This window comes from Dongshaea marina (assembly GCF_003072645.1).
GTDB classification, from domain to species: domain Bacteria; phylum Pseudomonadota; class Gammaproteobacteria; order Enterobacterales; family Aeromonadaceae; genus Dongshaea; species Dongshaea marina.
Window position 1 is genome coordinate 4,662,910 of sequence record NZ_CP028897.1, and the last position, 115,343, is coordinate 4,778,252.

Below are 115,343 nucleotides of genomic sequence, written 5' to 3' on the forward strand. Positions count from 1 at the left end.
CCAGAATCATAAAAGGGATACCCGCGGTGAGCATAGCTATCAGGTAGGGAACAAGAAAGGCCCCACCACCATTTTCATATGCCTGATAAGGAAAGCGCCAGATATTTCCCAATCCGATCGCCGATCCGATTGCTGCCAGAACAAATCCGGTCCGGGAGCCCCACTGCTCTCGACTCATAGTGAACCTCATTAACTTCGCTAAACTCGAATTTTGTTCAGACTAATGAATTTACTAACGAGATCAATGGGGGTTAATTTCAAATTAAACATGACACATAGAATATAATTCCACCACAGTCAGTCAACTGCCGCAGAGAAGGCCCCTTACTCAGCCCTATGAGAATTAAAGCTCCTCTCGGATCAAGCTATCAGAAATTAAATTTTTTTTCATTTTTGATGTTTTTTTAAGGAAGTTACTCATCAGAAACCCAAAAATCATACACTGAATCAAGCAAATCGTGATTGCACAGAGAGCTGATCACGACAAAAATGGCTCAAATATGCGATCAACCAGCCGCCTGCTTTCTTCCTCGATGCGCTCTTCTACTTCCTCAATCAGGAAAGAAGCATCGAGCTCTGTTCCAGATGCAGCCATAGATATAAATAGTAGTAATCCTGTGATCCCCATTATCTGTTTCATCTCTGCCACCAAGTAATGTTAATCAATTGTTGCACCTCGATTATCCATTAACTTTGGCTATTATTCATACAGATAATTCTCAATTTCTCATCCCCCACCAGATAACTTGAATGAAACAAAGAGCTTTTAGTTGAGCCGACATACTATGGCATGTCTAAAAGACTAGATATTTCACTCAACTATGCCCCGTAACCATGTATCTATTTCGTCTCTATCTCACTCTCCCGGCTTGCCCGGATCACCTTGCCCTGGCGCAGAATCACACTGCGTAGACGTATCGGCGCTTTTTCATTTTCAACCCCTGCAGGAGGATAATCTATCCAACCTTTCCCTGCATCATATTGGATGGCAAGGCCGGGATAAGGGCTGTTGGCGAAGAGCTTGCCACGCGTCAATTTGCCCCCCGGCGGGGGTAGTCGGAACATCACATCGGCCGCCGCCATTCTGGGCATCCAATTCAGGGCGACGCTATTGGCAAACGCTTGCCAATCCTTAAGACGCTGCGCGGGATTTGGCCAGGAGCTCTCCCAGGAAGGGCGATGCCAGGCGCGCTCGGCCAGGGCTATGGCCCTTGGGAACAACATATAATCAAGCTGGGCCGGGGTGCGAATGGTTTCACTCCAGGCTCCGGCCAACACTCCCAGCAGATATTGCGGGGAGGCACTCAGGTTATTCCACTTTGAGACCCGACCTTCACCATTAATCCCGACTCGCCCCAACTCACCGTTTGGCATACTCTCCCTGACCCCTTTGAGCTGACTGGGAGTGAAGGCAAAGACTTCCCGGCTGTCTGTATATCGGCTCGCCCAGTAAAAGCCTCGCTCCCGGGGATCGGGGGCATAGGGATGATCAAAATAGAGCTGGCTCGGCAATGACAGAACCACTTTATAACCAGCATCGGAGAGCTTCCTGGGTGAAGTGACCGGAGGCCAGGCCGTTGCATCCCAGGCATTGACATATACCTTAGACTTAAGCTTATCGCGCGGTATATAGTGACTCTCATCCTGCTTCATTCCATCGTTCCAACTCCCCATCACGACTCCATACTCAGCAAGGCTACGACTGATAAAGGCAACAAAATTCTCCGTCAACAGCTCCCGGTATCGCTCTGGATTCTCAGGACTCAAGTCAGGATATAGATTGTGACAGGCGGGGGAGCCTGTCCAGGCCCCATCGGCCACCTCATCATTGCCCATATGCCAATAGTGCAATGGTACTCCCGCCTTGCGGTAGGTCGCCTGAACACTGTTGATCAGGGTCTTGATAAAGCTGCGGGTCGATGCCAGGCACACATTGAGGGCATTATCATCATAGCCCTGAACCGAGAGATAGCGGGAGCTGTCCCCGGGATCGGACAGCAGGAACTCCCTGGCTTTTTGCGGCTGCTTGAGCGCCATATAGTGCTGATAGCGCGCCTTCATCGCAATGATCGCCGCTCTGGCATGGCCCGGCATATCAAACTCAGGGATCACCTGAATATGGCGCGCCCAGGCATAATGCAGCAGTTCAATAAATTGAGCCTGGGTATAAAAGCCGGTGCCACTATCCTTTGAGTCGAAAGCGGGATCTGAGCCAAGCTGCGGTAACAGGCAACGCTGCTCTGCCAGGTCATGGCAACGGCGCCCCCCGACCTGAGTCAATTCAGGGAGCTCAGGGATTGCCAGGCGCCATCCCTCGTCATCGGACAGATGAAGATGCAAACGGTTAAGCTTGAGAGCCGCCATCATATCTATCACTTTCTTTACTTCCACCGGCGGCTGAAAGTTACGTGCAACATCCAGCAATAGCCCGCGAAATGCCATTCTCGGGGCATCCCGGACCTTGAGCTGAGGGAGAGACACCTCCCCTTTCGGACTGAGATAACTGGTACCTGGCACCAGCGCCATCAAAGATTCGATCCCATTAAACACCCCGTGAGATGATGCTCCGCTGATCGCCACCTGATAGAGGCTGGTACGCAGGGTATAGGCCTCATGTTGCACCAATGAACCCTCCTTCGGGCTTAACCTGACAGGGCCAACCATGAGATCAATGGAGCGCGGAACATTGCGCCGATAATATCCGGGTACTCTCCTAAGCTTTACTCCCAGCAAGGGTTCAAGTTGCTCAGCAAGGTAGTTAGCCTCATTCTCGAGCCCTTTCTGGTAACGGATCACCCAGCTCTTATCCAGAGTGACGGGCTGAGCCAGGTTGGTTAGTTTTACCGAGAGAGGAGTTGGTATGATGTGACTGGAAACCTCGGCAGAGGGTAGTTGATGCAGACTATCGTTTTGTTGATACAACTCCAAAGCCGTGAAGGGGTGATACCTGTCCTGTGGGGTACGCTTATACTGCTGGGGCTCAGTGATAGGGTCGACATAGCGCAGGGGATCATCCTCTAAACCGCTCAGGGGGACCTGGGTATTCGCGATAACCCGAGGTTGCATTTGAGGCGCCGATACATAGGCTCTTGGCATGAAGTCGCTATAGGAGATCTGCCAAAAGCTGCTGGTCAGAGGCAGTTTGACCGTCTCCCCTGGTTTCAACTCAAACCCGGAGGATGGGGTCAACCGATTGAGTGTTCCCTTCAGGTGTTTAACCCTGAATAGGGAACTGTCAACGGAGAGAATCGGCTGAACACTTTGCAGATACAGCCGCCAGTCTCCTTCCCGGATCACCTGATTCCCTCGATTCTCTAGCCACAGATCCAGTCTGTGGCTCTTTCCCGGGTCTGAGAAGTTATTCACCAGCTCATAGTGCAGCTTAAGATGCTCTCCTATGTAATCAAGCTGCTGCTGAGTGGTAAGCTGTGAGGGCTGTGATAAAGATGAAGAGGGGGGTCGGCAAGCCGTTAGTAACAAAGTCCCTGCTATCACGAATATGACGAGCCACGTCCTTGCGTTCATCATCAAGCTCCCTCTCAATATTCACCGATGAAACATTAACTTACCTCAAATAGCCCAGACAAATACACCCTACCCCTTAGTTATGCCTGTGAGATCACACCGAGCACCCATTGAGAGGGCGGTTAAATCTTGGAACGCGCCCCCAGTTTCACAGGTTTCACAGGTTTCACAGGTTTCACAGGTTTCACAGGTTTCACAGGTTTCACAGGTAAATATCTCTAATACCTCCTGCTCGGATTCAAAAACTGTTCTAACTAGTTTTCACACGAGGGATATCAGCCAAAATCCCCTCTCGCTAAGGGTAATGTTCTGGATCTTGTATGCAACAAGCAATATTGAGCTTACAGGATATTCTCGATGATCAAATTTGACTTGATTTCAAATCAGAACATGAGTTGATTAAATAGACGAGATCATACGCCGCTTTGGAAAGAGAATAACTCATTCCATCACTTACGGATAAAAATGAAAGTCTCACATCATGTCCTAAAAAACAATTAGGGAATTATCCCATATCCATATCACCTTAAATATATATCATTTCATAAACTATGATTTCATTTTTATGGGGGGCACTTATAATAAATAAAGCAACCAAAATATTTAGCATGATGATCGATACATTAATAGATGGTGAAATTGGCCATATAGAAACTGATAGCACAGATGGCAGCCAAATCAACTTAACAAGCCCTGAAAAACTTCTTTCTGTGATATTTCAATACTAATTACTGACTCGTAACTCATTACTAGGAACAGTATTTTATCTTTAAGAGGTAAAAATGAAAAATCTTTTATTTTTAATCTGCTTAGCCCCGTTAATTGCCAATGCGAAATTGACATGGAATGTTAATCAACACAATAGAGCATTGACAAATTATGAGGTTAAAGGTGAGTTGATAAATGACGGATTTGAGCATAATCCGATTAGTCAATTTAACGTGGATGGCTTTGATGTCCCTTCTGGTAGTTCATTAAGTTTTTGGTTTGAACTTCCAGAAATGGAAGCAAATAGGTTTATGTATAGCATTAATAAAGTAAGTGGCCCATATGAGTGGATAGTCAATTTAGATAAACTGGGTAAAACTTGTGGAGTTAGTATTAGTAATGGTGGAGCTATAATAGCGCAATCAAGAATAGAGTGTGGCGGAGCTACCTTTCTAAGCAATGATATAGTTTTTAACGAAAACGGAGTTGTAGAGATACTCTGGACACATGGAGAAAAACATTGATACGACTCAACGCGAGCGAGGGGTAACTTTTGAATGACCGAGGACCCGTTCAAGATCCTAAACTCTCCTCGCCTTTGCCAGTAAAAGGTAGGATTACTAACCTTTTACTGGCAACCTCAACAGTCATAACATCCTTCTACGTTTTATCTGGATTAACCCTCAGCTAGATAGCCTCTCAACCGACCTCTCAGAAAGGCTCGCCTCTTTGCGCGCTATTACCAGGCACTTGGCAATAATCTTGCGTTCCGCCGAGACCAAAGGACTAATCTACTTCCCTACCCTTGCTGTGGAGCCGGCAGTGCTTCAAAGCCCTCTGTCCAGTTTTCTGTAAAAAGCGGATGAACCACAGAGAAACTTTGTCTGGATCGACAAATTGTTGCCTAAATACAGGGCAACTCCTTCTTTGCTGGGGGTTCTGAACAAATATCACCCATATGGGCTATTTAGAAAACACGGCATCAACTTATTGCTTGAGAGGCTAGCTCCTTTCATTCCCGAACGCTGCTGAGTAAATTATTGGCAAGGGTTTTGAGATCCCTATGCGTGAACTCGCTGCAAGTTGCTAGTACATCTCCACAGATGTAGCAGTATTAGAATCAGCTATTAGCAGCACAGATAAACCTTCGGATAGCCTCTTTCAGGTGATACAACTTGCGACAGAAGATTTCCCCGAGTTGTGGCAACTGAGCAAGCTCCGAAGTCTTTTCACCAGTTCGGGAGCAGAGATCTCACCATTGATGGCGGAGTGAGGGTACTCCTGACCATCTGGCGTCAGAAAAATAAACGCAGGGGGACCAAACAGACGATATTTCTGCATCAGGGCTTTTTGCTCCGGGCTATTTTGGGTCACATCGGCCCTTAGCAGGGTAAAGTGCTTCAGAAGCTCGCTGACCTGTGGATCCGGAAGGACATGGCGATCGATCTCAACACAACTGGTGCACCAGCTGGCATAGAAATCGACCAGTACAGGCTTCCCTGAGTCTTTCGCAAGCTCCACCTGCTGCTCAAGGTCTTTCTGAGAGTAGATATTGGTAAAAGATGGGGTTGATTTGAATCCCTCATCACGGATTGAACTATTCTGCATCTGCAGCAGGCCCTTGAGGGGGGAGAGCAGATCATGACTACCCATCGCAGCTCCGATCAATAATAGGATCCCGGCGCACAGGCCGACGATACACACCCCTTTTTGTAAGCGCTGAACCAGGGTCTTTGCCCGCTCCAATGCTCCGCCACACACAGCCAGCACAATCAGAAATATGGCCCACAGCCACAGAGAGTTATTTAAAAGACGCGATAGCAGTGCCACGGCGATCGCCAACAGCAAGACCGCAAATAGGTTTTTTATCTGCTCCATCCAGGGGCCGGATTTTGGCAGCAGCTTAGGGCCGAAAGAGCCCACCAGCAGCAGGGGGATCCCCATGCCGATCCCAAGAGATAGTAGCGCAATAAAGCCCGTCAGCATCTTTCCCGTTGAAGAGATATACAACAGGGCCGCAGCCAGAGGCGCCGAGATACAGGGGGAAACAACAAGTGTCGATAGTACTCCCATCAGGGCTGCAGTGCCGTAACGTCCTCCCTTGAGGCGGTGGCTGGTACGCTGAATCCGATTTTCCAACACATGAGGAAGCGTCATCCGAAACACCCCGAACATCGCCAGCGACAGCAGCACAAACAAAATGGCACTCCCCAGCAAAACCGCGGGACTCTGCATCAGAGCCGGGAGGTTAAAACTGGCCCCGAAGCGCGCCATCAGCATTCCGGCTATCGCATAGGTCATGGCCATTCCGGTGACGTAGCACAGGGAGAGGAAGAAGCCTCTCAGGTGATGGTGACCATAGCGGCTATCCCCCAGCACTATGGCTGATACAATGGGGATCATCGGCAGCACACAGGGGGTAAAGGTGAGTAATAACCCGGCCCCGACAAACACCAGCACCATCAGCCATAAGTTGTTACCACTGAGGGTCTTTTGCAGGGCTTTGCCAGCTGAATCAAAAAAAGAGTCACTGCGGGGGGAACAGTGTTGTCAGAGAGCTTTTTTGAGGTATTGGAAGGTTGAGTCGCAGCAATCAGCGGATGAGCACTGTGGGTGGGCTTCCCGCTAAACTCGGGAACCTTTAACTGGACTTGTTGCGGAGGGTAGCATAACCCCTGATCTGAACAGCCGCGATAATGGATCCGGATCGGCTGGCCGCTGGCCCCATCCGCCAGTCGGTAGGTGACGCCGTGGGGATAGATGAGTACAGAACCAAAGTTGGGATCCTGTTTTAACTCAGGGTCCGGTGAGCCGCCTCCGCTGAGAACCGATTGCCCATCTTGGGTGAATGCGCTGATATCCTGCTGGTAGAGGTAGTAGCTCGGCGCCGCCCGAAAGCTTAACCCATAGCCCTCCCCCTGCTTAATCAGCTGGACTCCAAAGGCCTGCTCCGGGGACAGAAAGCTACGGGGCTGCAGTGAGCTAAGTAGTGAGTCCGCCGCGGATGGTGCGGCACCCCAGCTGCTCAAGGGAGCGAGCAGGGCGCTCAGGCTTATGATCAAATAAATCAGAAACTTCATCGCATACAAGCCATAGTGAGGGGGACCTGCCGTTGGAAAAAACGCAATGTAACACTTATCTCTTGTGCTGAGTATAGCGTTTTAGTCCATATTCTCCCTCTCAGCTATGCCACTCTTTCCAAAGGACACTCCCCCTGAGCCTATCGTCTCTATGGGAGCTGGTATCAGGACTCTATTGACTAAGCCAAATTCTGTCACGGCTCGCCGCAGGAGCCATTCCGTTTCTGCTGAGCAGATAACCCGCCGTGAATAATTTATTTTATGAAGAAATTCACGTAGCATCCCTCCCGATAATTGAATTGTTACTATTTCGGAGTGATGTCGGATGACACGCAAGAAAAAAGGCCGCAAACCAGGCTCAGCACCCGCTCGTCGCGATTCGGGCAACAAAGCGATGGATCTGCGTGACAGCAAACGCAAGAAGGCTCCAAAAGGACTTGCTCCAGGCTCCCGGGCTAACCCGGAGAAAAATACCGAAAAACCGCTGAAAAAGGGCCCCAAGGACACCCGGTTAGGGTCTAAGAAGCCAATCCAGCTTAAGGTGGAGTCGAAAAAATCCCCGGCCAAACCTCAAGCCAAAGAAAAACCTGCAAAGGTGACCACGGCCGTAGAGATGACAGAGCAGGATCTTGAAAAACAGCTGCTGGCACTGGAAAACGATGAGCGCCTGAGTGAGCTCCTAGACAAGTTGGATCGGGAAGAAGTCATCAGCGCAGAGGATCAGCAATGGCTCGAGACCCAGTTGGAGAAACATCAGAAGCTCCTCAAGCAGCTTGGGATGGATGATGAGCTCGAGCTTGATGATAGCAGCGATGATGCGCTGTGGGAGCGTTTTAACCAGGACGATAAATAAATCAGGATAATGAAGGGGCGAGGTATGGCATATCAGACAATCGAATGGGACCAGGAGCTCATCGAAAAGTACAACTATAGTGGTCCACGCTATACCTCCTATCCAACCGCACTGGAGTTCAGTGAGCAATACAGCCGTGACGAATTCCTAACGGCCAGTCGCCGCTATCCCGAGCGCCCGCTCTCCTTGTATGTGCATATCCCGTTCTGCCATACCCTGTGTTACTACTGCGGCTGCAATAAGCTCATCACCCGCCACCAGGACAAGGCCGATCAGTACCTGGATATGCTGGAAGTCGAAATCCGCAACCGAGCCCCATTGTTTGAGAATCGCAACGTGACTCAACTGCACTGGGGAGGCGGCACGCCAACCTTTCTGACCCCTGCCCAGATCATCCGCCTGATGGAGCTGCTACGCAGTCACTTTAATTTTGCTGAGGATGGAGAGTTCTCCATAGAGATCGATCCCCGCAAAATAGAACTGTCGCTTCTTGATACCCTCAGGGATGTTGGATTTAACCGGATCAGCATCGGGGTTCAGGATTTCAACAAAGAGGTACAGCGCGCCGTTAACCGGGAGCAGGACAACAGCTTCATCGAAGCCCTTCAGCGCAGGGCCCGTGAACTTGGATTTCGCTCCACCAACCTGGATCTCATCTACGGCCTGCCCCATCAAACCCCGCAAAGCTTCCTTGAAACCCTGCAGCAGGTGATCAGGAGTCAGCCGGGAAGGCTCTCAGTCTTTAACTATGCGCATCTTCCCGAGCGCTTCGCGGCTCAGCGTAAAATCGATGAGCAAGCGATGCCAACGGCGCCACAAAAACTGAAGATGCTTGAGCAGAGCATCGGGTTTCTGACCGAGAGCGGCTACCAGTTTATCGGTATGGATCATTTCTCCCTCCCCGATGATGAATTGGCTCAGGCTCAGCGAGCAGGAGTTCTGCACCGCAACTTCCAGGGCTACACCACCCATGGGGATTGCGATCTGCTGGGGCTTGGGGTGTCCTCCATCAGCATGATCGGCGATAGTTACGCCCAGAACCAAAAAGAGCTGAAGCAGTATTACAGCCAGCTCAACTCCGCGGGTGATGCTCTGCATAAGGGGTATAGCCTGGATGAGGATGACTGCATCCGCCGGGATCTGATCAAGGCGTTGATCTGTACTTTTGAGCTGGACTGCCAAGCGCTGGAGCAGAGCTACCGGATCGAGTTTGCACGGTATTTCTCGGATGATCTTAAGCTGCTACAACCCTTTATCGACGATGGACTGGTCCGGTTTGACCATTGCTTTCTCAGGGTCAGCCCCAAGGGCCGATTACTGATCCGCAACATCTGTATGTGTTTTGATACCCACCTGAGACGTAAAGCACGTTTTCAGCAATTTTCACGAGTGATCTGAAGTTCACTCGGCATTAGTGATCCGTTTCACAGATACGCCAACGTATCCGTGGTTTATTATCGGATTTCAGGACATTGCAGTACGATATTCTGTCCACAACGCTTTATACCATCTATTTTGGAGGCAATTGTGTCTGAGTTTTATCAACATCTGGCCCGGCAACTGCAACAGGTTAAAGAGGAAGGACTCTTCAAAAGCGAACGAGTGATCACCTCACCTCAACAGTCATCCATTGAGGTTAACTCTGAACAGCAGGTACTGAATTTTTGTGCCAACAACTATCTGGGTCTGGCAAACCACCCGGAGCTGATTAAGGCGGCCAAAGAGGGGCTGGATACCCATGGCTTCGGAATGGCTTCGGTCCGCTTTATCTGTGGCACTCAGGATAACCATAAGCTGCTGGAACAAAAGCTCAGCAGCTTTTTGGGCACTGAAGACACAATTCTCTATACCTCCTGCTTCGATGCCAACGGCGGCCTCTTTGAAACCCTGCTCGACCCGGAAGATGCGGTGATCTCTGATGCACTGAACCACGCTTCGATCATCGACGGAGTTCGTCTGTGTAAGGCCAAGCGCTACCGTTATGCCAACAATGACCTGGCCGATCTTGAAACTCAACTCAAACAAGCCGATGCCGATGGTTCACGCTTTAAACTGATCGCCACCGATGGCGTCTTCTCCATGGATGGGGTCATTGCCAACCTCAAGGGGATCTGTGACCTCGCAGACAAGTACGATGCCATGGTGATGGTCGATGACTCCCATGCCGTTGGCTTCGTCGGAGATAATGGTCGTGGTACCCATGAGTATTGCGACGTCATTAACCGTGTCGACATCATCACCGGTACCCTGGGCAAGGCGATGGGTGGAGCCTCCGGTGGCTACACCTCCGGTCGTAAAGAGGTGATCGACTGGCTGCGTCAGCGCTCTCGTCCCTACCTTTTCTCCAACTCTGTGGCTCCTGCGATCGTTAGTGCCTCGATTCGCGTCATCGAGATGCTCGAAGAAGGAGCCGAACTGCGTGAAACCGTCAAGCAGAATAGTCAGTACTTCCGTGAGAAGATGTTGGCGGCAGGCTTCACCCTGGCAGGTGCCGACCATGCGATCATTCCTGTGATGCTGGGGGATGCCAAGCTGGCATCCGAGATGGCGGATCGCCTGTTGGCCGAAGGCATCTATGTCATCGGCTTCTCCTTCCCCGTCGTACCTAAGGGACAGGCTAGGATCCGGACCCAGATGTCAGCGGCCCATACCCGCGAGCAACTGGACAAGGCAATTGACGCCTTCACCCGCATCGGCAAAGAGCTGGGTGTTATCTAACTCACAAGGCGCCTTCGGGCGCCTTTTTTGTCAGGAAGATAGAAGATGAAAGCATTATCAAAACTCGAGTCCGCTAAAGGGATCTGGATGACAGATGTCCCCGAACCAGAGTTGGGCCACAACGATCTACTGATTAAAATAAACAAGACCGCCATCTGTGGTACCGATGTTCATATCTACAACTGGGATGAGTGGTCTCAACGCACCATTCCGGTTCCCATGGTGGTTGGCCATGAGTACGCCGGGGAAGTCGTCGCCATCGGCCAGGAAGTCAGGGGCTTCAAAATTGGAGACAGAGTCTCGGGAGAAGGCCATATAACCTGTGGCCACTGCCGTAACTGTCGCGCTGGCCGAACCCACCTGTGTCGCAATACCATAGGCGTCGGGGTTAATCGCCCCGGCTGTTTCGCTGAATACCTGGTGATCCCCGCCTTCAACGCCTTCAAGCTGCCCGATGAGATCTCAGATGATCTGGCCGCTATTTTTGATCCCTTCGGCAATGCCGTGCACACCGCGCTCTCTTTTGATCTGGTCGGAGAAGATGTGCTGATCACGGGTGCCGGTCCCATAGGTATCATGGCCGCAGCCGTTGCCAAGCATGTCGGGGCTCGCCATGTGGTGATCACCGACATGAATGAGTATCGGCTGGATCTGGCGCGCAAGATGGGAGTCACCCGGGCGGTCAACGTCACCAAGGAAGATCTCAAGGGTGTGATGAAAGAGCTCGGGATGACAGAAGGCTTTGATGTGGGCCTGGAGATGTCCGGCGCCCCGGCTGCATTTCGCAGCATGCTCGATACCATGACCCATGGCGGCAAGATAGCCATGCTGGGTATCCCTCCCTCGGATATGCATATCGACTGGGACAAGGTGATCTTCAAGGGCCTGTTCATCAAGGGAATCTATGGCCGTGAGATGTTCGAAACCTGGTATAAGATGGCAGCCCTGATCCAGTCAGGACTGGATATCTCCCCCATCATCACCCACCACTATGATATAGACGACTTCCAGAAGGGCTTTGATGCTATGTGCTCGGGCCAGTCCGGAAAAGTGGTTCTCGACTGGACGAAATAATGAGCTACTCTCCCCCGGTCAATCCAGGGGAGTTTCTCTGATAAGCCTTCAAGCGGCTTTTGGTATATCCTACCGGATGGCTGATTTGCAGCTACGCTGCATGATTGCCGGGGTGCCGGCAGCACATCACTTTTGTGCCGCCAAAAGTAATCAAAAGCTCCCTTCGCGTGATGAGTCCCTCCATCAAGCTACGGTGCTCGACATCCCTGTCTCGAAAACAAAAACTGCAAGTTACTTGCCCGCATCAGTGCTCACTCATGAGGGTTCAACTCCCCCCTTTGATTCGCACCGATAAATAGACTAAGTATTTGGGGTCGAACGACAGGATGTCGTGAGATGGCAGCCGGGATAGGGGTGAAAGTAACAAAACGAGAGGCAGGATGCCGAACTGGGAAGGCATATTATGGATGGTATGCATCCCGTTTGTCTGATACCCCAAATAAGAAGCTATTTTGAGGGTAAACGCGAATCGAGGGGCACCCCCGGGGTTGTTAGGGGGACTGGTGAACATCCCCACCATACAGGGATGTATCAATGCCGTGGAAGGCAGGATGCCTGAAAACGGCCTGACCCGAAGTCCGCGGCCGGACGATTGTGCCGATGGTACAAAACAACCGCATGCAGGGCGAAAAAACTAAGTATTCGCCCCTCATTTTCTCCTTTCGGGACAACCCCATGAAAAAATTTCAGATTAATAGTTGACAGCTCAGTCGATTTTACATACAAATACTAATACTGAATTTATGAATAATTAGTTACTTAGCTTCTGGCTAGCTTTATAAGGATATCGCTCCAGTGATCCAGAAAAACCAACATAAACATATCCTCTTCCGACGACGCTTCCACTGATCCTCTCAGGAGCAGCGCTTGCTCCGCCCCATTAACACTAGTTCCACAATCGATACGAGACAGATTTTTGAGAAGGGCTTTATTGCCCCGGGCCGCAAGAGTATGCCTCCGGCAGCCAGACAAGGCCTCACAAAGATACTGTCCTCCATCGATACAACTGAATACATATTCAAATTAACTTGTCTTGTATCCATGATACCCGACACTTACTGCTCCAGGGAGAGATGGAATGAAAAAGGTCAATAAGGTTGTGCTCGCTTACTCAGGTGGATTAGATACCTCAGCAGTTGTCCCCTGGCTCAAGGAGAGCTATCAGTGCGAGGTCATCGCTTTTGTCGCCGACATCGGCCAGGGAGCCGATGAGCTTGAGGGTATCGAGGAAAAAGCTTACGCTTCCGGGGCCGCGGCCTGCTACGTTGTCGACCTCAAAGATGAGCTTATCAGCGATTATATCTACCCGACCCTGAAAACCGGCGCCATCTATGAGGGCAAATACCTGCTCGGAACCGCCATGGCCCGTCCGATCATCGCCAAGGCCCAGGTCGAGTTAGCAAAGCAGCTGGGAGCCGATGCCCTGTGCCACGGCTGCACCGGCAAGGGCAACGATCAGGTGCGCTTTGAAAGCTGTTATGCAGCCCTTGCCCCCGAGCTCACCGTCATCGCCCCCTGGCGTGAGTGGGAGCTCAAGAGCCGTGAAGATCTACTCTCTTATCTTGCCAAGCGTAATATTCCAACTTCGGCTTCGGTCACCAAGATCTACTCCCGGGATGCCAACGCCTGGCACATCTCAACCGAAGGCGGTGTTTTAGAAGATCCCTGGAACGCCCCCACCCCCGAGTGCTGGGTCTGGACCAATTCGCCTGAGCAGGCACCGGAAAAACCCGAGCAGCTGAGTCTCACCATAGAATCCGGAGAGATAGTTGCCGTCAATGATATTGAGATGACGCCGGCCCAGGCCCTTGGTTATCTCAATATCAAGGGCAGCGAGCATGGCATAGGACGTGTCGATATCGTGGAAAACCGCATCGTTGGGATCAAGTCCCGCGGCTGCTACGAGACCCCGGGGGAACCATAATGATGGAGTCTCTAAGGGCCATTGAGCAGCTGGTTCTGGATAAAGACTCCTACGACTTTCGTCAGCAGCTTGGGCAAAAGTTCGCCAACCTTCTGTACGAGGGACGCTGGTTTACCCCCCTGTGCCAGTCGGTGCTGGTCGCCGCCGAAAGCCTCGCTGATCTGCTTTCGGGCAAGGTGATCGTCAGCCTATACAAGGGCAATGTCAGTGTCTTGCAAAAGCAGTCGCAGAACTCTCTTTACAGTGAGGAGTTTGCCACCTTTGGTGAAGATGGTGTCTATGACCAGAGCCATGCCGAGGGCTTTATCCGCCTCTATTCCCTGAGTGAGCGGATCCGCAGTCTCAATAGCCAGCAGCAATCCAATGTAGAGAATATCAGTGAGTTAAAGCCTAACAACAAACCACCCTTGATGAAGGAGGTCGTATGAGCCTTTGGGGCGGACGCTTTGCCGGGGGACAACACGATGCATTTAAGGCATTTAACGACTCCCTGAATATCGATTTTCAACTCGCCGAACAGGATATCCTGGGATCCATCGCCTGGGCCGGGGCCTTGCAGCAGGCCGGGGTATTGAGCCAGGAGGAGACCCAGATGCTGCAGCAGGCACTCAGGGATCTGCTGCAACTCGTGATGGCTGAGCCTGAGCTCATCCTGCAATCGGATGCCGAAGATATCCATGGCTGGGTTGAGCAGCAGTTGATTGCCAGACTCGGTCACCTGGGGAAGAAACTTCACACCGGACGCTCGCGTAACGATCAGGTGGCAACCGATCTGAGATTGTGGTGCCGCCAGCAAGGCGAGGCACTCCAACAGTCCCTGCTTGAGTGCCGTCAGCAGCTCCTGCAGCTGGCGAAGGAGCACCAGCAAACGGTGTTCCCCGGCTATACCCATTTGCAGCTTGCCCAGCCCATCACCTTTGGTCACTGGTGCCTGGCTTACCAGGAGATGTTGGAGCGTGATCAACAGCGCCTGGCTGATGCCTGCGAGCGCCTCAACTACTCCCCTCTGGGAAGTGGCGCCCTTGCGGGGACCGGCTACCCCATCGATAGGGAACAGCTGGCACAAAACCTCGGGTTTCACGGGGCGATGCGCAACAGCCTGGATGGAGTAGCCTCCCGGGATCACCTGCTGGAGCTGCTGTCTGATGCCAGCATTTCAATGCTGCACCTGTCACGCCTCGCCGAAGATCTGATCTTCTTCAACTCTGCCGAGGCAGGATTCATCGCGCTCAGTGATGCCGTGACCACAGGCTCCTCCCTGATGCCACAAAAGAAAAATCCGGATCTGCTGGAGCTTGTCCGTGGCAAGTGTGGCCGGGTCTATGGCTCAATGAGCTCTTTGATGATGACCATCAAGGCGCAACCTCTGGCCTATAACAAGGATCTTCAGGAGGATAAAGAGGGACTGTTTGACGCCCTACACACCTGGCAAAGCTGCCTGAAGATGACCAGTCTTTGCCTCAGGGAGCTTAAGGTCAACGGGGATAAGGCCTATGCCGCCGCCTTAAGTGGCTATGCGAATGCCACCGAGATGGCTGATTACTTGGTCGACAAGGGAGTTACATTTCGTGAAGCCCACCACCTGACGGGAGTGATCGTCCAAAGTGCACTGGAGCAACAAATTCCTCTGGAGCAGCTCTCACTCGATGTGCTTCAGGCATACTCATCCCTGTTTGAAGAGGATATATACCAGGCTTTAACACCCGAGGCAGCCCTGGCAAAACGCTGTGCGTTGGGCGGTGTTGCACCACAGCAGGTGGCCCATGCCATTGAGCAGGTCGAGTTGCGGCTCGCAAACGCTCTCTCCTGAGGAGCTTTCGAGCTCTCTCCACCCATAGGGGCAGCCGCAGTTAAAACTCGCCTCTGGAGCCCCTGGGGCAAGCCCCAATAAAAAAAACAGCCACCTCATGAGAGGTGGCTGTTTTTGTCTTTCAGGCCAGCTTAGGGTAAATCAGCGAAGCTGCTTACCGGTTCTGGCATCAAAGATCCGGGATGAGCCAACACTGGAGAGGATCTTTCCAGGCAGAATATAGCCCAGCATCTCGCTGAGCTCCTGCTCCACCTCTTCAGTGGTTCTGGCAGACGGATGTCCGGAGAGGTTTGCACTGGTTGAAACAAGGGGCTTACCAAAGGCCTGACACAGAGCTTGCACCTGTGAGTGAGCCGTCACCCGAACGGCAATCGAGTCAAACTGCCCGGTGAGCCAGTCGGGGGTCGAAGGCTGCGCCGGGATCACCCAGGTCACGTGACCGGGCCAGCTTTGCTCAATGCGCTTGAGCATTTCGGGGGTAAGCTTAGAGAAATCTGCGTAGGGTTTGAGCTGCTCCAGGCTCGAGGCGATCAGGATCAGCCCCTTACTCTGGGGACGTTGCTTGATCTCCAGCACTCGCTGCACCGCAGCCTGGTTATCGGGATCACAGCCCAGTCCAAACACTCCCTCGGTGGCATAGGCAATCACACCACCTTCGCAAAGAACCTCTGTCGCTTTTTCAATCAGTGCTGTACTCATTACGCCTCTGCTAATTTTTCCTGAAGCGCCACATCCTTGGCCATCACCAACTCAGCACTCTGACGACGCTCCTCAGCGACCCGGGCACGAAGCTCAGGATCAGCGATCGACAGCATCTGTGCTGCTAAATAACCTGCATTCTTAGCACCCGCGCTACCGATGGCAACGGTTGCTACCGGAACGCCACCAGGCATCTGTACGGTAGACAAGAGTGCATCCATTCCCTTGAGTGGGCCACCATCGATCGGCACGCCGATCACCGGACGAGTGGTGATCCCAGCAACAGCACCCGCTAGGTGTGCGGCCAGACCCGCGGCACAGATAAACAGCTGGCAGCCACGCTCTTCGGCGGTGCGCACATATTCGTGAGTCGCTGCCGGGGTACGGTGTGCAGAAGTTACCTTAACCTCATAGGAGATGGAGAAATTCTTGAGAATTTCGACCGTTGACTGCATGACGGGGAAATCAGAGTCAGAGCCCATTAAAATTGCAACAAAAGGAGTATTCATATTGGGGGGTATCCTTGTCAATCAACATGGAGCGCCGATTATACAAAGAGTCGCCGATGAAATGTAGTCGTTAATTGTAGGGTTTTTTAAAACCGCAGCCTTTTTGTGGGCAGATCAGGCGGATACCGTCCGCATATTTTTTTTCAACCAGGATAGACCAGCCGCATTTGGGACAGTTCTCGGCGACCGGGGATTGGCAACGGAATACTTACAGGCGGGATATCGGCTACAGGCATAAAACAGCTTGCCATGACGACTATGGCGCTTTAACAGGTGCCCTTCGCCACAAACAGGGCAATCGACCTCTGAGTCATCGAGCTCCTCGTGGGGCTCTGTATGGTGACATTGGGGATAGTTGCTACAACCAATGAATATTCCATAGCGCCCCTTCTTGAGGGCCAGGGCGTGACCACACTCCGGGCATTGGGTCCCTTCGAGGACACGCTCTATTGAATCATTGGAGCCCGCCACCGGTCTTGAATAATCACACTCAGGGTAAGCGCTACAGCCAAGAAACAGGCCTTTTTGCCCCTGGCGCAGCTTGAGAGGTGCGCCACAGTCGGGACAGTGCTCTGCATCATCCAGAGCATGCTGGCTGGCTGAAAATAGTTTGTCATCGATCTTGGCCATTCCCTCATCCCGAAACTCTAACTCATAGGGTTAGTGTATCTGGATCTGTGCCGGATCAAAAATGATCTGCTCCATCTGCTGATAGGCGGACTCGCTTCCTGGCACATTGAACAAGACCATAAGTATGACCCATTTGAGATCTTCCAGATCGATCGCTGCTGAGTCGAGCTCCATCACCCGCTCAATGACAATTTCGCGAGTCTGTGCTGTCAGGATCTGGATCTGCTCCAGGAACAGGATAAACCCACGGCACTCCTCGTTGAGCTTTTGCTGCTCACTGCGTAGATAGATGCGAAATGAACCGGGAGTCGAGCTTGCAAGATAAGGGTGGTTCTTCTCATCCTGCAGTACCGACAAGCGCTCAATCCAGTTCAGGGCCTTTTGGATCGCATCACGCTGGAACCCTGCCCGGGATAGCTCCTCGGTGAGTTCTTTCTGGTCCACCATGGTTTCTACATCATTGTGGACATATGTCTCAAACAGATACATTAAAATATCAAACACGGTCAGCGTCTCCTGATCCTAACGTAGCCACCAGCCACAGCTTCTACCCATCCCTCCAGTTCCAACTCTGTCAGCCGGGCGATAATCTCACCCACTGATTGCAGGCTTCGTTCTGCAATCTCATCAAGACTGGTGACTTCATAATCGACCAGCTCAAGGAGAGAGTCAGTTGGCAGCGAGTCCTGTTTGCCACTGCTCGTCTGCTCAAAGGAGCGGTAATGTAACACAGCAAAGGCTTCTAATGCTCCGATTTCTTCCACAATATCGGCCACATTGCGAACTAACTTAGCGTTATTTTGGATCAGTTGATTACTACCGTCTGCCTGAGGGTTGAGCAGGGAGCCGGGAATCGCGAACAGTTCACGCCCCTGCTCCAGGGTATAACGGGCCGTGATGAGGGATCCACTTTTCAAAGACGCCTCCACTACCAGGGTCCCCAGGCTCAGTCCGCTGATGATGCGGTTGCGCCTCGGAAAATGCTCCGGTCGAACCCCAACCGAGGGCCAGTGCTCACTCACCAGTGCGCCTCCCCGTTCACCTATTTCCCGGGCCAGCATCCGGTTGCGCTTAGGGTAGAGCTGATTCAGTCCACTCCCTAACACCGCGATACCAGGATATCCAGCCCCCACCACAGCCCGATGGGCGCAGCTATCGATTCCCAGAGCCAGACCACTGGTCACCAGGTAACCCAGCTCGCTGAGCCCCAGGGCAAAATGCCCGGCCATTTTTTCCCCATAGGGGGTAGGCCGGCGGGTGCCGACGATAGCCAGCTGTGGCTGCTGAAGAATTTTGGGGTCTCCTCTGACAAACAGCACAGGTGGTGCGCCGTGGGACTCTCTGAGTAGCTCGGGGTAACCTGGAGTGTCCGGTGTCAATATACTGTGTGCATCGCTTGCATCTAACCAGCGCCTGGCCTCATCGAGCATGCCTTGCATCCCGGGGGATTGCATCCAGCGCCGCTGCTCCGAATTCAGACCCAGCTTATCCCAAAGATGGGAGTCAAGAGAGGTTATCTCTGATGAGTTAAGACTGTTCCTCAGGGCACAAGCCCGAACAGGACCAACCCCGGGTGCAGTGGCCAGCATCAGCCAGAACTGCACCCGGGGCTCGAATAGCGCAGGTTTCATTGCACCTCAATCGAGTGGACCAGGTACTCCTTGCGGATAGGATCAATACTATCGAGAACCAGAGCAATACTCATCTTGTCGTAGACGCGAAACACCATCACCCGTCCAACCTGCTCCGAGGGAAGGGTTTCGGTATCGGTCGCAAACAGGTTACTAAAGCTTCCGGCCAGCGAGCTGTAATTGGCTTCAGGCTTACTTCTTCCGGTGACCGCGACCTCGATTCCGGGGCGCTCAATCATATACACATCGCCGGGCTTGAGCTTGTCTCTCATCCCCTTGTTGAGCACCAGCACTCCAAGCTTACCAACCTGGGTTTGCTGGTTGGCAATGTCCACCACATAGGCCCCCTTGACAGGATCTCCGGCCATCGGGGTAAAGTAAGCGCTCTGAGAATCCTGCTCCGGAAGCAACATCAACTTATCACCCTGCATCACAGCCCTGTGCTGCTTACGGATGATCCCTGAGGTCAGCTGATTATCATGGACCTTACCAGCCTGATAAATACCGACAAATATCGCCTGCTGCCCCAGAGACTCTCCGGTCTCGACATCCTCGTAGACCTTACCTGGCCGATAGATACCATACAGAGCGTCTTCCTGGAGGACACCTCGAACAAACACCTCCTCACCGGTCTGCATCCCCAGGTGGGTTTCATTGTTGCCCAGAACAAAAGGCAAGCTGTTGATATCATCACCATTAAAGATATGATCCAACCGCAGGAAGGGACCTATCTCCGACAGAGGCAGGGTTGGAATCGGCTGCACCTTCTCCTCTACCCGGACCTTTGGAGAGAGTCGAACCACCCGCTTTTTGACCAGCCGAGGTTCACCATTAATCCAGATGAGACTCAAAACATCCCCTGGATAGATCAAATGAGGATTACTCACCTGACGGTTAACCTGCCATAGCCTGGGCCATAGCCAGGGTGTTTTGAGAAACTTTTTAGAGATATCCCACAGGGTATCACCCTTCTTTACTGTATAGGTTTTCGGGTGATCCTGCTTGAGCTGCATCGCCTCTTTGGCGAACACCCCACCACAGGCCAGGGCAAGAGCCAAAGTTAACACTATCCAGAGTCGTCCCACCATAACCATCCCTGTCCTGAGAGCATCTGCTCTCTGTTGCTGTTTTTTAGCGTCACAAATGTCTAGAATACTGCCAGACTAATAACCAACTTTGTGCCAATCTGAGGGTTTTCGTATGGCCAAACTAGACGTACTTCGATTTCCGGATGAGCGACTAAGACTCATCCCTAAACCAGTCGAGGACTTTTCTCCCCAACTACAAAAAATTGTAGATGATATGTTCGAAACTATGTATGCCGAGGAGGGAATCGGTCTGGCGTCTACTCAGGTCAACATCGACCAGCGCATCGTCGTCATCGATCTTTCCGGCGATCACAGTGAGCCTCTGGTCCTTATCAACCCTGAGATCACGGTCAGCTCCGGCAGTACCGGAATTGAGGAGGGCTGCCTTTCTGTACCCTCAATTCAGGCACTGGTACCCCGTGCAGAAAAAATCACGGTCAAGGCCTTTGATACCAAGGGCGAGGCGTTTGAACTGGAAGCGGATGAGCTGCTGGCGATCTGTATTCAGCATGAGCTGGATCATCTGAACGGTAAACTATTTATCGATTACCTGTCGCCTCTCAAGCGCCAGCGAATTCGTAAGAAGCTTGAGAAACTCCAGAAGCAAGACCAGTAATTACCACCCAGAGGTTGTTTTGAGTCAGTCATTAAAAATTATTTTTGCCGGAACGCCGGATTTTGCAGCGCGCCATCTTGAGAAGCTGCTGGACAGTGAACATCAGGTTATCGCCGTCTACACCCAACCGGATCGCCCTGCGGGGCGGGGTAAAAAATTGCAAGCTAGCCCGGTCAAGCAGCTTGCCGAGCAGCATCAGCTGCCGGTCTACCAGCCCAGAACCCTTCGCGATAGCGAGGCGCAGCAGGAGTTGGCCGCTCTGGATGCCGATCTCATGGTGGTGGTCGCCTATGGCCTGATCTTGCCGCAACTGGTGCTGGATACCCCACGCCTGGGCTGCATCAATGTGCATGGCTCTTTGCTTCCTAAGTGGCGGGGGGCTGCGCCGATTCAGCGCTCGGTGTGGGCCGGCGATAAGGAGACCGGCGTAACCATAATGCAGATGGATGCCGGCCTGGATACCGGGGCCATGCTGCTGAAAAAGAGCTGCCCGATTGACTCTGATGAAACCTCCGAGTCCCTCTATCTTAAGCTAATGGACATTGGTCCGGATGCCCTGCTGGAATCCCTTGAGGGGATCGCGGCCGGCACCCTCGCAGCCGAGGCTCAAGATGACTCCCTTGCAACCTACGCAGAAAAACTAACCAAGGCCGAGGCACAGCTCGACTGGACCCAGGGTGCAGCAGCCCTGGAGCGCCAGGTGCGCGCCTTTAACCCCTGGCCGGTCAGTTATTTTACGATCCAGGATAAAAACATCCGGGTCTGGGAGAGTGAGGTGATCGGTGATCCCAACACCCTTGAGCCGGGAGTAGTGCTGAGTGCGAGCGCCGAGGGTATTGATATCGCCACCTCCGAGGGAGCAATTCGACTCCTCAAGCTACAGATCCCCGGAAAAAAAGCGATGTCCGCCCGGGATATTCTAAACTCGCGGCGCGACTGGTTTACCCCGGGCAAGCCTGTCGGCGTTGCCGATGAGGAGCAAGCATGAAAACCCGCGCCGAAGCTGCCCGAGTGATCCATAGCGTGATCCATCAGGGCCAGTCCCTGTCAAACGCGCTTCCCAGGGCTCAGGCCAAGGTCGGTGCCCGCAATCGCGCCCTGCTGCAGGAGCTGTGCTTCGGCACCCTGCGCTGGTATGGCCGTCTGGATGCGATCGCTGCACAACTTCTGAAAAAGCCTCTTAAGGGCAAGCAGCGGATCCTGCATTCGCTGATCTTGGTGGGACTCTACCAGCTCCTCTATACCCGGGTACCGGATCATGCAGCGGTTACAGAGACAGTCAATGCCAGTAAGCTGGTTAACTTCGCAACCTTGCGTGGGCTGGTCAACGGAGTACTGCGTAACTTTATGCGCAACCGGGATGAGCTGTGCGAAAGCACCGATCAAAACCCGAACGCGCGCTTGAGCCACCCCCAGTGGTTGAGTAACAGGATCAGGCAAGCCTATCCGGAGCAGTGGCAAGACATACTCGAGGCCAACAACCAGAAACCACCGATGTGGATTCGGGTCAATACCGCCAAAGTCAGTCGCAGCGACTGGCTGGAGCAGCTCACGGAGCAACAGCTTGAGGGTGAATCCTCTGAACTTGCCAGCAGTGCGGTTCAGCTTGCCCAGGCCACCGATGTAGAAAAGTTGCCGGGATTCAGCGAGGGTCGCTGCTCGGTACAGGATGCAGCGGCGCAGATGGCGGCCCTATTGCTTGAAGCGGCACCCGGTGAGCTGATTCTTGATGCCTGTGCAGCCCCCGGCGGCAAAACCATCCATATCCTGGAGTCGCAACCACAACTCAAGCAGATGGTAGCCGTGGATAGTGAGGCGGACCGCCTGGAACGGCTCCAGGAAAACCTCGGGCGCAGTTGCTACCAGGCCAAGGTACTGCAAGGGGATGCTTCCAAACCACAACAGTGGTGGCAGGGCGAGGCTTTTGACCGCATCCTGCTGGATGCGCCCTGCTCGGCAACCGGGGTGATCCGTCGTCATCCGGATATTCGCTGGTTGCGTCGTGATACGGATATTGATGAGCTGGTGAAACTCCAAGCCTCGATTCTGGATGCGATGTGGCAGCAACTCAAGCCAGGCGGCACCCTGCTGTATGCGACCTGCTCCATCCTGCCCCAGGAAAACAGCCTGCAGATCGAACTGTTCCTGGAGCGCACCGATGATGCCAGACTCTGCCCGCTGCCCCAACAGTCTGACCCTAAGGCGATCGGCTGGCAAATCCTGCCAGGAGAGCAGGGAATGGATGGATTTTATTACGCAAAACTGCAAAAGATGGAAGCCTAGACCATGAAGATCACCATTCTCGGAGCCGGACAGGTCGGGGGCACCCTCGCAGAACACCTGGTGAACGCCAACAACGATATCACCCTGGTGGATACAGATATGGATCGCCTGCGGGAGCTTCTTAACCGTTATGATCTGAGAGTGGTGTGTGGCCATGCGGCAAACCCGGAAGTCCTGAGGGATGCAGGGGCCCGGGATGCGGATATGCTGGTTGCGGTCACCAATAGTGACGATACCAACATGGTGGCCTGCCAGATTGCCCAGACCCTGTTCCACACCCCGAAGAAGATCTCACGCATTCGCTCCGAGTCTATTCTCAAGGAGCAGGAGCAGCTGTTTCGCTCCGATGCGATTCCCATCGATCATGTCATAGCTCCTGAGCAGCTGGTGACGGACCATATCCGGCGCCTGATTGAATACCCGGGCGCCCTGCAGATCGCTCATTTTGCCGAAGGAAAAGCCAGCCTGGTGGCGGTTCGGGCTTACTACGGGGGGAGTCTTATTGGCCGACCGATTGCCGCCCTGCGCGAACACCTGCCGAACATAGATACCCGGATCGTCGCCCTGTTCCGCCAGGGGCGTCCCATCTCGCCCCGGGGCACCACGGTGGTTGAGGCGGACGATGAGATCTACTTTGTCTGCTCCACCAGCCATATCCGTGCCGTGATCTCCGAGTTTCAACGGCTGGAGCGGGGCTACCGGCAGATCATGATCGTCGGGGGCGGCCATATAGGGGCCAACCTGGCCCATCTGCTGGAATCGCGCTACACGGTCAAGCTGATAGAGCAGGATCCCGACCGTAGCGAACTGCTCTCGGAGCAGCTGCAGAGCAGCACCATACTGTGTGGCGACGCGGCCGATCAGAGCCTGCTATCGGAGGAGCATATCGAGCAGGTGGATATGTTTATTGCGGTCACCAATCAGGATGAAGCCAACATCATGTCCTCGATGCTGGCGAAGAAAAACGGGGTACGCCGGGCGATCGCACTGATTCAGAACCAGGCCTACCTGCAGCTGGTCCAGGATGATGTCATCGATATCACCATCTCTCCACAGCAGGCAACCATCTCTGAGCTGCTCTCCCACGTGCGCCGGGCAGATATCGACGCTGTGTTTTCACTGCGAAACGGCACCGCCGAAGCCTTCGAGGCCGTTGCCCACGGTGATAGCAACACCTCCAAGGTGGTAGGCAGGGCGATCGGTAAAATCAAGCTTCCCCATGGGGCAACCATAGGTGCGGTGATCCGCCACAAGAAGGTGCTGATCGCCCATGATGACATCATCATTGAGCCGGAAGACAGACTATTGCTGTTTCTAATAGACTCAGGCTGCATCGCTGAGGTTGAGCAGCTGTTCCAGCCCAGTGCCCTGTATATCTAACCCCTTACTCAAGAGCATGCCGGAAGAAAGTGTGCTCTAACGCCCACAAAATAGCGGCTATCGTGCACAAAACCGCCAGACACTCCGTTTAATTTGGCAGCTCAGGCTGCATGCTGGTAGAATTTTGCCTCTTGGCAACAGGCTTTGTCGAACGGCTGATGAGGACGCCAACATCAATTCTAAGATTACTAAACGGACAAGACTATGAATCTATCTGGACATTCTCGCAGGCTGCTCAACAGCTATCCGCAACTGGCAGTTGACGCACAGAGCTACCAGGTTCTCTACTCGACCAAGGCATTCAAAGAGCGCATCCTGGAGCTGATTGCAGCAGCGACCCAGCGGATCTATATCGTCGCCCTTTATCTGGAAGATGATGATGCCGGACGCGAGATTCTGCGCGCCCTGTTTGAAGCGAAACAGCAGCGCCCCAACCTGGATGTTCGGGTCTTTGTCGATTTTCACCGGGCCCAGCGCGGCCTGATCGGCCAAAAAGAGTGTGCCGGTAATCGCCAGATGTACCAGCAGATGGCCGCCGAGTATCAGCACCCTATCGATATCTGTGGGGTACCGGTTAAGAGTCGTGAGCTATTTGGCGTTCTGCATCTCAAGGGGTTTGTGTTTGATAATACGGTGCTTTACTCGGGTGCCAGCCTCAACGATGTTTACCTGCATCAGAGCAGCAAATACCGCTTCGATCGCTATCACCAGATAGGAAGCCAGCCACTGGCCGACTGTATGGCCAATTTTGTGCTGCGCCACTTTTCTGAAAACCCGGCGGTGCGCTCGCTGAACGATACCCAGATCCCAACCGCCAAGCAGCTCAAAAAAGAGATCAAAGAGTTTCGCCAGCAGATGCGTCGGGCCCACTACCAGTTCCAGGCCGAAGCAGTCACCCAGGGCGAATTCGGCATCACCCCGCTGGCGGGGATGGGTAAACGAGGCAATCACCTCAACAAGCTGATCCGTCACCTGATTCGCTCTGCGCGCCAGGAGATCTTCATCTGCACCCCTTACTTCAACCTGCCCCGCCCGCTGGCAAAAGAGATCTGTAAGAAGATGCGCCAGGGGATCAAGGTCACCCTGGTGGTCGGTGATAAGACGGCGAATGATTTCTATATTCAGCCGGGTGAGAAGTTCACCACCATAGGCGGTCTGCCCTACTTCTATGAAACCTATCTGCGGCGCTTTGCCCAGGCCAATGAGCACTTCATCCAGCAGGGGCTGCTCAACATCATGCTTTGGAAGCATGACGAAAACAGCTATCACCTCAAGGGGATGTTTGTCGATCAGGATCTGGCCCTCATCACCGGGAATAACCTCAATCCCCGTGCCTGGGGCATGGATCTGGAGAACGGCATCCTGATCCAGGACCCTCAGAAGCTACTGGCCGATGAATTTGCCAAAGAGAAAGAGGCCATCTTGCAACACTGCAGCCGCATTGACAGCTTCGATCAGCTGGAGCAGATCAGTGATTATCCGGATGAGGTCCAGCGTCTTTTGAAAAAGATCATCAAGATGCAGGCACACCATATCATCAAGCGGATCGTCTGAACCTCCCTGTGCCAAGGCACTTCCCGGGAGCCATGCTTGGGCTCCCGGTGACTCTTTGATAGGATGGGTGGCAATTGATGCTACCTGTCACAACTATGCGCCTAGATCAGCTCCCGGTACAGCACCTCAAGGGTGTCGGAGAAAAGATGGCAGCCCGCCTGCAAAAGCTTGGGCTGTTCACGGTACAGGATCTCCTGTTCCACCTGCCCCTTCGCTATGAAGACCGCACCCGCCAGTGTCCTATTAGCCAGTTACAACCCGGGATGCATATAGGTACCACGGGGACCATAGTGCGCACCGAGCTGATCCCGGCCCGTAAGCGAATGCTGCTCACCACCATCACAGATGACAGCGGTCAGCGGCTTGGACTGCGCTTTTTCAATTTTTCGGCAGCCCAAAAAAATACTCTGCAACCGGGTGAGCGGATCCACTGCTACGGAGAAGTGAAACCCGGCCGCCACCAGCTGGAGATGATCCACCCCGAGTACCGCTTACTCAAAGAGGAGCAGCAGGCTCAACTTGAACAGGCACTCACCCCCGTTTATCCAACCACAGAGGGGATCCGCCAGCTCACCCTGCGCAACCTGTGTCGCTCGGCGCTTGAGCTATTATCCCGTCACCCACTCACCGAGTTCCTGCCGGATAACCTGCGCCCCCACAACCTGCCGCTGACCCAGGCGCTGCAGCTGCTGCATCACCCACCGGCAGACACCTCCCTGGAGCAGCTCGAAAGCGGGCATCATCCGGCCCAGCAGCGACTGGTAAGTGAAGAGCTGCTGGCTCACCACCTCTCTTTGCTACAGATGCGTGCCAAACAGCATCGCCATCAGGCCCCAGTGCTGAGTGAGCAGAACGGCCTGACGAAGAAGCTTCTCAACAACCTGCCGTTCTCACCCACCGCCGCCCAGCAGCGGGTGGTCCGGGAGGTGATTACCGATATTTCCAAGCCCCACCCCATGATGCGCCTGGTTCAGGGAGATGTCGGCTCGGGGAAGACCCTGGTTGCCGCCCTGAGTGCATTGCAGGCTCTTGAGCACCAGTACCAGGTGGCACTGATGGCCCCCACCGAGATCCTTGCTGAGCAACATGCCCACACCTTCAGCCAGTGGCTGGAGCCTCTGGGGATCCGGGTCGGCTGGCTGGGGGGTAAGCTCAAAGGCAAGGCCCGGCAAACCCTGCTCGATGAACTGGCGGCCGGTGAGATCCGGATGCTGGTCGGAACCCACGCCATCTTTCAGGAACAGGTGCAGTTCCATAAACTGGCCCTGGTGATCATCGATGAACAACATCGTTTCGGGGTTCATCAAAGGCTGGCCCTTCGCGAAAAAGGCGCTCACTCGGGACTGTGGCCCCATCAGCTGATCATGACCGCAACCCCAATTCCCCGCACCCTGGCGATGACCGCCTATGCGGATCTCGACTGCTCTGTCATCGATGAGTTGCCCCCAGGCAGGACCCCGGTCACCACTGTGGCGATCCCAGATACCCGTCGCCAGCAGGTCATTGAGCGGGTCCGAAATGTCTGCCTTGAGGAGAAGCGCCAGGCCTATTGGGTCTGCACCCTGATTGATGAGTCGGAGGTTCTGGAGTGCCAGGCTGCCGAAAACACCGCAGCAGAACTCAGTGCCCAGCTTAGTGAACTGAAGGTTGGCCTGGTGCATGGCCGGATGAGTGGCCAGGAAAAGCAGGCGGTCATGGCTCAGTTCAAGGATGGGGAACTGGATCTGTTGGTCGCCACCACAGTGATCGAAGTAGGAGTGGATGTACCTAACTCCAGCTTGATGATCATCGAAAATCCGGAACGGCTGGGACTGGCTCAGCTTCACCAGCTTAGGGGCCGGGTCGGCCGAGGCGCCGTCGCCAGCCACTGTGTGCTTCTCTACCACACACCACTCTCGGCCACGGCCAAGCGTCGCCTGGGAGTGCTGCGCGACAGCAATGATGGCTTCTATATTGCCCAACAGGATCTGGAGATCCGCGGGCCAGGTGAGCTGCTGGGAAGCCGGCAAACCGGGGTGGTAGATTTCAAGATTGCCGATCTGGTTCGTGATCAGGGGCTGATCCCAGAGGTGCAGCGACTCGCCCACCACCTGATGCAGTCCGCTCCCCAGAGTGCCTCCGGCCTCATCAGCCGCTGGCTACCGATCGAGAGTCAGCAGTTTTCTCAGGCCTGATCCTGAATCACAGAGGAACTGGAGCAGATGCCCACAGTTCTGACACAATGTAATAAGAAACAGATGCAAGGCAGTGGATCTATGGAGTTACCAAGCGCAAGTAAGCTCACCCGTTACCAGCAGCAGCTACGCCAACACACGTTGCCGTATCTTCACTTCTTCTGGCAGCGGCTCAAAGAGGACCGGATCACCCTGACCGCCGGGCACCTTGCCTATGTCACGGTGCTGTCCCTGGTCCCTATGTTTATGGTGCTGTTTTCGGTGATGTCCGCCTTCCCGGTGTTTCGCCGGCTCACCTCGAATATCGAATCCTTTATCTTTAGTAACTTTGTCCCCACCGCAGGAGACCTGCTGCAAAAGTATCTGCATCAATTTGCCACCAACGCCTCGCAGATGACCGCCATCGGTATCGCGGTTCTGATTGCGGTGGCCCTGCTGCTGATTGGGACCATAGATAAATCACTCAACACCATCTGGCGGAGTAATAAGGGGCGCTCACTGCCAATCGCCTTCTCGGTCTACTGGATGATCCTGACTCTGGGGCCGATTCTGCTGGGTGCCAGCATAGCCGCCAGCTCTTACGTGATCTCGATGAAGATCTTCCAGGATGACCGCCTGGTAGGCTTGGGTAGCATCTTTTTGAGCTGCCTGCCCTTTATCCTGTCGGTGCTGGTTTTTTTACTGATGTTCACCATCATTCCTCACTGCCGGGTCCGGTTGAGCCATGCCCTGTGTGGTGCCGCCTTTTCGGCCGCTCTTTTTGAGCTCGCCAAGCGCGCCTTTGCCCTGTATGTGACCCACTTCCCGACTTATCAGCTGATCTACGGAGCTCTGGCAACCATTCCGATTCTGTTACTATGGATCTACTGGAGCTGGTTTGTCGTTCTTCTGGGAGCGGAAGTAACCGCCTCCCTTGGTGCTTATCAGAAAAAGCTTGCGACCAACTCTCACCAGAAGGAATCAACATGAGAGGATTGTTTCCCGCACTGCATACGGATCACCAGTGGCAACTCGAGGTGAACCACAAGCACACCCTGTATATCGAGCAAAGTGGCAACCCGGAGGGGATCCCGGTGCTGATTTTGCACAATGGTCCGGGAGAGTCCAGCAACCCGGACCATCGCCGTTTCTTTGACCCCGAAAGATACCGGATCATTCAGTTTGATCAGCGGGGCTGTGGACGAAGCCAACCTCATGCCAGCCTGAGTGATAACAACACCCAGGCGTTGATTGCGGATATCGAGCAGATCCGCCAGCAACTTGGAATCGACCGCTGGCTGGTGTTTGGTAGTGGCTGGGGCTCCTTGCTCGCTCTGTGTTACAGCTCCAATCACCATGAGCAGGTGTTGGGGCTGCTGCTGCACAGTGTGCAGCTGGGACGCCAGCAGGATATCGACTGGCAGTTCTCCCCCGATGGTGGAGCGGCTCAGCTATTCCCGGAGCATTTTACCGAGCTTCTCGCTCCCCTGGAGCGCCCTAGCTCCACTCAGAGCATACTGGAGCAGTACCAACAGCTGCTCACCAGCCCCAATGAGCTGAGCCGGTTGCATGCCGCCCGCTGCTGGAGCCAGTGGAAGGCTCGCACCGCCAGCCTGCTCCCCTCCCAGAGCCTGCTGCAGCGATTTGAAGACCCGCATATAGCCCTGGCGCTGGCGCGGATAGAGAACCATTACCTGTGTAACCATTTCTTTATTCCGGAGCGCTACCTCCAGGATTCTTTAGAACCGCTGCGTAGCCTGCCCGGGGTGATGATTCATGGGCGCTACGATATGCAGTGCAAACTGGAAAACTCTCTAACCCTGGCCAGGCAGTGGCCCGAGTCTCAGCTGCAGATTATTCCCGCGGCCGGTCACAGCTGCTTCGAACCTGCTATCATAGACGCCCTGGTTAAAGCCAGTGATGTACTGGCTCAGCGATTGGAGCGAAACAGATAGTGATAGCATTAATTCAACGAGTATCCGAAGCCAGTGTCACTGTAGATGGCGAAGCCACAGGCACCATAGGCAAGGGTCTGCTGGTGCTACTTGGAGTGGAGAGAGAGGATACCCAGGCTCATGTCGATAAGCTGCTGCACAAGGTTGCCGGCTATCGCATCTTCCCCGACGATGAGGGCAAGATGAACCTCAATGTGCAGCAGGCCGGAGGCTCTTTGCTGGTGGTCTCCCAGTTCACCCTGGCTGCGGACACCAAGAAAGGGATGCGTCCCGGATTTTCCGGTGGCGGCAGCCCACAGCTTGCCGAAGAGCTCTATCACCACTTCGTTAAACAATCCAAGGCGAAAGAGATCCCGACCGAAACCGGGCGCTTTGGCGCCGACATGAAGGTACAGCTGGTCAATGACGGGCCCGTGACCTTCTGGCTACAGGTGTAGGTTGTGTTTGACCCTGCGGGTTAGGGTTTCTGACCTGCGGTCTGCTGGTTGCCACTGCGTGGCATTTTGTCGGGACCGCCCGACAGAGGAAAAAGGGATCTTTTCTGATGACCTGCGGTCAGCTTTTTTTATGCCTTCGGCACAGGGTCGGTCTCGCCCGACTGGCGAGTTACTTTTCTGCCGAGAAAAGTAACCAAAAGCTCTCTACGCGTGATGAGTCCCTCCATCAAGCTCCGATGCTCGGCATCCTGCCTCGAAAAAACAAGCACCCAGGCGATCTCACAAGTAAATATAATATCTGCATTCATAGCGTATCAATATCTAATGGATCTATAGGTAATCATATGTCAGGCATTATGAGTTTTTTATTACCCTTTATCGGGGGTGCTGCGGCGGCAACCACTGGCCCTTTTTTCAAGCAGACTGCCATAAATTTTGCAAACCGGAGATCTAAAGTTGTAGAAAGAAGTGAATCAATAAAGGCTGCGCACCAGTTGAGATTCGCCTCTCTTGATCGAAGGCTTGAGGCTCACCAGAAGGCCTTTTCCCTATGCCGCCACTTTGCCGCGCTTCTTAAAGAAGATGAGGCACGAAAGGAGATGATAGGCATCTGTGATAAATGGTGGGGAGAGAACTCACTGTACCTTGAGCCAGATGCCAGAGAAGCATTCCTTCGTGCAGTCATAGCACTTAGAGATTATCCGTTGTGTGGGGATAATGATGTCAGAATAGAGCACAATCGGAACATTAATGATGCCCCAGAGATTATTCAAAAAGCTGTTTCGCTCCCTCCTATTAAAAAAGATATTTCAGCTCGTTGATCCAACGAGCTGAAATATCAGGTTCCAGAGGCCCGAAAAAAATTATCTGGATGATAATCCCGGCTAAAGGAACACGGACACAGGGAAGATATACTCAGTTAGTTAATCCGGTTTGGTACTTGAATTTTGTACTCGAGGCATGGATGCCGATGTGCGTAGCTCTGCGGAGGGACTCGCAGTGCGAAGCGAGATTTTGCCTACTTTTAACGATACAAAAGTAGGGCGCAGTCGGCGCCCCGACATCTGTGCCGAAGGCACAAAGCAACAGCCCGCAGGGCTAACACCCCCCTTAACCCGCAGTCCGCGACTGGACAATTGTGCCTCTGGCACAAATCAGCAGACCGTAGGTCAAACAACTCCTGTTCTTATCCTACGGATTGGCTGATTGCCACGCTGAGGCAATTGTCTCGAAGAGACAAAGCCATCCCATGAGGGATATTCAGCTATTGAATATCCCTCCCCTCTCATCCATAGTTCTGATTTATAAGATATTTTTAAAAGGAGTTTAGGATGCGTTATCTGATAGTGATCGCTCTGTCGGTGATGGCGTTGACGGGCTGCCAATCCGCCTATTATTCAGCGATGGAGAAGGTTGGCTACCACAAACGGGACATCATGGTGGATCGGGTTGAAGATGCCAAGCAGTCCCAGCAGGAGGCTCAGCAAGAGTTTACCAGTGCGCTGGATGCACTCTCGGCACTGACCAACTTTAAGGGCGGGGATCTGGAGGATATCTACAACCGGGTCAACGACAAATATCAGGATAGCGAGAAGGCTGCGGCCGATGTTCATCAGCGGATCGCCGATATTGAAGATGTTTCACAGGCCCTGTTTGAGGAGTGGAACTCGGAGCTTGATCTCTATACCAGCAGTAAACTGCGCCGGGCCAGCGCCCAAAAGCTCAAAGAAACCAAGGCCTCATACAATAAGATGCTCAGCGCGATGAAGCGCTCAGAACAGAAGATGACCCCGGTTCTCAATACTCTCAGGGATAACACCCTCTACCTCAAGCACAATCTGAATGCCGCAGCTGTGGGTTCACTGCAGGGTGAATTTGCCAGCCTGGAGAAAGAGATCCAGAGCGCCATCAAGCAGATGAATGCTGCGATTAATGAGTCCAACCAGTTCCTGGAAAAACTCAAAACCAAGTAACCTCTCCCTCTCAGACGGGGATACCTCAGGGTATCCCCTTCATTCCTAGTCGCCCCTGATGAAGGCACGCAGCTCTGGTTGCTGATGAGCGAATACGCTAACATAGCTCACATTCGAAAAAATAGCCGTGGAGAAGCATGTGAAACAGAGTCAGCGCCACCAACAGATCCTGCAACTTCTTCAGGATCAGGGCTTTATTTCTACCGATGGTCTGGTGGCCCGCTTCGAGGTGAGTCCACAAACCATCCGCCGCGATCTTAACGAGCTTGCAGAGCAGGGCCTGATTCAGCGCCATCATGGTGGCGCCTCCATAGAATCAAGCACCATGAATACCGCCTACTCCACCCGCAAGATCCAGGCCCGGGAGGAGAAAGACAGGATCGGTGAGGCGATCGCCAGTCATATCCCGGATCATGCTTCTTTGTTCATCGATATAGGTACCAGCACCGAGGCCGTTGCCAAGGCCCTGCTCGGGCATAAGGGGCTCAATATTGTCACCAATAACCTGAATGTAGCGAGCATACTTACCAGTAAGGATGACTTCACCGTGATCATCGCCGGTGGCGAAATCCGCAACCGGGACGGTGGCATTATCGGTGAGGCGACCCGGGATTTTATCAGTCAGTTCCGCATGGACTTTGCGATTATCGCCATCTCGGGAATCGACAGTGACGGTTCACTGCTCGATTTTGACTATCACGAGGTTAAGATCGCCCAGGCGATGATCGCCAATGCTCGTAGCACCTATCTGACCGCGGATCACTCTAAGTTTGGGCGCAACGCCATGGTCAACATGGGAAAAATCAGCGATGTGGATGCCCTGTTTACCGATCAGGAGCCACCGGAAGAGCTGATGGCCCTGATGCAGCAACACCAGGTTAACTGCTATATCTGCTAACTGATTCACGATCCTGAGTGTTCGGGATCGTCCCCTTCCCACCCTACCCCGGCATCTCCCACTTCCATTTGTTGATTTTTTGTTTCGAAATGCTCGAAAAATGATTTCCTCTACCCTATAATGTTCGAAATCGAACATATGAGCGTTTACCGAGCGTAGGGGGAGCTATCCATGAGCGAACAAGTTTATGATCTGGTTATTGTTGGCGGAGGGGTCAACGGAACAGGTATCGCAGCCGATGCTGCAGGCCGTGGACTCACCGTTGCTCTTTTTGAAGCCGATGATCTGGCGAGTGCCACCTCTTCTGCGTCCAGCAAACTGATCCATGGTGGATTGCGCTACCTGGAGCACTATGAGTTCCGCCTGGTCAAAGAGGCCCTCGCCGAGCGGGAAACCATACTTAAAATGGCCCCGCATATCGTTTCGCCCATGCGCTTTCGCCTGCCCCACCGCCCTCACCTCAGACCCGCCTGGATGATTCGAGCCGGCCTGTTCCTCTACGATAACCTGGCTAAGCGAGTCACCCTGCCCGGCAGTTGTACCCTGAAGTTTGGGCCGGACAGCGCCCTCAAGCCGGAGATCCGCAGGGGATTTGAGTACTCTGATGGTTGGGTCGACGATGCCCGTCTGGTGACTCTCAACGCGATGCAGGCCCGGGAAAAAGGGGGGGAGATCTATACCCGCACCAAGGTTACCCGAGCCACTCGCCACAAGGGGCTCTGGCAAATAGAGGTCACAGATTCACTCACCGGGGAATCCAGAGAGGTTTTGAGTCGTGGTCTGGTGAATGCCGCTGGCCCCTGGGTCAAGTCCTTCTTTGATGAATCACTCACGGAGAACTCTCCGCGCAACATCCGCCTGGTCAAGGGAAGTCATATCATAGTTCCAAGGATCCACGATGAACCTCAGGCCTATATATTACAAAATGATGATCAGCGAATCGTGTTTGTGATCCCTTATTTACAGCAGTTCTCACTGATCGGTACCACGGATGTTGAGTACCAGGGTGATCCGCGCAAGGTCGCTATCGATGAGGATGAGACCCAATACCTGATTCGAGTGGTCAACGACCACTTTAAGCAGCAGATCAGTACGGATGATGTGATTGCCAGCTACTCGGGGGTTCGTCCTCTGTGTGATGATGAGTCCAGCTCGGCCCAGGCCGTCACCCGAGATTACACCATGGAGCTATCGGATGCCTGTGGCAAGGCTCCGCTACTGTCGGTCTTTGGCGGCAAGCTAACGACTTATCGAAAACTGGGCCAGGCTGCCCTGAATAAACTCAAGCCCTATTACCCCCATGCCGGTGGCGACTGGACCGCCAACTGTGCCCTGCCGGGCGGAGATATTGAAAGCGCCGCATCTCTGGAGCAGGGGCTCAAACAAGAGTATCCCTGGTTAGAGGCGGATCTGCGTCGCCGGCTGGCCCATAGCTATGGCAGCCTGAGCCGCCAAATGCTGGGCCAGGCGAGAAGCTTCAAGGAGCTTGGAGAACATTATGGTTGCGGCCTGACCGAGCGTGAGCTGGAGTATCTTATCAAGCATGAGTGGGTAGTGAGCGCCGATGATGTTCTAAGGCGCCGCAGCAAGCTTTATCTGTTTATGACCGGGCAGCAAAGGCAGCATCTGGCAAAAGTTATGGAGCAGAAGTTACCGGAGATCCTTAGCGAACGATTTCAAAGCGCCTCGTCAGCTACAAAAGAGTTAACCATCCCTGAGGTCGTCAACGGGTAAGCGATAAGCTCTGCCCGAACTGGCGGCTCACAGGGAGTGTGAGCCGCCATCCTCTTTTTATCTTGCTCATTCGCGGCCTGTTCTACTCTTTTCGCCGCAAAACAGCCACAAAACTACCCCTTGAATCACCTCAGATGCTACAATCGCGGCGTTCAAAGAAATCTAGCTGCTTGTGGAGAATTATTGTGGAGCAGAAAACCCGACTACCCTTCAATCAAACGCACTTTGTGATGAGTGCACCGGATCTGTCAAAGCTCCCCAAAGATGACTCCATCGAAGTGGCTTTTGCCGGACGTTCCAACGCGGGTAAATCCAGTGCACTCAATGCCCTGACCCAGCAGAAAAACCTGGCCCGAACCAGTAAGACCCCGGGGCGGACCCAGTTGATCAACCTGTTTGAGATGGAGCCGGGCAAGATGCTGGTGGATCTTCCGGGTTATGGTTATGCCAAGGTTCCCCTTGAGGTGAAAAAACACTGGCAGAAAGCCCTGTCAGAGTACCTGCAGCACCGTGAGCAGCTCAAAGGGATCGTGGTTCTGATGGATATTCGCCACCCGCTCAAGGAGCAGGATCAGCAGATGCTGCAGTGGGCCAGTGAGTCCGAAATCCCGGTACTGGCCCTGCTGACCAAGGCCGATAAGCTCAAGCCTGGCCCACGTAAGAGTCAGGTACTCAAGGTCCGCGAAGAGCTAGCAGATCTCGGCGGAGAGATTCAGGTCGAATCCTTCTCTTCCACCAAGGGGATCGGTTTGGATAAGCTCAAGGCTGTACTCACAACCTGGTACACATCATCCTCAGTGGATGATGAAGAGACGGAGCAGGAGTAACTCTCCCAAGGCTGCCCCCAGGCAGCCTTTGTTTTTAGCTCGTGTTTCACATCTGATGTTGCTCTGTGGTTTCACGACTCACCAACACTGTGTGTATCCAAATCTCTTGCATAAGACTCCTACCCAGCTCAGCTGCCGCATCCCTGTGACACAAGGCCGGTGGCCTTGAATCAATACAGCTTTATATAAGCAACAGATCCGAGACACACCCTTTTTTATAGCTCACCACTTAATTTGAAAACTCGCTGATTAATTAGTGATAGAAATTTGCTACAGGTTATTTACTCCGAAATTGAATAAACAGCATGCCAATACATCTAGGGTAAATTTTATTTTTTAATTCCTGATAATCACCTGTTTATTAACTTAATCCGGGTGAGCACTAAGACGGGGCATACTCAAAAAACCTTTCTTTTTCAAATAAATCCATGCTAGCTTGAATGAGGTGATTATGTTTTATCACTTTATTCAAATCTGTAACCTGAAAAATATAGCCCATTCCCAACCGGGAGATAACGGGGCAGTCGCACTCTTATATGTTTGCATTTTTAAATGGATTTATAATTAAAAAGGATATTTAATGAAAATAGTTCTGTCTTTTCTACTCTGTGGCCTGCTTATCAGCTTATCGGCCCAGGCTCATTCCGTATTTACGCTTCACAATGAAACAGGGAGAGCACTCACCTACACCGATGGAATGAGTGCGTTTCAGCACAAAGCCAAAGCTGGAGAGAATATTGTATTCAGCTTTCAAAAAGAGATCCCTGAAAACAATGGGATTAGCTTTAAAAACAGAGTTAACTCTTCCATATTGCTGATGATTGATTTTTATTGTACGCCCGAACAGAAAAGTGTGGTGGGTTGTCAGCATGACTTCAGCAGCTGGTTGATCGGATCAGATACCGCCTTTAACTGGAGATATCCTGATCATCACAAGAGCATTGAGATGTGGGTCTGCACCAGCCGACAATACTCGAAACTTGGTCACTGTCCAAATGTTCCATGGACAGCTGGCGACTCGGGGCAGCTGCACGGCATCAAAGGTCCTGTCGGTCTCCCAAGCTGATCTACAGGCATAAAAGAGCCCCGGCATGCCGGGGCTTAAACTCTGTAGCTATGGCCTGATTAGTTAATCAGAACTCCGGCGATGACCGCAGAGAGCAGGCTCACCAGGGTCGCACCATACACCAGCTTGAAACCAAAGCGGGCAACCATGTCTCCCTTCTCTGCATTCAGGCCCTTTACGGCACCGGCCAGTACCCCGATGGAGCCAAAATTTGCAAAAGAGACCAGGAAGATAGAGATAACTCCGGTGGTGTGGTGACTCAGGCCCGTTTGCTTAGAAAGGCTAATCATGGCCACAAACTCATTGGTCGCCAGCTTGGTCGCCATGATGCCCCCGGCCTTCACCGCCTCTGCCCACGGAATATTCAGCATATAGGCGATGGGTGAGAACAGGTACCCGAGAAGCTCCTGGAAGCTTATCCCTATGATGGCATCAAACACACTATTCAGAGCCGAGATAAGCGCCATGAAACCGATCAGCATCGCCGAGACGATGACGGCGACCTTAAAGCCATCGAGAATATATTCTCCAAGCATCTCAAAGAAGGATTGCTTCTTTTCATCATCAACCACAATCAGATCTTCTCCCTCGGCCAGGGTGTAGGGGTTAATGATGGAAACAATGATGAAGGTGCTGAACATATTCAGCAGCAGAGCGGCCACGACATATTTAGGATCCAGCAGCTGCATATAGGCACCGACCACAGAGAGGGATACGGTGGAAAGAGCGGTTGCCGACAGGGTATACATCCGCTTCTCATCAATCTTTGGAAGCAACTGTTTAATGGTGATAAAGACTTCGGACTGGCCAATGGTCAATGAGCTAATGGCATGAAAGGATTCGAGCTTACCAAGACCATTTATTTTACTGAGGACAATACCGATGCATTTAATAACGAGGGGAAGAATTTTGAAGTGACGCAGAATGCCGATGAGAACTGAGATGAATATTATTGGCATCAATACGTTGAAGTAGAAAACAAAATGCCCTTTAGCTGCCAAATCTCCGAAAACAAAAGCGACTCCATCGTGGGCATAACTCAATAATTTTTCGAAGAAACCACTGACTGAACCAACAACGACTTGACCACTCCCGGTTCGCATTAAGAGATAACCAAGCACTATCTCTATCACCAGCAACTGTAAGATCGGCCTCTTACGTATATTTTTTCGATCATTGCTCGACAGGTAGGCCAACAACAGAACCAACACTAAACCGGCAAAAAAAAACAGATACTTCTTAGCTTCAAACAACATCATCCCACCTAAGCCAACTTCAGCATGAGTGCTGAAAAAATTGATTTACATTTATCTATGATGCCATTTATGTCCCTATCGAATGGTCGAGGGCCCCCAAGGACTGTCCATATTGCGCCCATAGCAAGGAGGACTGACCCAATGGGGAGTCCTGTGATTGCAAAAGCACACTCGAAAGCGGCTGCATTTTACACAAGCTGGCGCCAGAGTCCAGAATATTTTTGAGATTGATCACCCATGTCACCCTCACTCCGGGAAGCAAATGAGTCGGCCTCAAGGTTAAAGGAAGGTTAATTGCTCCATGATCCCAGGGACAGGAACAGTATGTATGAAAGTTACAAATCGCCAGATATCTGTAAACCAGCAACAGAATTTGAAAGAAAAGTCCGCCATCGCCAGGAAGCGCCGGAATTTTGAAGGGATGATAGGAAGCGTATCGATTTTTATCCAGCCGAGCCGGCTGGAACCAAACATTCCCTGGCCCCAAAAAAAACGCCCCAGCACCTTACGATGCTGGGGCGGCTAAAAAAGCCATACTCAATCACGTGAAACAAAAGGTCTGAAAGATAGAACATCTTACCTCTGTACCCTACGCCGCTAAATGTACTCGATCCCGGAACAAAAGAAAACCCTTTTCCGTAATAAAGTTTCAGTTTTGAATTAAAGTAACAGCATGTAACTTCGGGTATTCAAGTCTGTATCCCTCACAACTGGTTAACATTGTTTAATCCAGGCCTGCCGCCCACTGAAATTGAAACCAAAAAGCCCACTGCATCAGGATGACGCAGTGGGCCAACATGGCTCATCATCGAATGCTCATTAGGCAGAGCCCCGATGAATAAGGTTTATAGAGGCGCCTACAGCGCCGGATGTGATTGGTTAGTGAGCCTGATCCCAGTTATCCCCTTCGCCAGCCTCTACCAGCAGGGGCACCGCCAGATCTGCGGCCTGCTGCATCAGTTCAACCACCTTGCTCTGCACCTCAGCCAGCTTGTCATGACGCACCTCGAGGACCAGTTCATCGTGGACCTGCATCAGGAGGCGTGCATCACCCTCGGCCTGCTCAGCTATCCAGCGATCCACCTCAAGCATCGCCCGCTTGATGATATCTGCCGCCGTCCCCTGCATCGGGGCATTGATGGCAGCACGCTCGGCTGCCTTGCGCCTTGCTCCATTTCGGGCGTTGATTTCGGGAAGGTAGAGCCTGCGCCCGAACAGGGTTTCAACATAGCCCTGCAGCTTTGCCTGCTCACGGATCTTCTCCATGTAGCTTTCAACTCCGGGATAACGTTCAAAGTACTTATCCATGTAACTCTGAGCTTCTACCCGCGAGATCCCGAGCTGACGGGACAGACCAAAGGCACTCATGCCGTAGATAAGGCCAAAGTTAATCGCCTTGGCACTGCGCCTCTGATCAGAACTCACCTGCTCCGGGGAGACACCAAACACCTCGGCAGCGGTTGCCCGGTGAATATCCAGCCCCTGGGAAAAGGCCTCCAGCAATCCCTTATCTCCCGACAGGTGTGCCATGATTCGAAGCTCGATTTGCGAATAGTCCGCAGCCAGGATCCGGTAGCCCTCGGGAGCCACAAAGGCGCGACGGATCAAGCGTCCCTCCTCGTTGCGTACCGGAATATTCTGCAGGTTAGGATCCGATGATGAGAGGCGCCCAGTGGCCGTGACCGCCTGGTGATAGGAGGTGTGCACCCGACTTGTATCGGGATCAACCATTTTGGGCAACTTATCGGTATAGGTTGACTTGAGCTTGGTCAGGGAGCGGTACTCCAGGATCACCTTGGGCAGAGGGTAGTCCAGCGCCAGCTCCTGAAGCACCTCTTCCGCCGTTGAGGGGGCGCCCTTGGGGGTCTTCTTCAACACCGGAAGCTTAAGCTTGTCAAACAAGAGCTCCTGAAGCTGCTTAGTTGAGCCAAGCTTGAACTCATAGCCGGCCAGCTCATAGGCCTTTTGCTCCAGGGCATCGATCCGCAGCTGAAGTGTTTTGCTCTGCTCGGCCAGCAGCTCACAATCGATCATCACCCCGGTTCGCTCCATGCGGGAGAGCACAGGGATCAGCGGCGCCTCCAGCTCTTGATAAAGCGCTTGCAGAGAGGGCTGCTGTTCTAGCTCCGGCCAGATTTTATGGTGTAGCTGCAAGGTGACATCCGCATCTTCCGCCGCATAGGGCGCCGCCTGCTCCAGTGGCACCTCGTCAAAGGTCAGCTGCTTCGCTCCCTTACCTGCGACCTCCTCATAACTGATCGGCTTGTGACCGAGCCAGGTTAGCGAGAGAGTATCCATATCATGGCGGCTACCTATGCTCTTGAGCACATAAGACTCGAGCATGGTATCGTACACCACTCCCCTTAAGTTGATCCCGTAGCGGGCCAGCACACTCATATCATATTTGATATTTTGTCCCACCTTGAGCCGGGTTTCATCCTCCAGCAGAGGCTTTAGCTTTGCCAACACCCACTCGAGGGGTAACTGCTCAATTTCACCCGATTCCTTATGGGCCAGTGGCAGGTAAGCCGCCTCTCCGGGCGCCGTCGCAAAGGAGATCCCAACCAACTCGGCCTGCATGTAGTTAAGGCTGGTGGTTTCGGTGTCCAGGGCAAAGAGCTCGGCTCCTTCAAGTTTGTTCAGCCAATCGGAAAATTGAGATTCGCTTGATATCACCTGATATCGGCTTCGATCGATCCCCTGATCGGCCGGATCCTGTTGCGGCACATTTTGCGAAGGATCATCCTCAGGCGCAGCAGCTGAGGATCCCGGGTCCTGATCTTTTTTCAGGAGCTCTCCAAGCCAGCGGCGAAACTCGAGTTCAGCGTAAAGATCTTTGAGAGCATCCTCATTTGCATCCGAGATCTTAAGCTCACCAGGACGCAGCTCCAACGCCACATCCGTCTTGATCGTTGCCAGTTGATAGGAGAGCTCAGCCTGCTGGCGATTCTCCTCCAAACGTGCCCCCATGGTCTTAGATCCTCTGAATCCAAGCTCGGGGATCTTATCCAGAGACTGATAGATCGCCTGGATCCCCCCAGACCATTGAGTAGCGACAGAGCGGTCTTTTCCCCAACCTTAGGCACACCGGGAATGTTATCGGACTTATCTCCCATCAGGGCCAGGTAATCAATGATCAGCTCAGGAGGAATGCCAAACTTCTCCCGCACCCCGGCTGGATCAAGAATGGTATTGGTCATGGTATTGATCAGGGTGATCTTATCATTGACCAGCTGCGCCATATCCTTATCCCCGGTGCTGATGAGAGTACTCAGCCCCTCATCGGCCGCCTGCAGCGCCAGGGTGCCGATCACATCATCGGCCTCAACCCCTGGAATTGAGATGAGTGGCAGACCCATGGCACGGATCACCTTGTGCAGAGGCTCGATTTGCTGACGCAGATCGTCAGGCATGGGTGGCCGATTCGCCTTATATTCGGTATAAAGCTCGCTGCGGAATGTTTTTCCACTGGCATCAAAGATCACCGCCATGTGGCTGGGTTTGTATTGTGAAAGCAGGCTGCGTAGCATATTGACCACACCATAGACCGCCCCCGTAGGCTCTCCCCTGGAGTTGGTGAGATGGGGTGGCGCATAATAGGCGCGGTAGAGGTAGGAGGAACCATCAACAAGGATAAAGGGATTTTCTGCTATCTGAGTCATCGCGGGCTGAACATGGTAAAAAATTGTTGCTAGAATGCCATAACCCCCTCTCAGACACCATGCCCCAGACTCATCTTGACACCATGTGGATAACTCTGTGACAAAAAATAGATCCCGAGACTCTCGAGTGAAGATCTTAAGGATCTGAAAATATATCTACATATATTTCATGCAGTTATATTCACACCTAAGGATCTTACCGCTGAATATCAAAATCCTTAAATTGTGGAAAACTTCAAATGGATCTTTTGGATCTTTGATAAATATTTGTTATTTAACTCTTTTCTGAATAACCACCTCGAAGCACTGCTGGCAAAAGGGTACCATTACAGCTCCAGCTATCCACTCCAAACGGTTAAAGGATGATCTGTATGAAAAAAATTGCTGTTATTCTCAGCGGCTGCGGTGTCTTTGATGGCAGTGAGATCCATGAGTCGGTCATCAGCTTACTGGCGATCCGCAGACAGGGAGCCAGCTACCAGTGCTTTGCCCCCAACGTGCCTCAGTACCATGTTATCGACCACCTGACAGGGGATGAGCAGTCTGAGCGTAGAAATGTCCTCAAAGAAGCGGCCCGGATCGCCCGGGGAGAGATCCAGGATCTCAAGCAACTGGATCCATCTGAATTTGACGCCCTATTGATCCCGGGAGGATTCGGCGCAGCCAAGAACCTGTGTGATTTTGCGATCCAAGGGCCGGAGTTTCAGCTCAACCCCCAACTGCAACGGGTTGCCAGCGCCTTTGCCAAAGCCAAAAAGCCCGCCGGTTATCTGTGTATCGCCCCGGTAATGATCCCGCACTTCTATGGCCCTGGAGTTGAACTCACCATAGGTAAGGATCCACAAACCGCAGCGGCGATCACCGCCCTGGGCGGCAAACATATCGAGTGCGCCGTCGATGACTATGTCTATGATGAGCAGCACCGGGTCCTGAGCACCCCAGCCTATATGCTGGCAGGCTCTATTGAAGAGGCCGCCGACGGTATCGAAAAGCTGGTCGCCAAGCTTGTTGAGATCGCCTGATTTACTCACCTGCTCCATGCTCTCCCTCTATTTCCCTGTGGGATAGGGGGAGTTCAAATGTGCGAGATAAGAAATGCCAGATAAACAGCCTACTCTATACGTCTTCTCCGGCCTGCCCGGCAGCGGCAAGACCACCCTCTCTACCCTGCTGGCACAACATATTAAAGCGGCTTACCTGAGAATAGATACCATAGAGCAAGGCCTGAAGGATCTTTGCCGGTTCAACGCAGTTGGGGAGGGGTATCAGCTGAGCTATCGCCTGGCGACCGATAACCTTAAGCTGGGAGTGAGTGTGATCGCCGATAGCTGCAACCCCATCGAGCTGACCCGCCAAAGCTGGCAAGGGATCGCGGCCCAAGCCGGGGCACTATGTCACAATATCGAAGTGATCTGCTCAGATAAAGCAGAGCATCGCCGGCGGGTTGAACAGAGGACCTGCTCGATTGCCGGGTTAAAGCTTCCGAGCTGGCAACAAGTACAGGCCCGGGATTACCACCCATGGGAGCGTCCCCGCCTGTTGATTGATACCGCGGGGCAAACACCCCGCCAAAGCCTGGAAACCCTACTGGCAGTTATTTCTCAAACAAGTGGCATAAGCTGAAAAAACCGGGATTATCGAGTCTGCCGGCAGGCTCAATCCAGCAGCTATCCGTGTAACACTGATAATGAAACAGCAGGGTCTGCCCCTCAAAATCAAGCATCCAGCAGTAACGATCGGCGGCCCACTCCCTGTCCAGGACAGTGAAATTATATTGGGAGCACAGCTTACGAGCTTTACCCTCGAAACTTTGCTCCGACAGGCCTTCACAATCGAGTAATACTACCTGACGCTGCTCATCCCACCCTTTTAGTCGCCAAACCAACTTGAGATCCCCTATTCCACCGTCTGTTCGATAATCAGATCCAGGAAAGCTTCACCAAAGCGCTCCAGTTTACGCTGACCAACACCGCTGATCTGCAGCAACTCGGCCTCATTCATCGGCCGCTGCTTGGACATCTCGGCCAGGGTGGCATCGTTAAACACCACATAGGGAGGAACATCCTCTTCCTCGGCAATCTCACGACGTAACTTACGCAGCTGAACAAACAGCCGACGATCGCCCTCCTCCAACACATTCAAAGAGGAGCGGCCGCCACTCTTGCTGCGCACCATGCTACTCACCCTGGGCACCGCCAACTGCAGGCTCTTCTCACCACGCAACACAGGGCGTGCCTCCTGGGTCAGCTGTAACACCATGTGACGGGTGATGTTCTGCACTAAAAAGCCCTGATGGATCAACTGGCGAATGATGCTCACCCAGTATTCGTAGCTATGCTCGCGGCCAATACCAAAAGTACTGAGCTTATCATGGCCATGATCGCGTAATCGCTGGCTGAGAGAGCCCCGTAGCACCTCCACCACATACCCAGTCCCAAAGTTCTGGCCGACCCGGTAGACACAGGAGAGGGCTTTTTGGGCATCTGTGGTTCCGTCATAGCGCTTAGGTGGATCCAGGCAGATATCGCAATTGCCACAAGGCTGTTCGCGAAACTCACCAAAATAGTTGAGCAGAACCTGGCGCCGACAGGTTTGAGACTCGGCAAAAGCCACCATCGCATTGAGCTTGTGCTGCTCTATCTGCATCTGTTCGGGATTCCCCCCCTGCTCCAGCAGCAGGCGCACCCGATGCACATCAGCCGGGTCATAAAACAGCACCGCCTCGGCCGGCAAGCCATCCCGGCCACCCCGGCCCGTTTCCTGATAGTAAGATTCGATATTCTTCGGCAGATCAAAGTGCACCACAAACCGCACATTGGGCTTGTCGATCCCCATCCCAAAGGCCACGGTCGCTACCACGATCTCCAACTCATCACGCAAAAAACGCTCCTGAACCCGTTGGCGAATTTCGATCGGCAGCCCGGCATGGTAGGCATCCGCCTTGAATCCGGTTCGCTTGAGGCGCTCCGTCACCTCCTCGACCCGGCGCCGGCTGGTACAGTAGATGATGCCGCACTCATCTTTATGCTGATCCAGATAACTGAGTAGCTGGGCCGATGCCTTGATCTTCTCGATCAGGTTGTAACGGATGTTGGCGCGATCAAAGCTGGAGATTGAAACAAAGGGCTGCTCAAGATGCAGGTGGGTCAGGATCTCCTGACGGGTGGTAGCATCCGCGGTTGCTGTAAGAGCCACCACAGGCGCTGCCGGGAACCACTGCTTGAGAACCCCGAGCGCCCGGTACTCGGGGCGAAAGTCATGCCCCCACTGAGAGATACAGTGCGCCTCGTCCACAGCGATCAGGGCGATCGGCAGCTCCGACAGGCGACACAGGAAGTCATACTGGGTAAGCCGTTCCGGTGCAACATAGAGGAGCTTTAGCTCTCCACGCGCCATCTTAGAGAAGATGGCACCGATCTCCTCTCCGGTCAGGGATGAGTTTATATAGTCCGCCGAAACACCATTGGCCTTGAGAGAGTCAACCTGATCCTTCATCAAAGAGATCAGTGGAGAGACCACAATCCCCAGGCCATCGCGCATCATTGCCGGGATCTGGTAGCAGATCGATTTGCCCCCGCCGGTGGGCTTGATCACCAGGCCATCGCGTCCGCGGATCAGATCCTCAATGATCGCCTGCTGTCCTTCACGAAACGAGTGGTAGCCGAATACATCCTGCAATATCTGTTGCATCTGCTCGCCGGGGGGTGCAGGAGTGGATGAATCACTACAGGTTAATGCATTTAACATGATGGTTCCGTTGAAGGTAAAAAGAGGTCGCAGTTGCCAGTCCCATGATCAGGGGCAATATTTTGACAAAAAACAGGGGATGTTGGCCATCGGAACAGGTGTTTTTTGTTTAATTGAGCAATAATTATACAGGGATGGTGGATTTTAACTTTCCAGGGAGCTCCGGAGGATTCACTCATGGCTGTCGTTGCTATCAAGCCCCCCAAGGATTAGCGGAACAACTGCACGAACTATTTCGCTGCCCCTTCAGCGCCGAGATGCGTCACTGGCTTGAAAAAGAACTCTATGGATACCAAAAAGGGGAGCACCTTCCCTGGTACCGGGTGATCCCCTGCCGTCAGCGCGGCTTGTTTCTACACCCGGCAACCAATCGCCAGCAAACCCGTCCGATTCGTGACTCAGCCCTCAACCAGCGAACCCTGGCAGAGATCAAATATCTGTACGCACACCAAGCTCTGGATCAATACCTGAGCCACCACTTCCCTCATGTGGAGCCCTGGCCCGAGGAGATCCGCTTAGAGTATCAGGAGGAGCTGATCCCGGGCTATATCTGCCTCAATGCATGGAAAGAGCCGATTGGTTCAATTGAATCAACCCTTCAGGAGGGGATCGAGCGAATGCTCAAAGAGTACCTTCCCTCAATGTCACGAGAGATGGATGACTGCGGTCAGTCTCTCAAGGTGATCCATCACAGGCACTGGCAGATCTGAAGGACAACTCAAAGATTTTACCAACTTCAGGCTGATGAACTCGAAGGGAGATGAGCTTACTTCAGCGCGGCAACCCTGCCCATCAAATGTAACAAAATGTTACATCTCGTATCCTACCTAAGGTAGTTGTCAGTCTTTATAACACTATGAAACCTAAAGTTCGGCAGACTTGGACTAGAATGAATAAAGCTGTGACAAATGCGCACGCAATGCATTGATTATCAATGAATTTTGTTTTGTGATCCACTCCTATATTTCAGGCTAAACCTACCGGTAATACTACGCATTTTTCCTTCAAGTGAACTATATTCCAGTCGCTGACTAATTTTTAGCAATACTGAACTTAATCTGAACAAACTCCCATTTTGCCCAGTGGCTGGAGTTGAAGCTGTTTGGAATTTAACCCCAAGAAGGAAACTGAAGTTATGATGAAAAAAGCTTTCTCATCATTACAGAAAGTAGGTAAATCCTTGATGTTACCTGTTTCTGTCTTGCCGGTAGCAGGTATCCTGCTCGGTGTGGGGGCTGCCAAGCTTAGCTGGCTGCCAGCATTTGTCTCGGAGATCATGCAAAATGCCGGAGGCGCCGTCTTTGAGAACATGGCCCTCATCTTTGCGATCGGTGTGGCTCTGGGCTTTACCAATAACGACGGGGTCGCGGGCCTTGCCGCGAGTGTAAGCTATGTGATCATGACCAAGACCATGGCGGTTGTCGCCCCGCGATTGTGCCTCTGGTCACCAGCATTGATCCGAATGCACCCCACTATATGGATATAGTAAAGCAGATCTCCGATACCGGGGTACTGGGGGGGATAATCTCCGGTGGCCTCGCCGCCTACATGTTTAACCGCTTCTACCGCATTCAGCTGCCAGATTACCTGGGCTTTTTTGCGGGCAAGCGTTTTGTCCCGATCATCACCGGCCTGTGTGCGATTATCGTAGCTATCATTCTGACCTTCATCTGGCCTCCTATCGGTGCCGGGATTAAGGAGTTTTCTAACTGGGCGGCGGTTCAGAATCCGGTTCTGGCCTTTGGTATCTATGGCTTTGTAGAGCGCCTGTTGATCCCCTTTGGTCTGCACCATATCTGGAACGTTCCCTTCTTCTTCCAGGCGGGAACCTGTACCAATGCTGCCAGCGAAGTACAGCACGGTATTCTGACCTGTTACCTGGTCGCCGATGATGCCTCACGCACCGCAGCCAACAGCTATTTCGGCCAGCTGGCGGGTGGTTATATGTTCAAGATGTTCGGTCTGCCGGCGGCAGCCATCGCGATCTGGCACTCGGCTAAACCGGAGAATAAAGCCAAGGTTGCAGGTATCATGCTGTCCGCGGCCCTGACCTCCTTCCTGACCGGGATCACCGAACCAATTGAATTCTCATTCATGTTCGTAGCACCCGTGCTCTACTTTATCCATGCATTGCTGGCAGGTTCAGCCTATATGGTCACCAACATGCTGGGCATGGTGCACGGTACCTCCTTCTCTCACGGTCTGATCGACTTTATCGTACTGTCGGCACACTCGCACAAACTGCTCTTGTTCCCAATCGTGGGGCTCTGCTATGCGGCTGCTTACTACATCATCTTCCGCGTGGCTATCCGGGTCATGGATCTCAAGACCCCGGGTCGTGAAGATGAAGATGAGGTTGCTGAGGCTCTTGAAGAGATCGACGATATGGCGAAAGAGCTGGTCACGGCGTTTGGTGGTAAAGATAACATCGACAGCCTCGACGCCTGTATCACCCGTCTGCGGGTTGGGGTGAAAAACCCGGAAGCTGTGGATAAAGATCGCCTCAAGGAGCTCGGAGCTGCCGGTGTGGTAACCGCAGGTAACGGGATCCAGGCTATCTTTGGTACCAAGTCTGATAATCTCAAGACAGATATGGATGCCTACATGCGTAACAACTAATCCCTGGGATTAGACCCATCGACAAGCCGCCCTGTGGGGCGGCTTTTTTGTACCGCTACAAGCCGTTTTAATGAAACCTTATCGGCAAAGGACGGGTCTACTGTTAGATGAGATACATAAAGCAGCGCGTAAAGGGAGAAGCCGTATGACAGATCAGTGGGTGGTGGTTGGCCGTTTTTCATTTCCTTTGGATGCCCAGATCGCCAAAGGAGCTCTGGAGGCCGAGGGGATCGATGCCTTTATCGCTGATGAGCATACCATCAATATGCAGTGGCTCTACTCGGATGCCATGGGGGGGGTTCGCCTGATGACACATCCAGACCAGGCCGAGCAGGCGAGGAATCTTCTACGCGAAGACCACAGCGAAGCCGTCGAGGAACTGGCCGGCCCCGGAGACTACCTGCGCTGCCCCTATTGTGACAGCTCAGATATAGAGCCCTATACCCTGGGCAAGAAACCCGCTTTCCTAGTCTTTATCCTACTTGGTTTCCCGCTGTTCTTTTACCAACCGGGGATCCGCTGTCGCCAGTGCCACAGGATTACCAGCCTCAAGGAGTATAAAGCGCTCCAGGGCAAGGACTAGTTTCTCTGCTCGGCCCGCTCCCTGATCCGCTCTAAGACCCGGGAGACAGCCACAAATGCAAAACTTGCCGTCACCACGGTGGCAGAGCCAAAGCCGGAGGCACAATCCATCTTCATGGTGCCATCACTCATCGACTTTTGAAGACAGACCCCGCCACTGCCATCCGGGTAGGTAAGCTGCTCGGTGGAAAAAACACAGTCGATGGAAAATTTCCGCTTTGGATTCTTGGTAAAATTGTAGTGGCGTCGCAGGTCCGAACGCACCTTGGCCAGCAGGGGATCCTGATAGCTTCGGGCCAGGTCGCCACGCTGGATCTGAGTCGGATCCATCTGCCCCCCAGCCCCACCAATGGTGATTGCCCTGATCTTGTTTCGCTTACAGTAGGCGAGCAGAGCCGCCTTAACCTGTACCGAGTCGATAGCATCGATCACGTAATCAAAACCGGTCACTATGTACTGTGCAAGGTTTTCCTTACTGAGAAAGTCATCGATTACTTCAACCTTGCAAGCCGGATTGATCTGCCGGATCCGCTCAGCCATCACCTCACACTTGGGCTTTCCTATACTGGGCTGGAGCGCATGGATTTGCCGGTTAATATTGGTGGTACAGATATCATCCATATCGATGAGGGTAATTGCACCAATCCCGGAGCGTGCCAGCGCCTCAGCCGCCCAGGATCCAACCCCGCCAATCCCGATCACACAAACGTGGGAATTTGCAAAGGCCTCAACGGCCCGGGTGCCATAGAGCCGGGCAATTCCACCGAATCGATGCTGATAATCTGTATCCATTTTTGACCTCATATAAAAATGAGCGGGAATTATAGCAGCCTGCTCCCCATTAAAAAGACGCAGGTCAAAAAAACATCAGAGCGATTTCGATATCCACCACCAGGACTGGTAAATATCCCTACTTTGAATTAGATTTCGAGTAGATGCCTTTTGAACCAAATGGGCTCAAATGATGCCAGGAGTGTGAATGAAGAGCTTGCCTCCCATACTCAATCGCGAGCAGATCTACTTTGTCGCCTCACCCATAGAGACGATCGAAGGAGTTGTGTTTGCCCATGAGATTTTACTTCGCTACAAGCACTTTTCCGGGGCAGAAGCCCTGCTACGGGTAGTCCGTCACCTGGAACTACAGGCCGAGCTGGATCTGGATGTACTCGCTCTTCTGGAAGAAACACTGCGCGGTGAAGAGTTACACGGCTCCTGGAACCTCAACCTGTTCAGCCACTCCCTGTATAATTCACACCTAATTGCTACACTTGAGCAATTCCCTACCCGTCTTGGCATCTCTCTTGACGAGCTCATCTTAGATCTCATCGATCTGGAGAAACAGCGAGAGGTGAATCAATTCGGGGATGTGATGACTGCACTCAAAGAGCGGGGGATCCGCTTTGCCCTCCCGGCTGATGATGAGTACCGCTTCCTTCTGAGTAAACTGCCGGTGGATATCCTGAAACTCGATATAAACAAGACCCCGGATCCTGAAGAGTGGCGTCGCTGGAAGGGGTTTGCTTTTCGCAATGATCTTAAGATCATCGCGCAGCGAGTTGAGACCGAAGAGCAGTTTAAAGAGCTACAGAAGCTGCAGGTCGACTATGTTCAGGGCTACTACATCGGCAAGCCCAAAAAACTCTCTCTGTTTGAAGTCCAATCTTATTAGCGTCTGTTCCCCTTAGATCTGTTATCAGACAAACGTTAAAGGGTGTCGCCTCAGCTCTGTGATGTTCAGTTTTGATTCATCAAGCAGGTGTTAATTGTATGGCCATTGATGAACAGAGCTTTGATGCAGGAGCATGTCTGGAGCCGATCTCACAAGTTTTGCAATCGTTTTCAAAAAATGAACTTTAATTGATCACGATCACGACTTTATCTGACAGATCTGACGGATAATCACCGAACGGGATATCCCCAGTGAACAGGAGGTTCAATTGCCAGACACACATCTATTGCATTCAGCCAAATTATTCAACTGAACAGTCGATTCTGTTCGCTTTTGTTCACACTTTTTATCTATACTGGACGAGCTGTGGGTGCATCAATAATAGACATCACGGCTTACGACACTAGAGACCACGAGGGATGACAGCATATGGAGGGCCAATCGTGAGCAAGCAACTATACCTAACCGAGATCAACAGCTCGCAACTTTTTGATGAATATCTGCACAAGCTAGGAGCTCAAATGCCCCATGTCGCTAAAAGAGGGCAGTCCTGGGAACACAGAAGTGGAGATCGTGTACTGGCACAGGTTCGCTGTGAAGAAGAGGGTAACCCTCGCTACTTCATCCGCGCCTCCAGTATCTGCTCCAACCACTAATATCCACAGAAATTCTTGTAACCTAAAAAGGCTCCCATGCGATATTGGAGCCTTTTTTGTAAACGGTTTCAGGACTTGACTATAAAAAACCTCCTTGTCTGGCAATTCCCGGTATAAAATCATCAGCGTCTGCTACTACAGGGAAAGCTCATGGATATAGGTTACAAATTAAAGCACCTGAGACAAAAGGCACAACTGTCCCAGCGTGAACTGGCAAAGCGGGCCGGGGTCACTAATGGCTTCATCTCCCAGCTTGAGAATAACCAACTGAGTCCCTCTATCGCCTCCCTGAAAAAAGTACTGGATGGATTTCCGATCTCCCTGGCTGACTTTTTCACAGAAAATGATGAGACATCCGCCAATGTGGTGTTCCGGGCCAGTGAGATGCCGGATCTCGGATCCGGAGATATTCAGTACCTGCTGGTTGGACATGGCAAGACGCCACGAGCTATCGGCATGCTCAAGGAGGTGATGCAACCCGGTGCAGATACCGGCCCCGAGATGCTGACCCATGGGGGTGAGGAGTGTGGAATTGTGATTGAGGGGTGTCTCGAACTAAGTGTGGATCAGGAGAGTTACCGATTAGATCCGGGAGATGGCTACTACTTTGACAGCCGACGTCCCCACAGATTCCGTAATATCGGCTCAGATGTTTGTGTGTTGATCAGCGCCAACACACCACCAAGCTTCTGATTCAGCCAAGCGCTATTATGATTTGCAGCTCCGCTGCGATTAGCAATCCACAGGATAACAATAGAAACTGATTGGACCTGCGGTCAGCCGATTTGTGCCGATGGCACAACTGTCCGGCCGCGGACTACGGGTCAGGGGACTGCTCACCCAGTCCCCCTAACAACCCCGAGGGTGCCCCCTGATTCGCGTCTCTCCTCAAAATAGCTTGTTAACCTCAGATCTGCATAAGCGCTTCCTTTTCAAGCCGAGACATTCGGATGCTCGGCTTCTTTTCCTGGAAGGTATATGCAATGAGGCCAGCAAGGAGATTCACCATAAAGCTGACGCAGCTACGATGCCGTGAGTGTTCTATCTGAGAGATGTTCTTCAGCTGATCAAAGACGGTTTCAATGATGAAGCGTTTGCGAAGCATCAGCTTATCCCATAGCCGCATCAACTTTGGTTTCATATTCTTCCTGATGCTGGTAATTAATGTGACCCCTTGGTCTGCCAGCTCTTCTGCAAGTGGTCCTGAAATATAGCCTTTATCTCCATAGAGTGAACCCCAGAGCTGCTCGCACATTTCAGGAAGAGGAGTTCTGTCATCAACATTGGCTGGGGTTAATTTGACCGAGATAACACCACCTTGATCATTGATAATAAGGTGCAATTTAAATCCATAAAACCACCCCATGGTTCCTTTGCCACGCTTGGCTGCACCTTCAAATACTTGATGCCGAGGGATGCGAAGGTTATGGCAAACCTGAAGTTTTGTTGAGTCGACGAATGCAATCCCAGTAGGTTTTGCTTGTCTGTGGGTGAGATAGGAGCACAAAGGGATCAGGGTCGCTTGCATCAATTTCAACATCCGACTGTAACTCACCAGGCCGGGGAACTCACTTTTCCAGTACTTACAGACAAACTGAAGATAATAGGATTTAAAGTCTCGGAAGCCCAAGCGATGAAATGCGATGACGATGGTCATCACTTCACTGACAGCCAGGCGAGAAGGTCTGTTCCGCTGCTTCACACCTAAGGAGATCTGCTGTTTTTGCCAAGCGGGTAGAAAGACCTGACAGAAATCATCGACATCAACGAAAATAGCTTCTAAATTGATCATGCCCAAGCTCCTTGGCGATTGATGGTTCTGGACAAACGATCAGATCGCAGCTTGGGCTTTTAGTTCCCCTCTTATGCGCAGCTCAGGTTTGTTATTCGGGGTGTCAGGCAAACGGGATATCCCTATCCCGGCAGCCTTCTCACGACATCCTGTCGTTCGACCCCAAATACTTGCACTATTTATCGGTGCGAGTCAAAGGGGGGATACTTCCCCGTAAGCAAGCGCCGAGGCGAATGCAGAGGATAGTAGTTTTCTTTTCGAGCCAGGGATGGCGAGCTGCGTAGCTCGATTTAGGGAAAATCGCGCGGAGCGAGCCTTTGGTTACTTTGAGCGATACCAAAGTAACTCGACCGCCGGGCGAATACGGCAGTATAGCGAAGCCATAAACATCTGTCCGAAGGATGATAAACATCCCCGCTATCCGCGACCGGACACCTATACCGCTGGCACAAAAAACTCAGGATAGCTTAGGTAATATATTCCCGGGGAAGAATGCCCGGAATTTCCTGGTGAACCTCCGCGGCTCCGGCTACGGGCTCATCACTGATCCCGGTAATGATAATGCTCACCTGAATACGATCTCCCATCTCGGGATCAAGACTCAAACCAGAGACCAGCATAGCTTCCTCTCCAACCATCTCCTGAAGCATATCCCCGGCCATCTGATACTCGAGCAGCCCAATATCCTCTCCGCCGACAATATTAAGCAGGATCCCCTGGGCACGGCTAAGATCAAGGCGTTCAAGCAGAGGGTTTGCCAGTGCCTGCTCCATCGCCTCGCGGGTGCGATCCTTTCCCGATGCCATCCCCACCCCGATCGCCGCCTTACCGCGCTGGCGCAGGATGGTATTCACATCTGCAAAATCGATATTGATGAAACCACTTTGGGAGATGATAGCAGCCAAACCGGAGACCGCATTCTGGATCACCATGCTACTGGCGGAAAAGGCTTCAATCAGAGGTGTTTTGCCTCCCAATACTTTGAGCAGATAATCGTTGGGAAGTATCAGAAGAGCATCTACCTCCTGCTCAAGCAGTTCGATTCCGGCCTGGGCCGAAGCTTCACGCTTCTTCCCCTCGAAGGCGAACGGACGGGTTACCAGTGCGACTGTCAGAACACCCCTGGCCCGGGCTTCACGGGCGATAATGGGCGCGGCACCAGTACCTGTTCCTCCCCCCATACCCGCGGCAAGAAAACAGAGATCTGCACCATCAAGCATCTGCTCAATTTCAGCGAGACTCTCTTCGGCCGCCTCGGCACCAATCTCAGGAATCGCTCCGGCGCCCAGACCCCGGGTTAAAGATTTACCCAGCTGAATCGAGGTGACCGAGCTTTGCTGCAGCGCTTTAAGATCCGTGTTCAGGGCGTAAACCTGGATCCCCGACTTTGACTCTGCACTGCGGTTGAAGTGATTGACTATGTTTCCGCCACAACCGCCGACACCGATAACCCGGATATCGATGCCATGAGACGGCAGCTCCTGCTCAGCCAGGGTAAAGAGAAAGGGCTCCTGAGTCGAGGTCATTACAGCTCCTGCCCAATGGGCTTATCCAATAATAATTAAGGCTCTGCTGAGGCTTCAAATTTGGAAACCTCAGCAGAACCTAGCCCAAATGGGGCAATTTAAGCGATATTAACCTCTTTTACCAAAGAGTGTGAGTCATCCTGATGAGTTTTTCTCAATGCTGCGGGTGAAACCACTTCAACCCACTTTGACATCTCCCCCAGCCAGCGACGAAACTCAGGGCTATCCTGAACATCGGTTTCAATCAGCATACTTTGGCGATCACACAGGCTTAGTCGCTGATTACGACCCGGGATCTTCATGGCATCCACATGCTGGCGGTTACTGGTTTGCAGGCGTCCCACAAAGCGGAAGGTATCATCCCCCTCCAGATAGGCACGCTCTTTGAGCAGCTTCTGCATATTAAAGCGTGGTGGAATCGAGATAGAGCGAGTCAGGATCTCGATATTTCGCAGATTATTGAACGGGATCCCGTACACCTTGGGATCCAGCTCAGAAACAGTACACAGCAGGACAGGTCCTTCCGGCTGGTAGATCACACCGAGAGGATTGAGCTGGTCATAGCGAAGCCACATTACCTGCTCCTTGATGACGCGTTTAACCTCAGCACGGAAACGTCGGCCACGCCACAGAGAATCAAGGATAGTTGAACAGTGACGGGTATTGGATGAACCGGCCTGATCGACGGTACAAGCCACATGCTCGACCCAACGCTGCGCCGATTCACTCTGGGAGTCGCTGATGACCTGGTTGGCCTTATCCAGCACAGGAGTGATCTCAGTCATGATACTTGATGGGATCAGGTGAGGCGCCTGCTCACTCCAGCTACGCAGGGCAACGGCCAGCGACAATGGCATAAAGTTGGCGAAATCATTGAGTCCATTTCGCTCAAAGCACCAACCATGAGGCTTGCTGCGCTCATCAGAGGTCAGATCAAACAGCCCCATACCCGACATCTCCTCGAGATCCCGCTGTATGGTTCTCAAACTAACTCGGATCCCCTCCTCCTCCATCTTCTCTTTCAGCTGACGAGCTGTGACTTTATATGGACGGTAAGGGATACAACGCGCAAGTGTTAACTGTCTTACCAACTTCTTACTCATGACAAAGCCCTTAGGTTTGGATCGCTAGAGATTATATCCTAACCACAGGTTACGACAACTTTTGTCGCAACTTTTCTCGCAAGCAGTGTCGCAAAAAGCAGACATTTCAAGTTTTTTACATATAACTCAATCACTTAAAATTCTGTGCTTATTATGATAAATCACAGTTATTTTTCGATATGCCGGGTTTTCAGCTGATTAAAGCCAAGAATGCGACAAATTTGAATGTCGCATCGTCGATGCGCTCCGCAAGCAGATAATCCACCCGCACACCCGCTCGTTTAGGGCGAGACAAAAGATAGCGTTGTATAGTTAAACTACAAAACTATTTGTGAAGAGCAGTCTCCATGAGCGGCCTTTTACCTGATCCAGATCCGACACGCATCACCGAAGAGGCCCGTCAGGCTGAGCAGAAGATCTGTCAGCGCTTTCGCCATTATCTGATCGGACAAAAGCATCAGCTTGCTGCAGATGAACTTGATGACGGCCTGGCCCTGAACGAGATAGAAGATCAGGAGCAGGTTGAGCAGGAGCAGCAGGAGAGCGAGGAGCGGATCCTGCTTGATGTAGAAAAAGCGAGAGTCGCCAGAGAGGAGGCACAGAAACAGCAGCGCGAGAAGGAGGTGAAAGCCGCCAGCAACCTGATTCATCACAAGCTTAATGAATTGATCATCCACTCCTTCCACGACCATCACAGGCTGCTACGCAGCACCCTGCGTCTGGATACATCGGCTCTGGACCTGCTTGCTCTGATTGCCGAACCCTTCCCCCGACTGTCGGTACTCGCCTCCGTCGTCGAGGTGAACCAGGAGATCCGTCGGCGGATCCTCTACCTGGTGGCAAACCAAAGGTTCATGAAGCAGCTGGGACACTCCCCCAGGCAAAGTAACAGCCTGCAAACGGCGATGGGCCTCATCGGCATCGAGGTACTCAAGCTAATCATCCCGGCGATGCTGTTTAAATACAGGATCCGCATGTACAGCTCCAACACGCCACAGATGGGCCCCAAGCTATGGCGCTACCTGCTCACCACGGGTCAAAGTGTCAGCTTCCTGCTAAAAGAGGGGGTTACCGACGTCCCAGTGAAGGATTCCTGCTGGGCGCCATGTCGCTGATGGGGATCCTGTGCTGCCACCACAAGTTTGTGTTCGGCTTTGACGAAACCAAGCAGAACTGCCTGATCGATGCCCGGGAGCAGGGTAAAAAGAAGCTTCATGATGCACTCTATGAGGTCAAGCCGAATCCAGCGCTCATGATCTCCCTGATGGATAAACATGAGCTATCCCTGAGTGCCAGGCTTGCACAAAGTGGCTTCGATAAAAAATTTCCTCATCTGGTCAACGCCCTGGAGGAGGAGAGCAATCAAACACCATTTGCTGAGCGTCACTTGCTGGGACAGTCCCTGTATCAGGCCCTGCGCTTTTCACGCTTTGAGCAGCTGCGTAGCGCCAAACTTTTTGCCAAGCCTGAGCTGGAGCTCTATCTCAAGGCTTCCTGCCTTCCTATTCCACTATTCCACAAACTATTTAATGCTCACCTGTTCCGAATTGATTACCAACAGTTTAAGCAATAAAAAAGCGCCCTCGGCAAAGGGCGCTATGAGAAACATCATGACTGCAATATTAAAAGAAGAGTCGACTTCTACCACTTACAGCTAGTGGTCACTGGATAGAGATAGAAAGAGTTATCCGTGCTGAGCATTCTCCCGCGCGTAAGCCATCGCATTTTCGATCACCCACTCAGTTTCAGCCACAGCAACTTCCTGAGGGCTCATCTGCCACTCTGCAGGAACAGAAAGCTTATGAGCACGGCAAGCACGGTAGATCTGTTTTTTGATTGCCACGATCAGCCAATTGCTCTCAGACATCATTAAAGCTCCTCGCCGATTAAAAAACGAGCACATCATAGATCGAATGACTCCCTTGGTCAATTATTGTTCGGCAAGAACTTGATGCAACACCGGATGTAATACTTTTAGACACAGCTCAAAAATAAAATTGAAAAAACCTCTGGATTTTCCTCTTAAATCACGTATGATCCGGCCTCTTTCAGTTGTGAACAAAAAACATCCACTCCTGATTCTTAGCACATCCTATTCACTATCTATCCTCGGGTATCTTAAATATGTCAGATGATTTTGCTGGTACGACTGATTTTCAGCAACTCGGTTTACCGGATTTCCTGCTGCAGTCTCTACAACAGCTTGGTTACCATACCCCATCGCCGATTCAGGCAAAAAGTATTCCTCACCTGCTTGAAGGAAGGGATATCCTGGGTCAGGCTCAGACTGGTACCGGCAAAACAGCAGCATTCTCTCTGCCGATGCTGGCTCGACTGGAGATGGATAGTGGAAGCCGCTTGCCCCAGGCATTGATCCTGGCCCCAACCCGCGAGCTGGCTATTCAGGTTGCAGAATCGATCAAGACCTATGCCCGCAACATGCCTGGTGTTGAGGTCGCTGCCATCTATGGTGGCCAGGACTATCGCACCCAGCTTCGGGCGCTACGCCAGGGTGTTCAGATCGTGGTCGGTACCCCGGGACGGATCATGGATCACCTGCGCCGTAACACCCTGGATCTCAGCGAGCTCAAGCTATTGGTTCTGGATGAAGCGGATGAGATGCTGCGGATGGGCTTCATCGAAGATGTAGAGTGGATCCTGCAGCATGTTCCCGAGGAGCGTCAGACCGCTCTGTTCTCTGCGACCATGCCTCCGGTGATTCGCCGCATCACTAATAACTACCTGCGCAATCCGCAGGAGGTCACGGTCAAGATGAAGACCGGTGTGGCTGATACCATCAAGCAGAGCTACTGGCTGGTACGTCAATCTCAGAAGAAAGAGGCGCTGCTGCGGATCATTGAGCTTGAGCCTATCGATGCGGCAATCATCTTTGTTCGTACCCGTAGTGGGACCACAGAGATCGCCGAGGCCCTTGAAGCGCAAGGCTACAATGCTGCCGCCCTTAATGGTGACATGCAACAGCAACAGCGTGAGCAGACAATCGATCGTCTCAAGCGAGGCAAGCTGGATATAGTCGTGGCAACCGATGTTGCAGCTCGCGGCCTGGATGTTGAGCGTATCACTCACGTATTTAACTATGATATTCCTTACGATACAGAGGCTTACGTTCATCGTATCGGCCGTACCGGTCGTGCCGGCCGTGAAGGTAAGGCACTGCTGCTGGTCACTCCGGGCGAGAAGCGGATGCTGCGTAATATCGAGCGCGCGACCCGTCAGAGTCTTAACCAGGAAGAGCTGCCGACTGTCTCTGCGATCAACGAGCACCGCGTTGAGCGCCTCAAGAGCCGCCTGTCTGCGGTGATTGAGGAGCAGGATCTGCACTTCTTCCATGACCTGCTGAGCCAATATCAGAAAGACAACAATCTGGACCCGATCCAGGTCGCCGCAGCGATGGCGGTTCTGCACTTTGGTAAGAAGCCGCTGCTACTGGATCCAAACCGTGACAAGCTGGCTCCTGTCCACGAGCGTCGTGGTGAGCGCGAGCGCGGTGATCGTCGTGACCGCCGCGAGCGTGGCGAGCGTGGCGAGCGTGGAGGTGAGCGTCGTCCACGTCGTGAGATGGGCGCCGTTGAGTCAGGCATGAAGCGCTATCGTGTTGATGTCGGACGCGATCACGGGGTGAAGCCCTCGAACCTGGTGGGTGCGATCGCTAATGAAGGGGGCATCGACAGCAGCTTCATCGGTCGGATCAACATCTTCAATGACTTCAGTGTCATCGATCTGCCCGAGGGGATGCCAAGTGAAGTGGAGTCTACCCTGCGTAAGACCCGGGTCTCCGGCCAGCCGCTGAACCTGGCTCAGTTCCATGGTGAGATGCCTGAGCAGAAGCAGCATGCCCGCCGCCGTCCAAACCATCGTGGAAACGATCGTCGCAACACAGGTGGTGGCCACAGGGACCGCAGCTCCGGGAACCGTCGCCCGAATCGTGGTGAGCGCTCAGAGAACCGTAGCCGGGACTAGTTGTCGCGACGCCTCTTAAAAGCGTCTTCGAACCACATGAAAACCCATCTTCCCTGAAGATGGGTTTTTTGTTGCGCCTGTCACCAGGGCTCAAGCTCTCTGTGAGTCATATCTCGCCGATTTATCACCTCAGCTGGCATTTCAGGTTGGCTTCAAAATAGGAAACATCAACAGAGCCTAGTATCATTAGATCATTTAGATCAGGGAGATCCAGCTTCATGAGGCGGCTGTTCGTCTATCTACTCTATACCCTCGCGGCACTGATCCTACTGCTCATCGCAGGCAGTCACCTGTTTCACGGCGCCCTGCTCAAGAAACCCCTCGAGTCTTTGCTGAGCCAGCGTAGTGGCTATCAGGTAACGATTCAAAACATGGATTACCGCCTGATGCATCCCTATACCCTGCTATTGCAGGGAGTTTCGGTGAAATCCGGGGATAAGGCTCTCTTTTCAAGCCAGAGTCTCTACCTGAGCGTCGCATCCCTTGATCCATGGCATAGACAGTACCAGATCGCCCAGCTCAGCATGCAGCACCCCAGGTTCAATAGCGAGCTGCTGCCCGGTCTACAAAAAGCCCTGCACAACAGCCGGATAAGTTTTGATGAGATCTCTATCGAGCAGGGAGTGCTGCAGACCCGGAACTGGCTGGTCAACGGTCTTTCACTGGAGCTGAATCAGCTTCAATTGACTGATAAACCTTCCCAAATCCAATATCGCGGACAGCTAAGCGCAAGCTCGGTGACCACCCGGGGCGCGGTGTTCACCAACCTTTTTGCTGAGCTGAGTCAGCAGCAGGGAAAGCTCACATTGGAGCCCTTTGAGCTCAACTACCGCCAGGGCAGTATCTCTGGTGAACTCAACTATGATTTAGCCAGCCAAGACGCCAGAATTCAGGGCCTCAGCATAGATGGAGCTCGCCTGGAGATATCCAGCCAGCAATCCCTGACCTTGCCAAAGATCCCACGGCTTCACTCTTTGAGCTGTGATGGCCTGCGGATCAAAGATTTAAGCCTCAGCTCTTACAAACGCGCCCTGCCCCTGACCATCAATCAGCTCTCCATGGCCACTGGTCCCCTGACTTTGATTGAACAGGGGCAATGGCTGGACTGGCAGCAACAAAAGCTGACCTTTGATGCTTCGGCCAGCGAACTCCACTGGGGCTTACTGGATACAGACAAACCTAAGCTAAAGGGTGAGTACGACCGGGATAAGCTTTCAATTTCGGCCTCGGGTGAGGCATTCAAGGGAAACTATCAACTCGAGTTCAATACCACCCCGGCCACAGCGATGGCCCCCGGGAAGATCCGGATCCGTAACCTGCGGCTGGATAACATGGAGCTCCCCCTGAGCCGCAGCTGGTTCGACAGCGGGCAGGCCTGGCTCAAGCAGGCTGATGATTACTCGGTCGAGCTCAATAAAATCAACTTTAATCAGCTTCGCCTGCTCTCCTACGACAGCCGCTACCCGCTGTCTGTCAAAGGACTGAACCTGCACCTCAATGATTTCGCTTTAGATCCTTCCAGCACACTGATGTTTAAACCCCTGGCCAGCAGCTCGTACCTGCATACAGACTGGCTGGAGTTGGTTTACGGCGGGATCTGGACCCGACAGGGGCAGCTGGATATGCGCCTGAGCCAGCAACAACTACAGCTGCTTAAGCTCAATTCGACACTGCCAAACGGCTCATTCACGGCCGAGGCCTCCATCAATCTTGACAGCCCCACCCTCGAGGGACAGCTGGCACTTCAGGGGAAGCAGGTTGATCTTGGCCAACTCAGTGGATTTGGCCGCAACTTCTCTCCGTTGGAGGGGAAGGTGGATCTCAAGGCCGATCTTAGTGGCAGTTTTGCCAATCAAAAGCAGCTACTCGATACGCTCTCCGGCACCCTGACCCTCCATGGCTCCCCACTGTTTCTGCAGCGCCTGAAACTTTCACCCTGGCTTGATGGCATGCGCTCGAAGCATCCGGTAAAACCCGCGCAGCTCTACCGGCAGCTGCTGGAAGGGGCGCCTCCCACGGGTAATAGCCTGTTCGCCACTGCCCTGCCAAGATTCAACCTTTACCTGATAGCCAAGCAGGGCGATCTGACCATCAATTCCAGTTTTGCCACCCTTGAGCAGCAGCTGAGGCTAACGGGTCACTATCTGCTGCCGTCCCAGAGCTATCAAAACCTTAAGCTGCAACTGGTCAACGAGCAGGGCTGCCTCGCAGCAGGACAGCTGCTTAATGGACCGGTGAGCGCCCCTCACTACGATATGCTGAGCAATCAACAGAGTTACTGTCACCCACAATCGACGAGCCAACACAATGAAAAACAGAAGAAAAGCCCCTGATCTTGGTGAAGGATCGCTCATTTATCTCAATGAAGCATCCCAGTTTGGGCGGCTTGAGGTATGGGAGAGCCCAAAACATCGCTGGCTACAACTCGATGGTGTCACTCAGACCATTCAGGACAGGCAGCAACCCTGGAAGCTGCCCTTTCCACATCAGAAGCTGATTGCCAGGCAGCTCGATGGATTAAAAATCAACAGGATATTGGAGTTTGGACTGGGCGGTGGGAGCTTTGCTCACTATTTCAGGCATTACTGGCCCGGGGTTGAGCATTTGTGCATTGAGCAGGACCCACGGATTATCCAGTGCTTCGGTGAGTTCTTTGATCAAGGAACGAAGCTGTCTATCCAGCAGGAGGAGGCCGCTCAATTTGTGGAGCACTATCAGGGAGAGCCCTTTGATCTGATCTTGCTGGATATCTATGACCCTCATGACCAGGGACAACTTCAGTGGCCGGAGCGGTTGCTCGATAAACTCAGCGCCATGAGTCACTCCAAGCTCTTTATCAACTGCCCGGATCCATCAGCGATTAAGATGGGTAAACTCACACGAATTCTCAAACAGCAGTGGTCCCAGGTGAAGACGGAGCGGGTTCAGGGATTTTGTAATAAGCTAATTTTCGCCAGCAGATAATTTCGATTTATCACCCTGGCTATCAGATAAAATCTTCTTATTAACTTATGCTGACTGTTTCCCCAGGTATGAGTCGGGGTATATAAGGACAGTAGTCAGGTGAGCAGAATCTTCAGGCCTTAAAAAAGCGAGGGTCTCACCTCGCTTTTTTAACTGAGCCCGATGGAGTTACTGAGGTCAAATCAGGCGTGGGTTTGCCTGGCTGATATTGTAGCCACTGAAGCGCAATGCCATGGAGCGCTTCACTTTAAACTGGTTACCCTTGCTCTGCTCGGTATGCTTATGCAGGTTTACGACGCGCTTTGCTTTGTTGCTATCGATCTTTGTTGCGATGTAAGTAGTGATTTCCATGAGTTATTCCCCCCTCGTTCTCGATAGCTCAAAATATACGCGCAAGGGTCAGCTGACACAATGGAGAATTTTTTCAATTTCGGATTAGTTAATCTAATCAAACTTCGAGTGCAATGATAAACCGCCAGGAGAGCATTTCCCGGGGAGGGAGCCGGGGCTGCTACACTTGAAAAATAATCTCTCCGCAGAGAGTTTTCTATGCTTCGCACTCTGTTTTCTGCCAGGCTCGCAATCCGGCTATTGTGTTGGCGTCATCTCACCCTACTGGCTACCTCAGGTATCTGTTTGCTCTATAGCTGTATCGGCCAGGCTAAATCCCTGACACTGGCAACCAGTTTCTCTATTCCCCCTTATATCCTGCGCCAGAGTGACTCAGGGGTGCAGCTGGAGATCGTCCGGGAGGCCCTTGCCCAGCATGGCCATGAAATAGAAAATATCATTTATGCTTCCAACAAACGGGTACAGCGGCTGTTGTCCCTCAAGCTGGTCGATATGATCATCAACGCGCCCCCCGGCATTGAAAAGGCTTTTTACAGTGACAACATCATCGATTATCAAAACGTTGCCATCACCCTCAAATCGGCCGGGATAAAGCTCGAACATATAGATGACCTGGCCCGGTTCCGGGTGGTCGCCTTTCAGAACGCCAGGCAATTTTTTGGGAAAAAATTTGCCAAAATGGCAGAAGAGAATAAAAAATACTCGGAGGTGATCAACCAGGTCGTCCAGGTTGACCAGCTATACCGGGGAGTTGCCGATGTGGCGATCAGTGATAAGTGGATCTTCCTTTACTACCGCAAGCAGCTCAGCCACAAAATGGCTCTGCAACAACCCCTCACTTTTCATCCGATCTTTCCCGATTCAGCGCGTCCGGCGGCATTTTATCAGGAAGCACTGAGGAACGACTTTAATCTGGGCTTAGAAAAGCTAAGAAGCTCCGGGCGCTACCAGGAGCTTCTTGAGAGCTACAGCCGCCGCTATGGGTTGGACTTTAAGTAATAACCACTCAAAAAATCAGCCGGGCCGAGCTAACTTAATCCAAGCTGGTCGATCATGTCAGAGGATTTGGCCCCTATGGCCTTGCTCATCCAAAAAGTGGCCTGGGATATCCATCACATCTACTAGCTCATGAGTGAACAGGAAGGCCCAATCATAGCGGGATCCGGACCTCTCCAATCAGTCCCTGCTCAGGATGATTCTTCAGGATAAGCTCTCCCCCCTGCTGGTGCACCAGGGTCTTGGCAATCGACAGTCCCAGGCCGACATGGCCATCCTCTATGTTGCGTGCCGCATCGAGCCGGACAAAAGGCTTAAACACCTCCTGGAGCTGTGACTCAGGGATCCCGGGGCCAAAGTCGCGCACCTGGATCACCAGGGAGCCGGCTTCGGTCTGTAATCCCACCTCGACCCGCTCACCATATTTGATGCCGTTGCTGATGAGATTTTGCAAGATCCGCCGCAGTGCCATGGGACGACACTGGATCACCGGTCTCTCATCGAGCCGATAGCTGACATCACTTCCGGTTTCCGAGTAATCGTCACACAGGCTCTCTATCAGGGAGGTGACATCCACCCCGCGCAGCGGCTCCTTCTCATTCTCCTCCCGGGCAAAGCTCAGGGAGGCATTGAGCATCCTCTCCATCATCGCCAGGGTCTGCAAAGATTTCTCTTTGTCATCCCCGTCGGGCATAAACTCCATCCGCAACCTCAGGCTGGTCAGGGGGGTACGCAAGTCATGGGAAATGGCAGCCAGCATCCGGGTTCGATCATTGACGAAGCGCTCCAGCCGGTCCTGCATCCGGTTAAAAGCCGAGATCATATCCCGCACCTCTCTGGGCCCCTGTGCCTCCAGGGGCTTACCGGACTCTCCCCGGCCAAACTGATCGGCCTGTAGTGCCAGCCGTTTCATCGGTGAGATGGTGCGCCTGAGCAACACAATAACCAGCAGGGTCACCAGCAACATCACCAGCAGCAGGCCAAAGGTTGCTTTAATTGACCAGGGTGGAGGAACCGGATCATCCATGGAGCGGAACAGCAGCCAGTTACCGGTCGGCAGCTCAATGCCTCCTCTGAAGCGAACCTTGAGACGCGGTGGTGGCGGCGGATATTGGCCTGATTTACGTTTGCCCCACATCATCTGCTGATGATGCCAGGGACCGGGGCCATCATCGGCCCGGTCCGGATCATCACCGGGACCCACCCGGGTAACCTCACCCCATACCCGGATCTGTAGCCCCTCGTCATAACCCAGGCTCTTGCGAAGTCGCCGCTCGATTCCCCTGTTTTGCTCACCCAGAAACTCGGGAGCCTTATTGCCAAACCCCAGCTGCAGGGTCTCACTGCGACTGGCCTTTAGGATCTCCCCATACAGGGTGACCGGTGAGTACTGCAGCAAACGAACTACGGAGGCTACCCGTCCAACCGCATTGCGACTGTTGATGTAGCCAACGGCCTCCTGGCGATCCCAGTGGTAGATCACCAGATTAACCAGCTGCATCAACAACAGCCCCGCCAGGGCCGCGATGATAATCTGCCCGGTCAGGCTCTGAGGCAGGACCCGCTTAATCATGAATCACCTCAGCGGCAAACAGGTAGCCTCCCCCCCAGATTGTTTTAATGATCTGCGGGTTCTTGGCATCCAACTCCAGTTTACGACGCAGCCGGCTCACCAGGGTATCAATTGAGCGATCAAAGACCTGGGCCTCGCGGCCCCTGGCCATATCCAGCAGTTGATCGCGACTGAGCACCCGCTGAGGGCGTTCGATAAACACTTTGAGCAGATCAAACTCTGCGGTACTCAGACTCAGTACCACTCCGGTTTCATCCAGTAGCTCACGACGGCTCAGATCCAGGGTCCAGCGTTCAAACTTACAGGTTGCCGCTTCGATCTCAACAGCCTCCTGGCGCGTCGAGGTCCGCCGCAAGACCGCCTTCATTCGAGCGAGCAACTCCCTGGGATTAAAAGGCTTGGGCAGGTAGTCGTCGGCTCCCATCTCCAGACCAATGATCCGATCGGTCTCCTCTCCCATGGCGGTCAACATGATGATGGGTGTCTCAGAGCTTGCCCTGAGCTCACGACACAGGGTCAGGCCATCATCACCAGGCAACATCAGATCAAGGACGATCAACTCAAATTCATGTCCGGCAACCAGTTTACGCATCTCACGTCCGTCCCGGGCACAGCTGACCCGGTAACCATGTTGCTCCAAAAAACGCTTGAGTAGTTCACGGATCTCCAGATGGTCATCAACCACCAGCACATGGGGTAAAGTTGTCATGTTGGTCCTTAATCTTGCTTTGTTATCACCAGTATATCGTCAGCCATCAGCCAAGTTGTGACAAATTATGCCAGATCTCACCCTTGACAAGAGTTGTCACAATAAATCCTCCATTTGGCACAAAAATGTCACATTTGCCTGCTGTAATTCAATCATCGACAGGGCGCAACATGATTTCAACCATCGACAGCATCGCCTGGTCTGATAGCAGATTCAAATTAGATAACCGGCTCAATGGAGGCTGATATGAAGAAGATGACTAAAACCCTGGTAGCAACCGCCTTTGTGATTGGACTGCCTCTGTCTGTCTATGCAGCCACCAATCAGAGCGATGACCCGACTCCACCTCCACCTGCGGTTCAGCAGCTGGATAATGCCTGCCCCGGCTCTATGATGGGTCAGCGAGGGCCGATGATGCACCATGGTAAATGGAAAAAGGGTGAGCAGGGTCCACGTCAGGGCATGAAGCGCATGGATCCAGTGGCTTACCAGAAGCATCTGGAGCGTAAACTGAGTCAGATCAAAGACCCGCAGCTCAAGCAGGCCTACCTGAAGATCGAGAAGCAGAAACTCACTCAGGCAGAGCAGCAGCTCAAGGCTCGCGAGCAGATCCAGCTGCAAAAAATCGAATTGATGAAGCAGATCCTCGCCAAGCAAGCTTAATCCCCCCAAGCCCACCTTAACGGTGGGCTTTTTTATCCCTATACTGAACATCATCGACTCTTTATCGGGTCATCTAGGTAATCTGATCTTCGGGCCCTCAAACAGGGAGCTATGAATGGATTCGATCACTCAGGCCGCCTTGGGTGCAAGTGTCGGCGGACTGGTACTGGGAAAAAGATACGGCTGCAGGGCCTTGCTCTGGGGCGCGGTGCTGGGGACCCTGCCGGATCTGGATGTGCTGATCCGTTACGCCAATGCGGTCGCCAACTACACCAATCACCGCGGGTTCAGTCACTCACTTTTCATTTTAAGCCTGTTGTCGCTGCTGCTTGCTCCCCTGATCGATCGCTGGAAAAAACCTGAGTGTGGAGCCCTGAGACTGTGGCTGTTTATCTGGCTCTGTCTCATCACCCACCCCTTGCTGGATCTCTTTACCGCCTACGGCACCCAGATCTTTTGGCCACTGCCTGTGGGCCCACTATCGCTCTCCGCCATCTCAATTATCGACCCCCTGTTTACCCTGCCGCTACTATTGGCTGTAGGCTGTTTTGTGGTGATAAAAAAATCCAGGCCCCGGGCTCTGCCTATCGGTCTTGGGATCGCCTGCTGCTACCTGGCGGCCACAGTGATCTTTAAGCAGATCGTGGAGCACAAAGCGCGAACCGCATTTGCCAATAAGGCCCCTATCGAATCACTCTTCTCGACCCCGACCCTGTTCAACTCACTGCTGTGGCACCTGGTGATCAGGACACCGGACTCTATCTGTGTCGCGGACAGCTCCTGGCTAAATCGGATCCCGCTGCGCCACCTTAAATGCTGGCCTACCCTGGACCAGACCGGCCTCCCTGTACTGCCACAGCTGGAGCGGTTGCGTTGGTTTAGCCATGATCTGTTGCGCCTGGAGATCACTGATAACAAACTCATTGCTACAGATCTCAGGCTCGGCGGGCTGGGTTTCTATCCATTTCGCTTTGTACTCGCCCAAGAGGATTCACAGGGGCAGTGGCATGGGATCACCAGCATTCGCCATCCCCTGGCTCCGGACACCAGACCGGCTCTGGTTGGCCTGGTCATGAAACAGCTCTCGGCACTGAGGCAGCCCTACCTGATTGCACCGGCCAAGGCAGAGACTTCAGACACCCCAGGCCAATAATCCCGCTCGCTTATGGTATGCTCAGCGGTTCTTCGTGAGCCCTGCACAAAGCGAGATATGAAAATTATGGATAACAATTCAAATACTCAGCAACGCCTGGATGGTGTACGCAACGCCATGGCAAAGCTTAAGCTGGATGCCCTAATCATCCCCCATGACGATGAAAACCTCGGGGAGTACACCCCGCTCCATTGTGAACGCCTTGCCTGGGTCACAGGTTTTACCGGCTCGGCCGGTGCTGCCATCATTATGCCGGAGCGTGCAACCCTGTTTGTCGATGGTCGCTATACCATACAAGCTAGGGAGCAATCTCCTGAACCACTGTTTGAGCATGAAGATCTGGTCGAGACCCCTTATGCAAAATGGCTCACCTCCCAGCTGAAACCGGGTGCCAGGGTGGGTTTTGATCCGAAACTGCATAATTTCTCCTGGTACAAGAAAACCAAAACCCTGTTAGAGCAGTACTCCATGACCCTGGTCCCTCTGGAGAATAACCTGATCGATCCCCTGTGGAGTGACCGGCCAGCCCCTTCAACTGCACCAGCCCGGGAGCTGCCACTAACAATTACCGGAGTCAGCAGTCAGCAAAAACGCGACAACATAGCCAAATCCCTCACCGAGCAACAGCTTGATGCGGCGCTGATCACTCAGTCCGAGTCTATTAACTGGCTGCTGAATATCCGTGGACGAGATATCGAGTGCCTCCCGGTGGTGATGGGATTTGCTATCGTCTATCAGGATAGTCGCTGTGAGTTTTATACCGACCCGGCGAAGTTCAGCGATCCCCTGCAGCAACATATGGGTGTGGGCGTCACCATTCATCCACAAGCAGAATTTTCCGGAGCTCTTAAGCAGCTGGGACAACAGAAAGCCAGGGTGCAGGTCGACCCGGATACCGCCAATGCCTGGTGTCAGCTCCTTCTGGAAAGTTCAGGGGCGAGCCTCAATCCACAAGCCGACCCCTGCATGCAGCCCAAGGCGGCCAAGAACACCGCCGAAGTGGATGGGATGAAAAGGGCCCACTTGCGGGATGCCGCTGCCGTTTGCCGCTTTCTCTCCTGGCTGGATAAGCTGGTTGAGCAGGGAGGGGATGCCGATGAGGCAAGCCTGGCAGCTAAGATCGATGGCTACCGTAAAGAGCTTGCCGAATATGTTGAGCCCAGTTTCAGCACGATTTCGGCACTGGGTCCCAATGCAGCTATGTGCCACTACAACTTCCGTAATGGTACGCCTCGTAAACTGGAATGTGATGGCCTCTATCTGGTGGACTCCGGTGGCCAGTACCTTGATGGCACCACAGATATCACCCGGACCGTTAAGGTCGGCCAAGTTAGCCGGGAGATGTGCCGCCTGTTTACCCTGGTTCTCAAGGGAAATATCGCCCTGGACAGCGCGCGCTTCCCGGTTGGCACCTCGGGAATCCAGCTTGATGTACTGGCCCGATCGGCTTTGTGGCAGCAGGGCTACAACTACGCCCACGGAACCGGTCATGGCGTCGGACACTTCCTCAATGTTCATGAGGGCCCTCAGCGGATCTCCCCCAAGGGAAGCGATACTCCGCTGCAACCTGGGATGGTTGTATCAAACGAGCCCGGCTATTACCGGGAGGGAGGCTTTGGGATCCGCAGTGAAAACCTGTTGGTGGTTCAAAGCTGTGACCAGCCCAGCGAGCTCCCCATGTTGTGCTTTGAGAAACTGACCTATGTTCCCTTTGATCTGCGGCTCATCGAGCGCTCCCTGTTAACTGAGCAGGAGATCGATTGGATCAACAGCTACCACGCAGAGGTCTATCGGAAGATATCTCCCGCCCTGGCCGGTGATGATCTGCTGTGGCTGGAGCAGGCAACCCGGGCGCTATAAGCTCCCCAATAATCCCCAGCCACAAAAGGAGGCGAAAGAGCAAACTCTCTCGCCTCCTTTCGTTTATCCCGCTAGCTGGGCTATCGGCAGCTTCCAACTCAGCGCCATAGGATCGAATAAAGGACTATCATTACTACAAAGAGACTCACCCAGTGGAGATGAGCGACCCATGCCTCAACACCCACAGCATCGAAGATCCAAGGCTGATTCACTGCCACCCGGGACTCTCGTGCAATGAAAGCCTTGCTTTTTAATCCTCTACAGCAAATTATCAGCGGGCTACTGCTGTATCTGTTTAGCTTTGGGAGCTGGGCCGAGCATAAGGTTATCCCGGTTGAGGTATTAGCGGATGCTAACTACCCCCCTTACAGCTACCTCAACTCCAGAGGTAAGCCCGCCGGGGTCTATTACGAGGTGATCAAGCGGATTTTTGCCCGGATGCCCGATTACAGCATCCATATTCGTCCGGTCAGCTGGGACGGGGGGCTGACCAGCCTCAAGGAGGGGAAAGCCTTCGCCCTGTACGCCCCCTACTACCGTCCCAAGGCCCGCCCCTATATTCTGGTCTCAGAGCCTATCCTGGAAGAAAAAGTGATCGCTCTGTGTCACAGCAGCCAACACAAGCGCAAGCTCTGGCCCAAGGACTTTATCGGAACCCGGGTTGGGATCAATCAGGGATTCTCGGTCGGTGGCGAGCGATTCTGGGAGCTGGTCAACAGCAGGCAGATCCTGCTCTATACCTCCAAGGATAATGCCCATAATCTGCTCAAACTGGCACGCAAACGGATCGACTGTTATATCAACGACAAGATTGCGATCTACCACAGCCTGAGGCAACTGCTCGAGGAGGAGTTGATCACCCCACAACAGGCGGAGCAGCTGAAGGTGGAAGTAATCGTCTCAAGTGAATATGGTTATCTGGGCTACGCCCGGGATGATCAGAGATTTCCATTTCGTGAGAAATTCTCTAAAAAGTTTAACCTTGAGCTGAAGAAGATGAAGGACTCCGGTGAACTGGAGTGGTTGGTGAAGCGGTTTATCCATCATTAAGCTTTATCGTTTTACAGCTTGAGCCTCTCTTACCCCTGTAAGCTCCCCGAATCGTTTCTAAGAAGGTAAACACCTCAGGCAGAGGCGTTTACCCTGGAAAGAGCTGAAGGCTCAGCTTATCGCATGGTCACCAGCTCTTCGGCCGCGGTCGGATGGATCGCGATAGTGTTATCGAAGTCCTGCTTGGTGGCCCCCATCTGCAGCGCTACCGCAAATCCCTGCAGCATCTCGTCTGAACCATGGCCTATGGTGTGCAGCCCGACTATCTTCTGCTCTTCGCCCACACAGATGAGCTTCATCCGGCAAGGCTGGCGCGCAGAGGTGAGTGCACTATACATAGAAGTGAACTGACTGGTATAGATGGTCAGCGCCTCTTTACCATAACGCTCCTCGGCCTCCGGCTCGGTGAGCCCGACTGTGCCTATGGTGGGGTGACTAAACACCACGGTTGGGATCAGCGAGTAATCCAGATGCTCATTGGGCTTGTTGTTAAACAGCCGCTCAGACAAGCGCCGCCCCGCAGCGACAGCCACCGGGGTCAGCTGAGCACGCCCCGTGTTATCTCCCACCGCATAGACTCCGGGAATGTTGGTATTCTGATAAGCATCGGTCGGTATGTAATCCTGCTGATCCAGTTTGACGCCTGCATGCTCCAGACCCAGATTATCGGTTGCCGGCTCGCGGCCGATCGCCCAGATCACACAATCGACGGTCAGCTGCTGGCCGTTTTCAAGATACAGGGTCAAAGAGCCATCGCCATGCTTTTCAAGTAACTTGGGAATCGAACCCGTATGCAGGGTTGGGCCATGTTCGGCCATCACCTCAACCAGAGTGTCAGAGAGCATGGGGTCAAAACTGCGCAGGGGCTTGTGCTTGCGCACCAGCAGATGAGTCTCGGATCCCAGCTCGTGCAGCACCCCGGCCAGCTCAACGGCGATATAACCGGCGCCAACCACGGCGACCCGCTTGGGCTGCTCGCTCAGCTCAAAGAAGCCATCGGAGTCGATTCCGTGCTCTGCGCCCGGGATCTGCGGGATGGTGGGGCGCCCACCGGTTGCGATCAAGATATGATCTGCCGTGTAATGCTCTCCATTCACCTCTATGGTTTTACTGTCGACAAAGCGGGCAAAGCCCTCCAGTACAGTGATCTGATTGTTTCCTAAAACCCGCTCATAGGATTGGTGAATTCGCCCAATATAAGCCTGACGAGACTCCACCAGTTTAGCCCAGCTAAAGTGATTCAATGTCAGGTCGAAACCGTAATCCGCCCCCTTATGGACGGCATCGGCAACCTGGGCCGCATACCACATCGCTTTTTTGGGAACACAACCCACATTGACACAGGTTCCCCGAGGGATTTAGCCTCAACCAAAGCGACTTTTTTACCATACATGGCAGCCCGGTTTGCCGAAGCGATTCCACCACTTCCTCCCCCGATTGCGATGTAGTCAAAATGCTGAGCCATCAATATCTCCTTAATACCTCACCACCTCACTAGGGGCGGTGACAGATAAAATGCACCTTGGCGGCGCCCGCTATAATTGAGCACCGTATTACCAAAGATATAACAATGATTGCAAGCAGTTTTAACAAGCAAAGAAAGGGAAGCTGGTGTGTAAAGGGGGTGGCCTTTAGCTAGCCGGAGTCACTTTAGGGATACAGATGTGGAATTGAACGCCCTCACCCACTGTGCTTTCACAGGTGATACGTCCCTTGAGGAGCTGGGCGACCAGGTTATAGATGATATGGGTACCCAGTCCGCTACCGCCCTGGCCACGCTTGGAGGTCACGAAGGGGTCAAAAATCTTCGGCAGCACCTCGGGATCGATTCCCTGACCATTGTCCCGGTAGTCGATCAGGACATCATCACCCTGCTCGGTCACATCTATGGTGACTTGACGCGGCTTATCAAAGTCCTCACCAAATCCGTGGTTGATCGAGTTGAGGATAAGATTCGAATAGATCTGGGTCAGGCTTCCCGGATAACTGGTCAGTTCAATCATAGGATCGCAGTTGATCTCAACCTCACAGTGCGCCTTCTTGAGCTTGTGACCCAGGGAGACCACCACTTGGTGCAGGTGATCCGCCACCTTGAAGGTGTAGTGTGCTTCAGAGGTCTGATCAACCGCCACCTGCTTGAAGCTTGAGATCAGATCCGAGGCTCGCCTGAGGTTGCTCTGCATCAGGCTGGTCGACTCATCCAGATTGCCGAGAAACTCGTTGAGGTAGGTCATGGAGATCTTCTTCGCTTCAACATGGGTGCGGAACTCGTCGGCCTGCTCCTGCAGATAAGAGGAGGCGGTCACACTGATGCCGATCGGCGTATTGATCTCGTGAGCAACCCCCGCCACCAGCGAACCGAGAGATGCCATCTTCTCGGCCTCGACCAGGGTCTGCTGGGCCTGTTTGAGATCCTGATATGCCTTGGCCAGCTGGTCATTACTCTCCTGGAGATCCTTGGTCCTGACCTTAACCTTCTCTTCCAGCTCTTCGTTGAGTTGCTTGATTTCACGCTCAACCCGCTTGAGAGGCGTGATGTCATAACCAAATCCGATCAGATACTTCAGCTCGTTATTCTCGTGGAAGGGCACAAAGGTCCACTCCAGAATCAGCTCGGCGCCCTGCTGATCCAACATCACAATTTCTCGATCCTCGATCACGCTCATATTTTCCAGCTCTACGGCGAGCTCATCGCGCATCTCCTTAGTGACAAACAGATCGAGCCAGTTCTTAGAGAGCATCTCCTCTTTCAGGTAACCCGTCAGCAGCACCGCCGCCGGGTTGATACTGGCGATCGACAGATCCGGCTCAAGGCAGCTGATCACCAGGTTGGATGAGTTGATAATGGTTGCAGAGAAATCCCGCTCCTGCTGCAACTGTTCGACCGCCTTCTGGCGTGCCTCCAGCTCGACCTGTATGGTCGTTCGCATCTGGTTGAGGGTACTGGCCAGCATATCCAGCTCATCATATTTGTGAGGAAGTTTCTTGGATCGACCATCCAGCAGTAACTCCTGATCCAGATGATCCAGATTAAAATTACTGGTGAAGTTCGCCATCTTGTTGAGATGGCGCACGATCAACGAATAGATGATCAATATGATACAGATAGACACAACCAGGGTCTTGATGGTCTGCGACACCAGGATCAGCACAGATTTTTCAAGCAATCGCTGGTAGATCTCTTCCAGAGATGCGGCAACAAACAGCTTACCGACCATCTCACCCTGATAGATGAGATCAAACTCGTGGGATATATCGTACTTTTTCTTCTCAACCCCCTGAGAAATAAGGGGCACTTCGGTATTACCCAGGATCTCCTTAACCATTACATACTGCATATTGGGCAGATTCATGATCCCTTCGATCTGCATCTGAACCTGCTCCTCATCCAGGTTCCACAGACTCGCGGCTATCGGTTGTAAAAAGGATGCCTCAATCTGTGCTATCCCATCCTCAATAACCTCAACATCCTTCCGGTAATCCCAGAAGAGCTGGATGATGGTGATAAGCAAGGCTAAGAAAGTACTACAGATCAGGATGTAACCCAGCATTCGAATCGAGATGCTGTTTCGTCCCGCTGTCTGCACTATCTTAGAAAATGATGTTGGCATCTGACCTCTTCGATCTCACGTCCAATGCTGGTTATTTTTTATATCCCTCTCGGATCTTTATCGTCTGAGTCTGCAGATACGTCAAGGAAGTCATCGCAATAAATTTGCCAATCCAGGATGAACAAGGTAAATCTGTGCTCGGATGCACTAAAAACAAAACAACAACAGCGACTGGCCTGAGCCGGCCGTGACGAGGAACTACTTATGAGCAACCCTTTGCTGAGCATGGACGGACTTCCTCCTTTCAGCCAGATCCAGGCGGAGCATGTAAAGCCTGCCGTTGAGCAGGCGATCGCCGATTGTAAGAAGCGGGTCAGCGATGTCCTGGCGACTTCAGAAAACCTGACCTGGGATAACCTGGTATCCCCTCTGGAGGAGGTCGATGACCACCTGAGCCGGATCTGGTCACCGGTGAGCCACATGAATTCCGTGGTCAACAGTGATGCCCTGCGTGAGGCACACGACGCCTGCTTGCCACTACTATCTGAGTACTCCACCTTTATAGGCCAACACCAGGGACTCTTTGAGGCCCACCATGCCCTGCGGGAGAGTGACAGCTTCAGCGCCCTGAGTCAGGCTCAACAAAAAGAGATCGAAAATATCCTGCGCGACTTCCGGCTGTCGGGGATTGCCCTTCCTGAAGAGCAGCAACAGCGCTATGCCGAGATCCAGACCCGCCTCTCCGAGCTCTCCTCTGGATTCAGCAATAACCTGCTGGATGCAACGGCAGGCTGGACCCGCCTGGTAGCAGACATTGATGAGCTCAAGGGGCTCCCCCAATCGGTACTCGATGCCGCCCAGCAGGCAGCACAATCTAAGGAGCTTGATGGCTGGCTGTTTACCCTGGATTTTCCCTCCTACCTGCCAGTGATGATGTACGCTGATAACCCTGAGCTGCGCCGCGAAATGTATACGGCGTTCTGCACCCGGGCCTCCGATCAGGGACCCAATGCCGGCAAATGGGATAACAGTGCGCTGATGGATGAGCTGCTCGGTCTGCGTCATGAGAGGGCTCAGCTGCTGGAGTTTGCCAACTATGGCCAGCTCTCTCTTGCCACCAAGATGGCCGAAAACACGGAGCAGGTTTACCAGTTCCTGCAGGAGCTGGCTGAAAAATCCAAGCCACAGGCCGAGCAGGAAAAACAGCAACTTCTTGAGTTTGCCCGGGAGCACTATCAGATTGATGAGCTTCAGGCCTGGGATTACGCCTACTATGGTGAAAAACTCAAGCAGCACCTCTATACCATCTCAGATGAGGACCTACGCCCCTACTTCCCGGAGCAAAAGGTACTCTCCGGCCTGTTTGAAACGGTCCACCGTCTGTTTGGCATCCAGGTGAAAGAGCGCTATGGCATCGAAACCTGGCATGATGATGTTCGTTTCTTCGATATCTTTGATGAAAACAACCAGCTCAGGGGTAGCTTCTACCTGGATCTCTATGCCCGTCAGAACAAGCGTGGCGGTGCCTGGATGGATGAGTGTGAGGTTCGCCGTTATCGCCAGGATGGCACCCTGCAACATCCGGTGGCCTACCTGACCTGTAATTTCAACGCACCGGTCGGCGATAAACCTGCACTGTTTACCCATCAGGAGGTAACCACCCTGTTCCACGAGTTTGGGCATGGCATCCATCACATGCTGACCCAGATCGATATAGGTGGAGTCTCGGGGATCAACGGGGTGCCCTGGGATGCCGTAGAGCTCCCCAGTCAGTTCCTGGAAAACTGGTGCTGGCAGCCCGAGGCGCTGGCCTTTATCTCCGGGCACTATGAGACGGGCGAGCCCCTTCCCCAGGAGATGCTGGATAAGATGCTTGCCGCCAGAAACTTCCAGTCTGCCATGACCATGGTTCGTCAACTGGAGTTTGCGCTGTTTGACTTCAGGCTGCACTGTGAGTTTGATCTGGCCCAGGGGGCCAAAATCCAGCAGAAGCTCGATGAGGTTCGCCGACAGGTCGCGGTGATCACTCCGCCTGAGTTTAACCGCTTCCAGCACAGCTTCTCTCATATCTTTGGTGGTGGTTATGCCGCTGGTTACTACAGCTATAAGTGGGCCGAGGTTCTCTCCGCGGATGCCTTCGGTCGTTTTGAAGAAGAGGGGATCTTTAACCCCAGGTGGGCCAGAGCTTCCTGAAAAATATCCTGGAGAAGGGAGGCTCACAGGAACCGATGGAACTGTTCCGGGCGTTCCGAGGCCGGGCTCCGCAAATTGATGCCCTGCTGCGTCATAGCGGGATTGAAACTCAGGAAACGCCATCCTGATAATGCCAGGCCGGGCCTCGCAGGGGCCCGGTTGCTGTAACCTCAGGCAGGCGTTATCATCGACGCCGCAACCCGCGACAGTCTTATATCCACCTCACTCCTGAAGCTTAACAACAGAGGATCCAGTGACCAAGCTCTACTACCTGAACTATCTGTATCTGGTGATCGCCATCATTGCGGAGGTGAGTGCTACCGCCGCAATCAAGGCCTCTGCCGGATTTACCCGACTCGTTCCCTCAGCCATCGTTATCATAGGCTACGGGATCTCATTTTATCTGCTGAGCAAAATTGTCGAGCAGATGTCCCTTGGGATCGTCTATGCGATCTGGTGTGGTGTCGGTATCGTTCTGGTCGCCCTTATTTCTCATCAGTTCTATCATCAGGCCCTGGACCTTCCGGCACTGATAGGTATTTTGCTAATCATCGCCGGGGTGATTATCATCAATCTTTTTTCTCAATCGATCAGACTGCACTAAACCTCATGACAGATATCGCTCTCATCGCAAGCTCAGCCGAACATCAGCAGCAGGCCGACATACTGGCCAGTCGCTGGGGATTTCTTGGCCAACATCCCCACTTTCAACTCGAGTGGGATGGCAATGTGCTGGCCCTTAAGCGTATCGACCAGCCAAAGGTGGGAGCCGTGCTGGTGGATCTCGCCGGGGGTAGCAGCAGCTATCGCCGACAAAAGGGTGGAGGAAAGAAAGAGGCGATCGCCCGCGCCGTAGGAATAAAGTCGGGGGAGCGCCCCACTGTTGTGGACGCAACCGCAGGATTAGCTCGCGATGCCTTCGTATTGGCCTCTCAGGGCTGCCAGGTTACCCTTATTGAACGAAGTGATGTCGTAGCCGCCCTTTTAGAAGACGGCCTTAGAAGAGCCTCCCAGGCCCCTGAAATTGGAGAGTGGATTGAGACGCGGATGCAGCTCAGGTTTGGCTCATCCCTTGAGATCATCGAAGCCCTGGAGCACAGGCCGGATGTGATCTATCTGGATCCCATGTTCCCCCATAAGAAAAAGTCGGCCCAGGTTAAAAAAGAGATGCTGTTTTTCCAGGAGCTGGTGGGAGACGATCCGGATGCAGACCGGCTACTACCGCTGGCACGCCAAAAGGCAAGGCAGCGGGTGGTGGTCAAGCGCCCCGGTTATGCCGAGCCGCTAAACGGCGAAAAGCCCGATGCGGTGATTGAAAGCAAGAAGCACCGCTTTGATATCTACTTCTGCCACAATCAGGGTTAATTGCTACGCCAATTCAGGACTGAGCCGGGTCGTACGTCTCATACCACAGGGTGATGAGCCCCTGCTCATTGAACTTGAACCATTTCATCGCCTCCACACTCTGGCGACTGCCATCAAGCCGGTGAATGGTGACCGTCATGGGGAGAGCGATGGATGCCTCCCTTCGATATACTCATGAACCTTATGCTCTATCGTCTGAATATCGGTTCGAAACCGATTTAAAAACTCCAGATAGCTCTGATGGGTTGCCTGGTACACCCGGCCATTGACCCGGACTTCAAACTCATCGGCAAAACAGGCCGCGATATCCCGGATAGAGAGCTGTGCATCATGGGTTAAATGCTGCTTTTTCCAAGCGAGCAGCCTCTTTGCAAGCTCTGTCAATGTCTTGTTCGTCATCATCCACCTTCTGGTTGTATCGAGGCTAAGGCCTGCTAGCCCTTTGGTGCCGCGCGCTGATCACTCCCCGCCGGCTTTGCCCCGGGACGGCGCCGGCTACTTGGCTTTCCCTGGTTACGACCTTGGCTCTGTCCCTGTCCTGCCTGATGGCGACGGTTTTTACCGGTTGGCTTATGGCCGCGAGCATTATCACCGGAACGCTGCCCATCCTTGTGCTCAACCTTAGGCTGCTTGGGCTTTTTTGGTTTCTTGGGCTTTTTAACCCGCAGATCCAGCCTGGACTCAGGCAGCAGGTTAACCGGCTCAAAACCTGGCATCGGCTGACGGGGCAGTAGCTGCTTGATCAAGCGCTCAACGTCGCTGAGCTGTTTAAATTCATCGGCACACACCAAAGAGATCGCCTTCCCGGTTGCGCCGGCCCGCCCGGTCCGTCCGATCCTGTGTACATAATCCTCAGCCACATTGGGCAGATCAAAGTTCACTACTTGTGGGAGCTGATCGATATCCAGCCCCCGGGCTGCGATATCTGTCGCCACCAGGATTCGCACCTCTCCCTGCTTAAAATCCGCTAGTGCCTTGGTTCTGGCGCCCTGGCTCTTGTTGCCGTGAATCGCTGCCGCTGTGATCCCCTTGTCATCCAGGTATCGGGTCAGACGATTGGCTCCATGCTTGGTCTTGGTGAATACCAGGGCCTGCTGCCACTGATTGTCCCGAATCAGTTGGGTCAGCAGCGCAGATTTCTGCTTCTTATCCACCGGGTGGATCCACTGCTCCACCGTGGTCGCGGCGGCATTGCGAGGAGTAACCGAGATCTCGATGGGATCATTGACCAGCCCCTTGGCCAGGGCGCGGATCTCATCGGAGAAGGTTGCCGAAAACATCAGGTTCTGCCGCTTCTTGGGCAAAAGAGAAAGTATTTTACGAATGTCATGGATAAATCCCATATCCAGCATTCGGTCGGCCTCATCGAGGATCAGCACCTCCAGCTGCTTGAATCTAACCGCGTTCTGATTAAACAGATCCAGCAAACGGCCGGGAGTTGCGACCAGCACATCGACGCCGCGGCGCAGGGTCATCATCTGTGGGTTGATCTTCACCCCACCAAAGACCACAGCTGAGCGCAGCGGCAGATTCTTCCCATAGGTTGCCACGCTCTCCCCAACCTGAGCGGCTAGCTCCCGGGTCGGAGTCAACACCAGGGCCCGGACCTGGTTCCCCTGGACCTTAGGTCCCTCAGACAAGCGCTGTAGCAGCGGCAGGGTAAAACCTGCGGTTTTCCCGGTTCCGGTTTGTGCCGCAGCCATAACATCCCGTCCCTCCAGTACCGCCGGAATTGCCTCGGCCTGAATAGGTGAAGGTGTTTCATAGCCCTGCTGGGCTACCGCTTCAAGAATCGGGGCTGAAAGGCCCAGGGTGGAAAAGCTCATTGAGTCATCTCTTGTCATGTTATGGTCCGGACCGCCCTCGCGGCGGCGCTGTAGCTTACAGGATCTCGTCTGGGAGCGCTATCAATGTTACCCGGCCTCATGCCAGGTACTTTCATCCGGAGACTTTTGCCGCCCTGCTCAACCAACGATCCAGCTGATTGGCAAAGGACTGGCGATCGCTCTGGCTCAGAGCCTGAGGCCCACCGGTCTCCACTCCACTTGCCCTGAGGGTATCCATAAAATCTCTCATATTGAGGCGCTGGCGGATATTCTCCGGGGTATAGAGCTCCCCCGGGGATTGAGTGCCTGGGCCCCTTTCTCTATCACTTCGGCGGCCAGGGGAATATCAGCGGTTATCACCAGGTCCCCGCTTCGGAACGCTTCACGATCTCGTTATCCGCCACATCAAACCCTTTCATAACCTGCAGCATCCGGATATTGGGGGCCTGAGGCAGGCGGATAGACTGATTGGCGACAAAGGTGATATCCACCCCGGTACGCTGCCCAGCTCGAAACAGGATCTCTTTTATCACCACGGGACAGGCATCCGCATCAACCCAAATCTTCATCAATAAAACTCCCTTACAAACAGAAACAGGGCCAGCAACTCAAATAAAGCCGGGACACCCCAGGGTGTCCCGCTGTGAATGGGCCTGCACCCTAACAATCAGCGATAGTGACTCAGAATCTTGTCATATTCACCGGATGCCTTGACGGCATCAATCGCCTGTTGCAACGCAGCAACATCTGAATCGGCCACATCATTACTGAAGGCGTAATAAACGGCTGACTCTTTGAAGGTATAAACCGCTTCAAACTTAGCTGGATTGTAGCCCAGGCTTTTCAGCATCCACAATGCCGAGTTCTCTTCAAAGGCCCACAGATCCACCCGGCCCGTGGCAAGCTTCTTGGCAACCTGCTCCGGCTTGCCCGAGATCTTCATATTCTTCACCCCGGCCCTGGCTGCCAGCTGCTGCCCGACATCCTCGGGAATCGCGCCGACTTTATATCTGTTGATCTCGGCAACCGAAGCAATCTTGATCCCTTTCGATTTTTTCGCAAGAAGCACCACCTTGGTGGCGATAATCGGGCCCGCCCACTTGAACAATGACTCCCGCTGCTCGGTGCGGGTGGTGGCAAACAGCATCACACCCGGCCCCTTGAGACCCATATCATAGGCCCGGGCCCAGGGAAGCACCTTGAATTGTGATTTAGAGATCGGCGTTCCGGCCTGTTTGCTGGCTGCGAGTAGTAACTCGATCGAGATCCCGCTCAGCTTTCCGTCCTGCCTGAAGTTATAAGGGGGAAAACCGGACTCTGTCACCAGGTTAAGTCTGGAAAAGTCTGCGGCAACCACGGGGAAACTCACAATAATTGCAACCACAAGGGCTGCCATCTTCCTGATATGACGTATCATCAACTTCTCTCTCCCTGTTGGCAAAGGCCGGGGGATCTGGCTCTGTTACAAGAATAGAAGAAAGCCGGTTAACTACACACAAATCGCACAGTGTCCATAATTGTTATTAAATGGCGGCTGATATATCTCCAACCACAGGACCCATACTCAGATGCGTTATCGCATACTCTTGCTCGTCACTTTACTGCTTTGTAGCGGCTACCAGCCTCTGAGCCAGGCCTCAGAGGTCTCACCGCTTCCTGCGTTGCGTAGCCTGTATCAGGGGGATCTCGACAACCTGCTCAAGCGAAGGGTCATTCGGGTTCTGGTGGTCTATCAAAAGGGGTTTTACTATCTGCACAACGGGGCTCAGAAGGGGATCACCACACTGCAGATCCGCGAATTCGAAAAATGGCTGAACCATAAATATTTTCGCCATCAGAAACTCAAGCTAAGAATTGAGATCATCCCGGTCAGGCGCGATCAGCTCTTCAAAAAACTAATCACGGGTGCAGGTGACATCGCCATTGCCAATCTCACCATCACTCCCGGCCGCCAGGCCCTGGTCTCCTTCTCCCGCCCTGTCTATCAGGGGTCAAGGAGTTGATTATCACCCATAATGGGGCCTCGGACCTCAAGAGCCTGGACTCGCTCTCCGCCAAACGGATCTGGGTGCAAAAAAGCTCGAGTTACTATGAGTCATTGCAACATCTTAACCATGAGCTGGAGAAAAAAGAGCTCCCCCCCATCTATATTGAGCTGCTGCCCAACTACCTGCAATCGGGCGATATTCTGGATATGGTCAATGAGGGGATCATACCGATGACGGTTGCCGACAGTCACCTGGCCGAGCTTTGGAGAAAGGTGCTACCAGACATCAAGGTTCATCCACATCTGGCTATCGCGACCAACCGCAATATCGGCTGGGCCTTTCGCAAGGGAAGTCCCGAGCTTGCCAACGCGATCAACCACTTTTTAAAGAGTCACCGCAAGGGCACCCGCTTTGGCAATATCGTCTATGGACGGTACCTCAAGCATTCCGGCTGGCTGCGGCGCTTGCAAAAAGCTGATCAACAGCACCTGTTTCGCAGCTTTGGACCCATCTTCCAAAAATATGCCGACACCTACGAGATGGATTGGTTGCTATTGACCGCTCAGGCCTTTCAGGAATCCGGCCTTAACCAGAACAAGCGAAGCAACCGAGGCGCCATCGGGATCATGCAGGTACTTCCCAGCACCGCCCGTGAGCCCTATGTCAATATCCCACATATTGAACAGTTGGAAAATAATGTCCATGCCGGAACCAAGTACCTGAGATTTATGATAGATAACTTCTTTAACCAGGAGCAGATGACGCCGAGAAACCGCTATCTATTTGCCCTGGCGGCCTACAACGCTGGCCCTAACCGGATCAGTCGGGTCCGCGCCCTGGCGACCAAGCATGGCTTTGATGAAAATATCTGGTTCAACAATGTTGAGGTTGTCGCCGCTCGCTACATCAGTGATGAGACCATCCGCTATGTCAGCAACATCAGCAAATACTACCTGGCCTACCGCTACATCTGGAATGTTGAGACCAGTCGCAAGAAGATGAAAGAGCAGCTGGATCGCCACCATCAGAAGCGCCCGCCTCTCAAATAGCAGACATCTTCCTGTGGATTGGTAATTTGCAGCCAGGCTGCAAATGCCGATGCTGACCAGAAGCAGGTCAGAAGTATTCCCCGCGGGGTTATGTGTTAGGTCCGTTGCTCATACAAAGGTGTATTGATATCAAGGTCACCAACCTTCTGTCGCGAGGATGCGGCAGCAGAGGTTCCATGGACGGATACACAGTGTTGGTGAGACGTGAAACCGGATATCAACAACAGATGTGAAACACGCCCCCCCGCGGGCTATCACTCAGTCACTTGATGCAGCTCCCGGAGCTTTTTCAGCAGAAAATCGATCACCACCCGAACCTTGTACAGCTGACCCCGCTCCCGGGTATAGAGAATATAGAAGCAGCTCCCCTCCTGGTGGGGAACCATCTGGTACTCAGGCAGCACCCGCACCATCTCCTGGGACTTCACTTCCTGGCGCCCCACCACGGAGCCGATCATGCTGATCCCCTCACCCAAGCGAACCATAGATAGCATCAGCCTGGCGTCATTGGTTTTAAAGGCGCTGTCACCAATAGGGATCGCCTCTCTCTTCCCCTCTTGATCAAAATACCACTGTTGATGATAGGAGCTCACCTTAAAGGCCAACAAGTTATGCTTGAGCAGATCCTTCGGTGAGGTGATCGCCGGATGTCTGGCAAGATATTCCCTGGAGGCGAGTAACCAGTAGTCCACATCACAGATCTTCTGGGCTATCAGGCTGCTATTACTTGGCACCCCCATCCGAATGCTAAAATCAGCCTCTCCGGAGACCAGATCCACCAGCTTTTCATCCGTCATCACCTCCAGCTTTAGCTCGGGCCAGCGGGCTCTTAACTCGGCAAGCAGAGGTGGCAAAAACCACTCGGCATAAATACTCGGACAGGCGATCCGCACCTTGCCCCTTGGGTACTCTCCGAGCTCCCGAACCCGCTCAAACATACCATCAAATGTTTCCAGGGTGGACTTGGCCTCCTCCTGCAACAAAGAGCCGGCATCGGTCAGGGTGACCGAGCGGGTACTACGGGTAAACAAAGAGACCCCAAGCTCCTGCTCAAGCTGTGAGATCTTGCGTGATATCGAGGAGTGGGCATACCCCAGCTCCTGTGCAGCCTTGGCAAAGCTCAGGTGACGGGCAACACACAAAAAGCAGTGTAAAGTCTCGAGGGATGGCATTTATTATTCCAAAAAATGCAATTATGCATTTAATTTTTGGTTATTTTTTTAGAACAATCAAGTTGCTATACTCTGCTTTTCGAAAGCTTCTGTGAATTTTTAAACACCAATACGCATGATCCGATCGGCCTCATCGGGTCGTCTTGCGCCCGTTCATCCCGGCTTCAGTAACAGATTAACCCTTAATAAGTTGATGGTTTTTATTTTAAAAGTTTAAGGTTGTCCCATGTTTGACAAAAAATATCTTTTTACATTTGTCTGCTTTTTTATAACCCCTATATCCGGACTCTGTGTGGATCTTTTTATTCCATCATTACCGGATATTCAGCACTATTTCACAACAACTCCGGGCCTGACCAAGAGCCTAATTTCGGTTTATCTTCTCAGCTTTGGACTATTTCAGCTTATCTCAGGACCGCTGACCGACAGCTTTGGCCGTAAGAAACTGATGCTGTTTGGCATGCTCTCTTTTGCCATCTCAACCTATGGCATCACTATGATCAACAGTATTGAATCCTTCATGATTCTCCGCGCCCTCCAGGGGATCAGTATCTCTATCTGTGGCGTGGCCTCTCGAGCAATTATTCCGGATATTTTCAGTGGTCATCAATATAAAAAAATGATGAACTACATGACGATCACCTGGTCGATCGGCCCGGTCATCGCCCCCTATCTGGGAGGATATCTGCAACACTACTTTGGCTGGAAATCAGCTTTTTATTTCCTGTCGGCCTATGCCTCAGTGGCATTCTTATTAATACTATTTGTGTACCGGGAGACCCTGGCACATAAGCACGAATTTTCAATTAAAAATGTGGTTGGTAATTATTTTCTAATTATTCAGTCGTCCAGCTTTACCCTCAGAGCCGTAAGTATGGCCCTGCTTTATTCAGTAATGCTCTCCTTTAGCATCATCGGGGTCTTTATTGTCGAATCCAGCTGGGGATATAGCCCGGTTACTTTTGGTAAACTCGCGCTACTGATGGGAGTCGCTTGGATGCTGGGTAACATGACTAATCGCTTTACCCTGCATCTGGGGCGCACCCAGCATAACCTCAAACTGGGTGGTGCGATGGTTATCTCGGCTGCCAGCGCCCTGCTGTTGGCAACCACAATGGATCTCGCCTCTGATAAACTGTTTTGGCTGGGGCTATTCATGTTTATTCCCATCTACTTTTCCGGCATGGTATTCCCCAACTTTTTTGGTGAAAGCGTCGCCCCATTTAAGAAGGTTGCTGGCAGTGCCGGGGCGTTGGTTGGTGCATCCATCATGATTGGCACCAGTATTGTCTCTTTCATGCTGGGCTTCTTTAAGCTCACCACTCCCTTTGAGCTTGCAATGAGTGTTCTGGCCTTTGCCGCCATCACCCTGCTGCTGATGCTGGCCATTTTTAAAATCGAAAAGCCACTGAGCAGCTCTCAAACCGACGATGCCACCGCATCTGCCTGCCTGAACACTCAATAAGAACTTGTGGCTTCGTCGGGATCGCCGATGCATAAGGATATGCGAATGCAGGGATAGCCAGGGATGGTGTTATCTGCCGGCAGCGCCCTACTTTTGTATCGTCAAAAGTAGGCAAAATCTCGCTACGCACGATGGGTCCAACCATCGACCTTCGCTGCTCGCCATCCATGGCTCGAAAAGAAGTAGCAACTTTCAAAGGTTCGCCTCGGCGCTCACTCACGGGGGTTAAATCCCCGTCTATTTGCGCCGGTAGTTTCAAAGAGGAGCAAAGGGTGAGCAGCATGGATGCTGCGAAAAGGCAATCAGTACATGGAGGTGCTGTTTGCCTGTACCTTTGCGATTTTGAAAATTAAGGAAATAGCAAATACCGGGGTGTCCTTGGGAGTGAAGAGGGTATTGGACAAGCAATACCCTTTTCCCGTTGCCGCTCGGCAGCGGCAAATGTGCCTTCGGCACAAATCGGCTGACCGCCGGTCAAACAGCGCCCCCTGATAACCTCTTAAAAAATCAGGATAATTAAAAAAATTTTTGTGATCTCAATCACGGCTCTGGCCATATTTCGAACAACGCGATAGACTCAGTTAGAAATCTAATTCGCTTTTTTCGGCTCCCCCCCTTTGTGAATTTTCCCATCCATACGTATAGCCCCCCAGACATCTAGACATATTTCTTGACCCAGCTTTTCCGCCTGTGATAGTTATTCATTAGTACGGTGTTCAAAAACTCACCGTCTTTAAATAATACAATTTACAACCATCAAGAGAAGCGGAGGGACAGGCCCTGTGATGCTTCAGCAACCTGCCTTAGGCGTGGTGCTAATTCCTGACAGATGGAAAGGGTAGCGTTTCGCTAAACCAACTCCCTGTCAGCGGAGGTGGTTTGTTAAGTGACAACAGGGAGTTCAGATGAGTTATCAATTCGAAACGCTACAACTTCACGCGGGACAAGAGGCATGCCCGGCCACCAAAGCTCGCGCCGTGCCCATCTACCAGACAGCCTCCTACCAGTTTGACAGCGTCGAGCACGCCGCTCGCCTGTTTAACCTTGAGGAGCCTGGAAATATCTATACCCGCATCGGCAATCCCACCACGGCCGTCCTGGAGGAGCGGATTGCGGCCCTGGAAGGGGGCGTTGCCGGACTTGCCGTCGCTTCGGGGTCTGCGGCCATCACCTATGCGATCTTAACCATCGCCCGCAGCGGGGATGAGATCATCGCGGCCAATAACCTCTATGGCGGCACCCATAACCTCTTGACCAACACCCTGGGTGACTTTGGAATAGGCTGCCAACTGTTTGATGCCAGCGAGCCGGATCAGATCGCAGCCCTGATCAATGAAAAGACCCGGGCGGTGTTCATTGAGACCCTGGGAAATCCCTCGGGACCCCGGTGGATATCGAGCGGATCAGCGAGTTAGCCCACCAGCACAGCCTGCCACTCATAGTCGATAACACCTTCGCGACCCCCTATCTGCAACAGCCGATTCAACATGGTGCCGATATAGTGGTTCACTCCGCCACCAAGTTCATCGGGGGCATGGCACCAGTATCGCCGGACTCATTGTAGACTCCGGCCGTTTTGACTGGAGCCATATCGAGAGCTTTAACACCGCCGATCCCGGCTATCATGGGCTCAAATATGCCGATCTCGGGGAGCTGGCCTTTATCACCAAGGCCAGAGTGAGGCTGCTCAGAGACACGGGAGCCGTGCTTTCACCCTTCAATGCCTTTTTGATCCTCCAGGGACTGGAGACCCTCTCCCTGCGGGTCGAACGCCATGTGAGTAATGCCCGGGCAATCGCCGAGCTGCTCAATGAGCACCCGGATGTTCTCTGGGTCTCCCACCCCGAGTGTTGCCAGGATGCGCCCAAGGATCTCAGCGAAAAGTACCTCCCCAGAGGCGCCGGCTCTATCTTCAGTTTTGGGATCAAAGGCGGACGCGAGCGGGCGGCACGCTTTATCGATGCGTTAGGGCTTTTCTCACACCTGGCAAACGTCGCCGATGCCAAGTCCCTGATCATTCATCCTGCTAGCACCACCCATAGCCAGCTCAGTGACAGCGAGCTGGCCCAAAGCGGTATCTCGGCAGACTCATTACGACTCTCCGTCGGGTTGGAGCATATCGATGATCTGAAACAAGATCTGCTCCAGGCTTTCACCAAAACCCGAATTTGATCATGGGTGTAGGCAAAAAACCTGCACCGGACCGGAGGCTCAATGGCGATCTGTACCCCCAAAAATTATCAGGCAACCCAGGATGCAGGGTTTGATAGCACTCAATTTAGCTGTGAGCGCGCGGATCTAAGGCTCGGCATCATCAACCTGATGCCCTTTAAAAGTGAAGTAGAGCAGCAGTTTTTTAGCGTTTTCAGCGATGTTCCTCTCAACATTGAACTTGAGTTTTTGTGCCCGTTTCGCCGCAGTAAGCATCAGGATTGGTCCTACATTCAGCAGAACTATCATCCGCTACAGGCTGTTTTTGAGCGAAGCTATGATGGATTAATCGTCACCGGTGCTCCGGTCGAGCACCTTCCCTTTGAGGAGGTTGACTACTGGCCACAGCTCAGGGACCTGATCCTGGATAACAGCCTGCCCACCATCTATATCTGCTGGGCAGCCCAGGCCGCCCTCTACCTGAGGTACCAGATCCCTAAGTATCCCCTGCCGGAAAAACTGTTTGGCGTTTATCCCCACAGCTGTGAACCAAACCCCTTCATCACTGGGGATTTCAGGGTACCTCACTCCCGATTTACCTGTAACAGGGAGCAGGATCTGCGGACCAATGGCCTGAAGATCCTGGCTTGCTCCTCCCGTGCAGGGGTCTATATGGCGGCCACCCCGGAATTTCGGGAGTTTTTTATTACCGGCCATCCCGAGTACCAGAGGGAGCGGCTGCAGTTTGAATATTTGCGAGACGGAGGAGCTCTTCCTGAGCACTACTTTCCAAATGATGATCCGGCTCTCTCCCCCGAGATGAGCTGGCTCAATCACCGCCAGCAGTTTTATCGGAACTGGCTAAATCACATAAGGAATTCTCTATGAAAATTGCAATCATCGGCTTAGGTACCATTGGCAGCGGCGTTCTCGATTTGATCGAGCGCGAGCGCTGCCAGATTGAAAAACGGATCGGTGCTCCCTTGCAGATTGTCTGGCTCTGTGACCGCAACTCGCAACCGCAGCACCCGAACTTCACCACAGATTACAACCAGGCCCTCCGGGACCCCGAAGTAGAGACGGTAATCGAGCTGATCGGTGGCATTGATAATGCCTACCATATCGCACTGTCTACTCTCAGCAGTGGAAAGAACCTGATTACCGCCAACAAACACCTGCTGGCACTGCATGGTGAAGAGCTGTTTGAACTGGCAAATCAGCATGGAGTGAAGCTCTTTTTTGAAGCCGCGGTGGGTGGAGGGATCCCTCTGCTTACCCCGCTGTATGAGGGTCTATTCAGTGGCGATATCACCCGGGTGCGCGGCATCCTCAACGGAACCGCCAACTACATCCTGACCCAGATGCATCAGGGCCAGGACTTTGAGAGTGCCCTCACCCAGGCTCAGCAGCAGGGATATGCGGAAGCCGATCCCCATTTCGATCTTGCGGGGATCGACAGTGCCCACAAGCTGAGCCTTTTGAGTTATCTCACCTGGCAACGGTTTAAGACGCTCACCTCAATCTCGGTTCAGGGGATCGACTCTGACACCCAATCGCAGATCTCCGCGGCTCAGGGTGCGGGACAAAAGCTCAAACTCATCGCCGAGGCGGAGCGGGTCGGCAACGAGATCCGCCTGAGTGTCGCCCCAACCCCGGTGAAACCGGACGATCTGCTGTATGGCGTCGATCATGTGTATAACGCCGTTGAGATCCAGGGGCGTCACAGTGGTAAGACCCTGCTTTACGGTGAGGGGGCTGGTAAGTATCCAACCGCAACTGCGGTCATTTCTGATCTTTATAAGATCGCTCACAGTAATCCATGGAATAGGGAAACATAGATGGTAATACGCGTAGAGAAGTATGGAGGAAGCTCTGTCAGAGATCCTGAGCAACTGCAGGCCATTGCCCGCAGTTCAGAGCAGAAAGTAGCACAAGGCGATCAGCTGGTGATCGTGGTCTCCGCCCCCGGAGATCTCACCGATGAACTGCTGGAACGGGCCAATAAGATTCACTCAGCCCCTCGGGAAGAGAGTTAGCACAACTGCTGGCCACCGGCGAGCAGATCTCCATCGCCCTGCTGGCGATGGCCCTGCAGCAGCAGGGACTCAAAGCCATCTCTTTTACCGCCCCTCAACTCAATATCCGAACCCAGGGGGCCTACAATAATGCCCATATCGAAAGTGTCGATAACCGCAAGATCACCCAGGCCCTGGATGAAGGCTATGTTGTGATCGTGGCCGGTTTTCAGGGGATCAATGAAACTGGCTGTATCACCACCTTAGGTCGCGGTGGTTCAGATACCACAGCAGTCGCCCTGGCCGCGGCCCTCAACCTTGAAGAGGTTGATATCTACACGGATGTCGATGGTGTCTATAGTGGCGATCCCCGCATCATCCCCAGCGCATTCAAACACAGGGAGCTCAGTTTTGAGCTAATGCTGGAGCTGGCGCGTCAGGGTGCCCGGGTACTCCATAGCCGCTGCGTCAAGATGGCTCAGTCACATAAGGTGCATATTCACCTGCGCTCCTCCTTTACCCGGGGTGAAGGAACCCGAATTCATGACAAACATGGGAATATCCCGGCCGGGATCACCGGGGTCACCGCCCTCAACCGGGTCGCCAAAATCGTGCTGAGCGCTGAAAGAGGCGCTCTGGATCAGCCACTGGATCAACTCAATACCTGCGGGGTTGAGCTGGAGCTCATCTCCCGGGTTGCCGATGAGGGCAACCTGGAGAAGATCACCGCAGTGGCTCCGCAAAGTCAGCTACCACACATGCTAAAGATCCTGGAGCGCTGCGCCATTAGTCCCAAACAGTACCAGGTGGAAACCGAGCTGGCGAAGCTATCACTGGTCGGTGCCGCACTGCATACCCACCCCACGGCCCATAAGCTGTACGAACTGCTGCATCAGGAGCAGATCCCCAGCCTGCCACTATCAAGCAGCGAGCTCAATGTCTCCTGCCTGATCTCGGCCGATAAACTAACCCGAGCCCAGCAGACCCTCCACCAGAAACTGGTTGAATCAACGGTCTGCGCCGCCTAGATAACAGATACAACAAACAGATGATTGAGATTTTTTATCCCGGCCTGTGCCGGGTTTTTTATGGGCCTGGTCCAGACAAAAAGGGCTTCAGGGCCAGAGCTATCTCGGATTAATCAGAATAATCACATTCGGCTCGACTAAAAGAATTTCAGGCTTTGCTAAGCTGACCTTCTGCAGCAAGGACGCTGCAGTGGAGCGGCCAAGGATGGCATTGCGAGTCAGCGTGTAAAGCCTGAGATTAATCACAGCGTTGTCTCCATTTATGGAGAAAATGCTCTAATCCCCGAAGCCGGGTAACTTACTGATCCTGGTCGCGAATATATCCAAGGTTGGGTGCCAGCCAGCGCTCCGCCACCTCCAGACTCCAGCCCTTGAGGCGGGCATAGTGCCGCAGTTGATCCTTTGCCAGCTTGCCCACAGTGAAATAGCTCGCCTCGGGATGAGAGAAGTACCAGCCGGAAACTGAGGCCGCCGGTACCATGGCATAAGACTCGGTCAGGCGCATCCCAAGAGTCTGCTCCACATCCAACAGTTGCCATAATTTAGCCTTCTCGGTGTGCTCGGGGCAGGCCGGATAACCGGGCGCAGGACGAATGCCCTGGTACAGCTCGCGGATCAGGCTCTCATTATCCAGGGTCTCATCGCTGGCGTACCCCCAGTGTTCCCGACGGATCTTAAGATGCAGATACTCGGCGCTGGCTTCTGCCAGGCGATCACACACCGCCTGCAGCAGGATCAGGTGATAATCATCATGGTTTTGCCGATACTGCTCGGCAAGCTCTGCCTCCCCCAGTCCGGCAGTCACCGCAAAGGCGCCCAGGTAATCGGCCACCCCACTGTCTACCGGAGCGATATAGTCCGCCAGCGAACGGTTGTCCCGTCCGGACTTATCACGCTGCTGACGCGGAAAATGCAGCCGGGTCAGCTCCTCATCGCGAGACTCATCCCGATATAAGCTGATACTCTCCTGCTCGCTATTGGCGGCAAACAGACCCCAGCTCGCCGCACAACGCACCGCACCGCTTTCGATAAACTCATCAATCATCCGGTTAGCATCGGCATAGAGCTGACGTGCCTGTTCACCATGCTCACGGTGGGAGAGGATCTGGGGGTAGCGCCCCCGCAACTGCCAGGTGGTGAAAAAAGGGGTCCAGTCGATATAGTGGCGGACCTCATCCAGGGAGAGATCCAGCTGATAGTGACAGCCCAACTGGCTGGGCTTGGGTGGTGTATAGCCTTGCCAATCCAGCCGCAATCGATTCTCCCTTGCTTTTTCCAGAGGCAGCAAAGGATGTTCGCGCTCCTGGCGAAAGCTCTCTCTGAGCTGCTGGTATTCGCGTTCGACCCGATCCAGGGCGGCCTGCCTGTGTTCCTGACTGAGAAGACTCTGGACCTGCCCCACCACCCGGGAGGCGTTCGGTGAGTAGATCACCGGATGATCATAGCTTGGATCGATCTTCACCGCTGTGTGCGCCTTGGAGGTGGTGGCTCCACCGATCAGCAGCGGAATCGAAAATCCCTGACGCTTCATCTCTGAGGCCACATGCACCATCTCATCCAGCGAGGGGGTGATCAAACCGGACAGACCAATCATATCGGCATCATGCTCCCGGGCGGCCTGTAAAATGGTTTCACACTGCACCATCACCCCAAGATCGATGATCTCATAGTTATTGCACTGCAGCACCACAGACACGATATTCTTACCGATATCGTGGACATCGCCCTTGACCGTGGCCAGCACCATCTTGCCATTGGACTGCTTTTGCTGCTTGGTTTGTTCAATGAAGGGTTGCAGATAGGCCACCGCCTGCTTCATCACCCGGGCCGACTTCACCACCTGGGGCAGGAACATCTTGCCGGCACCGAACAACTCGCCAACCACATCCATCCCCGCCATCAGCGGCCCCTCGATGACCTGCAACGGATGCTCCACCTCCTGTCGCGCCAGCTCGCTGTCCTGTTCAATAAACTGGTTGATTCCCTTGACCAGAGCATGCTCCAGGCGTTTAGCCACCGGCCAGCTGCGCCACTCAAGCTGCTCCGGCTCAATCTCCTTATCCGCCTCTCCCCGATATTTGTCAGCAATCGCCAGCAGGGCCTCGGTCGCTTCGGGGGAGCGGTTGAGCACCACATCCTCCACCGCATCCCGCAGCTCCTGCGGAATATCTTCATAGATAGCCAGCTGCCCGGCATTGACGATCCCCATGTCCATACCGGCCGCGATTGCATGGTAGAGGAACACCGAGTGGATCGCCTCACGCACCGGGTTGTTGCCACGAAATGAGAAGGAGACATTAGAGACCCCGCCCGAGATCAGGGCGTGAGGCAGGCTCAGTTTGATCTGGCGGGTTGCCTCAATAAAATCCACCGCATAGTTGTTATGCTCCTCAATCCCGGTCGCCACCGCAAAGATATTGGGATCAAAGATGATATCCTGGGGAGAAAATCCCGCCTTCTCCACCAGCAGTTGGTAGGCTCTGCTGCAGATCTCAACCTTGCGCGCCAGGGTGTCGGCCTGGCCGGTTTCATCAAAGGCCATCACCACCACCGCCGCGCCGTAGAGGCGCAGCTTACGGGCATGCTCAAGAAACTCGGCCTCTCCCTCCTTAAGCGAGATAGAGTTCACCACCGCCTTGCCCTGAACGCAGCGCAGTCCCGCCTCCAGAACCTCCCAGCGAGAGGAGTCGATCATCAAAGGCACCCGGGAGATATCAGGCTCAGAGGCGATGAGACACAAAAAGCGCACCATCGCCTGCTCGGCATCCAGCATCGCATCATCCATATTGATATCGATGATCTGCGCACCATTCTCGACCTGCTGGCGGGCCACCTCCAGCGCCTCTTCATACTGCTGCTCACGAATCAGGCGCCGAAAGCGCGCGGAGCCTGCCACATTGGTGCGCTCACCCACATTGACGAAGAAGCTCTGTGGATTGAGATTCAAAGGCTCCAATCCAGCCAGCCGGCACTGATGATCATCCAAAACTGGCTGTCGAGGCGGGCATCCCTCCACCGCCTTGGCAATGGCCGCAATATATTCGGGGGTAGTTCCGCAGCAGCCCCCCACCAGGTTGAGAAGTCCCGCCCGTGCCCATTCGCCGATCTGCTCAGCCATCTCATCAACACCCAGATCATAGCCACCAAAGGCGTTGGGAAGGCCTGCATTGGGATGTACCGATAGATAGCCTTCACAATATCCTGCCAGCTCTGCCACATAGGGGCGCAGCTGCTCCGGCCCCAGGGCACAGTTCAAGCCAAAGGCCAGAGGCTTGGCATGGCGCAGTGAGTTGTAAAAAGCCTCGGTGGTTTGCCCGGAGAGGGTCCGTCCCGAGGCATCGGTAATGGTCCCGGAGATAATCAGCGGCAGACGTATCCCAGATAGCTCAAACAGCTCCTCGATGGCATAGATGGCGGCCTTGGCGTTCAGGGTATCGAACACAGTCTCAATCATCAGCAGATCTACCCCCCATCCATCAAGGCTTGAGCCGACTCAAAATAGGCCGCCCTGAGCTCTTCGAAGCTGATGTTACGCATTCCGGGATCGTTAACATCCGGTGACAAGGAAGCAGTTCGATTGGTCGGTCCAAGCACCCCGGCTACAAATCTCGGCTTATCCGGCTCGGCCAGGCTGAGCTCATCGGCTACCTCCCGGGCCAGCCGGGCCGCCCTCAGGTTGATCTCGGCGCTTAGTTCCTGCATCTGATAGTCGGCCATCGCGATTCGGGTCGCGTTAAAGGTGTTGGTTTCTATGATATCCGCCCCGCCCCCAGATACTGGCGGTGAATGCTTTGAATCAACTCAGGCTGAGTTAATACCAGCAGATCATTGTTGCCCTTGAGATCACAGGGCCACTGTCCGAAACGCTCGCCGCGAAAATCCTGCTCGGTCAGATTTTGCTGCTGAATCATGGTACCCATGGCACCATCGAGTAGCATGATCCGCTGTGAAAATTCCTGCTCTAATGCCCTAACCTGTTGCTCTGCCACCGTGACTCCTTCACTCCTGTTAACTGGGGTTTATTGATACTAACAGCATTGTTGCAACTTTAGAACTTAGACGTTTAGACGTCTATAAATAAATATTTAATAAGGTCGGAATGAGAGAAGATGAGGGACAGCAATCCAGGAGACCCGGAAGCTAAATAGCTGATCCTATTATTGCTACATCTGTTGATATGTGACCGCAGACACGCTATGAATCCATGGAAGCTCCACCGCGTCATCCCTGACGCAGAGGGTCTGCTTATTCACCATTCAACAGCTACCCCAAGTGGCCTACTATTTGGAACAGTTATTTAGTCTCCCTCGATAAAGCGGCGGACCAGGGACTCTAATTCACCCGAGTGGCGCATCTTGGCGAGCTCTACATTAAATTTTTTTGTGAAATCATCACGAAACGGAAATTTCTCATTGTTGCTGGCATAACCCAGGTAGCCATTTTCCCGGGAAACCGTCACCTCCTGAATGATGGTTTTCGACTGCTCCTGAGTTACCTCTTCCTCCCTGATAAGCTTGCCCAGGCTATAGTAGATCGCGACCTGATCATTGATGTAGCAATCGATACGGTTTCGTAGCAGCTTGAGAATATTGTGGCGATTCCCCTTGGCAACCATCACCTCAATCTGCCCCCCATTGACCAGTGCCCAAAAACGTTTCCCGCCGAGTCTAAATCCGGCATTCAGGCCAAACCTCAGCCCGATGTAATCATCGGGCCACTGGATCCGCTCATTCTCGGTCTTGCTGTCCTGATGGCATACCACGATCACTTTTTCATCCAGGATCGGGTAGGAGTAGGGCCACATGTAAGGGCGCTCACGGGGCAGGTAGTAGGGTGGATAGAGGGCAAAGCCATCACCGGTCCTGAGCTTTTCGAGGCCCCGCTTCCAGTGGATGGGGCGTATCGAGACCTGGAAGTTCTTCATCCGATTGAAGATCCGGCTGAGGATCTCATAATAGAGCCCGGCAGGCTCTCCATCAGAATCAACATAGGAGTATGGAGGGTAGTTGGCATCGGCCAACACCTCGACCCCGATCGGCTCCTGAGTCTTAGTTTCCCCGGGCTTGGCTTCCTGGGTCCATAGCTCAAAAGAGAAGGTCATCAGTACCACCAGCAGGAGTACGCCCCTCCAACTCATGGCTTACACCCCTTCACCGGCTTAAGTCCTGATCCCTCCGGCAGATACTTGGTATAGAAAGACTCATAGCGGCAGCTGTCACGCAGCTTTTTCAACCCCTGGTTGATGATGGTGATCAACTCTTCGCCCCGGGGCGACTCTTTAGACACCCACATATAGAAATCTTTGGTTCCGACCGGCAGCGCCTGATGACGGATACTCGGCGGCAGCTGGAACAGACCCAGAGCTTCGGCCCCGAGAACCGGCTCTATCGAGTTGAGTACCACCTCGCAGCGGCGTGAAACCATCTTGAGCATCGCCTGGTAGACATTATGGGCACCTGTATCGACCAGGGTGGTTAACCCTGCCTGGTAGTAGGGCTCATAGTTATAGCCGGCAACCCCACAGATCGACAGCTTATCCAGATCCTCGATGCTGCGGATCTGAATTCCCTGGGGGAAACGCAGCCCATCATAGAAATAACCCTCACGGGTTTGGTAGAAGGGATCGCTTCTGAGGAACTTCTCAAGCCGCCAGCTGTTGCTACTGGCGTTGGTGACCATCTCAAAGGATTTGCTGGTCCCGTAGTTCGCCACCTCCTTGAGGCAGCGCTTCCAGGGCAGCAGGCGGATCTTGATGGCATACCCCTGCTCCTGAAGAATGGTTTTCAGGGCCGAGACCGAGGCGCCGCTGATAAAGCGGGTGGTATCTCCGTTCTTATCCCGCTCATAGAATACATAGGGAGGCCACTCGGCGGCATCATCGCAAATGGTCACCAGCTTTTCATCAGCCAGAGCCGGCAGGCAGATAAGCAAGCCACAGGCAAAGATCCCCGGTATTTTCCAGCTCAAAAATCCCATGCTCCACCCTCAAAAATCCCTTTACCGCAAAGTATAGATGAATCATTGAAAGCTTCTGTTGAGGTTTAAAATTTTGCGCAGGGATCTGCCTGAAACCTCACCCGGGCGCCTCTTAGAGCTTGGGTTACGCCTCAGATCGGTTGCTGGTATTTAAGATGTTTTGGTTTCACATCACCGGCCTTCTGCCGCAGGGATGCGGCAGTAGAGATTCCATGGGTAAGTTGCTTTCGGAGCAACGCACGTGAAGCAGGAGGCTGAGCTGGGAAGGAATCTCATGGAAGAGATTCGGATTTACAGCGTGCCGCTGATAGTTGAATCCACACATCCACAGCAGATGTGAATTACCACCAGCTTGTGCGGCTCAAAGGCTCCCTGAGATTCCCGCTTCGGCGGAGCCACACCCCAAAATATGGCAGATCGCATAGGTCAGCTCGCTGCGATTGAGGGTATAGAAGTGAAACGACCCAACCCCTTCACGGGAGAGGACCCTGACCATATCGATGGCGATGCTGGCACCAACCATGTTGCGGGTCTGGGGATCATCATCCAGGCCGCTAAAGCGCTCATGCATCCACCCGGGATCCGCACATTGGCAAATGAGGCAAACTTGAGGAGGGTCTGATAGTTGGAGACCGGCAGGATCCCCGGCACTATTTCGGCATCGATCCCGACGGCGACACAGCGATCGCGAAACCGCAGGAAGCTCTCCACATCAAAGAAAAACTGGGTGATGGCCCGGCTGGCCCCGGCCTCTATCTTGTTTTTCAGGTTCAGGAGATCGGATTCGGCACTGCGGGCCTCAGGGTGAACCTCGGGATAGGCGGCAACCGAGATATCAAAGTCGCCAACCCCCCTGAGAAGGCTCACCAGATCGGTGGCATACATCTCGGGCTTGTGGCCGGACTGAGGCAGATCGCCGCGCAGCGCAACGATATGGCGAATGCCACTTTGCCAGTAATCCTCGGCTATGGCCTGGAGCTCTCCGGGCGTTGCATCAATACAGGTCAGGTGGGGTGCTGCATTGAGGCTGGTTTTATTCTGGATCTCTTTAATGATCCTGTGAGTCCGGTCCCGCTCGCCGGAGTTCGCCCCGTAGGTGACAGAGACAAAGCTTGGGGAAAACTGCTTGAGACGCTCCACCGAGCTCCACAAGGTCTGCTCCATCTTCTCGCTGCGTGGCGGAAAAAACTCGAAGGAGACCTCGATACCTCCCCGGCAATCGGCCAACCCCTGATTCAAACTCTCGACACATCGTGCATTATCAAATCCCACGTCTACCTCCCTGCAACAAAAAACGTATAGACGTCTATATGGCTATAAATTGAGATCCATGTCAAGTTTTGAACAGCTATTGAGCAAAATAAATCCAAACTCTCCCTAACTATATGAAAACTCCCTGAACAATCCAGGCGCACTGCGCGGCACCCGCTATGACGGATACAAAGAAAGAACCCGCAGTCTGAGCTGCGGGTTAACTGAGAAGAGACAACAAGGAACCGGAGAGATTCATTTACGATGCTGACGAGCAACCTGCTGCGCATGGGTGGTGACACGCTGAACCCTTTGAACCAGTTCATCCCACTCTGGTAACCACAACCAGATGATGACAGCAAACATCACCACTATATCCGCGAACACACCATCGCTTAACAGGCCAACCAAAGAGAGGGCCGCAATAACAATACGATTCACATTGTGAAGCTTCTTCTTTCCGAATGGTCGATGAGCTAACATAATCAAGCCCTCCATTCACCTTTTATTCGTTATGAGGAAGAATGCATATTGTGTTCCTAAAGACGATAAGCATTCTGTTTTTCTGTTTAAGTTATCGGCAACGAGCCCGCATCAAAGAGTCTTTAGAACAAAGAATTCATAAAACCGTTTATAAAGATCAAAAAGTTTTAAACAGTAACTCTTCTCAATAACAGGGACCCTGTTGAGAGCTACTCTCATTCACGGGGTATCGACAAACCCGGCAAAAAAATGTCATTTCAACAATCCCCTTTGCCATCTGTATCACTGCTTGTGTCATAAAGATAACACCCGGGCGGGGCGTCAGGAGGGAGAAGAGCGGTCCCTGAGGCGATACCAGCACCAGGCGATGCCATGGGCCAGCAGCAGCAGGGAAAACAGGATTGCAAACATGAGGGCGGCGATCGCCTCGACCGAAGTCATGCTCTCCAGAGCCTGCCAGAGAAAGAGCCCCCAGCAGATGAGGCTCCCCACCAGGCACTGCAGCATGCAGGCCCGGCAGCGTCCCAGCTTTTCACGAAACAGATCCGACAGGCAGTAACGACAAGACATCCAGTCTCCCCGGAAAATATTCTGACTATGCCGTCAAGGGTAGCTGCTTTTGCGCCGCCCAATAGTAAAAGGAGGGAACATAATTTTGCACATGCTCAAAGCCTGCGGCCTTGAGTGCCAGGGCCAGATAGGCGGAGCGGATCCCTGCCGTACAATAGGTGACCACTCGATCCTTCGGTTTGATCCCAAGTTTCCCCAGCATCTCCCGGATCTCTTTGCCACTGCGGATCATCCCGTCGGGGCGCAGCAGCTGGGTAAAGGGCAGGTTGACGGCTCCGGGCAAGTGCCCTCCGCGAGCCTCGTGATACAAGACTGCGCCCTGATACTCTTTGGAGGTCCGCGAATCGATGATCTTAAAGCTCTTATACTGCTGTTGCAGGGTGCTGGAGCCTATCTTCATCGATGGGTTGAGTTGGCCCAGCTTAAACTGGCTCTGGTCGGCAAATGAGGGCAGATGAGCCGTGGGGTAATCGTGAGCCTTCCAGTATTGGTAGCCCCCATCGAGGATCCACACCTTGTCGACTCCTGCGGTTTTCAGGGTCCAGGCGATACGCCCCTCCTCGCCCCATCCGCCGGGACGCCCATAAACCACCACCTTGCTATCTCGGGAGATCCCAAGCTTGCGGATCTCCTTTTGCAACTTGGCATGATCATCCAGGGTCGCCCACTGCGCCGCTCCGGGCTTGCCCTTAATATCTGAGAACTCCTGCCAGGTGGCAACATAGGCGCCCTCGATATGCCCCTCAAGGTAGGGGGTCATCCCCCGGGCATCGATGACCAGATAATCCTTAAGGTGAGCCTTAAGCTGTTGAGGCTGAATAAAATAATCACTCATCGCGGCCCGGGCCGGCAGCGAGCCCCCCAGAACCATGCAGGCAAACATACCGATTAAGAGCTTTTTCATACGGACTGAGATTCCTCAATTTTCTCTGACTTATTCTGATTCAATATCTGTTTTAGCAGGTAGAAGAATACACTCAGGGCAAACAGGCACAGCAAGCCAATCACCAGGTTGCGCATCCCACCGCTCAACATGCCGCCCACCCAGGAGTAGATGAGGGTTGCCGGCAACTCACCCAGGGCGCTGGCCCAGAAAAAATGCCACAGGCTCATGGAGGTCAGGCCGGCGGCGTAGCTCACCATCTTAAAAGAGATGAAGGGCAGCAGTCTTGCGATCAGGATTGCATACTGACCGTGGCGGGCAAAAAAGCGATCGATCGCCCCCAGCGCCTGGTGGGAGATGAGCCGGGTCGCCACGTCACGTCCACACCAGCGAGAGATATAGAAGCACAGCGTCGCACCGGCCATCGAGCTTGCCCAGGAGAGCAGCGCCCCCTGCCACCAGCCAAACAGCATGGCATTGGCAAAGGTGATGATGATGGTTGGAATGGGCGCCAGTACAGAGAGCATCATCAACAAAAATGAGATGATCGGTGCCAGGATCCCAAAGGACAACAGGTAGGTTTTCACCTGATGGACATCCAGCGACAGCATGACCTCCAACATCTCGTGGAACAGCCGATGCACCGGGGGGATCTGATAGGCACCGAACAGCACCACTAGCAATAACAACCACTTGAATAGTATCGCTAACCATCCAGAGAACTTAGTCACCTGATTTTTCCTTAAAGTCATCTGCCAGCGGCACCTTGCAAAAACCCTCCGCCGGAACATCTAAAGCTGCATTGAATTTGCTCGAAAGGTTTTGAAAAGCGATCAACCCGGTCAGCTCCACCACCGCATCCTCATCAAAATAGCCTTTTAGCACCTCAAGCTGAGCAGGGCTCACCTGGCGATCGCTATAGGTCACCGCCTCGACATAATCGAGAACGGCGCGCTCTTTATCATCAAACAGCTCACTCTCCCGCCACTGGCTCAGGGCCTCAACCTTGGCTTCGCTGCCGGCACGCTTCATCAGCACCATGCCATTAATATCCACACAGAAGGAGCACCAGTTGATCTGAGAGACCCGCACAGTCACCAGGGAGCGCAGTACAGGATCGATGGGCGAGCGCTTGCGATCCAATACCCCATACAATAAAGCTACTGCGGCAAACAGCTTAGGGATCCTGGCCCACAACAGGCCAGGCTTGAGGACCTGCCCATAGCGACGCTGCTGGGACCAGAAAAAGGGCTTGAGCCACCAGGGATAGCTTTTTAAGGGTTTAGGGTTAATCAACATAATAAAACTCTCCGCTGCCGGGCGACTGAGCAAAATTAAAGCCATGCAGTCTACCAAAGATATCTTTGCGTGTTGTGATTCATCGCAAACTATCGATGGATCTTTCAGCAAATCAAAAGCTGGCTAATCCTTGAGTCAACAGACGTTTCGGCGTTACATTGTCATTTACACTTTGAATCGACAGGACAGCTCCATGGATCTCTACGGCGTATTTGGCAACCCGGTCAGCCATAGTCTCTCGCCAACCATCCACCAACTCTTTGCGGCCCAAACCGGCCAGCAGCTGGAGTACCACAAGTACCCGGCTCCCATCGATGGTTTTGCCGATGCCCTGGACGCATTTATCAAAGCTGGTGGCAAAGGGTGTAACGTGACGCTGCCCTTTAAAGAGCAGGCCTTTGGTCTTGCTAAAAGACTGAGCAAGCGTGCCACCCAGGCCAAGGCGGTCAACCTGCTCTCTATCGACAGCGATGGCACCCTGTTTGGTGATAACAGCGATGGAGCCGGCCTTGTCCATGATCTCAAGGACCGCTATGGCTCACTGCAACAGATGCGGGTTTTGCTGCTGGGTGCCGGCGGTGCCGCCCGCGGGGCCCTGGGCTCTCTGCTCCAAGAGAGCCCCTCACAACTGGTAGTAGCCAACCGCACCTTGAGCAAAGCTGAAACTTTAGTCCGGGAATTTAGTGAGGATGGAGCACCCCTTCAATCATCCTCTTTTGAAGCCCTTGAGGGACACTTTGATCTCATTATCAACTCCACCTCCGCCAGTCTGAGCGGGCAGCTTCCGGCGATCTCCCCGGCACTGCTGGCTCCAGATACCGTCTGCTACGACATGGTCTATGGCAAAGAGATCACCCCTTTTAACCGCTGGGCAAAGGAGCAGGGGGTGCGGGAAACCCTCGATGGCTTAGGGATGCTGGTGTGGCAGGCCGCCGAGAGCTTCCTGCTGTGGCGTGGCGTGCTACCTGACGGTCAGGCGGTGCTCAATCAACTGAGATCTCAGCTCGCCTGATAACAGATAGCACCAGGCTCAGAGAGTGCTCTGAGCCTGCTCTCCCCTTAAGCCTCCTGAGCCAGCACAGGGTAGTCGGCGTAGGACTCGCGGCGCGAGTTCATCCGTGAACGAACCCAGCAGATCAGCAGCGGGATCACACACACCAGCACAATTCCTCCCACCAGCAATGTCTCATAGGCTTGCTTACTCATGATCTGGATCTGTGCCGGTGGCAACAGGCCCAGTGCAAACACAAACAAGCAGGTCAGGATCCCTACTCCGCCGACGATCAGGGTACCGGTTTTGCCTCCGGGAATCGCATAGCCCCGGGGCACCTCGGGACGGGAGAACTTAAGCTTAATCAGGGTTACGAACAGGAACAGGTAAAAAATTACTGAGACCTGGGCCGTCATTGCGGTCAACAGCCAGTAGGAGGCGTTAAACCCGGGGAAAAACAGAAATACCATTGCCAGCAGGGTAAAGAGCACTCCCTGGGCCAGCAACATGGCGATCGGGGCTCCCTGCTTGTTGCTCCAGGCCAGGAATTTAGGCGCGGTACCATCATCACAAGCCTGACGAATACATTTACTGGGCCCCAGGATCCAGGCGGAGACACCGGAGAATCCCCCCAGAATGATGCACACCATGATGATTGGCATCATCCAGGACATCTTGTAGCTGGCGAAAAAGATGGAGAAGGAGGTGATCACCGCCGACGAGAGGTTGATCTTATCCTGAGGGATCACCAGGGCTACCGCCAGCGAGCCGAGGATCGAGCAGCCCAAGATCAACAGGGTTGAATAGAGCAGCGCCTTGGGGTAGTCCTTCTTGGGGTTCTCCACATCCTGAGCGTGGATCGCCGACATCTCCATCCCCACCAGGCCAAACAGCATCCCCGAGAGGATCGCCAGATTATTGAGTTGGCTAAGATCAGGCAGGGCGTTGTGCCAGCTGATATCGATCGCCAGCGGCTTGCCCATCATCAGCCAACCGGCTGCCAGAACTATGATCAGCAACATCGGCAATATGGTGCCAAACAAAGATCCCAGGGTGCTGATAAAGCCGGATACCCGCATCCCGAAACAGTTAGCCAGGGTCGCCAGCCAGAACAGTACCAGGATGGCGATAAAGATCATCCCCTTATCGGTGGCAAGCTTGGGCTCAAAGATATAGAAGAAGGTCGATGCCAGGAACGACAGTATGGTGGGGAACCAGATGATGTTATACAGCCACTGGATCCAGGCAACCATGAAAGCTGCCTGCTTGCCGAACGCTTCGCGCACCCAGACATAGATGCCGCCGTTCTGTGGCCAGCCGGTTGCCATATCCGCCGCTGCCAGGGCGCTCGGGATCATGAACAACAAAGCCCCGGCAATATAGTAAAACACCAGGGATAGTCCGTATTCGGCACTGATCGGCAAAGAACGCAAGCTGTCGACCGCGATCACATTGATCATCACCAAAGAGAAGACGCTGAGCGCCTTTTTACCTTTTTTATTCGTCATCATCTTTTTCACCCATAAAAGAAAGCCCAGGCATGCTCCGAATGACACCAGTCACTCCCTGTGAGCTGCCCGATAGAAAACTGGAAAAATGAAGCCGTAGCGGCTTAGAAACTGCGGTGAGATTTAATGTCGATGATGCTGTTCGAGGCGGTTAAACATCAGCTCATAACCCCCCTCGCCATGATTGAGGGAGCGGGCTACCCGGCCGATAGTGGTAACGCTGACGCCGGTTTGTTTGGCGATCTCCCGGTAGGCTATGCCCTCTTTCAGAAGGGGGACAACCCGCCAGCGGTCAGCCATATCACTGAGCTCCTGGGGGGTGCAGAGATCGTTTAAAAACTGTTTTGCTTCCTCGGCCGAATCGAGCGAGGCTATGGTGGCATAGAGTTTTTCAAGGAGTTGATCTGGATTACTCATCTTATCGAATGCTTTGTTTGACGCCGAGCGCCTGTATTAATGTACTAGCATGCTATTACACTAATACAACTAAGGCAATCAATTTTTAACCAACTGCAGGTAACCCTGCTCAGTAAAAGCCCCCTCAACCACCGCAAGGGTGAGGAAATCAGTTGCGAATAACAAACTTATATAGCAAAAATCACGGCCTCCTAATCGCCCTGAGTCCCTATGTCCTTTTGAGCAAAAGCACTAAACTTAATGTAGTGCAGACGGAGAGCCTCCAAGATGACTGATGCCTGCTTTGAAGATACCGGACCCTTAGCAACTCTTACCGATGAGCCGGTCTGGAAGGTGGCAGTGGTTGATGATGAAGACGACATCCACTCCCTGACCCAGATGGTTCTCAAAGGTAAATCGTTTTTCGGACGCAAGCTGGAGATCCTGGACGCCTACTCGGGTGCAGATGCCAGGATTATATTGCGAGACAACCCCGACACCGCTCTGGTGCTGTTGGATGTGGTCATGGAAACCGATCATGAAGGGCTGGAGGTTGCTAAGTATATTCGGGAATCTCTTAACAATCGCCTCACCCGAATTACCCTGCGCACCGGGCAGCCCGGACAAGCCCCCGAGCTGGATACTGTCATTAATTATGATATTAACGACTATAAAGAAAAGACTGAGCTGACTTCGAAAAAGCTCATCACCGCCATCTACATCGCCCTGCGCTCCTATCGGGATATGCTGTCTATTGAAGACACCAAAGAGAACATAAAAAAGTTAATCCAGTCAGCCCATCATATCTATCACTCACACGCCATTAAGGATTTTTCATCACACGTGCTGCAACAGATGGTGGTACTGCTCAATCTCGGCAGCGATGCACTTTATTTCAAGATGAAAGACAGAAGATCCGACGATGATTACCTCTCCAGAGAGGTGTTGGCGGGAATTGGTAAATTCGCCAGCAGTAAAAACTGTGACGACCTCAGGCTGTCAGACCGATTCAACAGGGAGCTCACCGAGGTGAGGATCAATAAGTCCATCATGGTTTATGATGACCACTTCTTCGTATATTTCTGCTCCAGATCAGGGGCAGAACATATCCTGTATGCCTGTGGCTCTAAGTGTGAATCCCTCAGTGATGAAAGAAACAGGGAGCTCATCCACCTGTTTTGTAACCATATCGGCGATGCATTTGAGATGTTTTACCCCGGAGGAGAAGAGGTGCTGTTGCCGGGAGAGCAGCAGAGCAAACCCAACTAAAGATAGCCCCACAAAATTATCCCCTGCTCCTGCCATCGCTGTTTAGGCTGCCTAAGATAGCTTAGGCAGCCTAAACAGCGATCAGGCCGAAGAAGCCCGGTTGAGCATATTTATCTATCCGGCTTGTCACTCAGGAACTTACGGATCGCCGACAGAGACTGGGGCTCATCCAACATGGGTGCATGGCCAATCCCATCGATCTCGGCGACCCGCATGGCAGGATTTTCCTTTTGCATCTGTTTGACACAATCAGAGTGCAGAATATCGGAGATCGCTCCATGGATCAGCAGGGTCGGAAACTCCCGGGTCGCCCTGAATAGATCCCACAAATCCTCTGGCACCGCACTGTTCGGATCCCGCTCAATGGCGGTGGCGATACCGGGATCATAGCTAAGAACCGGTACTCCCTCACCGTTCTCGGCATAGAGCTGGCGGGCAAAGCGCAGCCACTGTTGCTGACTATAGTGCGGAAAGGCCACCTCGTTGAGCCGTCGGGTTTGCGCCGCTGCATCCTCCCAGCTTTTAACCGGGCTGCTCTTACCCGCATAGGACTTAAGGCGGGCCAACCCCTCCTGGTGAATTTCGGGGCCGATATCATTGAGGATGATCCCCGCATAAGGATATCTTTGCTGCGCCGCCATCAGCATCGCCATGATCCCCCCATCGAGGTTCCGAGCAGCACCAGATTATCCAGATTTGTGCCCCCTGCCTTTAGCAGTTCTATCAGGCTATAGACATCCTGTACGTAGCGGGCGGGATGGTAGTTACCGATCTCAGAGTCATACTCAGAGTTCCCCCTCCCGCGCACATCGATCGCAATCAGCCGGTATTCGGATTTAAGCTCAAGGCATAGCCTCTCAAAATCCGCCGAGTTGCGGGTCAGACCATGCATACAGAGCACAATGGTCCTGGCATCAGGGCTACCGTAGTCGCGGGCATAAAGGGTGAGGTTATCGTCGCTGTGGTAGCTGAGTTCCCGGTAATCTTTCATCTCATCTTTCCATCACCGGGATGAGTCATACCCGGCACAGTTGTAACTTCGAGCCTTCAGTCTCGATCCGATGAGCAGCCCATGCAAGCCCCTGGGGTGATGAAGTGTTTTTCCATGAGGGAAACAGTGGTAATGGTTAAATGACCTGCGATCGGTTTTATTATGCCTGCAGAATCAGTGTCCGGCCGCGGACAGCGGGGATAATTATCTGTCCTTCGGACTGATAATTATGGCTTAGCCATATTGTCGGGGGTGCCCGACGGCACCTTAAGGAGAAAGCGCTTTTCTCCTTAAGAATCCTCTCGCGCCCTGCACCTCGCTCAGCCCTCAGCTCACCTAAGGATTGGGGCACAACTCAGACAGTATGTCCCTATACTGGCTGAGCTCTCACGGCATCCATGCCGCTCAGCCTCAATCCTCAACGGTTCGCTTCGGCGCTCGCTGACGGGGAGTTAACACATATCTCGGTTCTGGATATTAGTTGATTGGATGCCAAGGGGAGTGTTTAACAAGCCTCTCTTGGGTTCTCTATTGTGTGCCTGGGTGAAATTGTCATCCCGATCCGGCGGGACTAAAATTTGACCCATACAGTGGTGTTTTTCTCTACAGCCTTCACTGCTGAGGGTCTAACCGAATGAAGATCCAATATCAGAGCGACCTGCACATCGAATTTTTTCGTGAGGAGATCGACTACCAGATCAGCGACATAGGGGCTGATCTGCTGATCTTAGCGGGCGATGTTGGCTTAACGGATCGGCGATACTTTGATTGGCTACTAAAGCAAACCGAGGGCACTCCCACCCTGATGGTTCTTGGCAATCATGAGTTTTATGGCATGGAGCTCTATCACACCGTTGAGGTATGGAAAAAGGCGCTGGTTGGTAGCAGTGTGCAGCTTCTGGATAAGGAATCTGTGGTCATTGATGGGGTGCGATTTATTGGAGCTACGCTCTGGACGGACTACCTGCTTAACAAAGATGAGTGGCAGGCGAGTTCAATGCAGCATGCTCAGGAGCGGATGAATGATCATCGCCTGATCAAGATCGCCTTCGAAGATGAGCAGTGCCTCTTTTCGACCTACCATGCCCTCGATCTACATCTCCAGCATCGATTGTTTATCGAAGCTGAATTGGACAGGGGCGACCCCAGTGTGGTGATCACTCACCACGCCCCCATCCGTAAATCGATTGAGTTTGACTACCGGGAAGACCCACTCGCTCCGGCTTTCGCCAGCGATCTATCCAAGGTGATCTTCAGAAATCAGCCCGAAGCCTGGATCCATGGTCATGTCCATCACAGTGTGGATATCTGTATCGGGAAAACCCGGGTGGTCTGCAACCCGAGAGGCTATGAGAGACTTGAGCTCAACCCTGATTTCGATCCCAAAGCATCTATAGAGATTGAGACTTAATCTGCCCTGTGAAACAGACACTGACGCGCTGTATAGGATCGCATGCCACGCTCACCAAGGATAATGGGTGCCGCCGAGCGACGGATTTAATGCTATCGCAACCCTTGCTCCATGCTGGATAAAACTCTCAGCGATAGCTCTACCGATTCCGGAGCTGCCACCCAGCACCAAGGTATTGGTATGTTTAAAATCAAATGGATTCATCATTACTCTCTCCATAAAAAATAAAATTAATACAACAAATAACAAGTAACTCCCGTAATGCTGACTAATCAATCGTTCCAGATATATATTAAGCTGTTGTTTCCATTGAGTAGGCTTTATTTCTGCTGCGTGTCACCAGAGAGAGCAGAACTCCAATAATAGCGACAACTATCAGTGTTAGCGGTAACACAAGTGAGTATTCACCGATATAGTTACCTGCAACAAATACCGTCGCAGCTCCAGTTAACAGGGTCAGAAATGACAGCAAGCCCGCAGACAAAGCACTATTGTGGGCGCCAGAAAGAGCCATCATAGAGCCATTGGGCAAGACAAAAGCGATACCAATAAACAGAATAAAGGCCGGAGCAAATATGGAATAGATATTAATGATCCCGGCATGAAATGCGGCTAACAGAAGCACGGATGCCAGCAGGATCAAACTGATACCAATAGCTAAAAACTTCCCCCCGGCATATTTGTGACTAAATTTACTCACGATGACGGCCCCAAAGAACAGACCAAAGGAGGTGATAAAGGCCAGTTCACCAAACTGCTGCGAGTTGATCCCGGCATATTGCTGTGCCACGACAGGGGCGAAAGAGTTAAACACATAGATAGAGGCGGATGCCACACAAACCAGGGCCACATAGCTAAAATAGCTCGGTTGCAGCAGGGCTTTCAGATAACCCGAAATAACCCGCCCGGCATGCACCTTTTGATGCTGTTCAGCCGGCAGCGTCTCCTTAAGCAAAAAGACGCACCCCAACACAAACAGATTGAACAGCAACTGGAACTCAAAAGATGCCTTTAGATCAAACAGCTGAGTTAGGCTACCACCAATAAAGATCGCCACTCCTGGCAGAAACGCCTGCATCAGGGTCAGGATCGCCAGTACGCGTCGAGACTCGCTTCCCTGGTGTACATCTGAAACCATAGTCAGGCCCAGCACCAAACCGGAAGCGGCACCAAAGGCATTGATCAAGCGCCCCCAGATCAACAGCTCAAAATTGAGATAGAAGATCGCAGCCAGTTGCATCAGGCTGCCGATCAGTGCCAGCAATATGCCAACCAGGGCCGCTGTCTTACGACCATAGTGGTTAGATATAGGGCCAAACACTAGCTGCGCAATGGCGTAGCCGATAAGAAACACCGACATCACCCATTCAGCTTTTGCAGAGGAGATTTGAAAGACCCGAATAATCTCTGGTAATGATGGTGCCAACAATACAGAAACAAACGATGCAAAACCATAAAGAAATATGAGGATGTAGACAGGGGGAAAATAACCGCTAGCAGCAATTTTTTGATGCATAATATTTCCTGTGTTAAAGGGCGACATGACTCGATATAAATATCAAGCCATATCCACATTGACTATCACTTTCCGAGCTGTGAACTATTAAACATGAATATAGATAACTTAGGACTTCTGAGCAGAAAGAACACGCTGATAACAATCGATAAGCTTCTGCTCATCTTCATATATTTTATAGCGCGTTATCTTACCCTCCTCAATATTAAAAAAGCATACCGCATCTGATTCATACTCCTCACCTGTGGCAAGAAATTTAAACTTAAGGTAAGCGGTCTCAATGACTTGCTTTTCATTATATGGGAAAATCGAGCGAGTCTCCCAACTTGTGAGCTGACACTCCTTCCCGATATTTTTCAGATGCTGAAGTATCGCCTCCTTCCCCTCATGGGTACCGCTCCAGCCACCACCCGCATTATCCGTATGCCATATTGCATCATCAGAAACCAGCTCCAGCGCTCCCTGAATATTTTTCTGTTTAAAATACTCCCGATACTGCTTAATTATCTCAACATGATTCATTACTTTATATCTCTAAATAAATTGTATTGGATATTGTAGTCACATCCGTTTCCCTATCAATAATCAATAGCTCAATTAAGAGTTACCCAAGAGGTAACAATGAAGCAGTAGCAGAAAGTCTATGAATTCGTCCTACGGCACAAAAACTCAGTTTTAAACAGGCTGTCGAGGAACAGTCACTCTCGCCAGCACAGATCCCCCCAGACCACCAGGCTGCTCGACAAAGCCCTGCCTTCTAACGACTATGTCACACTCCATATAGCCCGTGGTGAATTGGTGACGCCGCCTGATGGAGCTACAGCAACCCCTCTGTTCAGACTAAAGTTTGTTAAGTGAGCAAGAAATGCAAAGCAGCGGATTCCGGGGATCGTCATGATAGAGGCTCAACTGCGATGAGAGACATGAATGAAACCCATTAACAGAGCCCTTAACTATATCGAGGAAAAGCTGGCTGAAGATATCCGTGTCGAGGATATTGCACATGCCTGTGCGATCAGCCCTTTTCATCTTTCCCGGGTGTTTAATTACCTGACTGGTTATCCCCTGGGGCGCTATCTGAGACTAAGACGCCTGAGCGAAAGCGCTAAGCTACTTGCAAGTACAGATTCAGATATTTTAAGTATCGCTCTCGAGGTGGGTTACGACTCCCATGCGGTTTTTAGCCGAGCATTCAAGGCAGAGTTTGGCATTACTCCCAGAGAATTTCGCCTTCATAAAAGCCTCTTAATGCTCAACCTGTTACAGCCAATTACTTGGAGTTCAACCATGAATATTACGATTCCTACCCCCAAGGAAGAGACCAATCTGTCACTAACGGTTATTGGGGCATCCCACCGCTTTACCGGAGATAAAAATCCAAGAGAGTTCCTGATCAGTACATTCCTTCCTAAGTTATGGGCAAGATTCTCTGAGATCAAAGATCAGGCAGCTCCCGGATATCTTCAAATCATCAAGGATGCACAAAGCGAAGATGTATTTGACTGGTTTTCTGGAATGACGGTCAGCAAGGCAAAGGAGCTTCCTCAGGGCCTGGAGAGTACAGAGATCCACTGGGAGCGCTACCTTGCCTTCCCCTTTTGTATTATCGGAGATCGGCTCAGGGATTTCATTGAGGCTATCTATAGTGACTGGCTGCCAACTAAGGGCCTTCAATACAGGGTTGCCGAAGGAAGTCACATCCAGTGGCTCAAAAACTCACCAAACATCTCCACCCCGGAGGAAGCTGCGGAGCTGATCGCCTCCAGGGAGAAGATTGAGGGAGAGATCTGGATCCCTATTCTATGATCTTTTGCCGTGAGGGGAGCCTATCCCCTCATTCCAACTTCACTCAATCAATCCCGCTCGCTTCGGCACTCGCTGACGGAGAGAATTAAAAAAACTCTCTTTGATTTGTCCTTTTCGTCACGGGTGTATCGTGACTCGTAATATAGAAGATGTTGGTATTGCTGTTGATTTATCGATTAGGATGTATCTGGGAGATGGTATGGTACGCCTCACCTCTGAACACAAAGCTTTACCTTATAGAGGAAGTATGGACTTTCATCACGCGGATCAATATCAAACATGGTGCCATAAGAAGTTTATTTATTATCAAACTCAGGTGCTCAACTTGCTGCCTGACGCAAGAGTTGAACATATTGGCTCTTCATCCATTCCCGGAGCCATATCCAAGGGCGATCTGGATATTTTTGTTGGTGTCCATAGAGATGATCACCAAAATGCAGTACTTACCCTTACAAGCTTAGGTTTTCGAGAAAAGCTGGAGACATTGCGAACACCTGAGCTCTGTATGCTGGAATCAGATTCAGAAAACATCGCTCTTCAAGTCGTTGCAAATGATTCAAAGTTTGAATTCTTTTTGGTTTTTCGGGACAAACTGTGTTCTGACCCAACGTTGGTCAATCAATACAACAATCTTAAGAAATCGTGCGAAGGTATGTCACACAACGAATACCGTAATAGGAAGTCTATATTCATCGAGCAAGTTTTATCGCAGGCATAACAGACTAAAAACAACATTTCGCAAGTCAGATCAAAGAGGGAAGCAGAAAGAATGAATAGAGAAGTACGAGTGGGAGTTGGGGTGATTATCTTGCGAGACGGCTGTGTGTTGCTTGGGGAGCGCATCGGTGCCCATGGTGCCGGGACCTGGGCGACGCCGGGTGGCCACCTGGAGGTGGGCGAGAGCATCGAGGAGTGCGCAAGGCGTGAGGTGCTGGAAGAAACCGGCTTAGAGGTTTATTCGATCGAGAAGTTAAGCTTTACCAACGATATATTCGAGGAAGAGGGAAAGCACTACATTACGCTGTTTGTCACCGCCTCCTGCGATGGAGGCGAAGCCCAGCTCATGGAACCGCACAAGTGCATGCAGTGGCAGTGGTTCAAACCCGACGAACTCCCTACCCCCCTGTTCCTGCCCCTAACCAATCTGCTTAAAGAACACCCCGGATTAGTTGCAACTTAAATCCAGTGTCGAGGATAACATGGACAATAGAAGCAAAGCTTATTTACAACGATACCTTGAGTCGCTACCTACCAAAGTTGCTGAAAAATATTCCTCTTTTAGCTCAGACTATTTTTGCGCGGATGAGCACAACGCCAACCTCTGTGCCGAGCTGATTGTGCGTAGGGAGAAGCGCGCAACATGCAGCATGGATTATTGGTATAGCCATAAGGGTGAGCCAATGCCAGAGGCGGGGCACCTTCTGGTGGTGACCAACTGGAGTGGTGAGCCTGTGTGCATCGTCGAGATCACTTCGGTTACTAAGTGCAAATATAACGAGGTCACACCTGAGTTTGCTGCAGCAGAAGGTGAGGGAGACAAGACTCTGGCCTGGTGGAAAAAAGCTCATTGGGAGTTTTTCTCCCTGGAATGCCAGGAGCTCGGGATCGAGCCCAGCGAAGAGATGCTTCTTGTACTGGAGCACTTTAAGGTCGTTTATAGGTAAGAGCTGCCTCTTTTCAATTCCCCTCAGGAGAGCTGGTGATGGTTTTAAATCTTGCCAAGTATTTCGTATTCAACACTCTCAGAGTAGATGCAGGTCAACAATACCCATCCGAATCCTTGATAAAATCTCGCCCGGAAAACCGGGACAGCGCAGGGATATGGAACCACCATAGCCCTGGCGGTAGCGTCCCTGGTAAATCAAAGGAACCAAGGATTAATGGATCAGGCATTTGAAGCGATAAAGCTCAACTTCGAACAGATTGAAAAGTCACATGCTGAAAAACTGGCTCAGGGATACATAGCGGTCGACCCCTGGCTACAACGACAGAGTGAAGATAACCGGATTGGCTTAACCTTGCTGTTTCATGTTGGAGCCCAGCTTCAAAGTTACCCGTCGATATGCTCTGACTACAAGCCCTTTGAGGACTATCTGTACCTCTACCCTCAAGGAGATCTCCACATCACCCTGTTTGACATCTTTCCAGCGGTTTCGGGCTTTTCAATTTCGAGCGACGCCCTGAACCAGTACCGCAAGGCGATGGTAGAGCTGTTCCGGGAGATCGCTCCATTTCAAATCGATCTGGAAGGAGTGTTATTTACCGATTCGGCCGGGTTAATGAAAGGGTTTGATGGCCTGAAGCTCCATCAGATTCGAACCGCGATCCGCGAAAAGCTTACCGCACTGAAACTCCTATATCAGGAGCGTTTCGAGTCCAGGATCGCACACATCACCTTCTGCCGCTTTAAAGATGAACTCACCCAACCTCTCAAGCTACTGCAGCTGAACCAGAAACTTAGGAATCAGCCTCTGGGCTCCCTGCAGATCACCGAGGTCGATTTAGTCATTCATGACTACTATAACCTGAGCCATAAAACGGAGATCATCGCCACCATCCCCCTCGGCGGCAAGGAAAAGACGGCACCACAAACCCGCCCCATACCAATAACTACCACCTAAACCTTGATAGGATAACCCAAGAAAACTAGTACAGATTCAGGAAGCTAGAGCTACACAAGTGTAAGCAGTGGCAGTGGTTAAATCCGATGAGCTGCCCTCTCCCCTGTTTCTCCCACTGATTAACCTTCTCAAAGAACACCCCAAGCTCGACAGTAAGGTATCGAAGTAGATGCTAGTGAAACGTGAGTGATAGGTCGCAGCTGCTCCCTGCTTCTTAAATTCAATTCTCAACAGACTTCCTTAGCATCACTAATGGGAAACTAAGACCACCATTCAAACTAGTCGGAATAATTAAACTTCAAATGCAATAGAGGATCTACTCAATAGATAATCCAAATGTAAATAGCAGCTATGAAGTTATACCTCTAGCAGGAATGATGGATTTTTTCTATAATATTTCAAACAGGATTTTTAGTTATTGCATAAAGGATAAAGTAGGGAGATTCCCCCAACGCTATCACTAAAGAAACCTTTCCTCTATCCTTATGCTCCAGAAAAAAACAAAAACATCACAAGAAAAACAGTTTTCTAACAAGTCAACCCTGTTAACATTGCCTTTTACCAGAGCGATTATTTTTTATTCAAATAGAAGTGATCTCGAATTCACTTCCAATTAATTAACCTAAATTTAAAACAAGAGACAACAATAAACAATGAACAGTTTCGTTGATTTACAACAAAAACAATACAGCATCATAGCCACACAAGACCGAAAAAACCAATCAGGCGGTGGAATAGTAAACATTTTGTTTTACTTTGATGAACAAAATGAAATTCAAGCTTTAGATCCAGACATATTCCCTAGCGGAAAGTGCTGGATAATTAACGACTATGAAAATGCTATTGAATCAAAGTATCAGCCAGGAGAAATGTTTCGTATCAATGGGATCTCTCGCTCAAGAAATTCAGCAGATGAATCGACCTCCTCAGATGGGCTTGTTGAGTGGTGCTGCACAAGTACAACAAAAGTATCGAGCATAAGAAATGAATTAATCCAAGTAATTGATTGTCTCCTACCTGATATTAACACTGGTGAGTTGACTTGGTCAGGAGATGATCTTCAACGCGGCGTTTATTTTATAAATGACAAAAAAACCAATGAAGTTCACGGTCCATTTGAAATTACAATACAGATTAATGGTAACAATCGTCAGTATATTGCATCTCCGTATACAACCCCAAGCATAAGAATACCAAATCATCATATCACTGTTGTTGATTTCAATAAAATACGCAAAGCTGACATAATGCGAGATGCAGAAGTTAATGGTGAGATAAGAACATACGTTAGCAGCCTTAAACTCTATGCATCAACCATGAGTGAAATCTGGAATGTTATTGATTACATATCAGCACCTCAATTGATGAAGTTCATATCAGAAATAAAAATAAGCAACAACAAAAAATTAATATCAAACTCAAAGCTTGGGGAGGTTAAACGGGGTCTAGAGGAGTTCCTTAAGAAAAAAAAGAATAACTTAAGCAGCTCAACTAGATATGAACGGGCCATAGACCTTCTAAGCTCTGATGAT

At 52.6% G+C, this 115,343-nt stretch carries 98 protein-coding genes, 10 pseudogenes and 1 riboswitch (2 of these 109 only partly in view); of the genes and pseudogenes, 61 read left to right on the forward strand and 47 right to left on the reverse strand.

Going from position 1 to position 115,343, the window contains the following annotated elements; all coding sequences use genetic code 11:
- From DB847_RS21855 to DB847_RS21860, 3 genes are all read right to left on the reverse strand, one after another.
- Positions 1-178, reverse strand: the beginning of a protein-coding gene (locus tag DB847_RS21855) for a sodium-dependent transporter (protein WP_108652567.1). The gene continues 1,313 nt to the left of window position 1, outside the view; 178 of the gene's 1,491 nt are visible here — the first part of the coding sequence; it begins with the start codon at positions 176-178; its stop codon lies off the left edge, out of view.
- Between the two features lie 300 nt (positions 179-478).
- Positions 479-640: a hypothetical protein gene (locus tag DB847_RS24590; protein WP_159084791.1), complete on the reverse strand. Its 162-nt coding sequence runs from the start codon at positions 638-640 to the stop codon at positions 479-481.
- 200 nt (positions 641-840) lie between these two features.
- A complete protein-coding gene (locus tag DB847_RS21860; protein WP_159084792.1) occupies positions 841-3,525 on the reverse strand; it encodes a family 20 glycosylhydrolase in 2,685 nt (894 codons plus the stop codon).
- Positions 3,526-4,307: 782 nt separating this feature from the next.
- Between DB847_RS21860 and DB847_RS21865 the strand changes: the two genes are divergently transcribed.
- Positions 4,308-4,757, forward strand: a complete 450-nt coding sequence (locus tag DB847_RS21865) for a hypothetical protein (RefSeq protein ID WP_108652569.1) — start codon at positions 4,308-4,310, stop codon at positions 4,755-4,757.
- 637 nt (positions 4,758-5,394) lie between these two features.
- On the opposite strand, the gene dsbD is transcribed toward DB847_RS21865, so the two are convergent.
- Entirely contained in the window at positions 5,395-6,696 is a 1,302-nt protein-coding gene (gene dsbD / locus DB847_RS21870) for a protein-disulfide reductase DsbD (protein WP_108652570.1), read from the reverse strand.
- A complete protein-coding gene (locus DB847_RS21875; protein ID WP_108652571.1) occupies positions 6,696-7,313 on the reverse strand; it encodes a protein-disulfide reductase DsbD domain-containing protein in 618 nt (205 codons plus the stop codon). Before DB847_RS21875 ends, dsbD begins: the two co-directional genes overlap by 1 nt.
- Positions 7,314-7,638: 325 nt before the next feature.
- On the opposite strand from DB847_RS21875, the gene yihI reads away from it, so the two are divergent.
- The 6 genes and pseudogenes from yihI (at position 7,639) to argH (ending at position 15,692) form a co-directional block, all read left to right on the forward strand.
- Positions 7,639-8,166, forward strand: coding sequence for a Der GTPase-activating protein YihI (gene yihI / locus DB847_RS21880; protein ID WP_108652572.1), 528 nt, complete (start codon positions 7,639-7,641; stop codon positions 8,164-8,166).
- A gap of 24 nt (positions 8,167-8,190) precedes the next feature.
- Positions 8,191-9,564: an oxygen-independent coproporphyrinogen III oxidase gene (gene hemN / locus DB847_RS21885; RefSeq protein ID WP_108652573.1), complete on the forward strand. Its 1,374-nt coding sequence runs from the start codon at positions 8,191-8,193 to the stop codon at positions 9,562-9,564.
- A 126-nt stretch (positions 9,565-9,690) separates the two neighbouring features.
- Positions 9,691-10,884, forward strand: a complete 1,194-nt coding sequence (locus DB847_RS21890) for a glycine C-acetyltransferase (RefSeq protein WP_108653061.1) — start codon at positions 9,691-9,693, stop codon at positions 10,882-10,884.
- A 45-nt stretch (positions 10,885-10,929) separates the two neighbouring features.
- Entirely contained in the window at positions 10,930-11,958 is a 1,029-nt protein-coding gene (tdh, locus tag DB847_RS21895) for an L-threonine 3-dehydrogenase (protein WP_108652574.1), read from the forward strand.
- A gap of 1,078 nt (positions 11,959-13,036) precedes the next feature.
- Positions 13,037-14,310 (forward strand): annotated as a pseudogene (locus tag DB847_RS21900) (argininosuccinate synthase).
- The gene (gene argH, locus DB847_RS21905; RefSeq protein ID WP_108652575.1) at positions 14,307-15,692 is read left to right on the forward strand and encodes an argininosuccinate lyase; all 1,386 of its coding nucleotides are present in this window, start codon (positions 14,307-14,309) and stop codon (positions 15,690-15,692) included. The pseudogene DB847_RS21900 and the gene argH overlap by 4 nt, the downstream one beginning before the upstream one ends.
- Positions 15,693-15,833: 141 nt before the next feature.
- On the opposite strand, the gene DB847_RS21910 is transcribed toward argH, so the two are convergent.
- From DB847_RS21910 to DB847_RS21935, 6 genes and pseudogenes are all read right to left on the reverse strand, one after another.
- Positions 15,834-16,391, reverse strand: coding sequence for an L-threonylcarbamoyladenylate synthase (locus DB847_RS21910; RefSeq protein WP_108652576.1), 558 nt, complete (start codon positions 16,389-16,391; stop codon positions 15,834-15,836).
- On the reverse strand, positions 16,391-16,900 hold the full coding sequence (gene purE, locus DB847_RS21915; RefSeq protein ID WP_108652577.1) for a 5-(carboxyamino)imidazole ribonucleotide mutase: 510 nt from the start codon (positions 16,898-16,900) through the stop codon (positions 16,391-16,393). The genes DB847_RS21910 and purE overlap by 1 nt, the downstream gene beginning before the upstream one ends.
- A gap of 70 nt (positions 16,901-16,970) precedes the next feature.
- Positions 16,971-17,530 (reverse strand): annotated as a pseudogene (locus DB847_RS21920) (topoisomerase DNA-binding C4 zinc finger domain-containing protein).
- 30 nt (positions 17,531-17,560) lie between these two features.
- Positions 17,561-18,034: a DUF494 family protein gene (locus DB847_RS21925; protein WP_108652578.1), complete on the reverse strand. Its 474-nt coding sequence runs from the start codon at positions 18,032-18,034 to the stop codon at positions 17,561-17,563.
- A 2-nt stretch (positions 18,035-18,036) separates the two neighbouring features.
- On the reverse strand, positions 18,037-19,161 hold the full coding sequence (dprA, locus tag DB847_RS21930; protein WP_108652579.1) for a DNA-processing protein DprA: 1,125 nt from the start codon (positions 19,159-19,161) through the stop codon (positions 18,037-18,039).
- On the reverse strand, positions 19,158-20,246 hold the full coding sequence (locus DB847_RS21935; protein WP_199911657.1) for a LysM peptidoglycan-binding domain-containing protein: 1,089 nt from the start codon (positions 20,244-20,246) through the stop codon (positions 19,158-19,160). The genes dprA and DB847_RS21935 overlap by 4 nt, the downstream gene beginning before the upstream one ends.
- Before the next feature lie 115 nt (positions 20,247-20,361).
- On the opposite strand from DB847_RS21935, the gene def reads away from it, so the two are divergent.
- The 15 genes from def to DB847_RS22010 all read left to right on the forward strand — a co-directional run bounded on the left by def (position 20,362) and on the right by DB847_RS22010 (position 37,125).
- Positions 20,362-20,865 carry a peptide deformylase gene (gene def, locus DB847_RS21940; RefSeq protein WP_108652581.1) on the forward strand — a complete coding sequence of 168 codons (504 nt, stop codon included), beginning with the start codon at positions 20,362-20,364 and terminating at the stop codon, positions 20,863-20,865.
- A gap of 19 nt (positions 20,866-20,884) precedes the next feature.
- A complete protein-coding gene (fmt, locus tag DB847_RS21945; protein WP_108652582.1) occupies positions 20,885-21,853 on the forward strand; it encodes a methionyl-tRNA formyltransferase in 969 nt (322 codons plus the stop codon).
- A complete protein-coding gene (gene rsmB, locus DB847_RS21950; RefSeq protein WP_108652583.1) occupies positions 21,850-23,148 on the forward strand; it encodes a 16S rRNA (cytosine(967)-C(5))-methyltransferase RsmB in 1,299 nt (432 codons plus the stop codon). The genes fmt and rsmB overlap by 4 nt, the downstream gene beginning before the upstream one ends.
- A 3-nt stretch (positions 23,149-23,151) precedes the next feature.
- Entirely contained in the window at positions 23,152-24,528 is a 1,377-nt protein-coding gene (trkA, locus tag DB847_RS21955) for a Trk system potassium transporter TrkA (protein ID WP_108652584.1), read from the forward strand.
- A 204-nt stretch (positions 24,529-24,732) separates the two neighbouring features.
- On the forward strand, positions 24,733-26,082 hold the full coding sequence (gene pssA / locus DB847_RS21960; RefSeq protein WP_108652585.1) for a CDP-diacylglycerol--serine O-phosphatidyltransferase: 1,350 nt from the start codon (positions 24,733-24,735) through the stop codon (positions 26,080-26,082).
- Between the two features lie 95 nt (positions 26,083-26,177).
- On the forward strand, positions 26,178-28,256 hold the full coding sequence (gene recG, locus DB847_RS21965; protein WP_108652586.1) for an ATP-dependent DNA helicase RecG: 2,079 nt from the start codon (positions 26,178-26,180) through the stop codon (positions 28,254-28,256).
- A gap of 81 nt (positions 28,257-28,337) precedes the next feature.
- Entirely contained in the window at positions 28,338-29,225 is an 888-nt protein-coding gene (locus DB847_RS21970; protein WP_108652587.1) for a virulence factor BrkB family protein, read from the forward strand.
- Positions 29,222-30,190, forward strand: coding sequence for a prolyl aminopeptidase (gene pip / locus DB847_RS21975; RefSeq protein ID WP_108652588.1), 969 nt, complete (start codon positions 29,222-29,224; stop codon positions 30,188-30,190). Before DB847_RS21970 ends, pip begins: the two co-directional genes overlap by 4 nt.
- Entirely contained in the window at positions 30,190-30,627 is a 438-nt protein-coding gene (dtd, locus tag DB847_RS21980; protein ID WP_108652589.1) for a D-aminoacyl-tRNA deacylase, read from the forward strand. Before pip ends, dtd begins: the two co-directional genes overlap by 1 nt.
- Positions 30,628-30,734: 107 nt before the next feature.
- Complete coding sequence (locus DB847_RS21985) at positions 30,735-31,448, forward strand: hypothetical protein (protein ID WP_108652590.1); 714 nt, start codon at positions 30,735-30,737, stop codon at positions 31,446-31,448.
- A 510-nt stretch (positions 31,449-31,958) separates the two neighbouring features.
- Positions 31,959-32,600, forward strand: coding sequence for a DUF2959 domain-containing protein (locus DB847_RS21990; RefSeq protein ID WP_108652591.1), 642 nt, complete (start codon positions 31,959-31,961; stop codon positions 32,598-32,600).
- Between the two features lie 139 nt (positions 32,601-32,739).
- Positions 32,740-33,498 carry a DeoR/GlpR family transcriptional regulator gene (locus DB847_RS21995; RefSeq protein ID WP_108652592.1) on the forward strand — a complete coding sequence of 253 codons (759 nt, stop codon included), beginning with the start codon at positions 32,740-32,742 and terminating at the stop codon, positions 33,496-33,498.
- 171 nt (positions 33,499-33,669) lie between these two features.
- Positions 33,670-35,232: a glycerol-3-phosphate dehydrogenase gene (gene glpD, locus DB847_RS22000; protein ID WP_108652593.1), complete on the forward strand. Its 1,563-nt coding sequence runs from the start codon at positions 33,670-33,672 to the stop codon at positions 35,230-35,232.
- Positions 35,233-35,462: 230 nt separating this feature from the next.
- Positions 35,463-36,059, forward strand: coding sequence for a ribosome biogenesis GTP-binding protein YihA/YsxC (yihA, locus tag DB847_RS22005; protein WP_407644470.1), 597 nt, complete (start codon positions 35,463-35,465; stop codon positions 36,057-36,059).
- A gap of 580 nt (positions 36,060-36,639) precedes the next feature.
- Positions 36,640-37,125, forward strand: coding sequence for a hypothetical protein (locus DB847_RS22010; RefSeq protein WP_108652595.1), 486 nt, complete (start codon positions 36,640-36,642; stop codon positions 37,123-37,125).
- A gap of 59 nt (positions 37,126-37,184) precedes the next feature.
- Here the strand turns inward: DB847_RS22010 and DB847_RS22015 are convergent, their stop codons facing one another.
- On the reverse strand, positions 37,185-38,381 hold the full coding sequence (locus DB847_RS22015; RefSeq protein ID WP_108652596.1) for a NupC/NupG family nucleoside CNT transporter: 1,197 nt from the start codon (positions 38,379-38,381) through the stop codon (positions 37,185-37,187).
- A 328-nt stretch (positions 38,382-38,709) separates the two neighbouring features.
- Between DB847_RS22015 and DB847_RS24595 the strand changes: the two genes are divergently transcribed.
- Positions 38,710-38,907 (forward strand): hypothetical protein, encoded by a 198-nt coding sequence (locus tag DB847_RS24595; RefSeq protein ID WP_159084793.1) that lies wholly within the window; start codon positions 38,710-38,712, stop codon positions 38,905-38,907.
- Positions 38,908-39,260: 353 nt separating this feature from the next.
- On the opposite strand, the pseudogene polA reads toward DB847_RS24595, so the two are convergent.
- Positions 39,261-42,043: pseudogene (polA, locus tag DB847_RS22020) on the reverse strand (DNA polymerase I).
- A 371-nt stretch (positions 42,044-42,414) separates the two neighbouring features.
- Between polA and elbB the strand changes: the two are divergent.
- Together elbB and DB847_RS22030 are read left to right on the forward strand one after the other, a co-directional pair.
- Positions 42,415-43,065, forward strand: a complete 651-nt coding sequence (gene elbB / locus DB847_RS22025; protein ID WP_108652597.1) for an isoprenoid biosynthesis glyoxalase ElbB — start codon at positions 42,415-42,417, stop codon at positions 43,063-43,065.
- A 73-nt stretch (positions 43,066-43,138) separates the two neighbouring features.
- Complete coding sequence (locus tag DB847_RS22030; protein WP_108652598.1) at positions 43,139-43,666, forward strand: AAA family ATPase; 528 nt, start codon at positions 43,139-43,141, stop codon at positions 43,664-43,666.
- Here DB847_RS22030 and DB847_RS22035 read toward each other — a convergent pair.
- Both DB847_RS22035 and recQ read right to left on the reverse strand, forming a co-directional pair.
- A complete protein-coding gene (locus DB847_RS22035; RefSeq protein ID WP_159084794.1) occupies positions 43,638-43,928 on the reverse strand; it encodes a DUF3630 family protein in 291 nt (96 codons plus the stop codon). The genes DB847_RS22030 and DB847_RS22035 overlap by 29 nt on opposite strands.
- Positions 43,929-43,939: 11 nt before the next feature.
- Positions 43,940-45,790: a DNA helicase RecQ gene (gene recQ, locus DB847_RS22040; RefSeq protein WP_407644428.1), complete on the reverse strand. Its 1,851-nt coding sequence runs from the start codon at positions 45,788-45,790 to the stop codon at positions 43,940-43,942.
- A 113-nt stretch (positions 45,791-45,903) separates the two neighbouring features.
- On the opposite strand from recQ, the gene DB847_RS22045 reads away from it, so the two are divergent.
- The 3 genes and pseudogenes from DB847_RS22045 (at position 45,904) to DB847_RS22055 (ending at position 48,992) form a co-directional block, all read left to right on the forward strand.
- Positions 45,904-46,500: an AbiTii domain-containing protein gene (locus tag DB847_RS22045; RefSeq protein ID WP_159084795.1), complete on the forward strand. Its 597-nt coding sequence runs from the start codon at positions 45,904-45,906 to the stop codon at positions 46,498-46,500.
- 425 nt (positions 46,501-46,925) lie between these two features.
- Positions 46,926-48,409: pseudogene (gene ptsG, locus DB847_RS22050) on the forward strand (PTS glucose transporter subunit IIBC).
- Positions 48,410-48,554: 145 nt separating this feature from the next.
- Positions 48,555-48,992 carry a putative signal transducing protein gene (locus DB847_RS22055; protein WP_108652601.1) on the forward strand — a complete coding sequence of 146 codons (438 nt, stop codon included), beginning with the start codon at positions 48,555-48,557 and terminating at the stop codon, positions 48,990-48,992.
- On the opposite strand, the gene tcdA is transcribed toward DB847_RS22055, so the two are convergent.
- Positions 48,989-49,783, reverse strand: a complete 795-nt coding sequence (gene tcdA, locus DB847_RS22060; protein WP_108652602.1) for a tRNA cyclic N6-threonylcarbamoyladenosine(37) synthase TcdA — start codon at positions 49,781-49,783, stop codon at positions 48,989-48,991. The two genes, DB847_RS22055 and tcdA, sit on opposite strands and share 4 nt — an antisense overlap.
- Before the next feature lie 187 nt (positions 49,784-49,970).
- Here tcdA and DB847_RS22065 point away from each other — a divergent pair, with 187 nt between their 5' ends.
- The 3 genes from DB847_RS22065 (at position 49,971) to DB847_RS22075 (ending at position 52,009) form a co-directional block, all read left to right on the forward strand.
- Entirely contained in the window at positions 49,971-50,660 is a 690-nt protein-coding gene (locus tag DB847_RS22065; protein ID WP_108652603.1) for an EAL domain-containing protein, read from the forward strand.
- A gap of 443 nt (positions 50,661-51,103) precedes the next feature.
- Complete coding sequence (locus tag DB847_RS22070; protein WP_108652604.1) at positions 51,104-51,316, forward strand: hypothetical protein; 213 nt, start codon at positions 51,104-51,106, stop codon at positions 51,314-51,316.
- A gap of 150 nt (positions 51,317-51,466) precedes the next feature.
- On the forward strand, positions 51,467-52,009 hold the full coding sequence (locus DB847_RS22075) for a cupin domain-containing protein (protein WP_108652605.1): 543 nt from the start codon (positions 51,467-51,469) through the stop codon (positions 52,007-52,009).
- A 214-nt stretch (positions 52,010-52,223) separates the two neighbouring features.
- Here the strand turns inward: DB847_RS22075 and DB847_RS22080 are convergent, their stop codons facing one another.
- The 3 genes from DB847_RS22080 to DB847_RS22090 all read right to left on the reverse strand — a co-directional run bounded on the left by DB847_RS22080 (position 52,224) and on the right by DB847_RS22090 (position 55,737).
- A complete protein-coding gene (locus tag DB847_RS22080; RefSeq protein ID WP_108649992.1) occupies positions 52,224-53,108 on the reverse strand; it encodes an IS982 family transposase in 885 nt (294 codons plus the stop codon).
- A 467-nt stretch (positions 53,109-53,575) separates the two neighbouring features.
- Positions 53,576-54,634 (reverse strand): cell division protein FtsZ, encoded by a 1,059-nt coding sequence (gene ftsZ, locus DB847_RS22085; RefSeq protein WP_108652606.1) that lies wholly within the window; start codon positions 54,632-54,634, stop codon positions 53,576-53,578.
- 98 nt (positions 54,635-54,732) lie between these two features.
- Complete coding sequence (locus DB847_RS22090; RefSeq protein ID WP_108652607.1) at positions 54,733-55,737, reverse strand: helix-turn-helix transcriptional regulator; 1,005 nt, start codon at positions 55,735-55,737, stop codon at positions 54,733-54,735.
- A 347-nt stretch (positions 55,738-56,084) separates the two neighbouring features.
- On the opposite strand from DB847_RS22090, the gene DB847_RS22095 reads away from it, so the two are divergent.
- Together DB847_RS22095 and DB847_RS22100 are read left to right on the forward strand one after the other, a co-directional pair.
- Positions 56,085-56,852, forward strand: a complete 768-nt coding sequence (locus DB847_RS22095; protein WP_108652608.1) for a hypothetical protein — start codon at positions 56,085-56,087, stop codon at positions 56,850-56,852.
- On the forward strand, positions 56,843-57,310 hold the full coding sequence (locus DB847_RS22100; RefSeq protein ID WP_108652609.1) for a hypothetical protein: 468 nt from the start codon (positions 56,843-56,845) through the stop codon (positions 57,308-57,310). Before DB847_RS22095 ends, DB847_RS22100 begins: the two co-directional genes overlap by 10 nt.
- Before the next feature lie 111 nt (positions 57,311-57,421).
- Here the strand turns inward: DB847_RS22100 and DB847_RS22105 are convergent, their stop codons facing one another.
- Entirely contained in the window at positions 57,422-57,604 is a 183-nt protein-coding gene (locus tag DB847_RS22105) for a hypothetical protein (RefSeq protein ID WP_159084796.1), read from the reverse strand.
- Positions 57,605-57,861: 257 nt separating this feature from the next.
- Here DB847_RS22105 and DB847_RS22110 point away from each other — a divergent pair, with 257 nt between their 5' ends.
- The 3 genes from DB847_RS22110 to DB847_RS22120 all read left to right on the forward strand — a co-directional run bounded on the left by DB847_RS22110 (position 57,862) and on the right by DB847_RS22120 (position 62,682).
- Positions 57,862-59,718 (forward strand): DEAD/DEAH box helicase, encoded by a 1,857-nt coding sequence (locus DB847_RS22110; protein ID WP_108652611.1) that lies wholly within the window; start codon positions 57,862-57,864, stop codon positions 59,716-59,718.
- 218 nt (positions 59,719-59,936) lie between these two features.
- On the forward strand, positions 59,937-62,051 hold the full coding sequence (locus DB847_RS22115) for an AsmA family protein (protein WP_108652612.1): 2,115 nt from the start codon (positions 59,937-59,939) through the stop codon (positions 62,049-62,051).
- Complete coding sequence (locus DB847_RS22120; protein ID WP_108652613.1) at positions 62,026-62,682, forward strand: spermidine synthase; 657 nt, start codon at positions 62,026-62,028, stop codon at positions 62,680-62,682. The genes DB847_RS22115 and DB847_RS22120 overlap by 26 nt, the downstream gene beginning before the upstream one ends.
- Before the next feature lie 177 nt (positions 62,683-62,859).
- Here the strand turns inward: DB847_RS22120 and DB847_RS24600 are convergent, their stop codons facing one another.
- On the reverse strand, positions 62,860-63,033 hold the full coding sequence (locus tag DB847_RS24600) for a hypothetical protein (protein WP_159084797.1): 174 nt from the start codon (positions 63,031-63,033) through the stop codon (positions 62,860-62,862).
- 198 nt (positions 63,034-63,231) lie between these two features.
- Here DB847_RS24600 and DB847_RS22125 point away from each other — a divergent pair, with 198 nt between their 5' ends.
- A complete protein-coding gene (locus DB847_RS22125; protein ID WP_108652614.1) occupies positions 63,232-64,032 on the forward strand; it encodes a substrate-binding periplasmic protein in 801 nt (266 codons plus the stop codon).
- A 151-nt stretch (positions 64,033-64,183) separates the two neighbouring features.
- Here DB847_RS22125 and DB847_RS22130 read toward each other — a convergent pair whose 3' ends face one another.
- Together DB847_RS22130 and DB847_RS22135 are read right to left on the reverse strand one after the other, a co-directional pair.
- A complete protein-coding gene (locus DB847_RS22130) occupies positions 64,184-65,602 on the reverse strand; it encodes an ATP-binding protein (protein WP_108652615.1) in 1,419 nt (472 codons plus the stop codon).
- Positions 65,595-66,311 (reverse strand): response regulator, encoded by a 717-nt coding sequence (locus tag DB847_RS22135; protein WP_108652616.1) that lies wholly within the window; start codon positions 66,309-66,311, stop codon positions 65,595-65,597. The genes DB847_RS22130 and DB847_RS22135 overlap by 8 nt, the downstream gene beginning before the upstream one ends.
- Positions 66,312-66,557: 246 nt before the next feature.
- On the opposite strand from DB847_RS22135, the gene DB847_RS22140 reads away from it, so the two are divergent.
- The 4 genes from DB847_RS22140 (at position 66,558) to DB847_RS22155 (ending at position 71,037) form a co-directional block, all read left to right on the forward strand.
- Positions 66,558-66,974 carry a hypothetical protein gene (locus tag DB847_RS22140; RefSeq protein ID WP_108652617.1) on the forward strand — a complete coding sequence of 139 codons (417 nt, stop codon included), beginning with the start codon at positions 66,558-66,560 and terminating at the stop codon, positions 66,972-66,974.
- A 115-nt stretch (positions 66,975-67,089) separates the two neighbouring features.
- Positions 67,090-68,127 (forward strand): metal-dependent hydrolase, encoded by a 1,038-nt coding sequence (locus DB847_RS22145; protein ID WP_108652618.1) that lies wholly within the window; start codon positions 67,090-67,092, stop codon positions 68,125-68,127.
- 66 nt (positions 68,128-68,193) lie between these two features.
- Positions 68,194-69,987, forward strand: coding sequence for an aminopeptidase P family protein (locus DB847_RS22150; RefSeq protein ID WP_108652619.1), 1,794 nt, complete (start codon positions 68,194-68,196; stop codon positions 69,985-69,987).
- A gap of 234 nt (positions 69,988-70,221) precedes the next feature.
- Positions 70,222-71,037: a substrate-binding periplasmic protein gene (locus tag DB847_RS22155; protein WP_108652620.1), complete on the forward strand. Its 816-nt coding sequence runs from the start codon at positions 70,222-70,224 to the stop codon at positions 71,035-71,037.
- Positions 71,038-71,153: 116 nt separating this feature from the next.
- On the opposite strand, the pseudogene gorA reads toward DB847_RS22155, so the two are convergent.
- Both gorA and DB847_RS22165 read right to left on the reverse strand, forming a co-directional pair.
- Positions 71,154-72,502, reverse strand: a pseudogene (gene gorA, locus DB847_RS22160) (glutathione-disulfide reductase).
- A 166-nt stretch (positions 72,503-72,668) separates the two neighbouring features.
- Complete coding sequence (locus tag DB847_RS22165; protein ID WP_108652621.1) at positions 72,669-74,648, reverse strand: ATP-binding protein; 1,980 nt, start codon at positions 74,646-74,648, stop codon at positions 72,669-72,671.
- Between the two features lie 204 nt (positions 74,649-74,852).
- On the opposite strand from DB847_RS22165, the pseudogene prlC reads away from it, so the two are divergent.
- The 3 genes and pseudogenes from prlC to DB847_RS22180 all read left to right on the forward strand — a co-directional run bounded on the left by prlC (position 74,853) and on the right by DB847_RS22180 (position 78,146).
- Positions 74,853-76,909, forward strand: a pseudogene (prlC, locus tag DB847_RS22170) (oligopeptidase A).
- Between the two features lie 143 nt (positions 76,910-77,052).
- Positions 77,053-77,385, forward strand: coding sequence for a DMT family transporter (locus DB847_RS22175; protein WP_108653063.1), 333 nt, complete (start codon positions 77,053-77,055; stop codon positions 77,383-77,385).
- A 5-nt stretch (positions 77,386-77,390) separates the two neighbouring features.
- Positions 77,391-78,146, forward strand: a complete 756-nt coding sequence (locus tag DB847_RS22180) for a class I SAM-dependent methyltransferase (RefSeq protein WP_108652622.1) — start codon at positions 77,391-77,393, stop codon at positions 78,144-78,146.
- Between the two features lie 13 nt (positions 78,147-78,159).
- On the opposite strand, the gene DB847_RS26205 is transcribed toward DB847_RS22180, so the two are convergent.
- The 5 genes and pseudogenes from DB847_RS26205 to DB847_RS22200 all read right to left on the reverse strand — a co-directional run bounded on the left by DB847_RS26205 (position 78,160) and on the right by DB847_RS22200 (position 81,389).
- Complete coding sequence (locus tag DB847_RS26205) at positions 78,160-78,285, reverse strand: hypothetical protein (protein ID WP_267897726.1); 126 nt, start codon at positions 78,283-78,285, stop codon at positions 78,160-78,162.
- Positions 78,282-78,545, reverse strand: a complete 264-nt coding sequence (locus tag DB847_RS22185) for an RNA-binding protein (RefSeq protein WP_108652623.1) — start codon at positions 78,543-78,545, stop codon at positions 78,282-78,284. Before DB847_RS22185 ends, DB847_RS26205 begins: the two co-directional genes overlap by 4 nt.
- A 35-nt stretch (positions 78,546-78,580) precedes the next feature.
- Positions 78,581-79,972 (reverse strand): DEAD/DEAH box helicase, encoded by a 1,392-nt coding sequence (locus tag DB847_RS22190; RefSeq protein WP_108652624.1) that lies wholly within the window; start codon positions 79,970-79,972, stop codon positions 78,581-78,583.
- A gap of 112 nt (positions 79,973-80,084) precedes the next feature.
- Positions 80,085-80,541, reverse strand: a pseudogene (locus DB847_RS26470) (YaiI/YqxD family protein).
- Between the two features lie 98 nt (positions 80,542-80,639).
- Positions 80,640-81,389, reverse strand: a complete 750-nt coding sequence (locus DB847_RS22200) for a substrate-binding periplasmic protein (protein ID WP_199911658.1) — start codon at positions 81,387-81,389, stop codon at positions 80,640-80,642.
- 151 nt (positions 81,390-81,540) lie between these two features.
- Between DB847_RS22200 and DB847_RS26225 the strand changes: the two genes are divergently transcribed.
- Positions 81,541-81,975, forward strand: a complete 435-nt coding sequence (locus DB847_RS26225) for a transporter substrate-binding domain-containing protein (protein WP_108652625.1) — start codon at positions 81,541-81,543, stop codon at positions 81,973-81,975.
- A complete protein-coding gene (locus DB847_RS26230) occupies positions 81,972-83,009 on the forward strand; it encodes an MltF family protein (protein WP_108652626.1) in 1,038 nt (345 codons plus the stop codon). The genes DB847_RS26225 and DB847_RS26230 overlap by 4 nt, the downstream gene beginning before the upstream one ends.
- A gap of 254 nt (positions 83,010-83,263) precedes the next feature.
- Here DB847_RS26230 and DB847_RS22215 read toward each other — a convergent pair whose 3' ends face one another.
- A complete protein-coding gene (locus DB847_RS22215) occupies positions 83,264-84,181 on the reverse strand; it encodes a LysR family transcriptional regulator (protein WP_108652627.1) in 918 nt (305 codons plus the stop codon).
- A 292-nt stretch (positions 84,182-84,473) separates the two neighbouring features.
- Between DB847_RS22215 and DB847_RS22220 the strand changes: the two genes are divergently transcribed.
- From DB847_RS22220 to DB847_RS22250, 6 genes and pseudogenes are all read left to right on the forward strand, one after another.
- Positions 84,474-85,646, forward strand: a complete 1,173-nt coding sequence (locus tag DB847_RS22220) for a multidrug effflux MFS transporter (protein WP_234418459.1) — start codon at positions 84,474-84,476, stop codon at positions 85,644-85,646.
- Between the two features lie 750 nt (positions 85,647-86,396).
- A riboswitch (SAM riboswitch) is annotated at positions 86,397-86,482 on the forward strand.
- Positions 86,483-86,551: 69 nt separating this feature from the next.
- Positions 86,552-87,818 (forward strand): annotated as a pseudogene (locus DB847_RS22230) (O-acetylhomoserine aminocarboxypropyltransferase/cysteine synthase family protein).
- 42 nt (positions 87,819-87,860) lie between these two features.
- The gene (locus tag DB847_RS22235; protein WP_108652630.1) at positions 87,861-88,685 is read left to right on the forward strand and encodes a homoserine O-acetyltransferase/O-succinyltransferase family protein; all 825 of its coding nucleotides are present in this window, start codon (positions 87,861-87,863) and stop codon (positions 88,683-88,685) included.
- A complete protein-coding gene (locus DB847_RS22240; RefSeq protein ID WP_108652631.1) occupies positions 88,682-89,635 on the forward strand; it encodes a homoserine dehydrogenase in 954 nt (317 codons plus the stop codon). Before DB847_RS22235 ends, DB847_RS22240 begins: the two co-directional genes overlap by 4 nt.
- A complete protein-coding gene (locus tag DB847_RS26235; RefSeq protein WP_108652632.1) occupies positions 89,636-89,833 on the forward strand; it encodes an amino acid kinase family protein in 198 nt (65 codons plus the stop codon).
- 47 nt (positions 89,834-89,880) lie between these two features.
- The gene (locus DB847_RS22250; RefSeq protein WP_267897730.1) at positions 89,881-90,840 is read left to right on the forward strand and encodes an aspartate kinase; all 960 of its coding nucleotides are present in this window, start codon (positions 89,881-89,883) and stop codon (positions 90,838-90,840) included.
- A 298-nt stretch (positions 90,841-91,138) separates the two neighbouring features.
- On the opposite strand, the pseudogene metH reads toward DB847_RS22250, so the two are convergent.
- The 9 genes and pseudogenes from metH to DB847_RS22295 form a co-directional block, all read right to left on the reverse strand.
- A pseudogene (metH, locus tag DB847_RS22255) lies at positions 91,139-94,778 on the reverse strand (methionine synthase).
- Between the two features lie 359 nt (positions 94,779-95,137).
- Entirely contained in the window at positions 95,138-95,977 is an 840-nt protein-coding gene (locus tag DB847_RS22260; protein ID WP_108652634.1) for a substrate-binding periplasmic protein, read from the reverse strand.
- The gene (locus tag DB847_RS22265; RefSeq protein WP_108652635.1) at positions 95,974-96,816 is read right to left on the reverse strand and encodes a substrate-binding periplasmic protein; all 843 of its coding nucleotides are present in this window, start codon (positions 96,814-96,816) and stop codon (positions 95,974-95,976) included. The genes DB847_RS22260 and DB847_RS22265 overlap by 4 nt, the downstream gene beginning before the upstream one ends.
- Before the next feature lie 361 nt (positions 96,817-97,177).
- Positions 97,178-98,022 (reverse strand): annotated as a pseudogene (metF, locus tag DB847_RS22270) (methylenetetrahydrofolate reductase).
- A 300-nt stretch (positions 98,023-98,322) separates the two neighbouring features.
- On the reverse strand, positions 98,323-98,550 hold the full coding sequence (locus DB847_RS22275) for a hypothetical protein (protein WP_108652636.1): 228 nt from the start codon (positions 98,548-98,550) through the stop codon (positions 98,323-98,325).
- Between the two features lie 321 nt (positions 98,551-98,871).
- On the reverse strand, positions 98,872-99,120 hold the full coding sequence (locus DB847_RS22280; protein ID WP_108652637.1) for a DUF3624 domain-containing protein: 249 nt from the start codon (positions 99,118-99,120) through the stop codon (positions 98,872-98,874).
- A 25-nt stretch (positions 99,121-99,145) separates the two neighbouring features.
- Positions 99,146-100,024, reverse strand: a complete 879-nt coding sequence (locus DB847_RS22285) for a sulfurtransferase (protein WP_108652638.1) — start codon at positions 100,022-100,024, stop codon at positions 99,146-99,148.
- The gene (locus tag DB847_RS22290) at positions 100,021-100,734 is read right to left on the reverse strand and encodes a TVP38/TMEM64 family protein (RefSeq protein WP_199911659.1); all 714 of its coding nucleotides are present in this window, start codon (positions 100,732-100,734) and stop codon (positions 100,021-100,023) included. The genes DB847_RS22285 and DB847_RS22290 overlap by 4 nt, the downstream gene beginning before the upstream one ends.
- Positions 100,727-101,302, reverse strand: a complete 576-nt coding sequence (locus DB847_RS22295; protein ID WP_108653065.1) for a carboxymuconolactone decarboxylase family protein — start codon at positions 101,300-101,302, stop codon at positions 100,727-100,729. The genes DB847_RS22290 and DB847_RS22295 overlap by 8 nt, the downstream gene beginning before the upstream one ends.
- A 193-nt stretch (positions 101,303-101,495) precedes the next feature.
- Here DB847_RS22295 and aroE point away from each other — a divergent pair, with 193 nt between their 5' ends.
- A complete protein-coding gene (aroE, locus tag DB847_RS22300; RefSeq protein ID WP_108652640.1) occupies positions 101,496-102,314 on the forward strand; it encodes a shikimate dehydrogenase in 819 nt (272 codons plus the stop codon).
- A gap of 47 nt (positions 102,315-102,361) precedes the next feature.
- Here the strand turns inward: aroE and DB847_RS22305 are convergent, their stop codons facing one another.
- Positions 102,362-103,804: an APC family permease gene (locus DB847_RS22305; RefSeq protein WP_199911660.1), complete on the reverse strand. Its 1,443-nt coding sequence runs from the start codon at positions 103,802-103,804 to the stop codon at positions 102,362-102,364.
- Positions 103,805-103,924: 120 nt separating this feature from the next.
- Positions 103,925-104,218, reverse strand: coding sequence for a YerC/YecD family TrpR-related protein (locus DB847_RS22310; RefSeq protein ID WP_108652641.1), 294 nt, complete (start codon positions 104,216-104,218; stop codon positions 103,925-103,927).
- Between the two features lie 267 nt (positions 104,219-104,485).
- Here DB847_RS22310 and DB847_RS22315 point away from each other — a divergent pair, with 267 nt between their 5' ends.
- A complete protein-coding gene (locus tag DB847_RS22315; RefSeq protein WP_108652642.1) occupies positions 104,486-105,466 on the forward strand; it encodes a DUF3369 domain-containing protein in 981 nt (326 codons plus the stop codon).
- A gap of 110 nt (positions 105,467-105,576) precedes the next feature.
- Here the strand turns inward: DB847_RS22315 and DB847_RS25230 are convergent, their stop codons facing one another.
- Complete coding sequence (locus DB847_RS25230) at positions 105,577-106,119, reverse strand: alpha/beta fold hydrolase (RefSeq protein WP_199911661.1); 543 nt, start codon at positions 106,117-106,119, stop codon at positions 105,577-105,579.
- Positions 106,107-106,457, reverse strand: a complete 351-nt coding sequence (locus tag DB847_RS25235; RefSeq protein ID WP_199911662.1) for an alpha/beta fold hydrolase — start codon at positions 106,455-106,457, stop codon at positions 106,107-106,109. Before DB847_RS25235 ends, DB847_RS25230 begins: the two co-directional genes overlap by 13 nt.
- Before the next feature lie 634 nt (positions 106,458-107,091).
- On the opposite strand from DB847_RS25235, the gene DB847_RS22325 reads away from it, so the two are divergent.
- The gene (locus DB847_RS22325; protein ID WP_108652643.1) at positions 107,092-107,868 is read left to right on the forward strand and encodes a metallophosphoesterase; all 777 of its coding nucleotides are present in this window, start codon (positions 107,092-107,094) and stop codon (positions 107,866-107,868) included.
- A gap of 51 nt (positions 107,869-107,919) precedes the next feature.
- Here the strand turns inward: DB847_RS22325 and DB847_RS24605 are convergent, their stop codons facing one another.
- The 3 genes from DB847_RS24605 to DB847_RS22335 form a co-directional block, all read right to left on the reverse strand.
- Positions 107,920-108,075 carry a hypothetical protein gene (locus tag DB847_RS24605; protein WP_159084798.1) on the reverse strand — a complete coding sequence of 52 codons (156 nt, stop codon included), beginning with the start codon at positions 108,073-108,075 and terminating at the stop codon, positions 107,920-107,922.
- 85 nt (positions 108,076-108,160) lie between these two features.
- Positions 108,161-109,384, reverse strand: coding sequence for an MFS transporter (locus DB847_RS22330; RefSeq protein ID WP_159084799.1), 1,224 nt, complete (start codon positions 109,382-109,384; stop codon positions 108,161-108,163).
- Between the two features lie 108 nt (positions 109,385-109,492).
- Positions 109,493-109,906, reverse strand: a complete 414-nt coding sequence (locus DB847_RS22335; RefSeq protein WP_108652645.1) for a nuclear transport factor 2 family protein — start codon at positions 109,904-109,906, stop codon at positions 109,493-109,495.
- Between the two features lie 405 nt (positions 109,907-110,311).
- Here DB847_RS22335 and DB847_RS22340 point away from each other — a divergent pair, with 405 nt between their 5' ends.
- The 6 genes from DB847_RS22340 to DB847_RS22370 form a co-directional block, all read left to right on the forward strand.
- Positions 110,312-111,190 carry an AraC family transcriptional regulator gene (locus tag DB847_RS22340; RefSeq protein WP_108652646.1) on the forward strand — a complete coding sequence of 293 codons (879 nt, stop codon included), beginning with the start codon at positions 110,312-110,314 and terminating at the stop codon, positions 111,188-111,190.
- A 130-nt stretch (positions 111,191-111,320) separates the two neighbouring features.
- Entirely contained in the window at positions 111,321-111,908 is a 588-nt protein-coding gene (locus DB847_RS22345) for a GrpB family protein (RefSeq protein ID WP_234418460.1), read from the forward strand.
- A 51-nt stretch (positions 111,909-111,959) separates the two neighbouring features.
- A complete protein-coding gene (locus tag DB847_RS22350) occupies positions 111,960-112,370 on the forward strand; it encodes a nucleotide triphosphate diphosphatase NUDT15 (RefSeq protein WP_108652648.1) in 411 nt (136 codons plus the stop codon).
- A gap of 19 nt (positions 112,371-112,389) precedes the next feature.
- Entirely contained in the window at positions 112,390-112,854 is a 465-nt protein-coding gene (locus DB847_RS22355) for an ASCH domain-containing protein (protein ID WP_108652649.1), read from the forward strand.
- 216 nt (positions 112,855-113,070) lie between these two features.
- Complete coding sequence (locus DB847_RS22360) at positions 113,071-113,811, forward strand: 2'-5' RNA ligase family protein (RefSeq protein ID WP_108652650.1); 741 nt, start codon at positions 113,071-113,073, stop codon at positions 113,809-113,811.
- Between the two features lie 653 nt (positions 113,812-114,464).
- Positions 114,465-115,343, forward strand: the 5' end (the start) of a protein-coding gene (locus DB847_RS22370; RefSeq protein WP_108652651.1) for an AAA family ATPase. The gene runs 1,680 nt beyond the window's last position; only the first 879 of its 2,559 coding nucleotides appear in the window; it begins with the start codon at positions 114,465-114,467; the stop codon falls past the right edge of the window.

Bases quoted from the DNA above. Each gene is read 5' to 3' on its own strand.
- DB847_RS24590 (WP_159084791.1), bottom strand. From the start codon at position 640: ATGAAACAGATAATGGGGATCACAGGATTACTACTATTTATATCTATG.
- DB847_RS21860 (WP_159084792.1), bottom strand. From the start codon at position 3,525: ATGAACGCAAGGACGTGGCTCGTCATATTCGTGATAGCAGGGACTTTG.
- DB847_RS21865 (WP_108652569.1), top strand. From the start codon at position 4,308: ATGAAAAATCTTTTATTTTTAATCTGCTTAGCCCCGTTAATTGCCAAT.
- dsbD (WP_108652570.1), bottom strand. From the start codon at position 6,696: ATGGTGCTGGTGTTTGTCGGGGCCGGGTTATTACTCACCTTTACCCCC.
- DB847_RS21875 (WP_108652571.1), bottom strand. From the start codon at position 7,313: ATGAAGTTTCTGATTTATTTGATCATAAGCCTGAGCGCCCTGCTCGCT.
- yihI (WP_108652572.1), top strand. From the start codon at position 7,639: ATGACACGCAAGAAAAAAGGCCGCAAACCAGGCTCAGCACCCGCTCGT.
- hemN (WP_108652573.1), top strand. From the start codon at position 8,191: ATGGCATATCAGACAATCGAATGGGACCAGGAGCTCATCGAAAAGTAC.
- tdh (WP_108652574.1), top strand. From the start codon at position 10,930: ATGAAAGCATTATCAAAACTCGAGTCCGCTAAAGGGATCTGGATGACA.
- argH (WP_108652575.1), top strand. From the start codon at position 14,307: ATGAGCCTTTGGGGCGGACGCTTTGCCGGGGGACAACACGATGCATTT.
- DB847_RS21910 (WP_108652576.1), bottom strand. From the start codon at position 16,391: ATGAGTACAGCACTGATTGAAAAAGCGACAGAGGTTCTTTGCGAAGGT.
- purE (WP_108652577.1), bottom strand. From the start codon at position 16,900: ATGAATACTCCTTTTGTTGCAATTTTAATGGGCTCTGACTCTGATTTC.
- dprA (WP_108652579.1), bottom strand. From the start codon at position 19,161: ATGAAACCTGCGCTATTCGAGCCCCGGGTGCAGTTCTGGCTGATGCTG.
- def (WP_108652581.1), top strand. From the start codon at position 20,362: ATGGCCAAACTAGACGTACTTCGATTTCCGGATGAGCGACTAAGACTC.
- rsmB (WP_108652583.1), top strand. From the start codon at position 21,850: ATGAAAACCCGCGCCGAAGCTGCCCGAGTGATCCATAGCGTGATCCAT.
- trkA (WP_108652584.1), top strand. From the start codon at position 23,152: ATGAAGATCACCATTCTCGGAGCCGGACAGGTCGGGGGCACCCTCGCA.
- pssA (WP_108652585.1), top strand. From the start codon at position 24,733: ATGAATCTATCTGGACATTCTCGCAGGCTGCTCAACAGCTATCCGCAA.
- recG (WP_108652586.1), top strand. From the start codon at position 26,178: ATGCGCCTAGATCAGCTCCCGGTACAGCACCTCAAGGGTGTCGGAGAA.
- DB847_RS21970 (WP_108652587.1), top strand. From the start codon at position 28,338: ATGGAGTTACCAAGCGCAAGTAAGCTCACCCGTTACCAGCAGCAGCTA.
- pip (WP_108652588.1), top strand. From the start codon at position 29,222: ATGAGAGGATTGTTTCCCGCACTGCATACGGATCACCAGTGGCAACTC.
- DB847_RS21985 (WP_108652590.1), top strand. From the start codon at position 30,735: ATGACCTGCGGTCAGCTTTTTTTATGCCTTCGGCACAGGGTCGGTCTC.
- DB847_RS21990 (WP_108652591.1), top strand. From the start codon at position 31,959: ATGCGTTATCTGATAGTGATCGCTCTGTCGGTGATGGCGTTGACGGGC.
- glpD (WP_108652593.1), top strand. From the start codon at position 33,670: ATGAGCGAACAAGTTTATGATCTGGTTATTGTTGGCGGAGGGGTCAAC.
- yihA (WP_407644470.1), top strand. From the start codon at position 35,463: ATGAGTGCACCGGATCTGTCAAAGCTCCCCAAAGATGACTCCATCGAA.
- DB847_RS22010 (WP_108652595.1), top strand. From the start codon at position 36,640: ATGAAAATAGTTCTGTCTTTTCTACTCTGTGGCCTGCTTATCAGCTTA.
- DB847_RS22015 (WP_108652596.1), bottom strand. From the start codon at position 38,381: ATGTTGTTTGAAGCTAAGAAGTATCTGTTTTTTTTTGCCGGTTTAGTG.
- DB847_RS24595 (WP_159084793.1), top strand. From the start codon at position 38,710: ATGAAAGTTACAAATCGCCAGATATCTGTAAACCAGCAACAGAATTTG.
- elbB (WP_108652597.1), top strand. From the start codon at position 42,415: ATGAAAAAAATTGCTGTTATTCTCAGCGGCTGCGGTGTCTTTGATGGC.
- DB847_RS22030 (WP_108652598.1), top strand. From the start codon at position 43,139: ATGCCAGATAAACAGCCTACTCTATACGTCTTCTCCGGCCTGCCCGGC.
- recQ (WP_407644428.1), bottom strand. From the start codon at position 45,790: ATGTTAAATGCATTAACCTGTAGTGATTCATCCACTCCTGCACCCCCC.
- DB847_RS22055 (WP_108652601.1), top strand. From the start codon at position 48,555: ATGACAGATCAGTGGGTGGTGGTTGGCCGTTTTTCATTTCCTTTGGAT.
- tcdA (WP_108652602.1), bottom strand. From the start codon at position 49,783: ATGGATACAGATTATCAGCATCGATTCGGTGGAATTGCCCGGCTCTAT.
- DB847_RS22065 (WP_108652603.1), top strand. From the start codon at position 49,971: ATGAAGAGCTTGCCTCCCATACTCAATCGCGAGCAGATCTACTTTGTC.
- DB847_RS22075 (WP_108652605.1), top strand. From the start codon at position 51,467: ATGGATATAGGTTACAAATTAAAGCACCTGAGACAAAAGGCACAACTG.
- DB847_RS22080 (WP_108649992.1), bottom strand. From the start codon at position 53,108: ATGATCAATTTAGAAGCTATTTTCGTTGATGTCGATGATTTCTGTCAG.
- ftsZ (WP_108652606.1), bottom strand. From the start codon at position 54,634: ATGACCTCGACTCAGGAGCCCTTTCTCTTTACCCTGGCTGAGCAGGAG.
- DB847_RS22090 (WP_108652607.1), bottom strand. From the start codon at position 55,737: ATGAGTAAGAAGTTGGTAAGACAGTTAACACTTGCGCGTTGTATCCCT.
- DB847_RS22095 (WP_108652608.1), top strand. From the start codon at position 56,085: ATGAGCGGCCTTTTACCTGATCCAGATCCGACACGCATCACCGAAGAG.
- DB847_RS22100 (WP_108652609.1), top strand. From the start codon at position 56,843: ATGTCGCTGATGGGGATCCTGTGCTGCCACCACAAGTTTGTGTTCGGC.
- DB847_RS22105 (WP_159084796.1), bottom strand. From the start codon at position 57,604: ATGTCTGAGAGCAATTGGCTGATCGTGGCAATCAAAAAACAGATCTAC.
- DB847_RS22110 (WP_108652611.1), top strand. From the start codon at position 57,862: ATGTCAGATGATTTTGCTGGTACGACTGATTTTCAGCAACTCGGTTTA.
- DB847_RS22115 (WP_108652612.1), top strand. From the start codon at position 59,937: ATGAGGCGGCTGTTCGTCTATCTACTCTATACCCTCGCGGCACTGATC.
- DB847_RS22120 (WP_108652613.1), top strand. From the start codon at position 62,026: ATGAAAAACAGAAGAAAAGCCCCTGATCTTGGTGAAGGATCGCTCATT.
- DB847_RS24600 (WP_159084797.1), bottom strand. From the start codon at position 63,033: ATGGAAATCACTACTTACATCGCAACAAAGATCGATAGCAACAAAGCA.
- DB847_RS22125 (WP_108652614.1), top strand. From the start codon at position 63,232: ATGCTTCGCACTCTGTTTTCTGCCAGGCTCGCAATCCGGCTATTGTGT.
- DB847_RS22130 (WP_108652615.1), bottom strand. From the start codon at position 65,602: ATGATTAAGCGGGTCCTGCCTCAGAGCCTGACCGGGCAGATTATCATC.
- DB847_RS22135 (WP_108652616.1), bottom strand. From the start codon at position 66,311: ATGACAACTTTACCCCATGTGCTGGTGGTTGATGACCATCTGGAGATC.
- DB847_RS22140 (WP_108652617.1), top strand. From the start codon at position 66,558: ATGAAGAAGATGACTAAAACCCTGGTAGCAACCGCCTTTGTGATTGGA.
- DB847_RS22145 (WP_108652618.1), top strand. From the start codon at position 67,090: ATGGATTCGATCACTCAGGCCGCCTTGGGTGCAAGTGTCGGCGGACTG.
- DB847_RS22150 (WP_108652619.1), top strand. From the start codon at position 68,194: ATGGATAACAATTCAAATACTCAGCAACGCCTGGATGGTGTACGCAAC.
- DB847_RS22155 (WP_108652620.1), top strand. From the start codon at position 70,222: ATGAAAGCCTTGCTTTTTAATCCTCTACAGCAAATTATCAGCGGGCTA.
- DB847_RS22165 (WP_108652621.1), bottom strand. From the start codon at position 74,648: ATGCCAACATCATTTTCTAAGATAGTGCAGACAGCGGGACGAAACAGC.
- DB847_RS22180 (WP_108652622.1), top strand. From the start codon at position 77,391: ATGACAGATATCGCTCTCATCGCAAGCTCAGCCGAACATCAGCAGCAG.
- DB847_RS26205 (WP_267897726.1), bottom strand. From the start codon at position 78,285: ATGACGGTCACCATTCACCGGCTTGATGGCAGTCGCCAGAGTGTGGAG.
- DB847_RS22185 (WP_108652623.1), bottom strand. From the start codon at position 78,545: ATGACGAACAAGACATTGACAGAGCTTGCAAAGAGGCTGCTCGCTTGG.
- DB847_RS22190 (WP_108652624.1), bottom strand. From the start codon at position 79,972: ATGAGCTTTTCCACCCTGGGCCTTTCAGCCCCGATTCTTGAAGCGGTA.
- DB847_RS22200 (WP_199911658.1), bottom strand. From the start codon at position 81,389: ATGATACGTCATATCAGGAAGATGGCAGCCCTTGTGGTTGCAATTATT.
- DB847_RS26225 (WP_108652625.1), top strand. From the start codon at position 81,541: ATGCGTTATCGCATACTCTTGCTCGTCACTTTACTGCTTTGTAGCGGC.
- DB847_RS22215 (WP_108652627.1), bottom strand. From the start codon at position 84,181: ATGCCATCCCTCGAGACTTTACACTGCTTTTTGTGTGTTGCCCGTCAC.
- DB847_RS22235 (WP_108652630.1), top strand. From the start codon at position 87,861: ATGGCGATCTGTACCCCCAAAAATTATCAGGCAACCCAGGATGCAGGG.
- DB847_RS22240 (WP_108652631.1), top strand. From the start codon at position 88,682: ATGAAAATTGCAATCATCGGCTTAGGTACCATTGGCAGCGGCGTTCTC.
- DB847_RS26235 (WP_108652632.1), top strand. From the start codon at position 89,636: ATGGTAATACGCGTAGAGAAGTATGGAGGAAGCTCTGTCAGAGATCCT.
- DB847_RS22250 (WP_267897730.1), top strand. From the start codon at position 89,881: ATGGCCCTGCAGCAGCAGGGACTCAAAGCCATCTCTTTTACCGCCCCT.
- DB847_RS22260 (WP_108652634.1), bottom strand. From the start codon at position 95,977: ATGAGTTGGAGGGGCGTACTCCTGCTGGTGGTACTGATGACCTTCTCT.
- DB847_RS22265 (WP_108652635.1), bottom strand. From the start codon at position 96,816: ATGGGATTTTTGAGCTGGAAAATACCGGGGATCTTTGCCTGTGGCTTG.
- DB847_RS22275 (WP_108652636.1), bottom strand. From the start codon at position 98,550: ATGTTAGCTCATCGACCATTCGGAAAGAAGAAGCTTCACAATGTGAAT.
- DB847_RS22280 (WP_108652637.1), bottom strand. From the start codon at position 99,120: ATGTCTTGTCGTTACTGCCTGTCGGATCTGTTTCGTGAAAAGCTGGGA.
- DB847_RS22285 (WP_108652638.1), bottom strand. From the start codon at position 100,024: ATGAAAAAGCTCTTAATCGGTATGTTTGCCTGCATGGTTCTGGGGGGC.
- DB847_RS22295 (WP_108653065.1), bottom strand. From the start codon at position 101,302: ATGTTGATTAACCCTAAACCCTTAAAAAGCTATCCCTGGTGGCTCAAG.
- aroE (WP_108652640.1), top strand. From the start codon at position 101,496: ATGGATCTCTACGGCGTATTTGGCAACCCGGTCAGCCATAGTCTCTCG.
- DB847_RS22305 (WP_199911660.1), bottom strand. From the start codon at position 103,804: ATGATGACGAATAAAAAAGGTAAAAAGGCGCTCAGCGTCTTCTCTTTG.
- DB847_RS22310 (WP_108652641.1), bottom strand. From the start codon at position 104,218: ATGAGTAATCCAGATCAACTCCTTGAAAAACTCTATGCCACCATAGCC.
- DB847_RS22315 (WP_108652642.1), top strand. From the start codon at position 104,486: ATGACTGATGCCTGCTTTGAAGATACCGGACCCTTAGCAACTCTTACC.
- DB847_RS25230 (WP_199911661.1), bottom strand. From the start codon at position 106,119: ATGGCGATGCTGATGGCGGCGCAGCAAAGATATCCTTATGCGGGGATC.
- DB847_RS25235 (WP_199911662.1), bottom strand. From the start codon at position 106,457: ATGAAAGATTACCGGGAACTCAGCTACCACAGCGACGATAACCTCACC.
- DB847_RS22325 (WP_108652643.1), top strand. From the start codon at position 107,092: ATGAAGATCCAATATCAGAGCGACCTGCACATCGAATTTTTTCGTGAG.
- DB847_RS24605 (WP_159084798.1), bottom strand. From the start codon at position 108,075: ATGATGAATCCATTTGATTTTAAACATACCAATACCTTGGTGCTGGGT.
- DB847_RS22330 (WP_159084799.1), bottom strand. From the start codon at position 109,384: ATGCATCAAAAAATTGCTGCTAGCGGTTATTTTCCCCCTGTCTACATC.
- DB847_RS22335 (WP_108652645.1), bottom strand. From the start codon at position 109,906: ATGAATCATGTTGAGATAATTAAGCAGTATCGGGAGTATTTTAAACAG.
- DB847_RS22340 (WP_108652646.1), top strand. From the start codon at position 110,312: ATGAAACCCATTAACAGAGCCCTTAACTATATCGAGGAAAAGCTGGCT.
- DB847_RS22350 (WP_108652648.1), top strand. From the start codon at position 111,960: ATGAATAGAGAAGTACGAGTGGGAGTTGGGGTGATTATCTTGCGAGAC.
- DB847_RS22355 (WP_108652649.1), top strand. From the start codon at position 112,390: ATGGACAATAGAAGCAAAGCTTATTTACAACGATACCTTGAGTCGCTA.
- DB847_RS22360 (WP_108652650.1), top strand. From the start codon at position 113,071: ATGGATCAGGCATTTGAAGCGATAAAGCTCAACTTCGAACAGATTGAA.